The following is a 115,343-nucleotide window of genomic DNA, read 5'->3' as shown; positions in this document are numbered from 1 at the left end:
GAAGCGGGATTATTTCCATGGCTAACCGTTTTGGAAAATGTTACATACGGGCTCAAGTTGAAGAAAATGTCTGCAGCGAAAGCCAACGAAAAGGCGCTGGAAGTGCTCAAAATGGTCCATTTAAGCAAGTATGTTCATTCCTATCCCCATCAGCTCTCAGGCGGAATGAAGCAACGTGTAGCCATAGCTCGGGCACTTGTCATGGAACCCGATATTTTGCTGATGGATGAACCGTTCTCGGCGCTGGATGAACAGACGAGGATGGTTCTTCATAAGGAGTTGCTTGAGATTTGGCGGACGACCAAGGTCACGATTTTTTTCGTCACCCATAATATCCGAGAGGCCGTTCAGCTTGGGGAGAAGATCGTCGTTTTTGCCACACGCCCCGGCAAAATCAAGGAGATCATTGCGGTTCCTGCCATGCGCGATGGAGTCATGCCGGACAGTGTGACATTAAGCACCGAGCAGAAGGTGCTGTCGATACTGCAAGAAGAGATAGAAAAGGTGCTGAAGGAGGAAATGGGCAATGACTACAGCTTTAAGACGGGTCATCTTCATCGCTATGATAGCGGCGATCTGGGAAGTCACATCTAGATTATCTGGGCTCCCATCGTTCATGTTTCCCAGCTTGACCCAGGTTTTCGAAACACTCGTAAATGGCTTGATAAGCGGGCAAATTACCGCTGCGATTGGAAAAAGCATGGGACGAATCCTGTTGGGCTTTCTCATTGCCATTATCGTCGGACTGATATTGGGTTACTTCATTTGGAGGTACAAACTCGTAGAAGATACGCTTGGCTTTGTGGTGACAGCGCTTCAGTCTATCCCGAGCATTGTCTGGTTCCCGCTTGCGATTATCTGGTTTGGCTTAAATGACTTCTCCATTTTGTTCATCGTGACGATCGGGGCGACCTGGACGATGACGGTCAATGCTACCAGCGGTTTCAAAAATGTCCCGCCGCTATATCAACGAGTCGCCAAGACATACGGTTCGTCTGGCTTTCACTTTGTACGAACAGTCATTCTTCCTGCTTCCGTACCGCAGATCATCTCCGGGCTTCGAATCGCTTGGGCATTTTCCTGGCGGGCACTTATGGCAGGTGAATTGCTCGGGGGTGGCGGTGGTCTCGGTCAATTGCTCGAGATGGGACGTTCACTTGGACAAATGGATTTGGTGATATCAGTGATGATCATTATTGCGATCATCGGTACCATCGTCGATAATGTTGTCTTTTCACGCATCGAACGCAACGTTCAGATGAAGTGGGGAGTCCATTCATAAAAGAAAAATGGCCTAAGGAGTGTGTCGTCATATGCTTAAAAAAGTGCTCAGTACCGTTGTCGCATCCCTATTGTTGATGGGGGTTGCGAGCGGTTGCTCTACTGGCGGAGCAGAATCCTCTGAGAAGGAAGTAAGGATCGGATATTTCCCAAATCTGACCCATAGTGCAACGATTATCGCGCTGGAGAAAGGCTATTTCAAGGAAGCTTTTGGTGCGGATGTAAAGATTCAAACAAAAACGGTCACCAATGGCGGATTGTTTATGGAAGCGATGGCAACCAAAGCAATTGATGTAGGGACAGTCGGACCTGGACCGCTGTTGAACTTTTATGTGAAGCACCCCGGGTATCGTTTGATTTCAGGTGCGGTCAATGGCGGAGCTGTGCTCGTCATGAATGGTTCAGCCAACATTACGGAACTAAAAGATTTAAAAGGCAAAAAAATCGCGATTCCGGTTATCGGCAGCACACAGGATGTCATGCTTAGAAAAGCATTGAATGAGGTTGGTCTCAAACCGACGACGAATGGTGGAGATGTGGAACTGTATGCGGCGGCTCCAGCAGATACGGCAGCATTATTCGTGCAAAAATCCGTTGATGGTGCAGCAACTCAAGAGCCATGGGGATATGTACTGGAAAATCAGGCAGAAGGAAAATTGCTTTTGGACTGGGATCAATTCGCTTGGGGCAAAGAATCAACCAATACTGTCGTAGCAGCCAGCGATGAGTTTCTGAAACGAGAAGGATTGGCAACCGCCTATCTGCAAGCACATAAAAAGGCAGTCAAATTCATTCAGGAAAATCCCGAAGAAAGCCAAGACCTGATCATCAAGCATTTGAAAGGTCTGACTGGCAAAGAACTGAGCAAAAAAGAAGTGCAGGCAGCCTTTTCCCGTTTGGAAGTAACAACGGCGGTCAATGAAAAAGTCATTCAGGAAATGGCCGATATCAGCCAGGAAGCCGGCTATATTTCCAGTAATAAAATCGACGGCTTGATCGATTTGAAATATTTAGAAGCATCGAAATAATATCGGGTAAGAAGAAGGGAGATCCAGCAGGAGGAACGAGGGGTGGAAAGGAATTAGATGGGAAAGGAGGTCATGCCGCGATGAGACCACATGAACAAGGAAGTAATCAACCAAACGACACTTCAATGGAGACGCAGATTCATACTGATTTCCAAAAAGAGATGACGTACGGCGATTATTTACAGCTCGATCAAATCTTGTCGAGTCAACAATGCCAATCCAGCCATCATGATGAAATGCTGTTTATTATCATTCATCAGGTGAGTGAGCTATGGATGAAACAAATTTTGCATGAACTGTCAGCAGCAAATGAGTGCATCTGCAATCACGATCTGGAGCCTGCTTTCAAAATGTTCGCGCGAGTCTCGCGTATCCAGCAGCAATTGATTAAATCGTGGGATGTCCTTTCTACATTGACGCCAGCAGACTACCTCCAGTTCCGTGACAAGCTGGGTCATTCGTCCGGTTTTCAATCCTATCAAAACCGACTCATCGAATTTACGCTAGGTTATAAGAACCAGCATGTCCTAGCGGTGTATGTGCATCAACCGAAGCTTCACGCCCAAATGAGTGCGGCCTTGCAGCAGCCTAGCATTTACGATGCGGCGATCAGGGAGATGGCTGCCCGTGGCTTGCCGATTGATCCGGAATGCTTGAATCGCGATTGGTCACAGCCATACCAACCCAATCAGAGTGTAGAGCAAGCCTGGCTGACCGTGTATCGAAATGTGAACCAGTATTGGGATCTGTACGAGTTGGCAGAAAAGCTGGTGGATATCGCCAGTCAGCAACAGCAATGGCGTTTTAACCATATGACGACAGTTGAACGCATCATAGGCCAAAAGCCGGGAACAGGAGGGTCATCAGGCGTCATGTACTTGCGTAGAGCGCTCGATCACCGTTTTTTCCCTGAGCTGTGGAGCTTGCGGACACAGTTGTAGAAAAGTTCATCAAAAAAAGCAAGAAAAGCGTCTTGGGGACCCAGGGCGCTTTTTTTCGTGTAGTACTCATTTCACATCTTTTCACATATCCTTCCTAATATTGGGTACAAATACCCTTCTTTTCCTGACAAACATATGTTTTCATTTTTACTAGTATACATATTTTTCAAGAACAACCAGAAATGGAGTGGGCACTTGGATGGAAACAATGAAGCCACCTATGGAAGTGTTATATGCCAAACAGCTGAATGCACTGCGATCCCATGATACAGGGACAAAACCTCCCAATTGGCTGATGTCGCCCAGAGCTGTGCGCGATTTTATTTTAGGAACAGATGACCCCCTCTCTTATGAGGGCGAAAGTATAACGATTACGAAGAAGTTTTATGGAGACGATGTGCTTATTGAGCGTGCAATCGTCACGTTGGCAGGCAATCGCGGCTTGATGCTCGTCGGTGAACCTGGAACGGCAAAGACGATGCTGTCTGAGCTGCTGTCTGCGGCCATCTCCGGAACGAGCACGAATACGATCCAAGGCACGGCAGGAACGACTGAGGATATGATCAAATACTCCTGGAACTACGCGATGCTGCTGGACAAAGGTCCTTCGCTGCAAGCGCTGGTTCCTTCCCCGTTATACACCGGAATGAGCAAGGGAATCATTACCCGTTTTGAAGAAATTACCCGTTGCCCGTTTGAGGTCCAAGACGTGTTGATTAGTATTTTGAGCGACAAGGTGATGAACATCCCCGAGCTGTCAGACGGCATCCTGTTTGCGAAGCCCGGTTTTAATATCATCGCAACAGCGAATCTGCGGGACAAAGGCGTCAATGAAATGAGCAGCGCGCTCAAACGCCGTTTTAACTTCGAGACAATCGCGCCGATTAATCATGTGAAAATGGAAGCACAAATTATCGAATCCCAAGCAAAAGTGATTCTGGAGCAAAGTGGCGTAAACATCGAAATCGATCGGGATGTGGTTGAGATATTGGCGACGACCTTCATGGAACTGCGTATGGGCGAGACCAAGGAAGGTTTCAAAATCGATTCCCCTCAATCCGTGATGAGTACAGCCGAAGCCGTATCCGTCTATGTTCAAAGTGCGATGACGTCCCATTACTATGATGGCAGGCCAATTTCCATGGATCGACTGGTACAGAACATGCTGGGAGCGGTCGTCAAGGAAAATCAAAAGGACGCAAATATCCTGAAAACCTACTTTACCAAAGTGGTCAAAGAACGGGCAAAGGAAGAGGGTCTATGGGGAACGTATTACAACGAGAAGAAATGGATCAAATAAACAGTCAGGACCGCTTCATAAAGTCATTCGTCGAAGAAGAGGTCTACAACCTCAGCAAACAGGTTGTCTATTTCCCGGTTCGTCATCATAGTCCTGCCTGCGCGTTTCATTTGAAAAAAACAATCGAAGAGTATCAACCGGAAATCATTCTGATTGAAGGCCCGGACCATAGCAATCATATCATTCCGATCTTGACGGATGAACGGACGAAGCCTCCTGTGAGCATTTATTACGCGTACGCCTCAGGGGAGAAAAAATACGTCTGTTACTTTCCGTTTCTTCTGTATTCGCCGGAATATGTGGCCTTGGTCGAAGCAAAACGCCGGCAGATTCCTGCTGCTTTCATTGATCTAAGCTACGGAAGCCGCCTCGAAAGCTTGGAAGACGGCCATGATTTGAAAAAGAAGAATGAAAAGCTGTCCTATCACGATGAGCGCATGCTGGCAGGCTCGCAGTTTATTCAGCGATTGTGCCAGACGATGAAATGCCGGAACTTCGATGAGCTATGGGAAAAGGTTTTTGAGATTGATGGTATTCGCAAACAGACGCAGGATTTCGTGAAGGATGTCTTTGCCTACTGCTACCTGTCTCGAAAATGCTATGATGACGCTACGTTGGAAGCGGAAGGCGATTTGATTCGCGAGGCGCACATGCGTCAAAAAATTGCAGAGGCAAAGAAAAAACATGCGAGAATTCTCGTGATTACCGGGGGCTTTCATACATACGGACTCATTGAGGAGCGCAAGACTCCCTACAAGATACAAAAGGTGCAGGAAGAAAAAATATATCCGATGGTGTACACGTACCAGGAAGCAGATCAGTTGAATGGATACGCAAGCGGGATGCCGTACGTTCACTACTACGAGAGTGTGTGGAAGGCACTGGAGAAGAAGGAGCGTGCTCCCTTCTCGAAAAGCGCCTTGATGTACCTCCCTCAACTGCTCATAAGGCTTCGTGACAAAGGAGAAACGACGTCAACTGCGGATGCAATCGAAGCGTACAGCCTCATGAACGGCTTGGCTGTCATGCGGGAAAAGGCGGAGGGCGGTGCCTATGAGTTGATCGATTCCGTTCTCTCTGCTTTTACAAAAGGCGAACGCTCGATTGCAACTTCACAGCCGATCGAGACATTGCGAGAGCTGTTGACAGGAGATGGAATCGGGGAGGTAGCCCCCAATTCACTGGATGTGCCCATCGTTCGCGATTGCAAAGACAGATGTAAATCGCTAAAGCTCGCGATCACGACAACAGGGCGCAATCAGAAGGTGCTCGAATTGTATGCCAAGAAGTCGCATCGCGAAGCCAGCCAGTTTTTTCACTGCATGCAGTTCTTGGGTACAGAGTTTTGCGCCAAAGAAGCAGGACCAGACTGGATGAACAACCGAAATGTCAATCTTGTCCGAGAAACATGGCGCTACAGCTATTCCTCCTTCGTCGAAGCCCGACTGATTGAGAGCTCGGTGTACGGTGGGACGGTGAAGGAGGCAGCTTCGCAAAAGCTAGCCGATATGGTAAAAGAAATGCCGCAGCACCAGAGCCATGAGCTGGCAAAATGGCTCTTGATGGCGGTCGTCATGGGATTGGAAGAGCTATCGGAAAGGCTCTTTGAATTTGTAGAAGAGTCCGTTCGGCAGGATGGACATTTTCTCTCTCTTTGCAAAACGTTGAAGACACTCACGATTCTTTTGGAACAAAAACGGTTGTTCGGTCTTATCGAAACAGAACGGCTGGAGAGCTTGGTGGAAGAGGTATATTACCAGGCTGTGACCAAAATCGTCGAGCAGGGAAACCCGAACCCCAACGAACTGGATGAGTTGGCCGATCAGCTCAAATTCCTCTACATGCTGAGTGAGAAGAGACAGGCAGATGATTCCCGAGAGATTTTCAGTGATCAACTGCTGGAATTGATGCGTAACGACAAGCTCCCCGCAAAACTGGTGGGGGTAGTGGTCGCAATCTTGTGCAATCTCGAAGTGTTAGAGCGCGCAGAAATCTCCCGACGTGCACGTGCATATATGTTCGGCTCGCCTGAGCAAATGCTGCATACCGCCGCGTATTTACATGGCGTCTTTATCGTGGCTCGTGACTACCTCTTCCATCAGGAAGAAATCCTGCGCGATCTGCACCAGATGATTACATCCTTGGCCTACAACGACTTTTTGCAGGTGGTGCCCGAACTGCGATTGGCGTTTACATATTTTAGCCCAATGGAAATTAGTATGCTCTCGGAAAAAGTGGCAGCTCTCTTTCAAACGACGGTGGAACAAGTCACGAATCCAGTCATCGATGAGCGTACCTTGCGTGATGCCCGCATGCTCGATCAAGCGATCAAGGAGGAGTTTGCCAAATGGAACCTGATTTGAGCCGCGAAGCCTTGAACCGCTGGCGGTTGTTATTAGGCTCTCATGCCGAGGAATCATTGGAAGGCAGCGGGGTCTATCAATCATCCGAGTTTTCCTATCAGGAACTAGACTCGATTCTTGAATTTTTATACAACCGTGAATACGGAGAAGAGCAAGGCTATCGAAAAGAAGGCGGCCGGGGAGATTCGGCATTGACGGTTCCCTCCTGGCTGAATAAAATCCGCAAGCTGTTTCCCAAAAAAACGGTAGAAATCCTTGAGCGGCAAGCTCTGGACCGCTATAACATGACAGAGCTGTTGACAGACAAAAAAGTGTTGGAAAGCATGGAGCCCAACATGACCCTCTTGAAAAACATCCTCCAATTTAAAGGCAGGATGAAAGGAGAGGTCGTGAAAAGTGCAAAGGAAATTGTACGCAAGGTCGTAGACGATCTGCGGCGTCAGCTTGAGAATGAAGTGCAGACCAGCATCGTCGGCAAACGCAATCGCCACAAGCGCGGCTATACGAAGTCGATGAAAAATCTGGATGTCCATAAAACGATTCGCAAAAACTTGAAAAACTACGACCGCAAAAAAAGCCGTTTTATCATCGATGAACTGTATTTCCATAGCAATATCCAGCATCACAACAAATGGAACATCGTCATTGTCGTGGACGAGAGCGGCAGTATGATGGACTCTGTGATTTACAGCTCCGTTATGGCAAGCATTTTTTACAAGCTCGCTGCCTTAAAGACGCATTTGGTTATTTTTGATACGAAGGTCGTTGATTTGAGCGACAGACTGGATGATCCGGTCGATGTGCTGATGAGTGTGCAGCTTGGTGGGGGGACTCATATTGCCCAGGCGCTCAAATACGGTAGAACACTGCTCGAAAATCCATCGAAGACGATATTTATCCTCGTCAGCGATTTGGAGGAGGGCTATCCGATCAAGGAAATGTATCGCCAAAGCAAGGAAATTATAGACGCGGGCTGCAAGTTTTTAGTGCTGACGGCTTTGGATTTCAATGGCAACGCTACGTACAACCAGCATGCTGCACGGGTATTGAGCGATATGGGAGCAAATGTCGCCGCGATCACGCCTGATGAGCTCGCGCAATGGATTGGTAAAGTTATCAAATAGAGAGAAGGAGGAGTAAGGAATGGTTTTACGAAAGACAGATCTCAATCCGGTTACGAAGAAATTTGTGGAGGAGTTTATCAGTGCAAGTGATCGAAACAAGCATTTGTACGATCAAATCGCTGATTACGTTGCAGGTGACACAGACGAATGCCCGGAAATCGCAGAGGACCCGCGGTTTTACAGCTATACGATTCGATCCGAATTTGACAAGCTGAAAAAACGCGGCGAGGAGCTGGCTTTCTACCGAGCAGCTGTATTGATCTACAAGGCAAGTAACCGTTTTTACGATAAGAAAAACGTAATGGATGAGTGCTTCCTGGACCAGATCGAACTGCAAAGTATGAAGGAAATTAGTGATGCTGATATCCGTGCTAGAGATCAGAAAGCATTGGAGGCCATGAGAAAAACGGCCGAGCATTTTGGGCCTGCGTTGTTTGGCGAATTTTTGGTAAAAGCCGCGGAGGATTATCGCGTAAGCATCAGCCGTGACTACTCCTCGACATTTGATCGGGCCAAATTTTTGCTGTTCATTTCATATGCGTACACGATTTCTCCGAGCGTATTGGAGGAAGCAAAAGAAAAGCTGATGCCGATCTACTATTACCTGCTTACAGGTGATACGCGCGAATTTATAAAAGAGCTGCATACCATTGCAAAAGAAGTCGTGACCATGCAGTTTTCGAGCAACAATTTACTGACGAACGAGTCGTTGTACCCTTCGTTCGTCAAAGAAAAAAAGGCTGCGCTGCGAGAAAAGTATTATCAAGGAGAGCAGGTCAAGGAAGGCTCCCTTTTGAATCAGAAGCATTTGAAGCGTTATATGGAGCTGGTCATCAGCTTGCTGTATTTCCGCATTCACGTCAAAGGCGGGACCAGTGCATTTCTGAAGAAGGAAGAGGAGATCGATCGGGAGCTGCACGACACCTTGCAAATCTTTTTTGACATGTTCCCGCTTGATATCCTGTCCGAAGATAAGAGACTGGCTGGCCTTGTGCAGATGGAGGAGCCTTACGATCTACTGCTGGGACTTCGCGAGCATTTGCTATCTCCCCCGACGCTCTGGGAGCAGGTGAAACAGCTGGCGCTTGAAGATGTAACCAAATCGAGACGAGCGCTTGAGCTTGCTTCAATCCCGATGGTCAAAGGATTTTTATACAAAACGCTGGCGGTAGCAGGCGTGGATCTCTCCGATTTCCAGCCTTCTTTGGAAGGGATTATTCAAGACGCGCTGCGACGTGCGAAGGGCTCGACGAAGCTGGCGAGCTATTTGGATGGAAAAGCTGCCCTAGAGGATGTGCTCGAGCATGTGCATATGGAGGACGTACAACTCGTAAGACAGCAGATGATCCTGTTGAGCTTCTTGCCTGTAGACCATCCGTTTATTGCGCGTCTGATTCCGTTCATGTGCCACTACAAAGACAATTCCAATCGCAGAGTAGGCCATATGTGCTTTGCTCATGCGTTCCAGGATCGATTGACCGGCATCATCGATCATTACCGGAAGGACGAAGCTGTAGATGTCCAGACACTTTTCTATCAGATTTTGTCGATCAAGGAGATGCACTATTATTACACAGACGTCAATGAAGAAGTGTATCGTTCATTGGTCGTAGCGAATCCGGAGATGAGTCTGGCTCAATTTGACAAGCTGGATACGGAGCTTCGCGTGTTTGTGATGCAAACCCTATTGGCGGCAAAGGAGACGCTGTCTGAGAAATTGCGGAACCAAGCGATTCTGCTCGGGTTGGCTGACAGCTCGAAGAAAGTGAGCGGCCTTGCTGGTTCAGCGTTTCTTCAGGCCAAAGACAAGGAGCTTTATTTGCACGTTTATCAAACCGAGAAAAAAGCAAAGGTCAAGGAAATGGCGCTTGATGCGATTCGCTCCCTGGACAATAACAAGGAGATTTTCCAGGAGCTATTGACAACAGAAAAGAGCAGCAAATTTAAAACGCTGCTGCAAACATTTATCGACGCCGAGGAGCAAGGGCCAGATGCGAGTTTGACCCATTTGGGCAATCTGACCGACAAGCGCAAGCTCACACGGATTAAATGGATGCCACTGGAGCGCATGCCAGTCCTTCGCGACCAAGACGGCAACGAGCTGGGCCAAGAAGTAATGGAGTACATGCTAACCGCTTCGATCGAATTCCCGACAGCACCAAACCCGTTGGTGCTTGACTTGAAACCTTCTCTGCAAGCGGCATCTGTTGCTGACTTTACCGTAGAAGCATTGCGTACATGGCTCGATAATGGAGCAGTCGCCAAAGAAAAATGGATCATGCCGCTCTGCGTCGCTTTCGGAGATCGACGTATAGTCGATACGATTGGTCAGTTGATTAAGGAATGGACAGATCACTCTCGCGGTGCTTTGGCTGCGGATGGCGTGCGTGCCCTGTCGTTCTCAAATGATTTGACTGCACTGCGTCTCATCGACCAGATCAAGCGTACGATCAAAAACAGGCAAGTCAAAACAGCAGCAGAAGAGGCGCTTTCCATGGCGGCTGCGAATCAGAACATTTCCGCGATGGAACTGGAAGACCGATTGGTAACTACGCTTGGTTTCGATGCATCCGGCAAGCAAGTGTTTGACTACGGAGACCGCACCTTCACGGTCAAAGTAAGCAACGAGCTGGAGCTGGAAGTTACGAACGACAGTACAGGAAAAGCGGTAAAAAATCTGCCTGCGCCGTCCGCGAAAGACGATCAGGAGAAGGCAGAACAAGCGCGATTGACTTTTGCTCAATTGAAAAAAGACCTGAAAAATATGGTGAAGGTACAATCTCTTCGTTTGGAGGAGTCCCTGTCCAAATCGCGTTATTGGTCAACGGCAGCATGGAAACGTCTCTTTGTAGAGAACGTGTTGATGCAAAAATTCGCAATTGGACTGATCTGGGGTGTATACGAGGACGGAAAGCTCGTAGATACGTTCCGCTATATGGACGATGGGACATTTAACACCGTGGACGAGGATGAGTATGAGCTGGCAGATGAGCAGCTCATTGGCTTGATTCACCCACTGGAGCTGGACGAAGAGACGTTGAACGGCTGGCGTACTCAGCTGGAAGATTACGAAATTACACAACCATTCGAGCAGTTGAATCGGGAAGCGTTCCTGCCTACGGAAGAAGAAGTAAAAGCCAATGAATTGCTCCGCCTGCCTGTTGAATCGTACTCACCTACTGCTTTTGCAAAAATGATGGAGAAATTCGGCTGGGTCAAAGGAACGCCGCTCGATGCCGGTTATTATTACGAGTTTTACAAACTGTATGACGGTATGGTGGCTGAGTTGAAAATCAGCGGGGCGAGCATTTCGTATTGGGAAGGAATGGAGGATGTGAAGCTGGAAGCGTTGGCTTTCTTTCCAAATAAAGATGCCGAGTACAAGCATTTTTACTTCAAACCAGTGGATCGGCTGAAGCTCACTGATATTCCAACACGCATTTTCAGCGAGACCGTCTATGATGTCATGCGAGCAGCAGGAAAATAACGATGGCGGATTTCACATCAGAATTTCATCGGTTTATCGCACTGTGCAACGAAGAGTATCTGATCAAATACGCGAACAAAGGAATATACAATCGTTCCATCAAGGAAATGGAAAAAGGAATGACTGTTTCCTACGAGTTCGGGGACGATTACGTCGAGTGTGCGCTGTCAGATGACAGCGTATGCCGACTTCATGCAGATATTGATCGCTTTTCCTGCTCATGTCCATCAGACAAGATATGCAAGCATGTCATCATCGCCATCGTCTACTATGCCGAAAACCATTTGCAAGCAGGAGCAGGAAACGAGGTAGAGCTGGAGACCTACAAGCCTGACTTTAGCTGGCTGTTGCAATTGCAGCCGTCTCACATTAGCAAGGCTTTTACCCCAGCGCAGCTGGAAGAAGTGCTGTTTCGCCTCGACTATTTCGAGGAGATGGATGTCGCTGAAACATCCTTTTTAACCATGACATTGCGCACCCAGGATATATCCGTTTCTTTTGACAGTGATTCGGAGATCGGGAAGAGTATGTGCACCTGCAAGGCAAAAGGCAATTGCTTGCATAAGCTGGAGGTCATTTTGCGCTATCGGGCTATGCATCAGTTACAGGATCGTGAGCAGTTACAAGCATCCGTAACCGATGTCAGCTATGAAACCGATGTCGTAGCAGAAGCCAAAGCCCTGATCGCAGAGATTCTTGGCATCGGCTTGGCGAAGCTATCCCAGACGATTTGTACTCGGCTGGAGCTGCTTGCTATCGCTGCGCATAACGGCAATCTTCCCCGCGTAGAAAAGGACATTCGCGGCATTCATGGGGAGCTGAACTTATTTTTTCAGCGTCATGTCAAGTTTTCAACGGAAGCGTTACTCGACCGACTTTCCCGGGTGTACCTTAGTTTGCTTGCCCTAGAGAAGGCCGATCAAACCGAAGCGAAAAAGCAGCTGCTCGGCAGCTTCAAGAGTAAGTACCATATGGTTCCGCAGTTAAGTCTGTATGCATTGGGAGCGAATCCATGGGAGACGCGGTCAGGGTACAAGGGGATTACGTATTACTTTTATTCGCTTTCTGATCAGCGCATCTACACGTATACAGAAGCGCGCCCCGTATATTATGAAGGCATATCCTTTTCCTTTAAGGACAGCTATAAAGGCAAGGTACCCTGGGGAGAGTTGATCTCCATGGAGGAGCTCTCTCATTCACAGGTCATCCTGACACAGGCGAAGACGAATCGGGAGCAGCGCTTGTCTTCCAGTGAAGAGACGCGGCTAACCATCGTCCCCAGGGACAATATCGAAGAACTGGATCTGGGCAAGGTGTTCATTCGCGATTGGTCAAATGGTTGGAAGGACGCGGCAGGCGATATGTTTGAGACTGCGTTGGACTCGGTTTTTCTATTGAAAGCGAAGCAGTTCAACCAAGTCGAATTCGATCAGAAGACGCAGCAGTTGATTCTGACGATCGAAGACGAGCAATGTCATTCTCTCCAATTAAGCATCTCCTATCAGGGGGAATTCGCCCGCAATATACGTCATCTCGAGCAAAACAAACGGCTGCTAGAGTTGCGCGATGTGTATTTGCTTGTGCAAAAAATAGGAGATGGGCTTTATCCGATCAGCATCATGCAGGGCAAATCGCTGACGAGCTTTAAGTTAGACCTATAGACGGTGAGGGAGTGGACGTAAATCATGGAGGAGCTATATTCCTTAACCGAAAAGCTGACGGAATGGCAGGAACGCTTGTTACTCAAAGGAATCCATAAACTTGACAAGCAAGATTTGCAGGAGCTGAAAAAGCTGCAAGAGCTCGCGACCGAATACGATATGAGCTTCCTCGGCTCATTGATAGAAGATCTGCAAGTGGAGGGCAATCGCTATTTGCAGGAAGTAAAAGCGGATGCGGAGTTGTTAACACAGCAGTATTTGTATGTGGTGCAGTACGTCAATATGATGAAAAAGCCTTTGACTCGGTCATCGTAATTCGGGTGTAGGAAAGGAAGAGAGATTCGTAAAGAGTCTCTCTTTTTCTATAGCTCGTGGTATTACCCTGTGCTATCCTTTTTCTGGAAAGGGGTTGATGCTTGTGAATCTGTGGGAAGGATAGATTACGCGCCGTCGTTCCCGAGGATTGGCAGAAGTTTCACAAAAAATGATCAAGATTCGGAGATAGCAAGAGCATCTGATGCCATTTATTTTCCTAGATCGGAAGCTGGAGCAAGATTGTGGACAGAGCAGCAAGCAGCCAGAGTCCCTGACGGAGACAATATGCGGCTTGCGATTGAAACCTTGGATGGAGAATTGGTAGGCACGATCAACTCGCATCACTGTGATTCCCGGAATGGAAATTTTCAATATGGAGTGGCCATTTTCCGCGACTATCATCGCAGAGGATATGCTTCGGAAGCCGTAAAGATTTTTCTCACCTATTTTTTTCAGGAGCTGCGTTATGAGAAAGTAACGGCACATGTTTTTGCTTTTAACGAAACATCGAAACGATTGCAGGAACACCTCGGCTTTCAACTGGAAGGCACGCTTCGGAATATGATCTATACGAACGGCCAACATTATGATGAATACATATATGGGCTGTTAAAAAGTGAATTTGTCAGATAGTCTTGAACAACTCTCTCGCTGCTATAGGGGAGAGTTTTTTGTTTATATATAAAGTTGTAAAGAAACTGAAAATAAAGGTAAACAAAATGAACATGTAATGACAGAATATTATCTAAAATAAAACATGTTTGAATGCTAAAACATTTGTAACAAGAATTGGGGGAACACAGATGAAAAAGAAGAGCTTTTATCACACGCTGATTGCCATGACGATCGCGATATCTACGGCTTTGGCAGGGTGTTCGTCGGGGCAGGATGCGTCCACTAACCCTGGACAAGCAGGGGGTACTGCGGAAGCTGGCAAAACAGGAGGAACCCTCGTCATCGCTCGTCTGTCCGATGCGAACAACCTCGACCCGCATTTCCTGTCCCAAATCCCTTCAGCAGCAATCGTTCATCACAAAGTATACGAAGGGCTTGTGCGCATGGATAAAGAAAGCAAATACGTCCCATCCCTGGCAAGCGAGTGGAAGCAGCTCGATGACCTGACGTGGGAGTTCAAGCTTCGTCAAGGCGTGACGTTCCATGATGGCGCACCTTTCAATGCGGAAGCAGTAAAGGCTACAATCGCGCGCGTTCAGGACCCTGCCGTTGGCTCTAGCCGGATGAATATGTTTGAAGCCATCAAAGAAGTGAAAGTGGTAGATGAGTACACGGTACAATTTCTTTTGAATTATCCGTACGCACCGCTCTTGTCTGTTTTGGCGAGTGCAGAGGGTAGCATCATCAGCCCGAAAGCCATTGAACAATATGGAAAAGATTTGAGCAAGAATCCAACTGGTACGGGCCCGTACAAATTCGAGAAATGGACGCCGGGCCAAGAAGTGATTCTCGTAAGAAATGATAACTACTATGGCGGTACACCAAATTTGGAGAAAGTCGTTTTCAAAACCGTACCGGAAGACACGACGCGCCTTGCCATGGTTGAGACAGGAGAAGTTCACGTGGCAGAAAACCTGCCTGTAACAGACATTGATCGCGTGCAAAATTCTGCATCGATGCAATTGGGTCGATACCCTGGTTTCTCTGTCGATCATATCGGATTGAATACAAAGAAAAAGCCGTTTGATGATGTGCGTGTCCGCCAAGCCATTGCCCACGCAATCGACAAGAAAACCATTATTGAAGGCGTTTACAACAGCGTAGGAACGCCAGCGCACTCCTCGATTACACCAGCGATGGTTGGGTACAGCCCGAATGTAAAAGACATTCCGTATGACGTCGAGAAAGCGAAGCAATTGCTCGCAGAGGCTGGATATCCAAACGGCTTCAAAGCAAAAATCGCGTTGAATGACAACAAGGCACGGATTAGCGTAGCCGAGGTTTTGCAGCAACAGCTGAAGCCAATTGGTATTGACCTGCAACTGGATGTGATGGAATTCGGGGCTTATATCGAAGCAGCGTCCAAAGGTGAGACTGACCTGTTCATGAGTGGATGGGGAAATGCTACGGGCGATGCCGACTACAACCAAGCGAACCTGTATCACTCGAAAGCACATGGCGCCCCGGGTAATCATTCCTTCTACAACAATCCGGAAGTAGACAAGCTGATTGACGAAGGACGCAAAGAAACAGACGCAGAAAAACGGAAGCAACTCTATGAAAAAGCACAACAAATCGAAATGAACGAAGCTCCGCTCATTCCGTTCCGATTCTCCGAGAACTTGGCGGCGATTCAAAAGAATGTGCAGGGTGTATGGATTAGCCCTGCTGGTCATATTGAGATTGACGAAGTAACGATTCAATAATACGAGGCGCCGCTGACATGATTATGTCAGTGGCGTTTTCATATACGCTGGAATAAAGAGGGAAATTTAGATTTAGTTGTAGAAGTTTCTAATTTATCCTGTGTGAAGTAGATGATAAGAGAGACTTGATAAAAACGAAAAGTAATAGAAATAAAGTAAGGGCGTTGGAATCAAAAAAGTTGGGTTTAACAGTTAACTCGGGGTGATGGGGGCTTTTTTGGGTATTATCTTATGTGCAACACATTGCATATTTATATTGGTCATCCTCATGGATCCAAACAGAACCATCATTTTTGATAATAAAACGAAAATTGTGCTCTGAAAGCTCTTTAACTATCTCAGCATTATTAGATTCAAAGATCTTAACATATTCTGCTTCCAGTGAAGAATTGCTGAGTAGAAAAAAAACGAAAATAACAACACATAATAAAAGAGCAATTGAAATTATAGTTCGACGATTACTCAGCTTTGGCAACATGCGTTTTCCTCCGAGAACAAGAGATTTTCGAGTAGAATAGATTGGCGTCAGTCGTCATATAATTATGACACAACTGACGCCAAATTGTGGAAAATTATTTAAAATCAGACTCATCACCAGTAAAATAAGTAACCTTTAGTTGGTCCCACGGTTCTTTACCAGTTATTTTTTCACTATTGTTCGATTTTTTTACTAATCTTTTAAGGTCACCACTAAAATATACTTCATCAATATAATCATCAATGATATATACGACATCTGCGGGATCAGTATAACCGCTTAATCCTTCTTTAGTAGCTTTATATCTTCCTTCTCCATTGTTATGTAAATCCATTTTTGCATGAGGGTTATTTTTTGAATAATCTGCTGCTCCATATTCGTGAGCGTCAGTCCACGCTCTTGTCCACGCATCGTCCGTCATGCTAACTAAGATTAGGCTCCATGCGGCATGTCTAAATGCATCTGATCTGTCACCAAGTCCATTACGACCGAATTTAGCAATAGTATAATCCCAAGCGGTTTTTCCTGCACCCAATGCGTAAATACCATAAATTGGGTTAGAGTCATACATCTCTTGTTCTTGATCGTTCAGTGTGGTGCCAGGTACAGGCCAGTCATAATCATCGCCAGAAGCCTTAGCGGAGAATTGGTCATTGCTGTTATTGCTATACTTTTCTGTGATTTCAAGAAGCTTATCATTAAGCTCATCTTGGCTAGCATCTGGATTGTTTGTTCTAAAATTAACGATCTCACTAAAAATTTTGTCAAAATCCCCATTTTTCAACTTTTCGTAAGCGCCTTCATACTTTTATACTTCATTTTTAAGTACACTAGCGCGTAAATCACTATTTTTTGCTGAAATGGGGACTGAAGTAGAGCATATTAATAATCCGGTAACTAATGTAAATAACACAATTTTTTTCATTGTATAAAACTCCTTTAAATGTAATTTTTTTACAAATAAAATCATATCAAAAATTTATGTAACTCTCAATGAAAAAGCACAACAAATCGAAATGAACGAAGCTCCGCTCATTCCGTTCCGATTCTCCGAGAACTTGGCGGCGATTCATTGAGATTGACGATGTAACGATTCAATAATACGAGGCGCCGCTGACATGCTTGTGTCAGTGGCGCTTTTTGGTTGAAAAGTAGAACGTCATCCCCTAAGATAGATTATATTTTGTTGATCAGCGTGTAGTGGAGGTGGAATGGCGTGAAACAGGGAAAAACGAATGCGATGCGGATATTGGACAAAGAAAAAATCGCATACACCATGCTGACGTATGCAACGGATGATGGAAAAATCGACGGAATTGCTGTCGCCCAAAAGATCGGTCGCGAAGAAAACGTTGTCTATAAAACACTGATTTCGCAAGGGACGAGCAAATCGTATTATGTGTTTGTCATTCCGGTTGAAGCCGAGCTTGATCTCAAAAAAGCGGCGAAAGCAGTCGGCGAGAAGAAGATCGAGATGATTCCCGTGAAAGAGATTACTAAAGTATCTGGCTATATTCGTGGTGGATGTTCGCCAGTTGGGATGAAGAAATTGTTTCCGACAGTGATCGATCAACGAGCACAATTGCTAGAGACGATTATTGTCAGTGGCGGAAATATTGGCGTCCAGATCGAGATGGCGGTAGAGGGCTTGTTACAAGCAACGAAAGGATCCTTGGCAGATATATCTGCAATCTAAAGAAAAAAGGCCACGGCATAAGCTGAGGCCTTTTTTCTGTTTATGGAAAAAGTCCCGGCCAAACTTGGAAAGGGGTGTCGCATGAACAGCAGTTCAATTCACCAGCAAGATAAGGAAGGTGGGCAAGCAGCTTTTTATCCCCAATTTCAATTGCAAGTTGGTATAATCTCTGAAGTCCGTTGTCATTTGTCATGTCTGGTCTTTTGGCGGTGATTGAAAATCGTTTCGCTGTACCGTGAGAAACGGGATCGTCTTCGTAAGCGAACAAAATCTCCTCCTCATCTGGCCATAAATAGATAGACTGCTCGCACGTCGGACACACCGTTACATATTCGTCTCCTTCCGAAAAGGTGAGAAGCATGTTGGCAATGTCCTTGTCCCCACGAAACGCAGCGTCCGCAGCTAATATGTAGCGCTTGTCTGCTTCATGCTCTCCCATCCGTACTAGGTGAAGGATTGATTCTGTCTGCTCTGTCATTGATAGAATGGCACGCCGGTATTCACGATAGATATTTCTGATGGTCTCTTGATCTATTAATAGTGTCTGATCTCGTAAAAACTCCGATGGCACATCCATATGAGGCGCATTTTCGCTATTGGCTTCGAAAATGCCGCAGGTTATGAAGATATCCAACAGAATATCGGGGCTCTCTGTTTTTAGCGCGATCTCTACTAAATAGGGAACGGCGGCATATGTGCATGGATAAATCGTATTTTGATGATACAGAAGTTCCCAATACAACTCTTCTTTTTCCTCAGAAAAATAGTCGTGCTGAATATGCTGGATGAGCGTAGGGACGCTATCAGAATAACCATAAGGACCTTGCAGCTTACCCCATACAGGACTTGCTAAATCTAGCATAAGAACATCACCTCTTTTGCTAAAATGAACCCACTATTTCCATTATCATAGTAAAACTTTCCTCAATCCGCTATAATTTGAGAATGATTATCATGTGCATTTTACACATCAGATTGGGTGGACAGAGTTGAGTTCTACAGATATTCAAGAAAACTTTCATCACTTTTTCGACAGAATGAATCTGGAAACACAGAATGTGGATCAGAAAACAAATCTGACCCTTCATCCAGAGATGGGTGAGGGGTATGCTCGTCGGTTTCTTCCTCGGTATGATATGGAAGTTGTTGTATCTGACTATACATTTTACCGATCACGGAGAATCTCTCTTTCTACGAAAAGCCCTATGGTAGAGCTGAATTTTTGTTTAAAAGGGGAAAGAGGGATTCGGGTGCAAGGCAAAGAGCATCAATTGCTGCCTGGTCTTTGCTCGCTACAATTCATGTCAGAAGTGGAAGCGAGGTTTGAATACGGTGGAAATGAGCCGTTCCACATGCTTGGCATCGGTATTCCGGTGTCGACCTTCCATCATTTCATGGAGGAGTCGAATGGTGAGCGTTCCATTGAATTCAGGCAAGTTCTTGGAAAACAATCGTTTCGTATCTTTCAGGAAAAGCTGTCTCCTGCTGCTTCTGTTGCACTCCAACGTGTGATGCAGCACGCCGCCAAACCGGGAACGAAAAAGATTGAGATGGAAACTGGCGTATTGGGACTGCTTTCGATGGCGTTTCAATCCTTTCTGCTTGATAAGGAAACTGCGTCTGTTCCCTTATCGAAAAGCGACAAAGAAAAGATCGTACAAGCAAGGGAGATCATGTTGGAATGCATGGCGGACCCGCCTTCATTACCTGCACTGTCCCGGATGATTGGTTTAAACGACTACAAGCTGAAGGCAGGATTTAAAGCAATGTTTGGCACAACCGTTTTTGGCTACTTGCGAGAAAAGAGGCTGGAAAAAGCCTTATTTTTACTTCAACAAGGGGAAATGAATGTGACGGAAACCTCGAGTGCCATCGGATACACGAATACAAGCTACTTTGCGGAAGCTTTCCGGGAGAAATATGGTGTCAACCCAAGCGCATTCGTGAGACGTTCCTCTAACAGGTAGGCTCAGTATCCCGATAACCAGCAAACTATTCCGTCTACAGGTAGTATGGATGACCGGCCAGTAGTATCATTTGGGGCGTTGATAACGAATCTCATTTACATGTCGTTTTAATGTAGGAGAGCCTCAAAAAGGAGAGAAGACGGAGTATGCAACGACTAGGTAGTATTTTTATGGTCCTTGCTATCATTTTAGTCCTGATGATCACAGGATGCGGCGGAGGATCGGGCCAACAAACAACTGCACTAACTACGAACAAACAAGCGGGACACCAAGGCTCAACGCCTGCAAAGAGCGAGAGTGCTTTTCCACGGACGATCGCCCATCTATCAGGTGAAACGGTCATTCAGGAAAAACCAATAAAAATCGCGACGCCGTACATTGCTTTTGTTGACTACTTGGCCGTTTTGGATGAGTATCCGATTGCTGCCCAAGGTGTATCGACCATTACGGCGAATTTTCCCAGTCTCAATAAACGAGTAGCGGATAAAAATATCATCGATCTGGGGATGGAGGTCGATCTGGAGAAGTTGCTGGCTGTTCAGTCTGATATCATTATTGCCGCTGATGACATGCGCGACCAATACGGAAAATTATCGCAAATTGCACCAACTGTCATCTTGCCTCAGGCTGGGGATTGGCGTGAAACCCTCCAACAAATGGCTTCGATTATAGGAAAAGAGGAGAAGGCTACGAATGTGCTAGCCGAGTTTGATCGAAAATCGGCGGCATACAAAGAACAGCTCGCCTTTCGCAGTCAGGAGTCGGTCATGTTCGTCATGTACAGAGGGAAAGAGCAGTTCATTACTTGGACCGATGGAAGATTCGATCCATTTTACAACGGACTTGGATTGAAGCGAACGGAAGGGGCTCATGAAAATGGGCAGCTCTCACTCGAGGGCCTCGCTCAACTAAATCCAGACCATCTGTTCGTCATCAATAATTGGCAAGCGCCGATCCAAGGTGGAGTGAAAGAGGCCCTGAAAGGAAGCAACGTCTGGAATAGCTTGAACGCCGTCAAAAATAACCGAGTCTATGAATTGGCAGACCCTTCGTTACCTGGACCGATGGCTCTGGCGAAAATAGACGGGATTGAAGAAATCATGAAAGCAATGGGGAAGTAAGTAGTTTAATTCACACTTGACACATTGGAATAATTACCATAATCTAATCTACAACGATTCTTGGCTGATTGGTCAACCAAAGGCTCCTGTACTTGACAGGGGCCTTTTTGTTATTTAACAAAGGAGGAACGAACCATGGGGAGCAAGAGAACATTGAAGCTAGGGACGATGATTCACGGAATCGGAGGGAATATGGGAGCGTGGCGGCACCCGAAAGCATTGGCTGACGCCAGCGTCAATCTTGGATTCTATGTGCAGCAGGCGCTGAAAGCTGAATCAGGATTGTTCGATTTTGTCTTTATTGCAGATGGTTTGTACATCAATGAAAAATCGCTCCCCCATTTTTTGAACCGTTTCGAGCCACTTACGATTTTATCTGCACTTGGAGCCGTCACCTCACGAATCGGCTTGGTTGGCACCGTATCTACCTCGTACAGCGAGCCGTTTACTATAGCCAGGCAATTTGCGTCCCTGGATCATATCAGTAGCGGCAGGGCTGGGTGGAATGTCGTGACCTCGCCTTTGGAAGGCTCAGCGCTGAACTATGGGAAAAAGGAGCATCCATCCCATGAGCTGCGATACCGAATTGCGGAGGAGTATTTGGAAGTAGTCAAAGGGCTGTGGGATTCGTGGGAAGATGATGCGTTCATTCGCGATAAGGAAGCGGGTATCTTTTTCCATCCGCAAAAAATGCATCGATTGAATCATCAAGGGGAGCACTTTTCCGTGCAGGGTCCATTAAATATCGCTCGTTCTCAACAAGGACACCCTGTTATTTTTCAGGCAGGTTCTTCTCAAAGCGGCAAGACATTGGCGGCAAAATCGGCAGACGCCGTGTTTACAGGGGCAGAAACCCTTGAGGAGGCAGCCAGCTTCTATCAGGATGTAAAAGCGCGAGCGGCGAAGTATGGACGCTCACCGGAGTCCATCTTACTATTTCCGGGGATACGCCCAATTGTCGGCAGAACAAAGGAAGAGGCGCTGCAAAAGCATCAGGAAATCGTCAATCTAGTCAGTATCGAGCATGCATTGAATTATTTGGGCCGCTTTTTTGACCACCACGATTTTACCCAATATGAATTGGATAAACGATTCCCTGATTTGGGCGAGATCGGAAGTAACGGCTTTCGAAGTACCACTGACAAAATCAAACAAAATGCCAAAGAGAACAACTGGACGTTGCGACAGGTTGCTTTGCAAACGGCCACACCTTCCAGCGATTTTATCGGAACGCCCACGATGGTAGCGGACCAAATTCAGTTGTGGTTTGAAAAACAAGCCGCCGACGGATTTATTGTCCACTCCGTTGTGCCGCATGGGTTGGACGATTTTGTTGAGTTGGTAGTGCCCCTTTTGCAAGAGCGGGGGATTTATCGCGACGAATATGAAGCGGACACATTACGTGGGAACCTGGGGCTTTCCATCCCGGTGAACCGTTACGTGAAAGAACAGCATACGATCGTGTAAGTGGGCAGTTTAGGTCAGAGTTTGCATTCATTTGCAGACTCTTTTTTTGCAATCATCCAGAATTGTTAATATAATCATACATATAATATATTAATATTGAAAAAGTAAAGGAGGATGTCAAGTATGATTAAAGGACTGTACGAAGCACATTTACCTGTCAAGAATCTTGCAAGATCGATTGCGTTTTACAAAGATCTGGATTTGGAACTTGCTCATCAGACCGATACAGTGGCTTTCTTTTGGATTGAAAAAGGGCGCAGCTGGTTAGGACTATGGGAGACCGATCGGGTAGATACTCCGTATCACGTATCGTTGAGACATGTGGCCTTTCATATTGATGGAAAAGATATGAAGGAAGCGAAGGAGTGGCTGGAACAGAAGGGAATAACGGTGACCACTATCTTTGGTTTCCCGCCAGAAAAGCAGCCGCTTGTTTTGCCGAATAACCCCCAAGCTCACGCTGCGATTTATTTCGAAGATCCCGACAGCAACCTGTTGGAATTCATCGCACCTTTGCGAATTGATTTTGAGGAAGCCTTTAAAATGATGACGCTAGAGGAGTGGGATCAAAGGGAAAAAAGCCGACTCGCCTCATTCACTCAAGCGGATCGGCCTTAATAAATTCATCTTGTGATCTGTCTGGCACAAATCAGGAAACGGTCAGTTCCGAAAATGCTTCCCTCAATCGCTCATATGACAGCACGCGTTTTTGAAAGTCTTTGATAGGCGCTGTAATGATGACTTCCTCGATATCGTATTGATCCTGGATGGCAATAAGCTTTTCCCGTACCGTGTCTTTCGTTCCGTGAATGACATTCGCTTCCTTTACCTCAATGGTATACGGTTCGACGGATTGGAGCCCGAATTCTTCCGCCTTTTTCAGACTGGTGACGGTTACGGTTTTTCCGCTTTGCAAATGGATTTTGGCGACCTTGCTTTCCTTTGCTAATTGAGCGGCTTCTTCTTCGGTATCGGCTACGATGACAGAAAGAGCAAGGAGTGCTTGCGGATTGGCGATTCTGCCTGGACGAAACTGCTTTCGGTAGGCATTAATAGCGGCTTGACTCACCGTCCCATCCTGGTTGATAAACAGGGCAAACACGTATGGAATGCCCCGGGAAGCAGCTAATTCTGCGCTTTCGAGACTCGTACCCAATAGGAATAAATCAGCAGGCTCGGGGGGAGTCGGGATGACTTTTAATCCATAAAGGGAGTGCGCAGGCGTTAGCTCGTCATGGAGAAAGTGCTCGAGTTCTACGAGTTTTTCTGCAAGAGTTCGGTTGATTCCTGTGTTCTCCTGTTGCAGTGCTTTTGTTGATAACGGAAGCCCGCCGGGAGCTCTGCCAATACCGAGATCGACACGACCAGGTGCCAGGGAAGCCAATACATGGAAATTTTCTGCTACCTTATACGGGCTGTAGTGTTGCAGCATCACTCCACCGGAACCGATGCGGATATGTTCCGTTTTCGCCAGCAAATGGGCGATGAGCACCTCTGGTGATGAGCCGACCACATGATCTAAGTCGTGATGCTCAGACACCCAGAACCGGTGATAGCCGAGCTCTTCGGCCTTCTTGACCAAGGCAATGGTATGCAAAAAAGCCTCTGTTGCCGTTTCCCCTTCTTGGATGGGACTCTGATCCAAAATGCTTAGTTTTAGCGGCATGTTCTTCGCTCCTATTCGTAATGGAAAAGAAATAGAGGCCCCCTGATCGTACGCTTGCATGTACAAAGGGGGCCTCTGGATGACCAGTCGGCTGATTTCATAGTTATTTGCTAGGATTTTATCGGTAACCCATTTCATTGTCAATGACTATTTCAAGCTGCAATGTTTGTAATGCGATGGAAAATAGCTGTTGACGTGGCAAAGGTGAGAATGATAATATCCCAAGTAATCCGATGTGAATTAAAAATGTCGACCAGACAACTGGAGACTTCCTGCCAATGGGTAGGGGGTCTTTTTGTTTTTGGATCGCACCGGAAGCCAGTGTTGGGAGAAGGAGGAGTTGTACGTGTCAGCCAAACAAAAAGTGATTGTATGGGGGAGAAGCGGGTACTCGTTTTGTACAGACGTCAAGGCTGTATTACAAGCGAATCAACATCCTTTTGAATGGATTGATGTAGAAGGAAAAGACGTGCTCCGCGATGTGCTGGAACTCAAATACGGCACACGCTTGGTCCCGGTGGTGGAATTCGGCGGGGACGGCAAATACGAAGCATTGCTTCATACAGAACTGGATCGGTTAGAATCGCGATTGTCAGTTAGCTAGGGGGGAAACAACATGGGGAGCATACAAGCGATTAGGGAGGAGACACGTACATCTCTTCCGTCCAACGGGAAAAAGGTTGAACCGATAGAGAGCATGATTGAGTTTCACGAAGTCCATAAATCATACGAAAACGGCGGCGCAACTATTGAGGCATTAAAAGGTGTTACGCTGAATGTGCACAAAGGCGACATTTTCGGAGTAATCGGTTTAAGCGGTGCTGGCAAAAGCACGTTGCTTCGCACGGTCAATCGATTGGAGCAGCCCACATCTGGCAGAGTGATTGTCGACGGGAATGATTTGTCTGTTTTGTCGGTCAAACATTTGCGGAGCTTGAAGAAAAACATTGGCATGATCTTTCAGCAGTTCAATCTGCTCTCCACGAAGACCGTTTTTGACAATGTAGCGATGCCGCTGCGGCTTGGAACCACTTCACAAAAGGAAGTTCAGGAACGCGTAGGCGAGCTCCTGTCGTTTGTAGGATTAACTGAAAAAGCGCAGAGCTATCCCAACCAGCTATCCGGCGGACAAAAGCAGCGTGTCGGGATCGCACGTGCACTGGCGACCAACCCGTCGATTTTGCTGAGCGACGAAGCAACCTCGGCGTTGGACCCGCAAACGACCGCGTCCATTCTAGAATTGCTCACAAGAGTGAACGAGGAATACAACGTCACGATTCTCATGATTACCCATGAAATGAATGTCATCAAAGAGGTTTGCAACCGTGTTGCGGTCATGGAGCAAGGCGCTGTCGTGGAACAAGGAAATGTCTTGGATGTATTTGCAAATCCTCAGACAGAGACGGCTCGCCATTTTGTCAAATCAGTGGTACGTGACGACATTCCAGTGAGCGTTTACAAGCTTCTTGAAGCGAATCAAGGGAAATCCAAGATCCTTCATATTCGTTTCATCGGGGAAAGCTCTGGTCAGCCGATGCTTTCGCAAGTAGCGAAGCGATTTGCCAGTGACGTCAATGTCCTTTTCGGAAACATCACCGAGCTGCAAGGAGTGCCATTTGGCAACCTGATTGTTGAATTGCAGGGCAACGAGCGGGAAATTGCCCGCGCATACCAATACATCCTACAGCAAAACGTCTCGGTAAAGGAGATTTCATAACGATGGAAGTCACATCCGACCAAGTCATCCAAGCCGTTTACGAAACGATTTACATGGTGAGCGTATCGCTCGTGTTTGCGACATTGATTGGCCTTCCGCTCGGCATCTTGCTCGTGGTCACGCGCAAGGGCCACATTTTAGAGAACCCGTTGATTTTTTCGATCTTGAATCCGATCATCAATGTCCTTCGTTCGGTACCATTTATCATTTTACTGGTGGCCATTATCCCGTTGACGAGGCTGATTGTCGGGACCTCTATCGGCACGACCGCGGCGATTGTGCCCCTCGTCATCTACAGCGGACCTTACATTGCTCGCTTGGTGGAAAACTCCTTGCTGGAAGTAAACGAAGGGATCATCGAAGCTGCAGAAGCAATGGGAGCGACGCCGTTGCAGATCATATTTCGCTTTCTCATCCCGGAAACACTCGGGTCGATTATTCTCAGTATCACGACAGCTACCATCGGCTTAATCGGAGCCACAGCCATGGCTGGAGCAATCGGTGGCGGAGGAATTGGAGACTTGGCGATTACATACGGATATCAGCGGTTCAGCACTGTGACAATTGTTGCGACCGTCGTCATCCTCGTCGTTCTCGTCCAAGGGATTCAATCATTCGGCAACGTGCTGGCCGGTAAAATTCGCCGGAACTAAGGCAACAGAAGAGACAGGAGAGAACCATCGATGAAAAAAGTAGCGCTTACCCTACTGTGCGCCTTGATAGCCATGCTCGCAGTTGGTTGCGGAAAAACAGAGGAACAGGCGGGGCTGAAAATCGGCATTCGCGGGTCGGAAAGCCGTACGTGGGACTTCGTGAAGGAACAGGCGGCAAAAGAAGGATTGCAAATTGAATTGGTTTCATTCAACGCGAATGTGAATCCAAATACCGTCCTGCTTGAGGGGGAAATCGACGCCAATGCCTTTCAGCACGTCGCTTTTTTAGACCAATTCAACAGGAAAAACAACGCGCAAATCGTGCCCGTTGGCTCCACGATCATTGCACCCCTCGGGATCTACTCGGATACGTTTAAAAAAATCGAAGAAATACCGGACGGGGCAAAGATCGCCGTACCGAACGATGACTCCAACTGGGGGCGTGCCTTGCTGCTGCTCCAAGAGGCTGGACTGATTCAAGTCGTGGATAATTTCGATGGATTTGGCGGGGCGGATAAGATCAAGGCGAATCCCAAACATTTAGAAATTGTCCCCGTCGATGGTGCAACGACTCCTCGTGTCATGAAGGATGTGGCGGCCTCCATTATAAACAACGGTGTGGCAGTCGAGGCTGGTTTTCTATTAAAAGACGCTGTGTTTCATGAAAGCAAAACGGCGAAGCCATACATCAACGTGATTGCGACGACAAAAGAAAAGGCAAATAGGGAGGATGTAAAAAAGCTGGTGGCGATCTACCAGTCCAAAATCGTTTCTGATTTTATCACGGAGACGTATAAAGGAAACTACATTCCTACACAAGTACCTGTCGAAGAACTAATCAATTTTAAACAAGCGTTTAAGAGTAAACCATAACGCGAACGAATGGGAGAAGAGCTGATGGGAAAGCGACAAATTCACTTATCCGCTTACTTAGTTGGTACGGGCATACATGTAGCGTCATGGCGGTTACCGACAGCGAAAAGAAATGCGAGTATCGACATCGAATATTATAAGCAGCTGGCTCAGACGGCAGAGCGCGGGAAGTTTGACATCGCCTTTATTGCAGACAGCTTGGCAGTCAATGAAGATTCGCATCCGAATATTCTCAATCGTTTTGAACCGATTACATTATTGGCAGCCCTCGCTGGTGCTACGTCCAAAATCGGTCTCGTCGCAACTGCATCCACTACTTACCACGAGCCCTACAATCTGGCTCGGCTGTTTGCTTCTGTCGATCATATCAGCAATGGCCGCGCAGGCTGGAATATGGTCACTACGGGCGATGCAACAGGAGAAACGGGGCGCAACTTCAGCCGTTCAACCCATGTACCACACGATCAGCGCTACGAGCAGGCAGAAGAATTCATCGATGTCGTTTCCGGCTTGTGGGATTCGTGGGAAGACGACGCATTTGTACAAGACAAAACGACGGGTGTGTTTTTTGATCCGGAAAAAATGCACCGACTCCATTACAAAGGTCAACATTACACGGTACAAGGACCGCTGAATATCGGCAGGTCCAAGCAAGGACAGCCTGTCATCGTGCAAGCAGGAGCGTCAGAACCGGGACAACGGCTGGCAGCGCGAACAGCAGAAGTCGTCTTTTCACACGTCAAGGATTTTGAGCGTGCCAAGAAGTTTTATCACAGCCTGAAAAGCAGGCTTCCTGATTACGGTCGAACTCCAGATGAACTGCACATTTTGCAAGGCATATCCCCGATTATTGCGGATACAAAGGCAGAGGCAGAGGCGATTTATGAGCAGTTGCATGACTTATTGCTGCCTGAGCAAGGCTTGCGATTTTTGTCGGGTTATTTGGGCAAAGTCGATTTCAGCAAGTATTCGCTGGATACGCCAGCAGCAGAAGTCATTTTTCCAGAAGAGAATGGCATCCAGAGTCATTTCGAATGGATGACAGAGCTGATTCGCCAAAAGAATCCGAACTTGCGCCAGTTGTACGCGTTGCTCGAAGGAGGAAGCAATCGGGAATGGATCGGAACCCCTGAACAAATCGCAGACGCGATGGAAAAATGGTTTACCCAAGGGGCGGCAGATGGATTCATGTTCATCGCTCCGATTCTCCCGCATGGTTTGGAAGTGTTCGTCGATAAGGTCATCCCGATTTTGCAAGAAAGAGGGCTTTATCGCTTGGATTACGAGGGAGATACGCTACGTGATCATCTGCATTTGAAAAAACCGCCCAATCGGTTCCGGGTCCCCAACAAGCAATTGACAGAAAGGAGATAGCGCAGTGGGAACAGGTATAGAGGCATTACGATCAACCGAACTGGAGGCCAAGCTAATTGCGATTCGCAGACAACTGCATCAATATCCCGAGGTTGCCTACGAAGAGTTCGAAACCACTCGCGCTATTCGTAAATGGCTGGAGGAAGCGGATATTCGCATCGTCGATTTCCCGCTGCAAACAGGCGTAGTGGCAGAAATAGGCGCGAACAACAATAGTGGACCGATCATTGCACTGCGCGCAGATATTGATGCATTGCCGATTCAAGAGGAAACAGGCTTGCCGTACGCATCGAAAATCCCAGGGAAAATGCATGCTTGCGGTCATGACTTCCACACGGCGGTCATCCTCGGAGCTGCTTATCTATTGAAGCAACAGGAAAAGACACTGGCAGGAACAGTGCGGTTTCTTTTCCAACCCGCAGAAGAGAAAGGAACAGGTGCAAGGCAGTTGGTGGAGAGGGGCGTTTTGGAAGGGGTTCACGCGATCTTTGGCTTGCACAACAAACCTGATCTGGAAGTCGGGGCAATCGGGATTAAACCGGGACCGCTGATGGCAAGCGTAGATGGCTTTGAGATCGATGTGGAAGGGATCGGTACACATGCAGCCATCCCACATGCCGGGGTAGATCCAATCGTAGCAGCTTCGCAAATCGTCACGGCTTTGCAATCGATTGTCAGTAGAAATGTAAGTCCGTTGGATAACGCTGTTGTAAGCGTGACGACCATTCACGGCGGAACGACTTGGAATGTGATTCCCGACAAAGTCGTTCTTGGCGGTACAATCCGCACCTTTCAAGAGGAGGTACGTGCGCGTATTCCCGAGCGCTTGCGTGCGATTATCGAGGGCGTAGCGTCAGCCTATGGTGCCAACGTTCATCTGCGCTGGTTTGCAGGACCACCACCTGTTCACAATGACGAGAAGCTAACACAGCTGTCCATCGATGTAGCCAAGAAGGTTGGCTTGCAAGTCGTAACGCCCGAACCGTCTGCGGCGGGAGAAGATTTTGCTTACTATCAATTGAAAATACCCGGCTCCTTCATTTTTTTCGGAACATCCGGTACCGAGGAATGGCATCATCCGGGATTTACGCTGGATGAACGGGCACTTTTGCCTGGCGCTCATTATTTTGCCGAGCTGGCTGCTAGCGCATTAAAGGACAGGTGAACGAATGGTAAACATCGAGAACCTCCATAAATCTTACAAAACGGCAAATGGAATCATCCCTGTTTTGCAGGACGTCCATTTACAAATCGAAAAAGGAGATATATTCGGGATCATCGGGTTTTCGGGAGCAGGTAAATCAACCCTGATTCGTTGTCTCAATCGGCTGGAGGAGCCCGATTCCGGGACCATCGAGATCGGAGGCAGGGTTATTACAGAACTATCCGAGAAAGAACTGCGACAGGCAAGGCAAAAAATCGGCATGATATTTCAGCAGTTTCATCTGCTGGATGCAAAAACAGTCTATCAAAACGTTGCCTTTCCCTTGGAGGTAGCTGGCCATCCGAAGCCATATATTCACCAGCGTGTAAGAGAAATATTAGAACTCGTACAGCTCGGAGACAAGGAAAACACATATCCGTCCCAGCTCAGCGGCGGTCAAAAGCAGCGTGTCGGGATTGCCAGGGCGCTGGTCAATTCGCCTGATTTGCTGCTGAGTGACGAAGCGACATCCGCGCTCGACCCGCAGACGACGTATTCGATTCTGGAGCTGTTGAAGGAGATCAATCGCCAGTTAAAGCTGACAATTGTGCTCATTACTCACGAGCTGGATGTGCTTCAGCACGTATGCAACAACATGGCGGTCATCGAAAACGGCAGAATCGTCGAGACGGGGAGTGTGGAGAAGTTTTTCCTTCATCCAGAAAGTGATACCGCTAAGCGATTTGTCCATATTATCGACTATTACCGTGACAAGCGCCATGTGATGGAAGGAGTCGGAGCGGGCATATGAACGCAGATTTGTTTGAATTGCTATGGGAAGGACTAATTGAGACGCTCTACATGGTGTTTTGGTCATCCTTGTTCGCCCTTTTGATCGGCATGTTTTTGGGGATTACCCTCGTTGTGACGGAAAAGGGTGGCCTTCTTGAATCACCAAAACTGAGTAAATGGATCGGGACAATGATAAATGGCGTGCGGTCTCTTCCTTTCATTATTCTGATCGTATTGCTATTGCCGTTGTCGAGACTCATTGTGGGTACCTCGCTCGGGCCGACAGCTGCTATTGTCTCTTTATCCATTGGTGCAGCACCATTTTTGGCGAGAATCATTGAAAACTCGCTCAAGGAAGTAAGTGCAGGGAAGATGGAAGCAGCCAAATCCGTTGGAGCTTCGCCCATCACAATCATTTTCCGCGTGCTAATTCCGGAAGCGATGCCAGCCTTAGTGCGGGGTGTCACGATTGGGATTATCGGCATCACGGAATTTACCGCAGTAGCTGGGGCAATCGGTGCTGGGGGATTAGGCAGCTTGGCCATTCGTTTTGGATACCAGCGTTTTCGGGAAGACGTTCTCATCGCAACCGTCATTATTATCATTTTGCTCGTCCAAGTCATTCAATGGTCGGGGGATTCCATCGTCAAAGCGATCCATAAGAAACGCTACAAGTTTGAATAAAGCAAGAATCCAAGCCGTATGTAACGAGGGGAGTGAAATGTATGGGGAAAAAGAGTCTCGGAATGATCGTTGGATTATTTACCGTAGTTAGCATGGCAGTTGCAGGGTGCTCAACATCAGCTTTCTCTAGTAACAGCACGGGACAAGCGACTGAACCGAAGACAGAAGTCACCTTGAGAGTCGGTGCTGCCCCTGTTCCGCATGCTGAAATATTGGAGTTCATCAAGCCGAAGCTCAAAGAGCAAGGGGTGAACTTGGAAGTGGTCGTGCTAGACGACGAGGGTCAACTGAATCCTGCCTTAAAAGAGAAGCAAATCGACGCGAATTTTTTCCAGCACGTGCCGTATTTGGATTCGGTCAAAAACGAACAAGGCTATGATTTTGTCGCCACGACCAAAGTTCACGTAGAGCCAATCGGATTTTATTCGGACAAATTAGGATCGAAGGACGAAATCAAGGAAGGCGCGAAAATCGGCATCCCAAACAATCCGTCCAACGAATACCGGGCGTTGATTCTGTTACAAGAACAAGGCTGGATCAAGCTAAAAGAAGGTCTAACCAATTACGCCGCAACTCCGAAAGACATCACAGATAATCCGAAAAAACTGGAATTCGTAGAAGTAGAAGCAGCTACGTTACCCCGCGTGCTGCCCGATCTCGCGGGAGCCGTCATCAATACGAATATCGTTCTCGAAGCAAATCTTGATCCGAAAAGTGCCTTGTTTCGTGAAGGTGCGAATTCACCCTATGCGAACGTAATTGCGGTGCGAAAAGGAGACGAGAATCGGGAAGAAATCAAAAAGCTGGACGCTGCTTTGACTTCATCCGAGGTCAAAAAGTTCATCGAGGACAAATACGGAGTGGCCGTCGTGCCCGCCTTTTAACTCATCGAATGGGAGTGCGCGTGAAACATGAAAGGAATCCACATAGGCGATCTATGCATTCGTAACGCAAGAGTCGAGGACTGCGATCAGATTGAGGAGCATCTGCTCGAAGCCTACCGGCAATATGAGCAGCATTTATCCGCTGTGAAATGGGAGCGATATAAAGAAGAAATCAGGCAATCCGTGGCAAACAGTAGGACTCTCGCTTTCATCGTGGCAGAATTGGACAGCGAAATAGTAGGGAGCGTTCAGCTTTTTGGTTCCTCGGAAGACGCTTATGCCAAACCAGAACTCGGGATACATTCGCCGATTATACGATTCTTGGCAGTTTCACCGAAAGCGAGGGGCCATGGTATTGCGGCACAGCTGATTGCGGAAAGTATCCATCGCACGCGGAGACTAGGAGCAACGACGCTTCATCTCCATACAACAGACATGATGGCATCCGCAATCAAATTATATGAGCGCCTGGGATTTACGCGAGCCATAGACAAAGACTTTTCAAACGGGGAGACACTTGTGAAAAGCTATTGGCTGCGACTGAATGAAGATACACAAAAGTCCTGATGCATCTGTTCATCAGGACTTTTTCTTTCGCTTACTCTGTTTGGAACGAAGCGAGAATCTCCAGGTAGTGTGCATTGTACATGATGCCGAGGACATTCCCAAATGGATCAAGGACAGAAGCCGTTATGAATCCGTCACCACGCTGGATCAGGGGTTCGTACTCTCTTGCTCCCATAGATAACAGCTTATCCAGTACGGATTCGATATCGTCGACGTGCCAGTACATCACAACGCCACCCGGACCAGGTACCGCAGCAGTTGGTGCGAAACGGCGATCAATGAGGCCTAGTTCGTGCTTGTAGTCTCCAATGCGAAACTCGACGTAGGCGAGCTGTCCATCCGGTCCAGAGCGTTCGAAGTACGGCGCAATGCCCAGTAGTTCCGTGTACCACTTTTTTGCCGCCTGCATATCATCCGCCCAATAACTAATCGTAGCAAAGCCCCGCAAGGTTTGGTTGTGACTCATCATCGAAGTTCCTCCTTCAAATGGTTGGTACTTCCGATTATAAGGTCTGACTACTGACAACTGTCTGTCAGTAGTTTAACTGTACTTACTCAGTACATCAAAAAACTCTTTCAGAAAATGATAAAAGAGCTTTTCAGAAGGGGGAAGCTCACGGTTGTTGGGGATGATAATGCCCACTGTTCGCGTCACCAATGGCTCGCTTATCGGGATTTTCACTGTCTCACGGGGAACGTTATCCGTTAACGTAAGCTCTGGCAATAATGTGACGCCCAAGCCTGCCGCCACCAATCCTTTAATGGCATCGATGTCTTCCCCTTCAAAAGCAACTTGAGGAGAAAAGCCCATTTGCGAGCAAGCATTGACGGCGATATTGCGGAGGATGAAACCGGGTGGAAACAACACAAAAGTATCTTCCTGCAACTGACTGAGACGCAAGCTAGGCTGTTTGGACAGCGGGTGCTTCGCGGGCAGCAGTGCTACGATATTTTCAGCGAAGAAGATATAGCTGCGCACATTTTTTTCCTGAGTGGGAACAGGTCCAAGAAAAGCCAAGTCAATTTCTCCGTTGATGACCGAGTCGATCAGCCCCTGATAAGAACCTTGCTTCAATTGAAAGCCGATGTCCGGATACCGGGCTCGAAAACCGGAAATGACTGTCGGCAGGGGATTGGCGGCGAGGCTGCTTGTAAAGCCAACTCGAATCGTACCGCGTGACGGGTCAAGAAACTCTTCGATCTTTTCTTTTGCCTTCTCGATTTCATTCATCGCCATTTCGACGTGCTGCAAAAAGATTTTTCCAACAGCCGTCAGCTTGATATTGCGACCTTCGCGGAGGAACAACGACACACCGAGCTCCTCCTCCAGATTGGCGATTTGCCGACTGAGGGCAGACTGGGCGACGTGCAAATGATGTGAGGCCTCGGTGAAGTGCTCTCGTTTGGCAACCTCGATGAAGTATTGAATCTGTCGTAGCTCCATGAATACCCCCACCTTACCTATTTATCTCGATTTGAGATAGATTTTGCATAAATTATATATTGTTTGTATCGTTTCACTCAATCTAAAATGTACATACCAGAGAGAGCAAGGAGAGTGGAGATACATGACGACACAAGGAATGCCTGCTAAGCAAGGTCTGTACGATCCGATTTTCGAACATGACGCTTGCGGAATTGGTTTTATTGCCAACTTGAAATCGAAATCGACGCATGATATGGTCCGAAAGGGTCTGAAAATTCTGTGCCAACTGGAACACCGCGGCGGCCAAGGCAGTGATCCGGAAACGGGAGACGGTGCAGGGATCTTAACGCAAATTCCACACGCGTTTTTCAAAAAGACCTGTAAAGAGCTGAATATCACGCTGCCGGCGCAAGGCAAATACGGCGTAGGTATGCTGTTTCTTCCGATGGATGAGGCGAAACGGCAAAAGTATGAAGATCAGCTGGAGGCGATTGTTGCAGCAGAGGGACAAAAGCTGCTCGGCTGGAGAACCGTTCCTGTCGATGCGACGAAAATCGGCAAAACGGCTGTAGCGAGTCAGCCTTATGTCCGCCAAGTATTCATCGGAGCCAGCCCGAATATACAGGACCAACTGGCATTTGAGCGGAAGCTGTATGTCATTCGCAAGCAGATGGAACGGGCAGCAGGTACTGATTTTTACGCCGCCTCCATGTCTTCGCGTACGATTGTCTATAAAGGTTTGCTCACACCAGGACAACTGGATGCTTTTTATCTTGATTTGCAAGATAATTCTTACACTTCTGCCTTCTCAGTCGTTCACTCGCGTTTCAGCACGAACACATTCCCGACATGGGAGAGGGCACACCCGAATCGTTATTTGATTCACAACGGGGAAATCAACACCTTGCAAGGAAACATCAACTGGATGATGGCTCGTGAAAAAATGTTCCAGTCCGAGGCGTTTGGTGCTGATTTGGCAAAAGTAGTACCAGTCATTGATATGGCGGGCAGTGATTCGGCGATTTTGGATAACTGCGTGGAGTTTTTCTCGCTGGCAGGCCGTTCCTTGCCGCATGTCGCGATGATGATGATTCCTGAACCGTGGGATCAGGATGAGCGAATCGACGAGAATAAGAAAGCTTTTTACGAGTATCACAGCTGCCTCATGGAGCCGTGGGATGGTCCAACAGCTATTTCTTTTACGGATGGCAGACACATCGGCGCGATTCTCGACCGAAACGGATTGCGACCAGCGAGATACTATGTGACATCAGATGATACGATTATTTTCTCATCAGAGGTTGGTGTTCTCGAAGTACCAGATGAAACGATTGTCCAGAAAGGACGGCTTAGCCCTGGAAGGATGCTGCTTGTCGACCTCGAGGAAGGCAGAATCGTATCTGACGAGGAAATCAAGCAAAAAATCGCAAGCGAACAGCCATATCGGGAGTGGGTGAAAGAAAACCTGCATGCTATCGAGGATTTGCCGGCAGCAGGTCGCACAGAGGAGCTGCAAGGAGATAGCCTGCTTGCGCACCAAAAAGCATTTGGCTATACACAGGAGGAAGTCGACAAGGTACTTGCCCCGATGGTGGCTGAACAAAAAGATCCCATTGGTTCGATGGGCGTAGACACACCACTCGCGGTATTGTCTGATCGCGCACAGCTTTTGTACCACTATTTCAAACAGTCATTCGCCCAAGTCACGAATCCACCGATTGATGCGCTGCGGGAGGCTTGCGTAACATCGACCCATACTGTGCTTGGCGCGGAAGGAAACCTGCTGGTTCCGGATGCGAGCAATTGCCGCAGAATTCGTCTGACCAATCCTTTGATCTCCAATCAAGAGCTGGCGAAGCTTCGCGCGAACCCATACCAAGAGTTCAAGGCGAAAACATTGTCGATACTCTTCCCGGCGCAAGGGGGCGAACAGGGGCTAGAGCTGGCACTTGATCAATTGTTTGCTTCGGCGGATGAAGCGATTGCTGCTGGCTACACCTTGCTGATTTTATCAGATCGCGGGATGAATCAAGATTTGGCTGCGATCCCTGCCTTGCTGGCTGGAAGTGGACTTCACCATCATCTCGTCCGCACAGGGACACGTACGAAAGCGAGCATCATTATAGAATCCGGTGAACCGCGCGATGTACACCAGTTTGCCATGCTGATTGGTTACGGGGCCGACGCGATCAACCCATACGTAGCCATCTCAACGGTACACAATCTGGTTGTATCGGCTAAGCTGAAGGATCTCACAAGCGACGAAGCAGTCGAAGTGTACCTGCAAACAGCCGTAGAAGGTGTCGTAAAAGTCATGTCCAAAATGGGTATTTCGACTATTCAGAGCTACCGTGGCGCACAAATTTTTGAAGCGGTGGGCATCCATTCTGCCGTCATCGATCGCTATTTTAGCCGTACTCCTTCGCAGATTTCGGGGATCGGACTGGATGTGATTGCGCAAGAGACTTTGATTCGCCATGCGAAAGCATTTTTGCCAGAGCATTCCGAGGAAGCATTGGAGGCAGGCAGTGATTTTCAGTTCCGCCGTGACGGTGAATTCCACCTGTTCAATCCGAAGACGGTTCATGCCCTGCAAAAAGCTTGTCGGGAAGGCAGCTATGAGCAGTACAAAATCTATGTGGAGCAAGCGACTGCCCAGCAATTCGTAGCCCTGCGGCATTTGCTCGATTTCAAGTCCAATCGACAACCGATTCCGTTGAACGAGGTAGAATCTGTTGACTCCATCGTTCATCGTTTTAAAACGGGGGCGATGTCATACGGCTCACTTAGCAAGGAAGCACATGAGACCTTGGCGATCGCGATGAACCGTTTGGGTGCGAAAAGCAACAGCGGGGAAGGCGGCGAAGATTCGGCACGTTACATTATAGATGAAAACGGAGATTTGCGACGCAGTGCCATCAAGCAGGTCGCATCAGGACGCTTTGGCGTATCCAGTCATTACTTGGTCAATGCCTCTGAGATCCAGATCAAGATGGCACAGGGAGCAAAGCCGGGCGAGGGAGGTCAATTGCCAGGGAGCAAAGTCTACCCGTGGATTGCCGAAGTACGCGGATCAACTCCAGGTGTAGGACTCATTTCACCGCCGCCTCATCACGATATTTATTCAATCGAGGATTTGGCACAGCTGATTTTTGACTTGAAAAATGCGAATCCGCGTGCACGAATCAGCGTGAAGCTCGTTTCCAAGGCAGGAGTCGGAACGATTGCGGCTGGTGTGGCGAAAGGTCTTGCAGATGTCATTGTCGTCAGTGGTCACGATGGCGGCACAGGCGCTTCCCCAAAATCAAGCATCAAACACGCAGGACTGCCATGGGAGCTCGGTCTTGCTGAGACACATCAGACGCTCTTGCTGAACCAGTTGCGCGACCGTGTGGTTCTGGAAACGGATGGCAAACTGATGACGGGACGCGATGTTGTCATTGCAGCTTTACTCGGTGCGGAGGAATTCGGCTTCGCTACGGCACCACTTGTTTCCATAGGGTGTGTCATGGCTCGCGTATGCCACCTCGATACATGCCCAGTGGGTGTGGCGACACAAAATCCCGAGCTGCGCAAACGGTTTAAAGGCGATCCGCAGCACGCCGTGAATTTCATGCGTCTCGTTGCCCGCGAAGTTCGTGAGATCATGGCAGAGCTCGGCTATCACTCCATCGAGTCAATGGTCGGTCAGAGCCATGTGCTGAAGATGAGCGACAAGGCAAAAGAACACTGGAAAGCCAAGCACGTTGATTTGTCTGCGCTCTTGTTCCAACCGGATGTATCCGAGGAAGTGGGCCGCTATCATCAACGCAACCAGGATCACAAGCTGGAAGAAACGCTGGATCGTCAAGAACTGCTCAAGCTGTGCAAGCCAGCATTGAATAAACAGCAGCAGGTAGAGGCAAAGCTCGCCATCACCAATACAAATCGCGTGGTGGGTACGATCTTGGGCAGCGAGGTAACCAAACGCTTTGGCGAGCACGGTCTGCCGGAGGATACAATCCGTCTGCATTTTACTGGCTCGGCAGGACAAAGCTTCGGGGCATTTGTTCCACGAGGGATCACGCTTCATCTCGAGGGAGATGCGAACGACTACGTAGGAAAAGGATTGTCGGGCGGCAAAATTACGGTCGCACCATCGAAAAAAAGCAAATTCGCTCCCGAGCACAACATGATTATCGGAAACGTTGCGTTCTACGGAGCGACGTCTGGTGAGGCGTATATCAACGGGATGGCTGGTGAGCGATTCTGCGTTCGCAACAGCGGCGTGACTGCAGTTGTTGAAGGAGTAGGCGACCATGGCTGCGAGTATATGACAGGAGGACGCGTCGTCGTTCTCGGCCCCGTCGGCAAAAACTTTGCAGCAGGCATGTCAGGCGGTACTGCCTACGTCCTGGCTGAGGATAAAGAGAGGTTTGCTGCGATGTGCAATCAGGAGATGGTACTCCTGGAGACACTGGAAGATCAACGGGAGATCGCTCGAGTCAAACGCTTGCTGGAAAACCACGTCAGCCACACAGGCAGCCGTCATGCACAAGCTTTGCTCGATGAGTGGGAACATACCGTCAAACAGTTTGTCAAAGTCATTCCAAAAGACTACAAGCAAATCGTCTCCACGATGGAGGAGTTGGAGAAATCCGGCATGAAGCGCCAAGAGGCGATTTTGGCAGCTTTTGAAATGAGCCAAAAGAAAGGCGATGCAAAAGCACCGAAAAAGAAAGCACCCGACCAATCCTTTGTTTCTGTGGGGAAATAAGGAAGATGGCCGATGACTTATTTTGTGAGTCGTCGGCTTTTTGCTTTTGTTGCGACGCGGTAGGGGATTGGGAAGTGGAAGAAACTTTGCTATGATGATGAGTAACTCGAAAAAAGAACATTTTCAAAGGTGGAGGAGGGATCGCAGTGGGCATGTGCGGCAATTACATGATAGCAAATGACGAGATGATCGATTCATGGATTGCAGGGACGATCGATTTATATGAGGTAGAGCTAAAAGAAGAGGATATGCTGGATATAGATAAAACCTGGCAAGCCATTCCCTTTACATTGTGCGGAGAACTGATGGATGGAGAGCCGCCTTTTTGCTACGTGGTACCATTACTAACGGACCAAGCAGCTGAATTCGGGGAGTTTGGCGCATTCTATTTACATAGTGAACAGGTAAAAACAGCGTATGAGGCTATTGCCAATATGACGGAGTCAGATCTAAAAGAAAAATATCATTTTCCTACCTTGTTGGAAAATGATGTATACCCACTTCATGAGGAAGATGAAGCGGAAGGATTTTTCGCGTACATGTATCTTCATTTTCAGTTCATTCAAGCATTTTTCAAGAGAGCAGTAGCGCAAGGGAAAGGACTCATTTTCTACATCAGTTAATGGAAAGAGGTGCAGGTTTGCCCCTGCACCCTGTTTTTCAAACCTAGAAGAAGCTTGTTTTATTCTGTTCGGTCTCTATCGGCATCATTATTCACAACATTATTCACAACATTATTCGCAACATCCCACGTGTCATTGCCATCAGCCGCCACATTCTCTCCCATTTCGTTGCCAAGTGCACCCCCGGCAACAGCGCCTGCAATGGTGCCGAGCGGGCCTAAAATAGAACCTACAGCAGCACCTACTGCCGCACCGCCAACTGTTCCTACAGCTTCAGCAGCTCCATTGCCTGTCAGGTTTGCTTCTACGTTGTCAACAGCATTGTTGTCATTGCGTTCGTTGTCAGTAGCCAAGATTGTCACTCCCTCGATTAGTGTTGGGAAGCTCTGCTATATCAAACGTGCAGCCCCAAGGCATAGGTTGCCCCAAACCATTCATTTCATTCCAAAAATAACCTTGAAGTCTGGAGGTATTGAGATCATGATTCAATCCATCGTTCATATCGCTTTAGTCATCAAAGATTATGATGAAGCTATTGAGTTTTACACCAAGAAGCTCAACTTTACCTTAGTGGAAGATACGTATCAGCCAGAACAGGATAAGCGATGGGTTGTCGTATCTCCACCTGGTTCGGTCGGAACTACGATCTTGCTTGCAAAAGCATCCAAACCTGAGCAAGAGCGATTTATCGGGAATCAGGCTGGCGGGAGAGTTTTTCTCTTTTTAAACACAGACGACTTTTGGCGAGATTATCATGAGATGGTCGCAAGAGGAATCCACTTTGTGAGAGAGCCAAAAGAACAGCCGTATGGAATGGTGGCGGTCTTTCAGGATTTATATGGCAACCTGTGGGATTTGCTAGAGCTGAATGAAGATCATCCGATTGCCAAGCGAATGAAGTAGCGAGTTACCCAGCTAGTCAAACAAACAGGTCTTCCCTCCAGCGATGTGGATGGAAAGACCTGTTTTTCATTTCGTGTTACACGATATAGGACAGTCCCATGATCAAGATGATTGCCACAACAGAAAGAATGGTTTCCATCATTGTCCATGTTTTCAGTGTATCTTGCACAGACATATTGAAGTATTCCTTGATCAACCAGAATCCGGAATCATTTACGTGAGACAGAATCAGCGAGCCTGAACCTGTTGCCAGTACCAAAAGCTCTGGGCTGGTTCCAGGGATTTGCATCGCGATCGGACCTACGATACCGGCTGCCGTCATCATAGAGACGGTCGCAGAGCCAGTCGCCACACGGATCAAGGCCGCGATCAGCCAGCCCAGGAAAATAGGGGAGATCGCAGATGCAGTAGCAAGCTCGGCAATATAGTCACCCACACCACTGTTCAGCAGTACTTTGTTAAATGCGCCACCTGCGCCGATGACGAGCAAGATTGTCGCGGTTGGGGCCAAGCAATCATTTGTGAATTTGAGAATATCGTCTTTGGTAAAACCACGGTTGAACCCGAGCGTCCAGAAGGAAACAATCACGGCAATCAATAGGGACGTAATTGGGCTTCCGATAAAATCAGCCCATTGGCGAATCGTATGTTCTTTTGGCAGAGTCACATCCGCAACCGTTGCAGACAACATCAACAGCACAGGGAGCAGGACGGTGAAGACAGTGATTCCAAAGCCAGGCAAATCACGCTCGGATTTAGGCTCCGCCAACTGGGAAGCCAGCTCTGGAGAGATGCTGGTCTTGACACGTTTGCTAATCCAACTGCCGTAGATCGGTCCGGCAATGATCGCGGAAGGCAGCGCGACAATGATCGAAAGCAAAATTGTTTTACCCACGTCCGCTTGGAACAGATCGACAGCAGCCATAGCAGCAGGGTGTGGCGGAACGATCCCGTGAACGATGGAAAGACCGGCTACGAGCGGAATTCCAATTTTGACAAGGGAGACACCTGTTTGTCTGGCAATCGTAAACACGAGTGGAATCAAGAGAACAAAACCAACCTGGAAAAATACCGGAATTCCTACGATAAACGCTACAAACATCATGGCCCAGTGTACGTTTTTCTCACCGAAGCGGTTGATGAGAGTACGGGCAATGCGTTCGGCACCGCCAGATTCTGCCATCATTTTGCCAAGCATAGTTCCCAAGGCAAGCACGATCGCGATAAAGCCGAGAGTGCCACCCATCCCATCCTTGATTGAATCCACAACTTTGACAAGCGGCATGCCGGATGCGATTCCCACAAATCCAGCGGCCAATAACAGTGCGATAAATGGGTTCAATTTGAAGCGAGTAATGAGAACGAGCAGGAAGATGATGGACAGCAGTGTAATGACGAGTGGCATGATGAACCCTCCCTAGTTGTTGTCTCTAGTTGTTCAACCTCTTTTGGAATTCGGCTATCAGCTTGTACTCTTCCAGCAGGTTGTAATAAACACGCTCGTATATATAGAAAAGCTCCAAATAGACACTGGATCGTTCCAAATCAGGCTCATGGCGATGGGAAATATGAATCATCTTTTTCACATCTTGCAAATGATCCATTGCCCCCAATGCATGCATCGCCAAGAGAGCGGCACCAAAGCTCGAGCTTTCATGACTCTCAGGAATCAGAACCTCATAGCCGAACATGTCGGACATTATCTGGCGCCATTCCCGCGAGCGGGCAAAACCACCCGATGCACGAATTTCCTTGGCTCCACCTGCCAGATCGCGCAGGGCGATACCGATGCTGTATACGCTAAACAAGATTCCTTCGAGAACAGCTCGGATAAAATGCTCGCGTTTGTGATGGAGGCCGATACCGAAGAAGGAGCCTCTTGCTTGCGCGTTCCAGTACGGAGCTCGTTCGCCGGACAAGAAGGGGAGAAAGAGCAACCCGTCTGCACCAGCTCGAACATGCTCAGCAGCTTGGATCATGACTTCATAGGGATCAACGCCGAGCTGTTTGGCTTTTTCCACTTCGGGCCAGCTGAATTCGTCACGGAACCAGCGAAGCATGATCCCACCGTTGTTCGATGGTCCGCCAATGACCCAATGGTTTTCCGTCAGCACGTAGCAGAAAGTTCGTCCTTTTGGATCGGTGATCGGCTCTGGCACGACTGTTCGAACAGCGCCACTCGTGCCAATGGTGATGGCAACTTGTCCGTGATCAATGGCTCCGATGCCGAGGTTTGCCAAAACGCCATCGCTGGCACCGACAACAAAGGGCGTATCTGGATCGATCCCGATCTCTTCCGCATAACGAATCTTCATTCCTCGCAGGATATGAGTAGTCGGTACAGGTTCACTGAGATGTTGTTTGGAAATGCCTGCGACTCGCAGCGCCTCCTCATCCCAGTCAAGCTTTCTCAGATTGAACAGCCCTGTAGCAGAAGCGATAGAGTAATCGACGATATACTCACCAAAAAGCCGATAAATGACATACTCCTTGATCGAAATAAACTTGGCTGCCCGGCGAAACGTATCTGGCAAGTTCTCCCGGAGCCACATGATTTTGGGCAGTGGAGACATGGGATGGATGGGAGTGCCCGTCGCTAAGTAAATCTGATGACCGACACCGTCTGCTTTCAGTCGATCTGCTTGTGCCACGCTTCGATTGTCAGCCCAAATGATGCTGTTCGTCAGGGGATTGCCACTCGGATCGACAGCGATCAGACTGTGCATGGCAGTAGAGAAGCCAATACCACCGATTTCGCTTTTGGCAATGCCTGCATGTTCCAGTGCTTGTTTCAAAGCCTGGATGACAGCAGCAAAAATCGTCTCCGGCTCTTGTTCAGCCCAAGACGGCTGGGGAACGAGTAGCTGATAATCGATATTACCCGTACCGCGGATGGCGCCGGAAGGAGTAAAAACAATGGCTTTGGTACTGGTTGTTCCGATATCAAGTCCAATAAAGTAGGTTTGCGTCATAGATGTCACCCCTAATTGAATACGCTTTCAACGTGTTGTCATGGAGATAACGCGATTATATCGAAATTTTTTTCATTTGTTAAGCATTAAGAAAAAAATTATTTCATTATTGAACACTTCTCGCGATGCTTGTATGATTTGCATTTTTCTCCTGCAAGTTGCAAGAGGAGGCGAGCAAAAGAAAAAACGCCTGATTTACAGGCGTTTGAGTGAGATGGCTTCGCGAATGTGCTGGATATTGGCAATCGTATCATCCTGCCGACGTAAGGATACGGCTACATAGAGCAGATCAATTAAGCTGAGCTGAGCAAGCCTGGACGACAGAGCTTCTGTGCGAAATACCGTTTCGCGTGAAGTCGTGTACAAGCACATGTCTGCGAGACGCACGATTGGAGATTTCCCATAGCTCGTGATGCCGATTGTTTTTGCTCCGGCTTCCTTGGCAACCTGCAGGGCTGCCAAAATATCTTTATTGGAGCCAGAGTGGGAGATGCCTACGACGACAGCACCTTCGGCAAGCAGAGAGGCGGACATTACTTGATAGTGAGCATCAGAATGATAGAGACAAGGGATGCCTGTCCGCATAAATTTGTGGTACGCATCCTGTGCGATGACGGCTGAGCCTCCCGAGCCATAAAACTCGATCCGGCTTGCGTTTTCCAAACAGGAGACGATTTTCATTAACTCATCTTTATTGATAATCTGCTGCGTATCCCGAATCGTCTCGATATTCGCTGTGAAAATTTTTTCAGCAATCGCACTGACGTCATCGTCGTCGAGATTGATTTCTTGGTGAATCGTTTGCTTAGGATTCGTGACTTCACTCGCCAACGCGATCTTGAATGCTTGGTAGCCGCGAAATCCAAGCCTGCGACACAGACGAAAAACAGTAGCATCCGCACACTGGCATTGGTCGGCTAGCTCCGTGATAGAGAAGTGAATAATTTCACTGGCATGCTCCAAAATATAGTCGGCGATCTGTTGTTCTTTCCCGCTTAGTTGCGTGTAGATGGCGCGTAATTGTGTGAGCACCCGAGGAGCATGCGGGGTGGAAGCGTTCATCAATAAGTACCTCCTAACGTTCCATTGTGAATCTGTACTGATAGTATAAGGAAAATCAAACTCCTTTTCATAGGTTCGAAAAAATTTTCTTCATTTTTGATGAAAGATGAAAATTTTTGTCTTATAATACGTGGTAACGGATATGATCCAAAAAGGAGTGACGTTCACGATATGAAACTTGCGATCCTCGGATTAGGAAAAATGGGGTACAATCTGACGCTTAATTTGCTCTCGCATCAGCATGAAGTCGTAGCCTATGATGTAGATTCTACGCGTGCAGAAGAGTTGAGTCATGAAGGCGCGATTCCAGCATTTTCAGTGGAGGACGCTGTGGCGAAGCTGCCGACCCCTCGCGTAGTATGGCTGATGGTACCGGCAGGAGAGATTGTGGATCAATTGGTTGATCAACTCTCTGCCTTGCTTGCTGCAGGAGATATCGTCATTGACGGTGGCAACTCTCATTACAAGCAATCGTTAGATCGCTATGCTCGCTTAAAGGAGAAGGGCATTCACTTCATGGATGCAGGAACGAGCGGAGGCATGGAGGGAGCGCGCCACGGAGCATGTATGATGATTGGTGGCGATCGGGAAGCATTCACTCATATCGAGCCGATGATTCGCGACATTAACGTTGAAAACGGGTATTTGTACGCTGGGGAAGCGGGCAGCGGCCACTTCTTGAAAATGATTCATAACGGGATCGAGTACGGCATGATGCAGGCGATCGGGGAAGGCTTTGAGGTACTTGCGAAAAGCCAGTATAACTACGATTTTGCTGAAGTCGCACGCGTGTGGGCAAATGGTTCCGTCATTCGAGGCTGGCTGATGGACTTGACAGAGCGAGCTTTTCGAAAAGACGCCAAGCTCGATGAAATCCGTGGGGTCATGCATTCTTCCGGAGAAGGAAAATGGACGCTGGAAACAGCGCTGGATCTACAGGCAGCCACACCCGTGATTGCGATGTCCTTGCTGATGCGTTACCGTTCGTTGGACGAGGATACGTTCCACGGAAAAGTGGTGGCAGCCTTGCGCAATGAGTTTGGCGGACATGCCGTAGAAAAGAAATAAATGATGCAACAGAGGATGAGCGATCTTAGCTCGTCCTTTTTTTATGGCTAGTTGCTCGCTGTCAAACGAGCTTCAGTACCTCACACAATTCAACCAACCGCCTAACTCCGTACATTTGATGACGATTCCGATCGTGAATGCTTCTGATGGCATCTGCCGTCACTTTTTTGGCCTGCACAATACTTTGATTTTCTACTGCTTGTACAATTTCTTTCATGTTCGCTAAAAAATACACCGTATTGCGTAAGGTGCGGATAAGCAAAATTTTTCGTATATCCACTGGATTGAACTGGCGGTAGCCATTCTCAGGATCTCGTGGCAGTACCAGCAAGCCTTCTTTTTCCCAGTGGCGAATGGCAGACGTTGTGACGCCTGTGTAAGCAGCGACCTCACCAATCGTCATGCGGCTTCTCCATTTTTTGTTTGGAGGCAAAGGGAGATCGAGATTTTCCAATAGTTCGAGTGTTTGGTCTGCTGCTACCTTCTCCTGTTGGAGGTTGGCCTGTTCTTTATTCACCAACCAAAAGGCAGTATTCATATCCGCTTTTTGAATCGATCGAAGGACTTCACAGGTGACAGCGACCCCAAAGCCGGGAAACATGGCGCGCAGGCAACGAAAATAGGCAAGATGGATTTCTGTATAAAGTCGATAACCATTGGCTGCACGATCAGGAGCAGGAACGACTCCCCATGATTCATAATGGCGCAAAGCACTCGTGCTAATATGTAGCTCGCGAGCGATCTCAATCGGCTTGTAATAAGGCATCTGACGCACCTCCCGCTGGTTTGTTATCGCGGATTTCACTATACCAAGAACAGCATGTTGAATCAAATACTTCTGTTAATGGAAAGGTCGTAATACTTTTACCCTGTTCAGCATGAGATGGAAAGGCGAATATTGTCAGTAGGTATTCATTCTTCTTTTCCAGAGGTGAGAAAACGCATGGCCATTGTTCAGCTGCGATCAGAGAACCCGGATTTTTCGTACATGATCAAGAAAAATCCGAATTCCGGACTGAGTTTACGATCCATTCGAAAAGGCATCGCTTACGGGTGGTTTTCCAATACAGATACATATAACGTTTACTTTAAAGATGCAGATAATGAGGTTTCCTACAAACAGTCCGAACAGGAGCATTTTGAATATTTGAATGTTTCCCGGTACAATACACCCTTGTTTCCGTTAAATGCGATCAGTGAATTTTTTTCCGCTCCGATGAAGCAACACGATGAGCGGGATGCAGAAGGGTATGAGCATGTTTTTTTCATCAACATGATTCACATCGAACGGCTGCTTTATCTGACATTTTTTGAGAAGCACCTCAAGGACTTCACCTTTGAACTCAAACACCACGCCGATAAAAGCTACGCTTTGACCATCACAACCAGAACGAGTCTGCATCAGCTTCTCCACGTCGTGAGCGTACTCTGCCTTTTCTTGAGTATGTTTGGAAAAGAGTACATGGATATTTCCGATAACATTCTGGATAAATACATCAAAAGCATCCATGTCATCGACGCGCCTTTTTACATACGAAGCCTGTTTGCACGCAACTTCCTGACAACCAGAGAGCGCTATCGCAAGTACAAGACCGAGATCGAAAAGACGAATCGCTACCCCATTCATTTGGAATATGGCAGCACCGGTTTGCAGAGAAGGAATTACATCGCGAGTAAGCTTCCTTTTACCAAATCGATTGTAGATATCGGATGTGGGGAAGGTTTTTATGCAATCCCGTTCGCTACCAGGCTGCCGCAGTATTACTATGCCATTGATATCGATGAACAATCATTGGGATTAGTCAGACGCAGGGCCGAGGAAAAAGAAATCTCGAATCTGATTTTGTTCCGCTCGCTTGATCAGTTTTTACAGGATTACAACGGCGAGCAGGTCGATGTCATTTTGACTGAGGTCATTGAGCATATGAGCAAAGAGGAAGCGAGAGCCCTCATCAAGCAAATCTGCAGCCGATTGGATTTTGATCATTTGATCATTACGACACCGAACTCGGATTTTAATCAGTTCTATGAGCTGGAAGGCTATCGCCACGACGATCATAAATGGGAAATGGGACAAGAAGAGTTCCAGGCATGGATGACCGAGATCATGGAAGAAGCCGGGGTACAGGGGCAGTTTGTGTCCATTGGTGACGGCGTGAACGACATCCACACCACACAAGGCGTCATTCTTCAGAGAAAGGGGGCGTAACGATGCTGATACAGACACAGGTTCACACGATTTTTATGCTCGTCGGTCCCACCGAATGTGGGAAAACGACTTTTGCCCAGGAAGTACTCATGCCGAGGCTTTCTTTTGAAGATGAACAAAAAAATGTAAAAGCAAATGTCCAATACATTTCCTCGGACAGCATTCGCCAGGAGCTGCTGGGCCATGATTACGACAAGTACGATCAGGTGATGCTGGAAGCCAGCGAACAGGCATTTCAGCTCCTGTTTGAAAAGCTGCGCTTGGTGACTTCGTTTCCGATCAACGCCGAATTCGTGGTCGTCGATACTACAGGGCTAGCAGAAGACTTCCGCTCGAAGGTCCGCGAAATTGCAGCAGAGAACAATTACCGCCTGGAAGTGATCCTCTTTGATTATCGCAATCGGGAAGATTACTACGCATCCGAGCGGTCAAAAAAACTGATTACGAACCATATTCTCCGGTTGAAGCAAGAAGTGCTCCGGGCGTTATCCAAAGAAGGATACCACAACATTCACCGGATACGGCACAAAGATTTTTACTCACTAGCAGATGGGGCGGCAAATCCTCGTTATGAGGTCGTGATCGAAAATAAGGAAGCCTATCTGGCTACGATCCTTCCCAAAGATCAAACATACATCATCATCGGAGACATTCACGAATGCGTCCGCGAATTAAAAGGTCTCCTGCAAAACTACGGATTCAAGCTTGAGGAAAATCGTCTCATCTCGACTGACAAGGTGCAGCATACCAAAATCATCGTAGCAGGGGACTGGATCGACAAAGGAGCGCAAACCAGGGAGATCATCGAGTTTCTATACGAGAATCAACAGCATTTCTTGTTTGTTCGAGGGAATCACGAAAATTTTGTCTACAAGTACTTGCGCAAGGAACTAAAAGGAGTAGACCCGCAGCTACTGGATACTTATTTTGATTCCACACACGTCCTGGAAAAAGACGCTGAATTAACAGAGATGTTCAATCACCTGTATGCGCTGGCTCAGCCGTTTTATCGATCTAACGCACTGACTGGCCCGTCCTATTATGTAACACACGCTCCCTGCAAAAAGAAGTATATTGGGAAGCTTGATGCGAATTCGATGCGGCGCCAACGCAATTTTCGGATAGACCGAACAGCTTCATTGGAAGAGCAACTCGCATTTTTAACGGTTGAAGCGGTCAGTAACCATCCATACCATATTTTTGGACATATCGCGGCACAAAAAACGTTTCGCTTAAAGAACAAGCTCCATCTCGATACCGGCTGTGTGCACGGAAATGCTTTGACCTCTGTCGTGATCTCACACAAGCCGTTTTTCAAGTCGTTTCAGTCTGAGCATCGGGTAATGACAGAGGAGCTGCCGATCTTGTTCCATGAAGAAAAACAAGTATCCATGGGAGATTTGGAAGAGGAAGAACTCCGTCGACTCCGTTACTGCTCGCAAAATAAGGTCAATTTTATTTCTGGAACGATGCCTCCGGCGGATAAGGATGAGGCGACTCAGGAACTGGAGTCGTTGAATGCGGGGCTGGACTATTTCGCGAATCGAGGCATTCATCAAGTCGTGTTGCAGCCGAAGTACATGGGTTCGAGATGCAATCTCTATCTCCATCATGATCGCGACAAATGCTTTGCGATCAGCAGAAACGGTTATGCCATCAATCAGGTTGATTTGACACCGATTTATGACAAGCTATATGCAAGATTTCGCGAATACATGGAGCAGAATGAAATCGCGATGCTCATCTTGGATGGCGAATTGTTGCCGTGGAGTGCAATAGGGAAGGGCTTGATCGAAAAGCAGTTCAAACCAATTGAATCCGCGTTGCGGAGTGAATTTGCATTTTTGCAGGAAAATGGTTTTGAAGAGGCGCTTCACCAGCTCATTCGCAACTATGACGAGAGCGGCTTCGAAAAAGACCAGTTCCACCTACCAAAGAGTGCCCTCACGGAAAAATTCGGCTCGAGCTTGTATCAAAACTATAAGTACTTGCGAGAAATCAAAGAGAGTTACGTTTCTGTCGACAAGCATGTGGAGGCCTATCACATTTACCAAAAACAGCTTGAGCTCTATGCAGGAGAAGGGGAGCTTGCCTACAAGCCTTTTACTATTCTAAAAGCCGTCTATTTGAATGGGGACGAGCAATTGCCCGATTGGAAAACATCCGAGATGTATCACTTCGTAAATGACGATCATTTTCTTGCCATCGATTTGTCTGAGCCGAATGCGTATGAACAAGCGGCTCGTTACTTTTCCACGATCACACTGGAAAACAAGATGGAAGGCATCGTGATCAAGCCAGAGTTCATCCATCAGAAGGTCGTGCCTGCCATGAAGGTACGCAATCCGGAGTACTTGTCGATTATTTATGGCTACGACTATCGTTTCCCACACAAGTACCGCAAGCTTTTCAAGCAGAAAAATATTGCGCAAAAGCTCAAGACTTCGATGCAGGAGCACAGGCTGGGTGAGCGGATGCTTGGTTTCAAATTCGATGACATTTCTCCAGAAAATACGGAGTATCAAAAAGTAGTCGCAACGATGCTCTTTGAAGTGGCGAAGGAAAAAGAAATCGATCCGCGCTTGTAAATAAAAAACGAGAAGCCGCTACCACACAGGCTTCTCGTTTTTATTCGTTGAGCTATTTGTTGGAGGAAGGAGTAGCATCCCAGGCTTCAATATTATCGAGACCTTCAATACTGTCCTTGTAGAACACAGGATCTTTTCCTGCTTTTTTCTGTACCAAATAATCATGTAGCGCAGCATACGCGATTTTCGATAACATGGCAATCGCAATCAGGTTGACAATGACCATGAAGCCCATGAACAAATCGGCCAAATCCCATACGAGCTGTACCTTTGCCACTGATCCGAACAACACCATAGCGAGTACACTTAAACGATACAGCAATAGCCATGCTTTGCTTGTCTTTAAAAACTCGATGTTGGTCTCGCCGTAATAGTAGTTCCCGATTAATGTACTGAAGGCGAACAGGAACACCATAATGGCAAGGAAGCCAGAAGCCCAAGAACCGATATGAATGCTCAGTGCTGCTTGGGACAGCTCAATGCCACTCAATCCTTGTTGCGTGTAGGCGCCGGACAGCAAAATGATGAAAGCTGTGCTTGTACAAATCACGAGGGTATCGAATAGAACACCGAATGCTTGAATCAGACCTTGCTTCACTGGATGGCTTGTCGTTGCTGTAGCCGCAGCATTTGGCGCACTACCCATACCAGCTTCGTTCGAGAACAATCCACGCTTGATGCCGTGCATCAGGGCTGCACCCAGGGTACCACCAGCGAATTGCTCGAACCCAAACGCGTTTTTCACGATCAACGCGATCAATGCAGGCATCTCGGAAATGTTCATCATCACAATAAACAGGGCCATTCCGATGTACAATACAGCTAATACAATTACGATGTACTCAGACATTTTCGCAATGCGTTTCACACCACCAAAGATGATAGCTGCAAATGCGATCGTCATGATGATACCAAGTATCAAACGATCTGTCCCAAACGAATTTTCAAAAGCAATCGTAATCGTGTTGGATTGCACGGCATTAAATACGAGACCAAACGATAGGGTGATAAGGATAGCAAACAAGGCGCCCATCCAACGTTTGTTCAGCCCTTTTTCCATGTAATAAGCCGGACCGCCACGAAAACCGTTCTTATCCTTGATTTTATAAATCTGAGCGAGCGTACTCTCAACAAAACTGGATGCCGAACCGATAATCGCAATGACCCACATCCAGAAAACGGCGCCAGGACCACCTAATGCGATCGCAATGGCAATCCCCGTAATGTTCCCTGTGCCGACACGAGCGGCCATACTAATAGCGAAAGCTTGGAAAGGGGAGATGCCTCCATCGTCTTTCGCTCTTCCTTCTTTAATGGAACGGATCATGTCCGGCAACATACGTACTTGCAAAAATTTACCACGGAAGGTAAAGAACAAGCCTAACGCGATTAGCATGACAATGATAATATAGGACCACAAAAAATCGTTTATGGAAGCTGTTACATCCAGTAGGAATTGTTGCATCGTGTCACCTCGAATTTAGTTATAAATTTTTCCTTAGTATTCTCTAAAAAATCGTTACATCCCATTCCTGAGCCATATGTTTTAACAAAGAAACGCCCGCTACACTGTTTCCACAACCATCAATGGAAGGACCAAAAATACCGATTCCACAGCCATCTTGAAACGGTGAATGTGGTTTGCGGTTAGGAGGAACCAGTGTCATGATTCCGCCAGAGACGCCACTTTTTGCTGGCAAGCCAACATTCGCGGCGAATTTGCCCGATGCATCGTACATGCCGCAGGTGAGCATCAGTGCTTTGGCTAAACGGACGACATCTTTCGGGAGAACCTGTTCGTTGCGCATCGGATGGTAGCCATCGAGTGCCAAAAGGAGACCGATCAAGGCGATTTGTTCGGTGGTTACCTCAATCGAGCATTGGGTGAGATAAACCTCCAATGCCTCTTCCACTTCACAGGCCAGATAGCCCGTATCCTTTAAATAATGGGCGAGTGCCCGGTTTCTGTGAGAGTTTTCCCATTCGGAAAGAAACACTTCCTCGTTCACCATTGGCGTAACACCAGTAATTTTACTGAAAAATGCATACAAGTAGCGCAGTTTATGATCCGGTGTTTGACCAGGGAGAAGTGAAGAGGTCGTAATCGCTCCCGCATTGATCATCGGATTAAAAGGCTTACCTGGCTTGTTCATTTCCAGACGGATAATGGAATTGAATGCATCTCCAGTCGGTTCTACATCTACCCGATCCAACACGTAAGGGATACCATGGTAGCAGCAAGCAGCAATAAAACTGATTACTTTGGAAATACTTTGCATTGTGAAAGGGACATCCCAGTCACCCGCCGTGTGCATTTTTCCTGTAGGCTCGATGATACAAATGCCTAACTGATTCGGATCTGTTCTGTACAAAGCAGGGATATAACTGGCACATTTTCCTTCAGATGCCTTGGAACGATATTGTTCCACCCATTGCTGTAATTCATCCACGAGTAAAACCTGTTGAATCAACGCCTGTCCCCCCAAAAATCGAATACATTGCTCTTACGCGAAGAGGAGAGAAAGCGCTTCCATGCTTCGCGAAAATACATATAATGAACACTTTACAACCACCCTACAAAATAAAACAAAAACTCACAGATTGTTTCATGTGAGTTTCCCATTTTTTTTTTGAGACTTGTCCTACAAGCATATCCTCGGTAAAAATAGATAGGGGCATCTAGAAACAACATGGGAAGTGAAAGGTGTGCGTGCACAGACACAAGTAAAACGAGATTGGTATATATTGGCGCTCATGCTTATTACGGTCCCTTTGGCAGGGGAGTTGAAATTTTATCCCGTCAATGAGACGTTTCGAATTAGCTTTGGAGCTCCTACCTTTTTCTTCTTTTTATTACTGTTCCAAAGAATTCCATCTGTTTTCGCTGGCTTTTTAACGGGGATTACAGTCGTATGCTTTCGGATTGTGATTGACCTCATCGCCGGGAATCATACAGCATGGGAGGCTTCTCTCCAAGCGCATTATTCTAGCTTTTTCTTTTATTTCACTTATTCTGTTCTGTTTTATTTAACCGGAATGCGTCGTTTTCACAACAGGACGATTTTGGTTGGATTGATGGGAATGGTCATCGAGGTATTGGCTGATCTCATTGAGGTTCTCTCGCAACATGTCCTGCTGGATACCGTCCTCACATGGGGAGCAGTGCAAGAGATGCTCGTCATCGCTCTTTCCCACAGCTTTATCGTGATTAGTTTTCTCAACATGATGAAGCTGTACGAAGCACAGTCGCGAGAGCAACAGACAAGAAAACAGAACGAACACATCCTTATGCTGATTTCCACCTTGTATGAGGAGTCGATTCATCTGAAAAAAACACTGCAAAATGCCGAGAGTATTAGTATGAAGTCATTCGAGCTATACCAGGGCTTACAGGAGCTTCATAAGAAACAGGTGGCTACAAAGGTAGAGAGCTTTGCCAAGAAAGCATTGATTGTCGCAGGCGAGGTTCACGAGATTAAAAAGGATAACCAACGCATTTTTGCAGGACTTCACAAGCTGATATCCGATGAAAGCATCACGGATTACATGGATATCCATCAGCTCGTGGACATTATCAAACGAAGCAATATGAAGTATGCAACTTTGTTGGAGAAGGATATACAAATCACAGCTTCCATTACGGGGACACATCCGCTCTACCATGTATTCATGATGCTTTCCCTGATCAATAATCTGGTGGCAAATGCTGTAGAAGCCATCCAGCAAACAGGAGCCATTTCCATCGAAATTGATCGGATAGGCGATCTTGTGGAAATCAGAATCAACGATGACGGACCGGGAGTACCTCCACGGCGAAAGGCTTTGCTGTTCAAGCCTGGCTTTACTACGAAATACGATCAAACCGGCAACCCCTCTACAGGGATCGGACTGTCTTATGTACAACAATTGGTGGAACAATGGCAAGGGGAAATTTCCTTACAGGATGGAGTAGATGGCAAGGGGACAACATTTCTCATGCGACTACCAATTGATCCGATAACGAAGAAAGAGTGAGAAGATGCTGTTTTATTTAGTAGATGACGATGATGCTGTTCGCCTCATGTTGACGGAAATCATAGAAGACGAGAATCTGGGCGAAGTCGTTGGGGAAGCATCTGACGGCTCGTTGGTAGACGGTCATACGTTAACCGCACGCAACGTAGATATTTTGCTGATCGATTTGTTCATGCCCAACCGGGATGGGATTGAGACGATTCGCCAAGTGAAGCCGACATTCACAGGAAAGATCGTCATGATTTCTCAGGCAGAAACGAAAGATTTAATCGCCCAAGCTTACGCCCTTGGAAGCGAATACTACATTATCAAGCCTGTAAATAAGATTGAAGTCGTTACGATCCTCCAAAAAGTGATCGAGAAAATTCGCCTCGAGCGTTCGATACGGGACATTCACAAATCGCTGAATGCCGTCATGCAAGTGGACCAGCAGCCTTCCGGACAACTTCGTCCGTCACAGGGCAAACCACTTCGCGAGGCGGGGCAGTTCCTGTTAACGGAATTGGGTATCGCGGGAGACAATGGAAGCAACGATTTGCTTGATATTTTGGACTTCTTGCATGGATACGAGCAAACGCATACGTTTAAAAATGGATTTCCTGCCCTGAAAGAGATCTTTGTGGCAGTAGCACAGGACAGGCTCGGAGTAGCTGTGGACGATCCACAAATCGCCAAGGTTGTCAAAGCTTCTGAGCAGAGAGTCCGCCGAGCGATCTATCAGTCGCTGAATCATTTGGCGTCTCTTGGGCTTGCGGACCTTTCGAATTGGAAGTTCGAGAATTACGCTTCGCAGTTTTTTGATTTTACGTATGTGTGGAAGAAGATGGCGGAGTTAAAGAGCAATGCCGCATCGCCGAGTTCGGATATTCGGATCAATATGAAAAAGTTCATTCAAGTGCTGTATGGAGAGGCGAAGCGCATTCAGTCAGAAGCATGATTGTTCTGTGTCTGACGTGTAGAGGTAAGTCCTGATCATGGTGATTAGGGCTTTTTGTTTTGTATGGGAATGCATTCTTTGCCAGAGCACAGGGTGATCGTGATTACAGGTGCCGATCATAAACCAACGTTGACGCTCTTCATAAAAAAAGGCTACCACGCGACCTCAATCGACGATGTAGCCAAACAGGCCGAGATATCGAAGGGACTGCTTTATGATTATTACAAAGGCAAAATTACGGAAAGCGAAATCATTGGTTTTGCAAAATCACGCATGCGGAAGAAGACTAGACAACTTTGTGAAGTGATAGAGAGAGCATTCGGATTATAGATTTTTTGGCTGACCATTATTTGGTTAGCAGCATCTTCTTCATCGTGTATGTCTCATTAAAGCCAGCTTGTTTCCGAAAAAGTCGTTGCTTCTTCGACTTCACAATCGTAAATCCGTGCTTTTGATAGAGGCGTATCGCGTTGGTATTCGTATCTACCACTTCAAGGTGGAAGTCGCGATATGGTAAATGCTCAAAAAAATAGTTCAGTAGTGCAGTAGCTACTCCTTTTCCACGTGATTCGGGTGACGTAGCTACGGATTCAATAAAACATTCATCAAGGTGCACAGCAAGTGGAGAATGGAAGTGCCAGGAAAAAAAGCAATAATACACCCACCCCTTGAAGGTACCAAATGCTTTCTGCATGCGCTTTTTATCAAAGCAGAGAGGACGTTGAGCCATCGTTGAGTATGCCATAATGCCTATGACTTTCCCGTTCCATAGAGCAGCGTAATAGAGCTCGGTGGCGAATGAAGGTTTCATAAAATCAACGAGAACAGCTCGATCCCGCGATAAAAGAGTCATCATCTCGGGATAGCTATCGATGAAAACGTTGGCAGCTTCCTCTAGCCGCACATTATCAAGCTCGGTAAAGCTTTTGATCAACAGCGTCTCCACGTTTTTCCCTCCTACATTCAGTCCTGAGCCAAGCGGAAAATGAGATAGTTAAGTGTATTCACTCAAGCCTAAAGCAAATTCCAACCAAACCGTTATCTACTGTTATCTAAATATTTGAAATTGACAGAAATAAATAAAACCAATATATTGGTTTTATGGATACAAACCTAATCAAACAAATCGAACGGCCCTCATTACGCGAACAGGTATACCAAGGCTTGAAGAAAGCGATCGTCATGCTAGAGCTAAAGCCAGGACAACGAGTCAACGACAACGAGCTGGCGGCTTTATTTGGCGTGAGTCGAACACCTGTGAGAGAAGCGCTCAAACGGTTGGAGGACGAAGGTCTTATTGAATCCGTTCCGGGCTCTCTAACACGGGTAACACCCTTACATGAAAAGGAGGCGAAGCACGCTTTTCCGGTTGTTGCGGCCTTGCACGCGTTGGCAGCACGATTGGCGATGCCATTTGAATCGGAGGGCATCCGTAGTCTGGAGCAGTGGAATGAAAAGCTGCAGGAAGCACTCGAACAGCAAGATGTGATCAAAGCGATTGAAGCAGATGACGGCTTTCACGAGGTGATCCTCGAGGCTGCGGGCAATCGTGAAATCTACCTGGCACTTGAGCGGGTTGTACCAAAAATTCGGCGTTTGGAATTTGCTCGGTTCGGTTCCTTAGAAGGGGTGGAATCAGTAGAACAGCACCGCAGAATCATCGAAGCGATTCGAGACAACAACAGTCAGCTTGCCTCTTCTTTGATGGAAGAAAACTGGATCAACCTTGGCAGATTGCTTACGGACCATTCCAAAGATGAATAGGGGGTAATGGCATGAGTACGGTTGAAATGAAGGGGGAAGTACATGATTCACGTGTTCTGCAATGGGCGCGATCCATTATTGAAGAGAGTCCGTCCCACCGTCTGATTCAGCAAGAGATCGTGAATGCTGTCAACCGCAATGCGATTTGGAGAGGCGAGGAATGCTTGAATTTGCTCGCACCCGAAGCACCCACCACGCCCATCGTACGGCAACTGCTCGCTTCTGAGGTAGGTACTCGCGCTGCGGAAGGACATATCGGCAGCACGCAGAGATGGTTCGCAGGCACGAAATATATCGATGAAATCGAAGCGTTATGTGTCGAGTTGTTGAAAAAAGTATTCCAAGCCAATTTTGCTGACCATCGCTTGGTAGCGAGCATGATCGGGAACATGACGGTCTACGCGGCGTTAACGCAACCGGGCGATACGATTATGACGATTGCGCAACCGTTTGGGGGGCATTCCAGCAATCGGGTGGACGGGCCTGCTGGCATTCGCGGTTTGCAAATTGTCGATGTGCCAATGGACCCCGTTGAGCTTACCGTTGATCTGGACGAGTTCGCCAAAGTCGCACGGCAAGTTAGGCCAAAGCTCGTTACCCTAGGTGCGTCCATGACTTTATTTCCATTCCCGCTGAAGGAAATGGCTGAGATCGTGAAAGAATGGGGCGGGCGCATTTATTTTGATGGCGCACACCAGTTGGGGTTGATTGGCGGCGGTCAATTTCAGGACCCGTTACGTGAAGGGGCATGTGTGATGACCGGCTCTGCTGGAAAAACGTTTAGTGGCCCACAAAGCGGCATCATCGTCTGGAATGACCCGGAACTGTCGGTACCGATTACAGATGCCATTTTCCCAGCTCTTGCCGCGACACATCAAGTCAACCGGGTAGCGGCACTAGCAGCGGCGGCGGCAGAGTTTTTGGCGTTTGGCAAGGAATACATGGCACAAATTGTGACGAATGCACAAGCACTGGGAAAAGCATTCGATGAACGGGGAATTCGGGTGCTTTGCGCGCACAAAGGCTATACCCGTACACACCAAGTGATATTGGACGTAAAAGAGTTTGGCGGTGGTTACGAGGTAGGGAAGCGATTGGCAGAAGCGAACATCATCACGAACAAAAATTTGATTCCAGGCGACGGGCCAGAGGATTGGGACTTCCCAAGCGGTCTGCGTATCGGGACGACAGAAGTCACTCGCTTTGGCATGAAGGAGCAAGAGATGGACATGATTGCAGAGCTGATTGTAAGCGTGTTGTCAGGCAGGGAAAAGCCCGAGGTTGTCCAGCCAAAGGTGATCGAATTGCGCAGATCGTTTAGCAAGATGCAGTTCTGCTTCCCAGAACAGAGTAGGTAGGATTAACACCGTATGCCGGAGTTCAGACCTTGGCATACGGTGCTTTTTCGAGTGGTAAGTGGACTCTCATTCTTGACAATCTCATTTCCTTTCGTAAATAATCGATTGATACCATCAAAGAATGGGAGTCTAAACGGATGAGTACAGACCATACAAACTCGGATGCTACGATAGATCATACGACGAAAGAGCTGGCTCTCGTATTTGGTCAGTTAAAGCGGATCGGACATGTTTTCAGTCCTTCAAAAGATCTCCGTCAGAGCGAATTGAATTTGCTTGTTCACTTGACCTACGTAAGTCCACCAGGAACGAACGGCATCAGAGTTTCCGAGCTAGGCAAGCAGTTGAAAATAACATCAGCAGCTGTGACGCATGTCATTCAATCACTCGAACAGCTTGGGTTTATCACCCGTACAGTGGGACCCAAGGATCGACGCTCCATTCTCGTAGCCCCTACGAAAGAGGGCTTTGATTTTGTGGCAGCGCGGGAGGAAGAGCTGTTTAATCGTTTTCAGCAGCTGCATGAGCATCTTGGTACGGATGATGCGCAGGCACTCATACGCCTCTTAACAAAATCAATCAGATTCCTGCATACCTATCAGGATAGCGATGAATCACAACCATAGTGCGAAGATGGACTATGGTTTTTTATTGTTTTGATAAGAACCTTCCTCCAGCTCTTTGAGGATCGAGTTCGCAGAGGGGCTCCAATGCAGCTGTTGTTCCGCGCGCAATCCAGATATTCTCTGGTTGATGCTCGCCCCCCAAGCGGCTGGGCCTAATGCTTTGGCCGCATCCTCGTAGCTCCATGATTCCACTTTTTCTATCCCAGCTATTTTTGCAATTGAAGTCATGAGCTCTTTCGTCGTAATCATTTCCTTGGAAGTTGCATTGAATAATGAGCCTGGCTGTGCCCGTAAATAAGCGCATTCGTAAAGTCTCGCCAAGTCATCAACATCGATAGTAGACCATGCCGTTTGCCCGTCATCGATATAGTTGGCTGATTGAGAAAGCTTCGTCCTTCGAATCGTTGCTTGTACGAGTCCACCTCCGCGACCGTATACAAGAGTTGGACGTATGACGATTGTACAAATATTGCGCTCGGCAGCTCCTAACACCTCCTGCTCCTGGTTCACTTTCCACTGGAGAAAAGGCAAGGGATGGGGAGGGGAGTCCTCATCCACGACATTGTCGTACGTATCGTTATAGATCAGCGTTCCGCTCGTATAAATAAATGGCTTCCCTGTGCCTTCCATACCTTTCAGTATTGCCTGAACCGCTGCAACGTCCAGTTTTTCCATATCAGGTGTGTGCGAGATCGCCATATGAATGACACCATCGAAATTTTTAACACTTTCTGTTAACAGGGTGGTATCCGCAAGATCGCCAAAAATAGGGGTAAATCCTTTCGAGAGCAACAGCTCCGCTTTCTCTTCCGATCGAACAAGTCCAGCAACCTGATACCCCTGGGACTGAAAATGCTCGGCCACTACGGACCCGACATAACCGGTTATGCCTGTAAGGAAAACATTCATGACAAAACCTCCTTCATGTATAATTAATTTAGTAACTAAATTATTTAGTAACTTTCCTGCGAAGTCAACAGTGTTTATAATTAACTGAATATTGACAAAACGAAAAATGGGTGTTATTTTCACATTAGGAAAACGTTTACCCGTTACATAGAAAGTGAGTGAAGAACCATTCCTGTAACCATTAAAGACATCGCACAACTCGCCAACGTTTCCATCGCGACTGTTTCGCGCGTGCTGAATAATTCCAAGCCAGTCCGTCCAGAGCTGCGAGAAAGAGTCTTGAAAATTGTGCAAGAGACGGGCTTTCAGCCAAATGCGATTGCCAGGAGCTTGGTTAGCAAAGAAACCCGCATCATCGGGGTGATGATTCCCGATATCTCCAACAACTTTTACTCCAATCTCATTTATGGGATCGACAGCGTCATTAGCGAGTACGACTACAGCATGTTCTTGGCGATATCCGACGAAGTGGTTGACAAAGAGCTGAAGTACTTGCGATTGTTCAAAGAAAAACAAATCGATGGTGTCATTATCGCGAGTATTCATTTCCTGGAGGGCAATATCCAGACGCTGCAAGAGATTCAGGTCCCCCTTGTCGTTACCGGCCACGATTTGCCCGGCTATCAGATTCCGACTGTCAACGTCAACAATGTGCAAGCCTCCTATGATGCTACCGCCTACCTCATCTCGCAAGGCCATACAAAAATCGCGTGTATATCTGGGCCACTGTGGGACCCGCCGTGCGGTCTGGATCGCATGGGCGGTTACCGAAAAGCCATGCGGGCACATGATTTGCCCATCCATGAAGGATTCGTTGTGGAAGGAGAATTCACAGCCAAGAGCGGTTACGAAGCCATGCGCCGTATTTGTGAGGAGAAAATTCGTCCGACAGCGGTTTTTGTCGCAACAGACCTGATGGCGGTTGGCGTCCTCAATTACTTGTACGACCATGGCATTCGTGTACCAGAAGACATCTCCGTCATGGGCTTCGACAATTTGGAGCTCGCTTCACTTTCCCGCCCCATGCTCACCACCGTGCACAATGACCCGTTCATGTACGGAAAAGCCGCAGCAGAGCAGTTACTCAGACAAATCCGCAATGAACCCGTAGAGAGAATGAGCACCGTCCCACACCAACTCGTGATTCGCCAAACTGTAAGCGCTTTACTGGAGTGAGGCAACAAGTCTTACCATATAGAAGAAGCAAGCGAGTTTACGCATTCAAAAGGGGTGAAGAGATATGAAGCTTGGCGTATTTACCGTTCTTTTTAGCGAGAAGACGTTCGAAGAAATGCTGGATCATGTGAAGGCAGCAGGTTTAGAGGCGGTGGAAATCGGAACAGGCTGCTATCCGGGCAATGCGCACTGCAATTTGGATGAGCTGTTGGAAAGTCCAGAAAAAAGACGAGCGTACAAAAAAGCAGTAGAGGATCGGGGATTGATAATCAGCGCACTCAGTTGTCACGGCAACCCGTTGACACCAGACAAAAGCTTTGCGCAGCAGTCCCACGATACGTTTGTGAAAACGGTACAGCTAGCCGAGATGCTGGAGGTGCCTGTGGTCAATTGCTTTTCTGGCACGGCAGGCGACCACGAAGGAGCGAAGTACCCGAGCTGGCCTGTTGCTCCTTGGCCTAATGAGTATCGTGACGTGCTCCATTGGCAATGGAATGAGAAGCTCATCCCGTACTGGCGCGAATGGACTGCGTATGCGACTGAGCATCATGTCAAGGTTGCGTTGGAGCTGCATGGCGGCTTTCTCGTTCACACGCCAGGGACACTGCTAAAGCTGCGGGAACAGGTAGGCGAGGGAATCGGGGCAAACTTCGATCCAAGTCACATGTGGTGGCAAGGGATTGATCCGGTAGCTGCGATCAAAATCTTGGGCAAGGAAAAAGCCATCTATCATTTCCATGCCAAAGACACGTATATCGACCAGGAAAAGGTAAACATGTACGGGCTGACGGATATGAATTCCTACGCCAATTTACATGAACGTGCTTGGTATTTCCGAACCGTAGGCTATGGGCATTCACAGCAGACGTGGGCAGATATGATGAGTGCACTGCGTATGAATGGATACGATTATGTCGTGAGCATCGAGCACGAGGATGCCATCATGTCGATTGAGGAAGGCTTTCAGCGCGCTGTTCAAAACTTGCAGCAAGTCATCTTGCGAGAACCAGTCCAGAATCTATGGTGGGTCTAGGAGGGGGAAAAAATGACGAATCGACGCAAATGGAAAATCGGAATCATCGGTGCAGGGGGGATTACAGAAGCACACTTGGAGGCGATCAAGGAAGAGCCGCGAGCAGAGGTAGTTGCCATTGCAGATATTTCCGCAGAAATGGCTTCCTATCGGGCGAAGCGGCATGACATTCCGCAGGTTTTCACCGAATACGAGACGATGCTGCAAGAGTCTGATACGGACGCGATCATTGTTTGTGTCCCGAACTACTTGCATGCAGAAGCAACCAAAAGTGCGCTTGCAGCAGGCAAGCACTTGCTGTGCGAAAAGCCGATGGCGATGAATGCCCAGGAAGCAGAAGATATGATCGAAGCTGCGAAGAAAGCAGACAAAATCCTCATGGTAGCACAAAACAACCGATTCCGAAGCGATTCCCTTCAAGTCAAAACATGGCTGAAGGAAGGAAAGCTAGGGAACATTTATCACGCCAAGACCGGATGGGTCAGACGAAATGGGATTCCAGGATGGGGAAGCTGGTTTACGCAAAAAGAATGGGCAGGCGGCGGTCCGTTGATTGATATCGGCGTACATATGCTCGATTTGACCTTATGGCTCTTGGACCATCCAAAGCCTGTATCCGTCCTCGGGCAAACGTACGCGCAATTCGGGCCTCACAAACGCGGCTTGTCAGAGTGGGGAAGGATCGATGATAACGGGAAGTTTGACGTGGAAGATATGGCAGTGGCGATGATCACCTTTGAGAACGGATTGTCGCTTACGCTCGATGCGAGCTGGGCTTCTCACATCGAAGAGGAAAACGTTTTCCTTCAACTATATGGACAAGAGGGTGGCGCATCCCTTCGTTTATTGGATAACCAATTCAGGCTTTACCACGAGTGGAACGGCGTAACTGCCTCGACAGAAATAACGACAAAGCCTCAAAAAGAACGCGTACTCTTATTCCGTAATTTTATCGACGCCATCGAAGGGAAGGCAGAGGTTCTCTGCACACCGGAACAAGCCTTGTACATCAACAGATTGATCGAAGCCATCTACGCATCTGCACAAAAGGGTGAAGCAGTCCGTTTTTAGGTTTTCTTAACATGAGCATAGGGGGTTACTTAGATGAAAGTTGCGAAAAGACTTACATCCGTTGGACTTACCTTATTAATGGCCTTCTCATTGGCAGCATGTTCCTCTACACCTCAGCAAGCCTCTACGGATTCGACCCCACAGCCAGCGACACCTACCACGACAGAGCCAGCACAACCCGCAGCCGAAAAAATCAAACTCGTCTACGCACGTGGGAAAGACGCGACGGATTCCACCAAAAAGCTCGTCGAAGCCTTCCAAAAAGCCAATCCGAATATCGAAGTAGAAATCCGTGAGATGCCTGCCGATTCCGGGCAGAGTCATGATCAATACGTGACAATGTTTAGTGCGCAATCCTCCGAGATCGATGTATTTGACCTGGACGTTATCTGGCCGGCTGAGTTCGCACAAGCGGGTTATCTCCTGCCGCTCGATCGCCTGATGGAACAGGACGGGATCGAAACCGGAAAATATATCAAAGGGGCTATGGATGCCGGGAACTTTGGCGGTCAGCAATGGACCATGCCAAAGTTTATCGACGCGGGTCTCTTGTTTTATCGCAAAGATCTCGTAGCCGAAGCACCAAAGACGTGGGATGATCTGATTGCCCAAGCAAAAGCAACGAAGGGCAAGGGAGGCACGAAGTTCGGCTACTTGATGCAAGCCAAGCAATATGAAGGATTGGTTTGCAACTTTGTCGAGTTCAGTGCATCGTACGGTGGAAAAATTTTGGATGAACAAGGCAAAGTAGCGGTCAACAATCCGGCTACGATCAAAGGGTTGAAAAAAATGATCGAAGTCGTCAAATCCGATTTCGTCCCAACCAATATCACCACATTCATGGAGCCGGAATCACACACCGCATTCCTCGAGGGGCAGGCACCTTTTATCCGCAACTGGCCATACCAGTTCGCGTTGGCGCAGGATCAGACCCAGTCCAAAATCGTTGATCAAGTCGGGATCGCTCCACTGCCAGCAGGCGATGCAGGCTCCGCAGCAGCACTCGGCGGTTGGATGGGCGGAATCAACAAGTTCTCGAAGCACCCGAAAGAAGCATGGGAATTCCTCAAATTCATGACAGGTCCAGAGGGTCAGAAAATATCCGCTGTAGAAGGTGGGCTCGCACCAACCTACCTGCCAGCCTACGAAGATGCCGATGTTCAAAAAGCCAGTCCGTTGTTTGCCAACAAAGATTTCGTCGATGGCGTAAGCGCTGCAGTATCTCGTCCAACGACTCCGATCTATCCAAAAATTTCGGAAGTGATCCAGATCGAGGTGTCCAAAGCACTCGCAGGGCAGCAAACAGCCGAGCAAGCGGTGCAAAACATGGAAACACAGATGAACGATTTGATGAAAAAATAAGCGGCAACATGTGGGGCTTCCAAGGGGGTCTAACCGGCTTCCTTGGAAGCTGCACAACGATCAGGCAAGCACAAGCAAGCTTCTAGCGGGAAGGAAGGTGGTGAACGGATGAATCGGACAACCAAAATGTCTCTCTCAGAAAAACAGATGGGGTATTTGCTGATTTTTCCTGCACTGCTCATCATACTTGTTATCGCGATTTGGCCTGTCATGCGATCCTTTTGGATCAGTCTGCACGACATCCGGTTGAACGACCCGACGAAATCAGAGATTCACTCTTCATACGGACTAGATATGGAGCGCTACGTCAGCACGTTACCCAATCTGCTCCGGTATGTAAAGCGGGAGGCGGACTCTGCAGAAGGGTCATCAAAGGAAAAATTGAACGCGCTCCAAGCGCAAATCGAGCAAATGAACACTTCCCTCAACCAAACAGGCGAGGTCGCGAGCCGATACCAAATGATCGATCAGCTATTGCTGGACTTTAAACCAGTCCCCACAGAACTCAAATATGTGAGCCTCTCCAACGAACAAACAGAGTCAATCAAAACCAGCTTGGCGGAAGTCAGAGCGGTCCTTTTGCAAATGAGTGAACAAAAGCTGCTTTCGAAGCCAGAGGGTGCTCTTGGCGTGATCCAAGGCATTGAAGCTTCGATTATCGAGCCCAACTTTGTTGGCTTTGCCTACTACAACAAGTTTTTAACGGACGCTCGGATGTGGGGGGCTCTGTACAATACGGCGTTTTTTACCGTTATTTCCGTTGCCATTGAATTGGTGCTCGGCATATTGATTGCACTGTTGATCAATCGACCTTTTCGTGGAAGGAGTCTTGTTCGAGCAACCGTGTTAATACCGTGGGCGATTCCGACTGTTATCTCCGCGATGATGTGGAAGTTTTTGTATGACGGGCAAAATGGCATCGTTGCCTATCTTTTTGAGCAGGCAGGGCTGATCTCAGATATGGGGATGCTTCTGACGACAAAGGCTGGGGCCATGTTTTCCGTAATTTTGGCAGATGTGTGGAAAACGACGCCATTCATGGCTTTGCTCTTATTCGCAGGCTTGCAAACGATCCCGCAAAGCTTGTATGAAGCAGCTTCTGTCGACGGTGCCACCCGCACCCAGCAATTTTTCCGTATAACGCTGCCGATGCTGAAATCAACGATTCTGGTGGCGTTATTGTTCCGTACACTTGATGCATTCCGTGTATTTGATTTGATTTACACGCTGACAGGTGGGGCACCTGGGAACTCGACCGAGACCATTTCCATTTACGCGTACAAAACGATGTTTGCTCAAATGAGTTTCGGAGAAGGATCCGCGCTCGCAGTTATTGTATTTTTATGTGTGGCGTTGATCTCCATCGGCTATGTCAAAATATTGGGAGCTGATCTGCTGAGTGATGGCAGTGGCAAATAAGGAGGTGATTGGATGCGCAAACATACGGGTCCCTTGTTTTACGTCGGTCTACTGCTATTCATTTTTCTTGTGATGTTCCCGTTTTTATGGATTCTCCTCGCAGCATTGAAGCCACCAGCGGAGCTGTTTGGAGAGCGAGCCTTTCATTTTATCATCCAAAACCCTTCGTTTGACAACTTTGTCCGTGTCTTCACGGAAAGACCGTTTGCCCGTTACTTGTGGAATTCGACTGTCGTGGCGACGTTAACCACTCTCTACTCCATTACGATCGCTTCTTTTGCTGCATATGCGATTGCCTGGCTGTCCTTTCGGGGAAAGACCATTATATTGGGTGTCGTACTGGCTGTGTCCATGTTTCCGCAGATCGCAACTATTTCACCTATTTTTATGTTCATGCAATCGATGGGCTTAACGAACAGCTACATAGGCCTGATCATTCCTTATACAACTTTCGCACTGCCGCTTGCGATCTGGAATTTAACCATCTTTTTTCGCAAAATACCGAGTGATTTGGGCGAAGCGGCCAAAGTAGACGGGGCGAGCATTTGGCAGACGATGACCAAAGTGTTTTTCCCACTCGCCATGCCAGGGGTTTTTACGACCGCCATCCTCGTTTTTATAGCAGCGTGGAATGAATTTTTATTCGCCTTGACGTTGAATACGCAGGAAGCAATGAAGACTGTGCCTGTGGGAATCGTCATGTTTCAGGGAATGTTTACAATCCCGTGGGGGGAAATATCTGCGGCCTCCATCATTGTGACGATCCCGCTCGTGGTGATGGTGTTGATTTTCCAGAAGCGGATTATCTCAGGACTGACTTCTGGGGCAGTAAAAGAATAAAAGGGAGTTACTCTATTATTTGTCTCGCAAGTGTGATTATGATACGGTGGAAGCAGCAATCAGAAAGAGAGTTGACGAGCGCATGAACAATCTTACAAAATTTCAGATTAACAGGCCTGCCCATGAAGTGTTCGAAGCTTTCGTGGACCCGGCGAAAATCGGCAACTTCTGGTTCTCTTCCAGCTCGGCAAGGTGGGAGGAAGGAAAGAACATTACGTTATTCTACGACATTTACAACGCAGAAGTAGGCATTACCGTTCGCGAAATCGAAGTGGATAAACGAATCTTTTTCCAGTGGGCCGGAGAAGAAAATACCGTAACGATTACGTTAAAAGCGGTGGATGAAGCCACGACGATCATCGAAGTGAACGAAGAGGGTTTTCAAGAAAATGATCCTGCGCTCCTTCAAAAAATGGTCGACAATAAAGAAGGCTGGGTTTATGTCTTAAGCTGTTTGAAGGGGTATCTGGAGCATGGGATCAACACGTTAAGAGAAGGGCTTGTGAAATAGGTCTGGATGTATTGCGAGAATAATGAGAAAGCCCGAACCTACGTGTATCGGGCTTTCCCTTTTGCACTATTTAATGCCGAGGCTGCGTTTTTTTCTAACAAGCGTAGATATGTTCACTTGCAGCTTATCCGCACACTGCTGCATGGTGTCTGTCTCTTTCAAGAGGCGTTGGATATACGCTCGTTCAAACCGTTCAACTGCTTCTTTTAGCGGCAACGGTTCATCCATTTTGGCGAGATGGAGCGGAAGGGCTGTCTGTTGCGTATTCCGAATGGACGCCGGCAGCTGATCAAACGTAATTCGCCCATTTTCACACATGTGGAAAGAACGTTCCACCACATTTTTCAGCTCGCGTGTATTCCCTGGCCAATCATAATCCATCAGTGCCTCCATCGCATCTGTTTCGATGCGCATTTCTTGCTGGTACTTCCATTCAAGCTTTTTCAAATAGTAGAAAATGAGAGCCGGAATATCCTCGCGACGCTCACGCAAGGGTGGAATGGTGAGGGCAAGCACGTTTAACCGATAGAACAAATCTTGCCGAAAACGCTTTTGTTCCACCATCGCTTCCAAATCACTATTGGTGGCAGCGATGATACGCATGTTAACCTGACGCGATGTTTTTCCCCCGAGTCTGCGAATCCGTCCATCCTGCAAGACATTCAAGAGCTTCACCTGTAAAGGAAAAGGGAGGTCTCCAATCTCATCGAGAAAAATGGTTCCTCGATCCGCCAGCTCAAACAATCCCTCCTTCGATTGACTTGCCCCCGTAAATGCGCCTTTCTCATAGCCAAACAATTCTGACTCAAGCAAATGCTCGGGAATAGCCCCACAGTTAATCTTGACGAATTCACCAGTTCGTCCGCTTTGGGCGTGAATGTAGCTCGCCATGACATCTTTTCCGACACCAGACTCGCCTAGCAAAAGGATGGGGGAGTCGTTGGTCGCAAAGCGTTTGGCGAGTGAAGCGATTCGGTGCATGAGCCCACTGCGATAAATGATCTGCTCGTCAAAGTCACCGTCGGTTTGGATATGCTCTAACGCCCTTTGATACGCGGAATTGATTTGACGTGTTTCCTCCAGCTCCTTCTGAAGCTGATTCAGCTCTGTGACGTCACGCACATTTCCCACCACAAACAATAATTCCTTGTTTGAATCGAGCAGCGGGGTAGCTGTGTTGATCGCTTGCCGGCCGTTCGCATAATCGATCACGACACTATGCGTTTGTTTTGTCAAAATCGTACGTACAGCAGAAGAGTCCGGAACAAGGTGCATTTCCTTTTGCTCCATAAAGCTAAAATTATTCAAGATGTCGGCGGGAACTCCCGTGATGTTCAAGTACGCCTCATTGTAGAGCAGGACGTAGCCGTTACGGTCACAGATTGCCAATCCATCGTGGGACGTACTGAAGATAGTCGTCAGCAATTTTGCCAGCTCATGATTGTCACTGGCCTGGAAATACTTGGTTTGATACATCGAAGTCCTCCTAGATAGGCTTGTAAACGGAATAATCAGAACTAATCATTGGTGTGCAATCATGCATATGCAAAAATGATCATTTCCGAATCGCTTTGCTGTGAAATCGCTTTCAAATGTTTGGCATGCTATTTGCTCTTCTATAGGAACGAAAGCAGAAGCAAGACGATCAGAATCACATTATCGAAAGACACCGCGGTGTTTTTCATTGAAAAAGAGAGGGATGATTTCATGTCTTCATTATATCAGGTATTGAGTCCAGCGGGTGAGCTGGTAGGCGATCTCAAGGGGCAATTAGACGAGGCGACGATGATCAAGATGTATGAAAATATGGTGCTAGTTCGCCAGTTTGACCGCAAGTCGATTAACCTGCAACGACAAGGAAGAATGGGTACGTATGCTCCCTTTGAAGGGCAGGAAGCTTCGCAAGTTGGAAGCGCGATGGCATTGACACCTGGAGATTGGCTTTTCCCAACCTACCGCGACCATGCGGCAGCGATCGTCCATGGTCAATCCATGGCACGCGTGTTCCTCTACTGGATGGGACACATGGAAGGGAGTATCAGCCCGAAGCATTTGCACATCATGCCGCCATGTGTACCGATCGCGACTCAAATGGTCCATGCTGTAGGGACTGCTTGGGCGAGCAAGCTGCAAAACGAAAAGCATGTCAGCATCGCCTACTTTGGTGACGGAGCAAGCTCAGAAGGCGATTTTCATGAGGCATTGAATTTTGCAGGCGTGTTTCAAACGCCAACCATCTTCTTCTGTCAAAACAACGGTTTCGCGATCAGCGTTCCGTTTTCACAGCAGTCTGCATCGAAAACGATTTCACAGCGTTCGGCCGCTTATGACATCCCTGGAATTCGGATAGACGGCAATGATATTTTCGCTGTTTGGCTGACCATGAAAGAAGCCATGCAACGGGCGCTGGACGGCAAGGGACCGACGTTGATCGAAGCCGTGACCTTCCGCTATGGCGCACACACAACCGCAGATGATCCGAAGAAATACCGGGATCAAGAGACTTTGTCCGAGGAATGGCGTCAAGAACGCGACCCACTCCAACGACTGCGTGTGTATCTGGAGAGTCAGGGCTTGTGGAATGAAACAAAAGAAGCAGAGCTGATTGCACGGGTGAATGAACAGATCGACGCTGCTCTTGTCGAAGCAGAGAGCTATCCGAAGTCCAAACCGGAAGACATGTTCAAGCACGTCTACGCTGAACCATCGTGGATGGCAACGGAACAGGAGAGCGAGCTCGTCAAGCCATCGAAGCAGGAGGGAATCCCAGCATGAAACGCAAACTGACGATGATTCAAGCAATTACGGAAGCCATGGATCAAAAATTGGCAGATGATTCTCGCATTATGCTGCTCGGCGAGGATATTGGCGTGAATGGTGGCGTGTTCCGGGCGACGGAAGATTTGATTCACAAGTACGGTCCGGACCGTGTAGTGGACACTCCGCTTGCTGAAGCGGGAATAATCGGGGCGGCAATCGGTCTTGCCATGAACGGGAAAATTCCTGTGGTCGAGATTCAATTCCTTGCCTTTATTTATCCGGGCTTTGAGCAAATTGTTTCTCATGCTGCACGCATGCGCTATCGGACTCGCGGACAGTACCATGTACCGATGGTCATCCGCACGCCGTACGGGGCTGGGATTCGCGGTCCTGAGCTGCATTCGGAGAGTGTCGAAACGTTTTTTGCCCATGTCCCGGGCTTAAAGGTTGTGGCACCAAGCACACCTTATGATGCAAAAGGCCTGTTGATTGCAGCAATGGAAGATCCTGACCCGGTCATTTTTTTGGAGCCGACCAAGCTCTATCGCGCATTTAAACAAGAGGTTCCGGAAGAAATGTATCGTGTGCCCATCGGAAAAGCGAAGGTCGTCCAGGAAGGCTCGGATGTATCGATTTTTGCCTGGGGAGCGATGCTTCGTGTCGCGGAGGATGCTGCGAAACAGATCGAGCGCGAAAACGGCTTGAGTTGTGAAGTCATTGATCTGCGCACGCTCTATCCATTAGATCGGGATACGATCATCGCCTCGGTCAAAAAGACTGGACGTGCAGTTGTCGTACACGAAGCGCATAAGACTGCTGGGTTGGGTGCAGAGATCATTTCCATCATCAATGATGAAGCATTGATCTACATGAAGGCTCCCGTGAAACGGATTACCGGATTTGACGTACCCGTCCCGCAATTTAGCATCGAGGATGACTATTTGCCAACGGCTGAACGCGTGAAGGACGGCATTATGGAAACGGCTACGTTTTAAGAGAAGGAGCGAGTCATATGGTTGAGTTCAAGCTTCCTGATGTGGGAGAAGGTATGCATGAAGGAGAAATCGTAAAAGTACTGGTTCGCACGGGTGAATCCGTTCAACAGGATCAGCCATTGCTGGAGGTGCAGACAGACAAGGTGAATGCCGAGCTGTCTGCGCCAGTGACAGGTATCATTCGTGAGATTTTCATCTCGGAAGGGGAAACAGTAGAGGTCGGAACTACCCTTCTCGTGATTGATGGAGGTACAGAAGCAAAGAAAGAAGAGATCAAGCTTCCAGAAAAGGTCGTAAACCCGGATAAGACAGTCAATTTTGCACCAGCTCGTGCTGATCACCGGCGCTCATTGGCCACGCCATACGTTCGGCAGCTGGCGCGGGAAATGAAGCTGGATATCGAGCTGGTCACGGGTACAGGAGCAGCGGGGCGTGTGACGGAAGAAGATTTGCGACAATTCGCCAATCGACTGCAAAAATCAGCACCAGCTAAGTTCCCGACCACGGCTACTGGCAATGAGCGTCTGTTGGAGGCAAGTACAGTGGCGGTTGAGACTGAGCAGGTTGTTCAGCCGAAAACAGGAACCGTTACTCGTGCAGCTACCTCGCCGCAGGGAGATATCGAACGCCTACCGTTAAAAGGCATTCGGAAAAAGATTGCCGAGCATATGGTGAAATCAGTCACAATTATCCCGCATGTTACTTCTGTCGATGAGCTGGAGATGGATCAGCTGCGTGCTTTGCGCGAAAAGTTAAAGCCACATGCGGATAAGCGAAAGATCAAGTTGACCTTCCTGCCGTTCTTTATCAAGGCGCTGGTCATTGCACTGAAGCAATTCCCGACGCTGAACGCATCGATTGACGAACGTACGAATGAAATCCTGCTCAAGCGCTTTTACCATATTGGCATTGCTACCGATACCCCTGAGGGCTTGATTGTACCAGTCATCAAGGATGCAGACCACAAATCGATCTTTCAACTCGCAGAAGAAATCGATCAACTGGCACGATTGGCACGCGAAGGCAAATTGACGATGGAGCACATAACAGGCGGCACCTTCACGATCAGCAATGTAGGACCAATCGGGGGACTGCAAGCAACTCCCATCATTAATCACCCCGAAGTGGCGATTATCAGCTTGCACAAAATGGAGAAGCGCTGGGTTGTACGTGAGGATGAAGGGGTTATTCGCTGGATGATGAACCTGTCACTCTCGTTTGATCATCGCCTGATCGATGGTGTGACGGCGGTGCGTTTTACCAACCGGATCAAGGAGCTGCTGGAAGATCCGAATCTATTGTTTGCGGAGATGGTATAGATGGTAGTCGGTGAAGTAGCAGTCGAAACAGATGTGGTTGTCATCGGTGGTGGTCCAGGAGGTTATGCAGCCGCTATTCGTCTTGGACAGCTGGGGAAATCGGTCGTTCTGATTGAAAAGGAAGTACTGGGTGGGGTCTGCTTGAATCGCGGATGCATCCCGTCAAAAGCTTTGATTCATACAGCAGGTGAATACTACAAGCTAAGTAGTCTAAATAAGCTGGGAATCCAACTGCCAATAGGGAAAGCGACCTTCCATATGCCGAGTTGGCAGACATGGAAGTCTTCTGTCGTTGCTCAACTGAACAAAGGGGTCGATTATCTCTGTCAGGCCAATGGGGTTACAGTCGTGAAGGGGACAGCGACATTTCTCTCGAGTGATCGGATTGGCGTAGAGACGGGTGGCGATTTTGAAACGTACAAATTCAAACAAGCGATTATCGCGACAGGATCACGTCCATTCCTTCCATCGTTTTTGAAAACAGATGGAGAATATATTCTGGATTCTACAGATATGCTGGCACTGGATGAAGTGCCGGAAACACTGGCCATTATCGGCGGCGGCTATATTGGCATGGAGCTCGGGATGGCGTTCGCCAAGCTTGGATCGCAGGTGACCGTCATTGAGGCAGCCGAGCGCATTTTGCCGCAAACAGCCGCCCATCTCTCCCAGGAAGTGCTCAAGCAAGCGAAACAGCTCGGGATGACGGTAAAGATCGCGACAAAAGTAGAGAAGGCTGAGGTAACGAACGGAAGAGTCACGCTCGCATGCACTTCGGAAAAGAACGGTTCCGAAAGTATCACCGCACATAAAACGCTTGTCACCATAGGGCGAGTGCCTAACACAAGTGAACTTGGCCTTGCGCAGGCGGGAGTAGAAATGGACGAGCGCGGCTATATTCCCGTGACATCGACTGGCAGTACGAACAAGGCGCATATTTATGCCATCGGCGATGTAACACCTGGCCCTGCGTTAGCCCATCGTGCGACGAAGCAAGGGATGGTGGCAGCTGAGGTGATTGCAGGGCTGCCTAGCAGCGTAGATTCCCCTTATGTACCTTATGTGATTTTTACCGAGCCGCAAATAGCGGGTGTGGGGATGACACGTGAAGAGGCAGAGCTTCAAGGATACAAAGTCAAGGTAGCGGCGTTCCCTTATCGGGCGAATGGAAGAGCACTCGCCATAGATGAAGGAAAAGGTTTTGCAGAAGTGATAGTGGATCAGGAAAGCCATTTATTGTTGGGAATGCACGTTGTAGGTGCTGATGCATCGAACCTGATCGGAGAGGGTGTGCTGGCGCTTGAGCTTGCTGCACGTGTAGAAGATGTGGCGTTAACTATGCATCCGCATCCCACTTTAAGCGAGGTATGGCTGGAGGCTGCCGAAGCGGTATTAGGTCATGCCATTCATATCGTAAACAAATCAAAAGTAGCTGTAAGCAAATAGAATTATCGTGAAACCTTAAAGATACGTGACGGATATTCATGACAATGATCAGCCTCGGAGCCTATCAAGATTAGCATTTGCATGAATGTGCTACGCTTGAATTAATCTCATGCAAAGGATGTGTGGTCATTATGAAATTGAATCACGTCAATCTTACCGTTACGGATGTTCCAGCTGCTTCTGATTTTTTGGAGAAATATTTTGGCCTGAAAAAGTTAGATACTTCGGATGATGCCCGTGGCGAAAATTTTGGGGTCCTATTTGATGATAACGGCCTGGTGTTTACCTTGATGAAGGGTGTCGAAGTCCAATATCCCAAGACATTTCATATCGGCTTCATCCAGGAGAGCGAAGAGAAAGTCAACGAAATCAATCAACGCTTAAAAGAAGATGGTTACCAAGTTGCACCGCCAGTAAGATCGCATGGATGGACGTTTTATGTGAAAGCTCCTGGTGGATTTACGGTTGAGGTTCTTGCGTAACGCGTATACACATAGTCGAAAGCCCTCTTTTTCTCACAAGAAAAGGGGAGCTTTCTCTTTTCGTGCTCATAGATGTGATTGGCTTGCTCGCACCGGACTTGCTTTGGTATCGTAGGAGAGAAATGAGAGATAAAACGCGAAAGGATGACTATTGATGATCGCCGAAATATTCGGGAAAATTTCGCGTGCGGGAAGTAATTTATCGGATCGATTGGAAGATAAATTAACGGGGGATGTTTTCGGGAGCTTGCGCTATTTACCATTTGAAGCAGGATTACAGATGCTGTTGTCTGGCGTTCACTTTGAAGAGAGACGCGCCCAAACAGAGTGGAATCACCTTCTGGAGCGAACATCTGGCTATTCGTATGAAATGGAATTCTGGCCCAAATGTTTACTGAAAATAATGTATTAGACTCGAAAAATAAAGTGCTAGACTGTGAAAATATAGTTATAGACTAAGCAAATAAAGATTTAGACTTAATGCCGATCATTAGGCTAACTGGCAGTTTAGTTTTAATCGTTCTCTACAGGTCATTGCTTTTTTCATTTTGTTATTATTATAAGCAGAACATTGCAAAAAGGAGAGTCTCTCTGAATGGCCAGAACACTAAATGATAGTTTAATAGAGGTAGACATCGTTTCGTTGCAGTTGGCGATGGAATCAGGCGAGTTATCGTCAGCAGCTTGCGTTAGCTGGTATTTGGAACGAATCGAACGGCTCAACCCGAAGCTGAAAGCGGTGCTGGAAGTCAACCCGGACGCGATAGCGGTCGCAAAGAGACTTGACTCGGAGCGACGGGAACACGGGGCTCGCGGACCGCTTCACGGCATCCCGATCTTGCTCAAGGATAATATTGATACAGGTGACCGCATGCATACTAGTGCGGGTTCGGTTGCTCTTGCTGAACATTTCGCTCCAAAGGATTCGGCCGTGGCTGCGCAATTAAGGGCTGCGGGATGTGTATTCCTTGGTAAGGCAAACATGACGGAATGGGCTAACTTCATGTCGGGCACGATGTGGGCGGGTTATAGCTCCAGGGGCGGTCTGACGCTTAATCCTTATGGGCCCGGCGAGTTGTTTGTAGGCGGCTCGAGTTCGGGCTCTGGCGCGGCGGTTGCCGCGAATCTGTGTGCCGCTGCCATTGGCACAGAAACTTCGGGTTCGATAATCAGCCCGTCCTCACAAAACGGCATCGTCGGTATAAAACCGACTATCGGGCTCGTCAGTCGTACAGGAATCATTCCGATTACACATAGCCAAGATTCGGCCGGTCCGATGACGCGTACGGTCAGGGACGCCGCGATCTTACTCGGGGCCATGACGGCGGCAGATCCGGAAGATGCGGCTATGCTAGAGAATAGGCGAATAGCGTATACGGATTATACGCCTTTCTTGGACGCGAACGGTTTGCAAGGCGCGAGAATTGGCGTTCCGCGATATTATTATCGAGGATTGGACAAAGCCCGGGCGGTGATTATCGAGCGGGCGATCACCTTGTGCAAGGAACGCGGGGCGATCGTCGTAGACCCAGTATCGTTGCCATGCGAGAGTGCGAAGTGGGACTGGGACGTGATGCGGTTCGAATTCAAAAAAGGACTGAACGACTATCTCGCCAAAGCTGGCCCCGGCGCATTCGTTCGGTCGTTAGATGAACTCATAGCCTATAACGAAGCGAATCGCGACGTCGCGCTTAAATATGGGCAAGACACGCTGATCTGGTCGAATGGAACAAGCGGCACATTGTCTGAACAGGTGTACGCCGAGAGTTTGCGCCTTAACCATGAGTTATCCCGTGACCAAGGCATCGACCACGTGATACGCGAACATCGGCTGGACGCGCTGCTGTTCCTAGGCAACGAGGAAGGGATTGATTTGTCCGCGCGTGCGGGGTATCCTGCCATTACCGTACCGGGCGGGTTCGCAGAGACAGGCATCATCGCCGAAGGCGGCTATACGACCAAAGGGCCGCAGGGAATCACTTTCGTCGGAACCGCCTACAGCGAGCCTTCGCTTTTCCGTCTCGCTTACGCCTACGAACAAGCAAGCCAATACCGTTTTGCGCCGACAGATCCGGTTTAGTCTCCAATTCAAGTCCGTTAAGGAACAGTAGGCTTACTTCACAATAACCTAAAGGGTACGTTTGTTGAATGACACCAACGGCAAAATCTAAGACTTTATTTTTCAAGTCTTGGTCCACCGCTGTTTCTTTTAATGGATCAGTCTACAACTCATTTTTCAAAAGCTAACGATTTTTCAATTCAAAAACCGCGTCTATCAACGACCACCAGTCTAACTCTTTATTTTCACCGAACACCAAACATGAATTAGGAGAAATTGACCTTCGATTCACGCTTGAGAACAGCCTTATCGGGATCGAGGTCAAATATTTTAGCGGATTGTCATCAGAGGATGAAGATCCGTACATAAGCACAGAAGACAGCAAGAACCAGCTCAGCAGGTATTCCCGTATGTTGAGCACTTTTGCTAAAATCGAATACAAATATCTCGTTTTCTTGGCTCCACAGTCTATGGTCACCCAGGTGAGAACAGATCTTGCGCATCGATCCATTATCGCCAAAGATGTTTGTATCGGTTTTTTGTCATGGGAAGAGGTCTTGGAGCGGATGTTACAAGTTCACTTAGAGGACGCGCCTCCTTATCAAAAACTCATCATGCAAGATATACAAGCGTTGCTGGATCGAAAAGGTTTTGCACGGTTTACAGGATTTGATAAGGGGATAGCTGAACTTGATGTTACCAAGGAAGTGTATGAGTATCGGACTCAAGAAGATGATCGATCTGCTGGCCTACCGTGGCGATTTCAGAGACGGATCGAGCTGCCGAAGAGGAAGGCTCTGTTCCCCTTACAACAAAATTTTTGCGCTGGAAGTCTGACGCCCAAACAGATGGTTGGTTGAGCAGCAATTTTATCAAGTTGTATCAAAAAGCATCCGACCCATTATACAGCAGTCAAGATGGTCGTTCCATTTTTCAGGATACAGAGCTGCGAGCGGGTTCAGTGTATGGAGTGGAAATTGACTTGGCAGACGAAGAAGAGCGGAATTATCCTACGATTACTGTTTTTCGAAATCAATATCAACTTTCTGAATGGCCGCGGCTGCCGCAAATCTCCGATCATTGGATCTTTTATTACCCGCTGCATGACAGTGATTGCTTCACCTATACAAAAATGGAACAAGGTTACGATTTATGGATACACAAAGCAACGGCAAAGGGAAAAAAGAAATATTGGGGAATGGAGGAGGGCACGCTTGAGATCATTCCTTTAACGAGTGTTTTCGATTATCAGTCAGTCAAAAAAGAGATCTTTGAGAGAATGAATAGTTTCGGTGCACGAACATCCGACACCCGGTAAGCCACAAGGGTGGGAGTTTCCTTTCGTAACGCCCACCTATCGCTCAGATAAAATTAAATGGACAGGCTCTCTTTTTTCCCATAATGCAATCCCAGATGATAAGCACGGTCCAACAGCTGTTCGAAATGCGCAGGATTTTGCGCCAAGGTGTCATAAAGGAACGCAACCCTCGAGTTGTCGATTCCGACGTAACTGGAGATTCCGACATTGAGGTGATGCGCTATCATTTGGTCATAATTTCTTTTTTGAAAATGATCTTCAGGAGCAGCTGCGAGACCGATCCACAATGCATGCTTATGATGCAGTTTACGTGAGCCATAGGCAAACCCGTTGTTCCAGACGCGATCGATATATCCTTTCAGCATGGCGGGCATGCTGAACCACCAGATTGGAAAAATAAAGGCTAACGCGTCGTGTTTTCTCATCCTTTCCATTTCAATCTCGACCTCTTCGGAATATTTCTTATCTCCATTGTTCCAATCTGGCTCATCTTCCTCCCATAAAACAGGGTGAAAACCACTGCGATGCAAATACAAAACTTCAACCTCATGTCCTGCATCTTTTAGTCCCTGTACGAAACGTTCTGCAACGGCAAAGGTCAAGGAATTGGTCCGTGGATGGGTAACAACTGTGAGTACCTTCATTATCATACACCCTCTATTTCTGTAGGAATTTGTACACCAAAATCTTTGATGCGGTCGATAGCAAAACTGACAAGTAAGGTGCTGGTATATCCGAATCATGCACCATATAATGAATGGTGAAAAGTACGCACTTTTTTGTGCTTTTAATACCAAAAAGTAACATAGGAACAAAAAGGTTCCTTGTAAAAATCGTAAATAATGAGGGAGGAGAGCCAATCGATGAGGCCAAAGCTCAAACATACATACCAGATTCCTTCTGAAGCAACACTAGATGTTTTAGGGGGGAAATGGAAAACTTTGATTTTATGTCAGTTATACTACGGCCCCAAAAGAACGAGCGAATTGAAAAAACAAATGCCGGACATTAGCCAAAAAATCCTGACACAGCAGCTTCGCGAGCTAGAAGAGGACGGAATCGTCATCAGAACCGTGTACAGCCAAGTACCGCCAAAGGTCGAGTATGAATTGAGTGAATTAGGAGAATCGCTCAAACCAATCATGGATCTCATGTGTGAATGGGGCGAACGTTACCTTCGGGGGGAAATACCGGGGAAAAAGTCTTAAATACCGAACGGTCGAAGGAGGAACAGTCACGTGCATTCATCCTTGTTTCCACTTGCAGACCCTGCAAAAACGCGGTTAGATACAGAGCTACTCAAGGAATTTGACAGAAAGGTCAGAAAAGAGAAGGTCGTCAGCTGCCTCATCATGCAAGACGGTCATCTGGCTTACGAATATCATAAAAACAAGAAGCAAGCGGAAAAACTTCAAAAGATCAACTCTTGCACAAAAAGCTTTATTTCGGTACTCATTGGGATTGCATTGGATCAAGGACTGATCGCTGTCTGCCATCCTGCAAAAGGCAACAGGCATGAGCACATATGATTTTGCCAAAAAGCATCTCTTTCAGCCACTGAACATCGAAGATTCGTATTGGTATTCTGACGGACAGGGGATTCATAACGGGGGAGACGGATTACGCCTTACTTCGCGTGATATGGCAAAGCTAGGATTACTCTATCTGCAAGGCGGTCAATGGCAAGAAAAGCAGATTGTTTCAGCAGCATGGGTTCAAAAATCGATTCAGCCAATATTTCGGACATACGAGAGGATTGGGTCTTACGGCTTGCATTGGTGGAGTGATAGAATCGATCCAAGCGATGACTGGACAGAGGACAACTTCTACTATTTTGCCCTTGGATTTGGAGGGCAGTACATACTGATTGTTCCTTCGAGAAAGAGAATTGTTGTGTTTAGCAGTGAGCTGTACGATCATTCTTTGCGGCCGCTTGCTTTATTCAGAAAGTACATACTTGCAGCGGAATAGAACGAAAACCAGTTCAGGACACGAGCAGGTCCTTAGAACTGGTTTCTTTTTACATGAAACATTTTACTCGGACGGTTCGTCTTTATGGACAAGAGTTGTACTGGTACTGGCATGGAATTGCAGGCGATACAGGATCCAAACTCCTATGATGAGAATGGCTAGCAGGAGGAAGATGTTGCTGTACACAGATGCTGCCGGATTGGTTACCAACGGATTGATCTTCATCGTTGCCGCTTGATTGTCCAATGCTTTTCCAATTAGGCTCATAGCAACGGCACCTGAGATGAAGTTGAGCATCGAGAATAGTCCCATACCGACGCCTGTCTGTTCCTTCACGAGAGTTCTCGAAAGTGTATTGGACAAGGCGATTTGCATGAAGGTTTGACCTACATTGCCCAAAATGAGAATGACAGCAATGGCGATTGGCGAAATGCCGACGAAGGTCGAGAGCAGACTGAAGCATACAAGCATAAAGAAAGCAGCAAGCGAGACAACAAAGAAGTTCCCGCGTTCATCTGCGAGCAGACCGCCTTTTCGTCCCATGAGTGCAGAGGCAATTGCGGCAGGAAAAAGGACAAAGCCGATACTTCCGGCAGGCAACTGATTAAGTGCGCTCAAAAATTGCGGGGTCATGAACATGACACTAAAGCTCAAGGCTGTCGATAGAAAAGCGATGATCAAGCCTACTGAAAAGTATCGGTTGCGGAACAAACCAGGTTGAATAAAGGGATGTTCGGCAGTCCGAATCCGCACGATGAACATAGCCAGCAGCACAATTCCCCCTGCGAATAACAGTCCGCTGCTCTCGGTAATCGACAGGAGAAACACGGCAACTGCTGCAGCCAATAGTCCTCCTCCGAGGAAGTCAATTGATCCAGGGGCTCCCTTTTCATCGTCCAAATATTTTCGGAAGAAGGGGAGAGTAAAGAGCGGCAGCAAAGAAATAAGAAACAGCATGCGCCAGCTTCCAAAGCTAGCCATCAGTCCCGCCACCACCGGACCAAACGCATTTCCCAAGGCAAGTCCGACAGCAGAAGTACCAAGAGCTCGTCCTCGTTGCTCAGGAGCGAAATAGCGAATCGGAATAATCATGGCGGTCGCTGGCAGAACCGATGCACCAGAGGCTTGCAAGATGCGTCCAAGAATAATCATCCAGTATTCCGTGGCGATCATTCCTACAATGGAACCAACTGCGAAAATAAGGAGACCGTATGTCAGAAGGTCCTTGAGCCTATATTGGTCAGCGAGCTTGCCAAAAACAACCGAGCCGATGGCATAGACGACCATGTATCCCGTCATTATCCAACTGACTTGCGAAGGCATCAGATGGAATTCCTGTGCAATTTCCGGCAAAGCAACATTAAACATCGTTCCATTCATGACCGAAAAAATCAAGGTGACGACAAGGACTCGAAGGAGCTTGTTGCTATTCTCCATGGCAAAATCGGAGTGATTCATGTGTATTCCTCCATTTCCAGGGTAATTCTCAAAGGCATTCAGGCCGCTCGATGTTGCATATAGCGTAAGATTCGCTACAATAATGAGAATACCGACGAAATTAGTGCGTGTTCCTCATAGTGAGCTTCCTCACTAAACAACTATAGAATAGTGAGTAACCTCTGTAAATGAGGGTATTCGTTTTCCGCACAATTGTCAAGGAGGTCTACCATGTTTCCCAATCCTATCAGTCCACCAGCGATTGATATCATTCACATTCTGATTCGTGCCACCTATTCTATTCAGCGAGAATTCGAGACCAAATTGGCTGCCCTTGATATTCCATACCATATCTCTGGGCCAAGACTACGTTTGCTATCTATCGTTTCAGAAGCCGGAAAAATTCGCATGAATGAGCTCGCTTCAAAATTGGGTGTAAAGCCGCGCACCGTTACGGATTTTATTGATGCCTTGGAGCGTGACAAGCTGCTGGTGCGGATCCCTGATCCGACTGATCGCCGTGCCACCTTGATCCAGCTCACGGAATTAGCCCAATCCAGCATAGATCAAGTTTTGGCACTGCAAACGGATATTGCCGAAAGTATACTCGAGGATCTGCCAAGTGAACAGCGGAAGCAGTTCTACGCGCTGCTTTTACAGTTGATTGAAAACAAGGATTTGTCAATTCCTTCCAAGGATGCGTTCAAGTAAAGCAACGGATAAGGAAGGTTTCGTGTACCCATAATACCTTACATCAAGAGGAAATCGACTACGGACAGACAACAAAGAATTCGAGGTGTTTGGAATGAAAAAATGGAAACTGATATCACTTATGCTGATTACCGCGATGGGATTAAGTGCATGTGGCGGTCCTGCTGCACCGGATGTGCTGGAGCAAGTAGAGGCTGTACCGAAACCTACGTATACAGTAGGGAGTGAAGTCATTTTAAAAGCAAGCCACCAACCAGGGATGCAAGGGGCGAAAGCAAAAATCGTGGGGGCTTACGACACGACGGCCTATTCAGTTACCTATACGCCTACAACGGGTGAGCCCCCTGTGAAAGGATATAAATGGATTATTCAAGAAGAAATCAAGAACTATATCAAGCAACCGTATAATCCGGGAACGGAAGTCGTCTTGAAGGCGGATCATGTGAAAGGGATGCTCGATGCATCAGCCAAGCTTGATACGGCAAATACAATGACTGTCTATATGATCGATTACACTCCCACGACAGGGGAAGGAGAAGTTAAGAACTACAAATGGGTAACGGAAGATGAGATTTCACCAGTCAAATGATCGATGCCATCCTCTTATGAAAAAAGGCAGCCGTGGCTTCTTCAGCGCCAAAGCTGCCTTTCTGCTTTTTCCATTGATACGTGCTGTTTGATGTTACATGCGACGAGCCTTCCACTCAGTGAGCATTTGATTGAGAGATTCCCTGTATAGGTCAATTGCTTCCAGCGTCTCATGGAATCGCTGCATAACTAGCTCACTTTGCTTCAAATTTTCAATTCGCATTCCTTTTTCTATGACATTCTTTAATGATAGGATTCGCTCTAAACCCTGAATAAGCTCTTCCTCAATTGTGTTTGGTGCCATGATGTAATAGCTCACACGGTCGCCTGTCACACTCTTTTTTTCCGCGAATCCAATTTTCAAAAGCATGCGCATATTGGTAGATACGCTTCCTAGACTGACTTGTAATGTAGTGGCAATCTGCTCAGATGAAAGGGGTTCCTGAGAGACCATCAACAGTCCAATAATCCGGCCAGCAATTCTGGATAATCCTTGATTTTCGTGATGGAGAGCCATTTCTTCAATCAATTGCATCGTTTCCGCCGTTAATTTGTTCAACTTCATGACTCCTTTTCCTCGTTTTGCCCGATTTCCATGCTTTTGTCTATTATACTACCAATAGTCATCGCTTTCTTCAGAAAATACCAAAAGAAAATGCGCCTGCTCTGCTGACAGGCGCTCACGTCATTCCTTATTTTAGTGGCGTTGTAGTACTTTCATGGGTTTGACGAAGATATTCCATTATCATCAAGGCAGAACCTAGCTGGACACCGCACAATTCGCGCAGCGGACGCATCGACCAATTAAAAAAGGAGAGTAGCTCTTCTAAGCCTTGATTTAGCCATTTTTCTGAATCTGCTCGAATCTCTGAAAGGGTGATGTTGTCGGGCTGGGCATCCAGCATGCGGATCAGCATGCTACAGCAGCATAGAGAACTCCATAAAGTGCGTAATTTCAGGTCAAACATTTCAGCTACTGTTGCGAAGCGTGCTAAAGCTGCATCACTTTCAGCTGATTGTAAATGATGGGATCGAACTTCCTCCATACCGATCAAAAAATCCTCTACAGATCGCTGGAATCTGGTTGGTCTCGTTATGAATGGCTGTGCGCTTTGGTACTGTTTGGATAAAAAAGCAATCTGTTCACCTTCCAGTTTGGCTATGTCCAGCGTAGCATCCTTGTAGCTATGAGTGGTTTCAGATTTATCTCCCATCCTTGGATCCGTAAACAACGATATTTCCGAAACAAGGCAAAAGGTACGGTAACGTGTCCCAGCATAATCGCGGGATGAGCCCCCCATGAGGATTGCTTTCGCAGGGTCTTCTCCAGTAGGCAGGATACTTTGGTAGTAATCGTACATAGAAGACAGCTCAGGCAGCTGATAAAAACCGGGTTGGATAGAAGGCATGAATGGTGCCTCCGGTTCGCCGATCATCAGCGGTAATTGATGATCATGGGTCAGTTTTATGATCTGTTCACACAATGCATCGGGAAGAGGGGTCGATACATAATAAAACGTTCCAGTTTGATCGGAGCTGTGCAAGCTGTTGAGGAAATGCGGCTTGGCTTCATCAATCGCCCGCATAAATGCGACGGTTTCAGGAATGGGCTCGCTGAAGCTCAACGTTTTATAGGCATACGGGAATGTCCATTCCACTTGTTCGAGCATACTGGGACGATAGTAGCTGCGAATGTAACGGTCTGGAGAAAAGGGGCCGCCGTACCATCCTTCATTCAATCGGCAACCATCTACATCGATTTCTTTGATGATATAAAAGGTATAATCCATTTGCTCTAATAGGGCAGTATCCTCACATAGCTTTTTGCTGAGGTACTCTAGGGATAGAGCTCCAATCGGCTCATTCGGATGCGGACAACCGACGAACAGCGCGCGATGCTGACCATTTCCAATTCGCAGCATGAGGATTGGGTGTCCTTCTGTTGAGTGACCAATGGTACTGAGGGTAACTAGATCTGGATAGGCGGCTGCTAATTCACGGGAAGAGGTGTCCAATTCCTCAATGGTTAGAAAATGTGAGAAATCAGGCATTTCTTGCAGCATTTTTTGAATGAAATCAGTCAAGCTCCTCACTCCTTTTGAGATGGATAAGAAAGGATGAAACTAAAGCGATTCCTGCACCTACTAGCAATAGGGAAAAACCGGCTTGAAAGGAGAACGCAAGAATGAATGCGCCCATCGCGATTGGTGTAAAAATACTTGCCAGTTTTCCTCCGGTTAACAGAATTCCACTAGCAGTACCCAAAGCATCAGAGGGAATGATACGCATGGTAAATCCAAGAATGGGTTGAGTGGTAAGGGAGAGAAAAAACAAAGAGATCGACTCAAACAACAGAAACCAGTTGACATTGTCAGATAGGATCATAAGCGTAAGGAAAATCGTTGAGAGCAGAAGGGACGGAATGACCAACGTTCGAAACTTTTGATGAAAATAACGGTCAAATAACCAACCGCCTGCCAAATTGCCAAGCATGGAAATGAGAAGAGGAAGCGATGCGTAGAAGCCTGATTGGGTAATAGCGAGATGCTTTTCCGTTGTTAAGTAGGTAGGTACCCATGTCAAGCAGCCAACCATCACGATTTGAATTCCACAGAGCATACTTGTTAGTTTCAACAAATGCTCATTAAGCAAAAGAGATAGGAAAGGGAGAGGTTTCGGTTTTGATGCTGAGCTTGAAGGTGGTTCCTTTACGAAAGGACGGGGAAGGAATATCCAGAGAATGGGGGCCATGAGCAGGCCGATTGATGCTGTAACAAAAGTAGCTTCTTGCCATCCCAGTATCGCAATCAATGGTGCTACGAGAAAAGGGGCAAGTCCAGTCCCAATTGGTTCGGCTGATGAAACGATGGATAATGTGGTCGTACGGATGTTTGCAGGTGTACGTTCGGCAATTGCTTTTAACATAGCGGGCATTAGCGGGGCATCGATAAACCCCAACAAAAAACGGACAACGAGTAAGGCTGCAAAACCTGTGACCGCCCCTGTAAGTGCTGTCAATATTGCCCACAGTACCAAACTGATTACAATAATCTGCTTCGATCCTCGTTTATCAGCAATGATCCCTCCTGGAATGGTAAAAATCGCGAAGCCTAAAAAATAAACACTCACGATCGCGCCTTGCTCCACTGGATTCAGATGAAATTCCTCTCCAATAAGTGGTAGTGCCATAATGATGCTGTACGAGCCAAGAACCCCTACGAGCGTATTGACAAACAAGAGCATAGCACTGATCGAAGCAGCCTTTTTCATATGCATCACCTCCTAAGATAGATGTGTTATGTGTATTATCTTAATTATTTTCAGTTATTTTAGTCAATACTGAAATTACTGAAATTGATTTCGTCTGAAAAAACTCCTAGCCAGGAGGAGAGCGGCCATTTTGTCACGGAGGATCCTTCTGGCAATCTGATTCAACTGCACATGTAATTGGAAGCAGCTGAGAGCTACATTTCGAATAACGAAAACGACCTGTGGGTTGCATGAATGGTTTTCCATCATGCTACCTACAGGTCGTTTATTTATCTCATTTCGTAACTAATTGTATCCGTTATGATTAGTACTTTCTCGTGAGGATTCGAGAATTCGCCCCGTCTACAGTGATTTCCCAGCCTCTTGGTATTTCATAAGCAAAGGATGGCGAAGGATGCTTGATCGCTTCAATGCTGGATTCAGTAGGGATACTGGTGATATTTACGATATGTTTTTCAAAGAGATTTAGATTTACCACGACCCAGCCATATGGTACAGGTTGGCCGGTAGAGACCCATTTATTCTCCAGCTCATGAGGCTGGTACCGTTTTTTATTCTCATTTCTGATATCAATATAAGCCTGTCTCTTGCTGTTATAACCTCGACCGATTTCTACCCAGCCAGAAGGGATGTTAAAGCTTAAGCTTCTTTCCACTTGCCCATAATTAGCGCCATTAATATATTTCGCTACTTCATATCCACGCTGTGTTCCGCGATGTGGCTCTTTTTCAATCGAAATCCATCCATTCGGAAAGAATGTATCGTATGCCACTACTAACGTATCGCCGTACCGCCAGTTTCCTTCAAAGATATTTTTTTGTGGACGGACGATAGAGTCTTTTCCTTTTGCTACCGCATCTGCTGCTTGTGTCGGGACGATCAGGAATGATGATGCCAAAACGAGAATACCCAGACTTCTTACCACGTTTTTCATAGCTTTACTCCTCCATATGAATGCAATAAGTAAAATGAATTTCAATAAGCATGAGAATTCTAAACATATTTGAAATTTCTTTCTTTTTATGGAAAAAAATATCATTGGAGATTTGCATCAAGGCTTCGGTAAAGCCGTGCATGGAGTGGATATCGTCAGGATTGTTATGGCTTCGAATTATATTGATGCGGTGCAATTTGGACTGACCAATGAAATGAAGCTGGAGAAAGTATGGAGATGGGCCAGAACATTGCGTATTCCGGATGGAACAACTGAAATACAAAAACGGACGATTGCAAGACGATTGCTGCAAGGGGACACAAGCTTTCAGTAGAGGCACAGTAAAAAAACGGAAATAGTACTGGTTGAAACGTACAAATGAATATGATATGATGCTGTTAACTTAATGACTGGAGCTGAAGAGTATAATGGATAATTTTCTTGCTTAAAAAATAAAACAAACAGCGATATCCTTCGCTTGTTTTATTCTTTATGTGCAAGAAAGTTACTTATATCTCTTCACTCAAACAATATATCCTTATCCTAACTCCATTTTTTGAGTTGGATTTGCTGTATTTATTTGAGCTACAAGAGAGTAACTTTCTTGTAGCTTTTCTATTTTTTTGCATACAGGGGGATAATTGTATGTCGCTAATTAGTGTAAATAACCTGACGTTTGCCTATGAAGGCAGCTTCGATAACATTTTTGAAAACGTGAGCTTCCAAATCGATACGGATTGGAAATTGGGCTTTACGGGAAGAAACGGGAGAGGGAAGACGACCTTTCTCAACCTGTTGCTTGGTAAGTATGAATACAGCGGAAAGATAAGCGCTCATGTCAGCTTTGAATACTTCCCATTCCAAGTCGAGAACAAAGAATATCTTACCCTTGATATCGTTCAAGACATTGTCCCGGACTATCAGTTATGGGAATTAATGCGCGAGTTCTCCCTCTTAAAGGTTTCAGAGGATGTTCTATATCGTCCCTTTGAATCTTTGTCTAACGGAGAGCAAACGAAAGTGATGTTAGCCGCCTTATTTCTAAAGGAAAACAGTTTTTTGTTAATTGATGAGCCAACGAATCATCTCGACATGCATGCAAGGGAGCTCGTCAGTGATTATCTCCATTCCAAAAGCGGTTATATTCTGGTGTCCCACGACCGAGCATTTCTAGACAACTGTGTCGACCACATCCTGTCCATCAACAAGACGAACATCGAGGTGCAAAAAGGGAGTTTCTCCGATTGGTGGGAAAATAAACAGAGACAGGATAACTATGAACTTGCTGAGAACGAGAAGCTCAAAAAAGACATTAAACGCTTGTCGGACGCAGCCAAACGTACAAGCAACTGGTCGGACGCTGTGGAAAAGACGAAAAATGGAACATTGAATTCCGGTTCCAAAGTAGACAAAGGGTATGTCGGCCATAAGGCTGCGAAAATGATGAAGCGCTCCAAATCGATTGAGCAAAGACAGCAATCCGCTATTGATGAAAAATCGAAGCTGCTGAAAAACATTGAAAACAAGGATAGTTTAAAGATTGCACAGCTTGCTTATCATAAAAGTCAACTGGCCGAACTGGAGAAGGTTTCGATTTATTACGGAGAGAAGCTAGTTTGCTCCGATGTCAACTTTACGATTGAACAGGGGGAGCGTATTGCGCTCGCAGGCAAGAACGGTTCAGGAAAATCCAGCATTCTCAAGCTCATTTGTGAGGAGAACATCGATTATACGGGCACCTTCCGAAAGGGGAGTCAACTGAAAATCTCGTATGTTTCTCAAGACACTTCCCATCTAAAGGGCAATCTCACTGACTTCGCGCGAGACAACGGGATCGATGAAAGCCTGTTTAAATCGATTTTGCGCAAGCTGGATTTTTCCCGCGTGCAATTTGAGAAGGATATCTCCGCTTTTAGTGGCGGGCAGAAGAAAAAAGTACTCATTGCGAAAAGTCTTTGCGAGAAAGCACATCTTCATATTTGGGATGAGCCGTTAAACTTTATTGACGTGATTTCTCGCATGCAAATTGAAGAGCTGCTCCTTGAACACTCGCCAACGATTCTTTTTGTGGAGCATGACAGGGAGTTTTGCAATAACATCGCTACAAAGATCGTTGAACTGTAATAAGACGTAAAGTCTCTAAAAGGAAGAAGGTGGGGAAAACCGTTTCGTTTTCCTCACCTTTTTTTCGTATGAGGAAAAGGGACTATTCGGAAGGGAAATGTGAGCAATCGAGAAGAAATACTAAGTAGTGAAATGTGGTAATTTTAAGATAATAATAAAAGAATGGCGGAGATCCGATGGGGAAAATAATTGCAAATGTAAGCAGCACATTAAATGGTATCTACACTGGGCCAACAGGAGAAGAAGACAATATGGTTAGCTGGGCGTTGCCTGGTATCATCGACGCCACAGATGATGGTCTTGCGTTCTTCCAGAGGGTTGACGCAATTTTGATGGGGCGGGTCACCTATGAAGGCTTTGCAAGCTATTGGCCGTTCCAAGAGGGAGATTGGGCTGATGCTATGAATAAGACACAAAAGTATGTAGCAACCAATAATAGTGAGCTTACGGAAGCTCATTGGGGGGACTATGCCGATACGATTACACTCCTTCATTCTGATGTCATGACGAAAATAAAGGAACTAAAAACACAAATCAAGGGTGATATCATTGTTCCTGCAAGCGCGGGTCTTGTTCAAAGTTTAATCAATGCGGATCTGCTTGATGAACTCCGAATGATTATTCATCCGGTCTTAATGGGCAGCGGCAAATTTTACTTTGACAACATCCAAACACGACATGATATGAAGTTGATAGAAACGAAGCTTTACGGAAAAAGCGGATCCATACAACTGCGTTATGAGATCGGAGAGGCACAAGAAAAATAAAAAGGTTGTTTAACAATCAGGCGTTTTCTGGAGTAACAAAAAGTCCAATTTCTCAATTTCATGGATGGAGAAATTGGACTTTATATTTTTTTCTCTAATCCGTTCGTAAAGCAGGGTACACGTAAGCCTTTAACGTAACACCCGTAAAGGAACATCCAGACGCCTTTGGATGACCGCCGCCTCCGTAATGCTGGGCGATCACAGACAGATCCACATCTTCTCGAATGGTTCGAAAGCTGATTCTGCCTTTTCCAGGATCGAGCATTGCGACGAAATCAATCATTTCTGCATGTTTACATAAGAAATTGCCTGTTGTGGAGTGATACTGTTCAAGGAAAACGACGCCCACTTGATACGTTTTTGGCTCTTCTAAATCGATTTCTACGGGAATCAGCTTCATTTGCTTCAGCTTTTTTTGCTCAAACTCATCGATTCGCTTTTCTTCTGTGTAGATGAGAATCGATTCTACCTCGTCAAATACGAATTGATCCGTATCGGCACCCTCACCACGCAAGCGTCCCAGCACATTTTGAACAAACGTTTCTCGCTCGACCATATAGAATAAAATGTTCAGTTGATTCGCCTGTATTGTACCGGTTGCATCCCAGTCCCACGTATCAAAGGAACGAACCAGCTCCACATAGTGAGAGAGAACGCCAGTAGGAGACAGATATCCGTGGTTAACCAGGTAATCATAATAAAGGCTCGTTGCCGAGGTCTTTTTCCCTGATTCTTCGATGATAACCTTTGCCCAATCGTATTTGGATGCCAATGGCAAGGCGGTTGGGTGATGGTCGATCAAGACCAATACATGTCCTTGATCGATCTTTTTCTGAATGAGCAAAGCGACCTCGTCATTGACACTCACATCGGTTATCACGACATACATATCGAGCGTAAGCTCTTCTTCGATGAACTTTTGTACTTCTTGATTGACAGTGTAAGGCGTCACTCCGCGGGAATCGACTTCTTGATTGGAAAAAGCAATCCGACTCAGGATCGCACATGATTCGCCATCCAAATCCTTATCACTGAAATGCACGATTTTTTGATGATTCATGAAGCATCTCCTTATGAAAGAGGTTCGTCATTCAAACTACCATTCATTGTTTTTCCCATTCTGTCTTGTTGAATTCAACTACGCTGAAGTAACGACAAACACTTTGCCAGCGACTGTTGGTACAGACAACAAAGCGGAAGTAAAGGCGAAGACACTGTTCTTCGTATTGAGCGGAGATAACAAAGACCATATGTTGGATTCAGAAGATGGCAAAGCTTATGGAACTGCATCGCTGCACTTGACCGAATCCACTGAACTGACCGAGCTGTTGAACAAGTAATCGAACTACCCAGGCTGTCGAGAAATCGGCAGTCTTTTGCTATTCGAAATACCTGATCAAAGAAAACCCTCTTGATCTTGGGTCAATCGCTCAAGAGGGAAGGCATGACAAACTATTTCCTTGGTTGATGCGGTTCCGTTTGCACGACAGTCAGCTCCGTATCTCCATCGGTCTCCACCAAATGCTTCAGCATAGACAGCTTGTTGTTCCAGAACTGCTCGTAAAAGGAAAGCCACTGTTTTACCTCGGTCAGGGGACCGGGATGTAACCGATAAATTCTCTCGCGACCTACCTTATGTCCCGTAACCAAATCTGCATCCGCAAGTATATGAAGATGCTTGACCACAGCAGTTCGGCTTATGGGGAAATGAGAGGTAATCGCTGAGATCGGCAATTCTTTTTCAGCTAGCAAGCGAAGTACTTCTCGACGAGTAGGATCAGCGATCGCTTGAAATACATCAACCTTTTCTGCTGAAGCAGACATTTAGCCTTCCACAACCTTTTTCAGACGCTCGTGAACAATGCCAACCCAGCCTTGATTCATTCTGTCGCGAATCACTGCGCTCTTCTCGTTTGCTTTTCCGATGATAGCATCTGCTGCCCCCCAACCACCATGAATCAGGGTAAACTCCGTTTTATCCCCCATGTCTTTTAAAAGAAAAGAAACTACCCAGCCATCCGTATCCCAGGCAAAAGAAAGGCGATGAGGAGCTTCTACTTCCAACACTTTGCAAGGGGACGGCCCAAATGGCGATTGGATATGAAATTCATGACCAACGACAGGCTGAAAATCATTAGGCATGAACCAAGCAGAAATGGCTTCCGCAGTGGATACTTTCTCCCATACCTTTTGGATAGGAGCATCGAAAACGATGGTTTGTTTAATGTCTTCTACGGCTTGCTGATTGTTCTGTTCCACAAAAATCTCTCCGTTTCGTAGTGTAAATATAACACCTTTTGGTTTTATTTTATGATGATATAACACCTTTTAGTTTTATGTAAATGGTATTTTTCCTCCAATTAATGAAATATATTCGGCGAGGAGTGCGCTAAAAATGTGCGAATGTGCTCCTATTTTGCATGAAAAGGGTATAATAAATTGGCAAAATGTATCATGCGTACCGTTACGTCCATTCAAATAACGCCAATCGATAAAGGAGATACAATGACAGACAAAAAAACACCAATCGAACCTGGATGGAACTTCGATAACAGCTATACAACGCTGCCAAAATCATTTTTTTCTAGGCTAAATCCACCTCCTGTACGATCACCGAAGCTAGCCATTCTCAATGAACGCTTGGCAAAATCGCTAGGGTTGAATGTCGAAGCTCTGCAAAGCGAAGAAGTGATAGCCATGCTCGCGGGAAACAAAACCCCAGAAGGTGCAATGCCTCTCGCTCAGGCATATGCGGGACACCAATTTGGCCATTTTACCATGCTGGGCGACGGCAGGGCTCTCCTGCTTGGCGAGCAGATTACGCCCTCCGGCGAGCGCTTTGACATCCAATTGAAAGGCTCAGGCAGAACGCCTTATTCACGCGGCGGCGATGGCAGGGCAGCCCTTGGACCGATGCTGCGTGAATACATCATTAGCGAGGCGATGCATGGACTCGGTATTCCTACTACTCGGAGCCTTGCCGTAGTGACAACCGGCGAGTCTATCTATCGTGAAACCGAGCTGCCTGGTGCCATTTTGACGCGTGTCGCTGCCAGTCATATCAGGGTAGGAACGTTCCAATTCGCGGCAAGATGGTGCTCCATAGAAGATCTCCGCGCGTTAGCTGATTACACGTTGCAACGACATTTCCCAGAGATCGCAGCAGAGGAAAATCGCTATCTCCTCCTACTGAAAGGAGTCATCCAGCGCCAGGCTGCGTTGATTGCCAAGTGGCAACTCGTGGGCTTTATTCACGGGGTCATGAATACCGACAACATGGCGATCAGCGGCGAGACCATTGATTACGGTCCTTGCGCTTTCATGGACACGTATGATCCCGCAACTGTATTCAGCTCCATTGACGTTCAGGGCCGTTACGCTTACGGAAATCAGCCGTACATTGCCGTGTGGAATTTATCTCGGTTTGCGGAATCCTTATTGCCGTTGCTTCATGAAAATGAAGCGAAGGCAGTGAAAATAGCCGAAGACGCCCTTGCCGAATTTAGCAAGCTGTATCACAGCAATTGGCTCACAGGAATGCGGGCAAAGCTCGGATTGTTTAACGAAGAGGAACAAGACGAAGCGTTGATCGAAGGTCTGCTCAACATGATGAAGGACCATCGTGCAGACTATACAAATACATTCCGTGCTTTCACGCTTAATCAACTAGAAGATACCGCTCTGTTTGGCACGAGCGAATTCAAGGAGTGGCATGAGCAATGGAAAGCGCGACTAGCTAGACAACCAGAAGACTCTGCAGCAATGCAACAGTTGATGAAAAAGAGTAATCCGGCAGTCATCCCTCGGAACCATCGTGTAGAAGAAGCGTTGGAAGCAGCATGGAAAGAGGGCGACTACACAGTGATGGAACGGCTCCTAGCAGTCCTTTCTGATCCATATGCTTACACTCCTGAACAGGTTGAATACACGACGTTACCAGCGGAATCGGCATGTCGTTACCAAACGTTTTGCGGTACGTGAAAGCACGCAATCAGAGTCCAATGATCTTTCATGCGTTGGACTCTTTTTTCATACGTCAGATTCGCGCTAAAATATGGAAAGACAAGAAAAAAGGAGCAATCATTTTATGGATAAAAAAGCAAAGCAAATCTTAATGAAAACATTTTGGAGCAGCAAAGGCTGGAACAGTACTCCGTACGATTTTTCGGGAGAAGATTTTGAATACGCAAAAGGCAAAGGTCTCATGTTTGACCCGCTGACGATCAGTCACGAGGAATGCATAGACAAAATCATTGCCCTGCATGAAAAAGTGACAAAAGAGCAAGTCGCCGCTGCATTTTTGCACAGTCTCTCGACGCGAAAAGTGTACCTGCGCAGTGTCTTGTCTAGTTGGGCTTTGACGGAGCCATTGAAAGCCCATGCGTTCGAAAGCAACGTCGGCAAGTATATAAATCCAGAAAACGGCACCTATTTCGCTATGTACGGAGACTGCCATCTTTGCGACTGCTACCATATTGCAAGCAGAGAGCAGTATACGGATGAAGATTTGAATGTATTGAATTTCGAAAGAATCAAGTGGGGAGGTATACGCCTGAACTATTTATCGTACCTCATGCTTGATTTGGAGCTAGTAAGCAAGGAAGAAAATCTTTCGGTACAGGAAGAAGATATTGCAATCTTCCGACAGGTGCTAGACATCATCGCAAGCAGTGAACCAACTGATGCCGCTCGTCAACTGGAGAAGCGCCTTAATGGAGTCTTTCCATCTAGCAAGAACGAACGGGATGTCTTCATGGAAATTCTTGCATCCGCTGGGATCTTGGCTCCAAGCAAGGACAGACCAGGTCGTGGCGGGAAGAACGACTTTTTCGCTGTCGTGAATTGGCGCGGTGAGGATAGCTATTCGGAGCAAGCTGTCCAGAACTTCTTTGGTCCGTGGCTGTAAAGAACGGAAAATCTAGGAATAAAGAAGGGTGCCATCTATACGCGATGTGTGTATAATATTGGAAAAGCGTGTCGAAATTTAGTTCTTATTGAAAGGAGGTGAGATATAAGTGAAAAAGAAATTAATCGTCCTGTCAGGCATTGCGGGCAGTGGCAAAAGCAAGTGGGCACAAGAAATTGCCAAAAAGGAACGGGCAACCATCGTGTCTACGGATGAAATTCGCCAAAACTTATTCGGTGATGAGCGAAAACAAAAAAAGTCAGCGCAAGTATTTTTTGAGGTTTATTCAAAAATTGCAACAGAGCTGGCAAATGGAAAGAATGTCATCTTAGACGCGACCAATATCGACAGAGAGAAAAGAATGAAGGTCCTTGCCAAATTTCCCGATGTTCAAAAGGAATGCTATTACTTGGATGTTCCTTATTCTGTTTGCCTGGAGCGCAATCGTTCCCGAAAGAGAACCGTAGACGAATACATCTTGGCGAAGATGCGGAAGAACTTTCATTTTCCCATTAAGAAGGAAGGTTGGGATCACATTCATCTCTTGCACGAATCAATTCCTTATGCCATTGAAAAAGAAGAGTTTATTCAATTGCTTCAAAATGAACCCTCCTATGAAGAGCTGTTCGACGGGCTGAATGCCATACCGATCTTCCGTGAGATGTATCAGTTTAATCAGGAAAACCCTTATCATCAGTATCCTTTGTGCAAGCATACGTATCATGTTTTCGATTATGTAAACGCCTTTTATACAGAAGAAGACAAATTTCTCATGCAAGTGGTCGCCTTGTTTCACGATACAGGAAAACCATTTTGCAAAACCTACAAACCGATGAAAGGCCATTACTCCTACTACGGACATGAGCATGTTTCTGCGCAAATTGCTTGCCATTTCTTAAAAGAATTAGGATTCGAAGATGATTTTATCTTCGAAGTCGTCAATCTGATTCAAATGCACATGAAGATTAACTACGGGACACAGCAAGATATTTCCGAGATTTATCATTTATTGGGCGAGGAGTACCTGTGGAAGCTGTACTTTTTCAAGGAAGGAGATGCCTATGCCAAATAAGGAGGTGAAAAATGATGTTGAAAAAATACCCGAGAACCTTTCATTTACCCTGGTCAAGAAGTAGAACCGACGATGATAAGATTTTACGATCGGTTACTCACTTCGAGGGAAAAGAAGTAGTCGTGACAGAAAAACTGGATGGAGAGAATACGACTCTATACAGAAACCACATCCATGCAAGGTCACTCGATAGCAAAGACCACGCATCTAGACATTGGGTAAAGATGCTGCACGGGACGATTTCGTTTCATATCCCGGAAGGCTGGAGAATATGCGGGGAAAATGTATATGCTCTGCACTCCATCTACTACGAACACCTAACGAGCTATTTCTACGTTTTCTCGATCTGGAATGAAAACAATGAATGCTTGTCGTGGGATGAAACGGTCGAATGGGCCGAATTGCTTGGCTTAGAAACAGCGCCTGTCTTATACAGGGGGATTTGGAAGGAAGAGACCGTAAAAAGTTGCTACACCAAACAATCTGTCTTCGGCGGTGAACAAGAAGGGTACGTGGTACGCGTAACGGAGAGGTTTCCGTACGAAGATTTTAAACAATCGGTCGCCAAGTTTGTGCGCAAAAATCATGTGCAAACCGACCAGCATTGGTTATCGAAGCCAGTCGTTCCGAATGGGATAGCACCAACCGATTAAAGACTTTTGAATAGAAGGGAATGAGAACGATGTAATTTGTTAAGTGGTATTGACGGTCTAATAGAGTATCCAAAATTCATTTTGGCTATTGTTAAGACAGTCATTACATGGGAGGCAAGAACGATGAGTGAAGAAATGATGTCAGCGGGCTGGGATGCCATTGATCAGGAGATGAGAAATATTTATGGAGAGCAGGAGCCGAAGCATTACGGGACACTCATCTCGTATGCGCTGGGTGGTAACGATCCATTGGATGGAATAAGCGCCTATAAATCAGACGAGCCTTACCCGCATTGGCATTTTGTGACCTATGGATTTACCGAGCTGTATGAAAAGGAATCCGAGAATGAAGAGGAAAGCGGTTTTGGCTTTGAATTGACGTTTCGATTGGCGCGAAAGGACGACGAGGAAGAACCTCCTGCTTGGGCGCTGAATCTGCTTCAAAATATGGGGCGTTACGTATTCAACACGGGCAATGTGTTTCAAGCAGGTGATCATTTGGATGCAAACGGACCGATATGCTTGGGTGCCGATACCGAACTGACTGCACTCGCTTTTGTCAAGGACCCGCAGCTTGCCGAAATCGATACGCCGAATGGTCGAGTCCAATTCTTGCAAATGGTTGGGATCACAGGTGATGAACTCGATGCGATGATGGCTTGGAATACACATGGCGTACTCCAATCTGGCTTGCCGTACATGCCTTCCTATATAACCGATCTCGAGCGGGATTCTCTCCTGCGCAACTCTACAGTTTCTGATGCTGTTCAAAAAGGAATGGAACAAGAAGGCTCCAACACTGCCTATTTGTTTGTGAGTCAGCTTGGCTGGGAGCCAGGTAAAAAGGGCTTCTTGAAGAAAACGCCTTCGACCCTGAGGCTGGGAGCTAAGCAAGCGGAAGTTATCGGAAAAATTCTCCGTGGACGTCTGCGAAAAGGGGAAAGCCTGAGCCTGGTGGGACCTGATGTCCGCGTTGTATTTGAGGCAGGAGACAAGCCTGAATGTATTCCTGGAGAGGACGTCATTCGCTTTGTTCTCGATGATGCGACGACGAATGCACTTACCAAGCAGTTGCTTCCAAAGGAAAGCAGCTTTGAGATCCCTTCCCTGAAAGGAATTGCTATAAACATTGTGAAAACCAATATTACTGATAGCGAGGGCAATGTCGTCAAGGTCATCGGTTAGGACGGTAGCGTTGTTTTGGCGAGGAGGAGAGTCATTCAATGAATTAGGCAGCAGAAGCATTTCTAAATGAAGTATGGACTTCCATCCAAGAAATTTACAATAAAGAGAACCAGCGGATCAACGAGATCAAAGACTGGAGTCAACTGCAGGCGGGGATCAAAGACTACTTGAGGGTCGCATGGAGAAAAGGAAAACTTAATTGGGCCAATGGCAAAATCCACGTGGATGTCCATGAACCGTTCAGTTGGAGCGACGACTCATACAAATATGACGCGGGTTCTTACATGGAGGAGCTTACAGAGGAAATGCTTATGCAAGAGTTTTTTCCGGCACTGTGTGAACGTATGGAATCCCTTTTCCTTTCCAACGACTATGGTCCTCGCTTTTTTAATTACCGCTTCGAGCTCGTTTTCGAATTCGAGTGGAAACAATCGGTGCAATGCCATTCTCACCATTTCATAAACGAGCGAAAACGCGAGAGTCTAAAACAAGCACTGGATCAATTTATAGAGACAAAAATTAAAGCAGAGCTTCCTGTACGTCCGAAAGAAAGAGATGATTTCTTCTTCGCTCATTGTCTCGTCAATCCCGATCTGATGGAACAAAAACAGGAGGTAATCGAACCGCTCATCCAGCGCCTTAGCGAAAAGCTGCGCTCCAATAAAGAACGCAGTGATTCGTGGACATATCACTATACTTTGGCTTTAAGAGGCTGGGCCGATGAGCGTTTTTTAGTCAAATTTTTCGATCGTACCGGGCACTATGGAATGGATTGGGTTTTGAAACCTGAGCAGGAGCGTCAGGAACCAAAGACAGAGGAGCTGGACTTTTTCCTGTACGTCGCTCTCGCAATAGGTAACAAGGAACCGGACACCCGCAAGAAGTTCTTGGACCTCGCTGTTCAGCTGGGCTCCAAGCGAGCTGTGGACTATGTAAAACGGGGCAGCGGCCGCTTTGAAAACGAGTATAAAAGCAGTCTGATTCAAGCAAGCGCCAATGACGTTTTGCAAGCAATCGACATCCGGATCGTATCTGAGGAAGAAGCTGCCTATGGTGAAGCCATCGATTTTATCAACGGCCTTTTGCGTGAAGGCTTTCCCAAAGGGTACAAGCTCAAGCTGAAGAGCAGCGAAAAGCACTACCTGCCAGTAAAAAAGCTGGCGAAGTCTGGTCTCCATCAGTTTTTTGCGAATGCGTCGCGTTATCCTGTCTTATACCCGAAAATCGCAGAATATGCCGAGCTTGCGATGGAAGAGTTCGCGTGGTACGGGGATGTAGAGCCTAGTGAGAAATCCGTCATGCCTGGCACCTATGCGGTATTTGCACTTGGGTTAACTAGCAGTGATTATTTTCCGCTCGTTCGTCGCTATATGCAGCTGGTCGACACCGAGCATCAGTCTGCCCAGGACGATTATGCCATCCCTTTTATGGAGGCGCACGGTGTAACCGTAGAGATTATGCCGGTACTCGTCTCTCTTTTGCTTGGCAGTGGCGAAGGGGCGAAGCCTTTGAAAAATATGACTATCGATCGTCCAGAACTGGTGGATGCTCTCATAGCGGAGCTGGCAGCGATGGATGATTACCATCGGGAAACCGTTATTTATCGCCTGTTCGGCGGGAATAAGAAGCTCGCACAGGCGGTAAAAAAGGAATCTTCCCCCATCAAAGACAAGCTTGCACAATTGCTAGCCTTGGTGGAATAGCTTCATTGACAATATTTAGAAGGCCATGCTATATGGAAGGCAACTACATGAAACGGAGGGTGAATGATTTGCGCCATTGTTTATTTATTGGAAAAGCCAATCCTATAATAAATAAACAAGAAGCCAAATTCACCCGCAAATTTATATCTTGAATTCCTGTATGGGCTATTTTCCATATAGCGTTTTCTAGTATGAGAGCAAGATGCTTCTGTTTATTGGACAGAAGCATCTTTTTTTGTTGTCAAAAAAAGGGGGTGATACAGATGAACAAAGAGTAAATGACGAGAAACAGAAAAACGAAATGGGGAATCCAAATGGTTGAACTGCACAATATCACGATTACCACCAAAAAAGACGACAGGACTCTCATTGAAAATTTGCATCTGACCCTGCAACTCGGCGACAAGATTGCCATCATCGGGGAAGAGGGAAATGGAAAAAGCAGCTTATTAAAATTCATTTACGCGGAACAAATGATTGCCGAGTATTGTACATTTGAAGGGAAAGTATTGAGAAACGAATGTTCCATGGGTTTTCTTTCCCAGGAGCTATCGGACGAAGAAAGACAAATGACCATCGCCGACTTTTTTGCTGAAAATCAATGGAGCAAAGAACTGGTGAGAGCGATGGATGATTTCGACATTCATGTATTGGATTCAGATAAAAAAATGGGTGTTCTGTCTGGTGGTGAGCGTTTCAAATACCGTTTTTTAAGTCTACTGGCGCAGAAGCCTGATGTTCTATTACTGGACGAACCCACGAATGATTTGGATATTCAATCAATGGAGCGGCTGGAAGAATTTATTCAACAGACGGATATTCCTGTCCTCTATGTATCGCATGACGAAACTTTTATTGCAAATACAGCAAACAGTATCCTTCATATGGAACTGACGAAGCGCAAACAAGTACCCAAACATACGTTTTCAAGAGAACCATATGAGATTTACCTCGCCAATCGGGAGAACGGCTTGAGCAAACAAGAACAGATAGCCAAAAAGCAAGCTTCTGATCATAGAAAGCAAATGGAGAAATGGCATGACATTTGGAATAAGGCGGAGCATCAGCATCGAAACGTACGGTCAGATCCGCGACTGCAAAAGAAAATCAAGTCTTTGAAAAATCAAAGAGAGCGAATGGAGAAAGCGTCGGAATCGTTTCTAGAGGTCCCGAGTGTGGAAGAAGCGAGCGAATTCCGATTTGATTCAGCGGTACATGTCCCCGGTAGTAAACAAATCCTCGACTATTCATTGGAAGTACTGCAAATAGCGAACAAACAGCTATCGAAACAGATTCATTTATCGATCAAGGGGCCAGAAAAAATCGCGATTATTGGGGAAAATGGGATCGGAAAAACGACCTTGCTGAAAAAGATCATGGATGAGCTAGTTCAGCACTCTTCATTAAAGATCGGATACATGCCACAAAACTATGAGGACCAACTGGATTCAACCCAAACACCGATTGAATTCTCGGAAACAACGGGGAATAAAGATGCGATTACAAAAGCGTATACCCATTTAGGCAGTATGAAATTTACAAAAGAGGAGATGCATCAACCGATTCAAAAATTATCTGGAGGACAGAAAGCGAAATTACTCCTGTTAAAAATGATTTTGGAGCAGTGCGAAATATTGATACTGGATGAACCGACCCGAAACTTCAGTCCTTTGACGACTCCTGTTCTGTGCCGCGCCTTAACGGCTTTTGACGGTGTGATTATCAGTATTTCGCATGATCGACGGTATTTACATGAAGTCGCAACAGCTGTTTATGAACTAACTTCCGACGGTCTCACGAAAATAAAATAAGGGATCGTGGCGGAATCATTGCTACATGGTTGACATTGCTATTTGAATTCAATATACTGACTTTAATTTCATATGAAACATACGTTGAAAGAGCCCAGTAGCAGCTTATTCCCTGTTCTAGAAAGCCGGGGGTTGATGGAACCCGGTACACAATAAGCGAGCGAATTACACTCTGGAGTATCTCGGGTAATGCCGAGCGGAATCGCGAACGATAACTCGCTACGAGTGGCATGAATGGCCTGCGCTAACGCTTGGGTCCATTGGTGCAAGATGGGTGGTAACACGGTTATTCAATCGTCCCTATGTCTACAATAGACAAGGGGCGATTTTTTGTTTTTTACCATAGGAGATTGAAGGAGTGTATGGCAGTGAATATTATCGACGAACTCGAATGGCGCGAAGCCGTCAATCAGCAAACAGATGCAGAAGGGCTGCGAGAATTAACGAATGAAAAAGCAGTCTCGTTATATTGTGGTGTAGATCCAACAGGTGACAGCATGCATATCGGTCACTTGATTCCTTTCATGGTACTGAAACGCTTCCAGCTCGCTGGTCATCGTCCGGTCATTTTGATCGGTGGTGCAACAGGTACAATTGGCGATCCGAGCGGCCGTCAATCTGAGCGCTCTTTGCAAACACTGGAACAAATACAGGAGAATGTCGAAAAACTCACTGCACAGATGAAAAAGCTGTTCATTACAGAAGGAGACAACCAAATCCGTTTGGTGAACAACTACGACTGGACGCACAAAATCAATGTCATTGAATTTTTGCGGGATTACGGGAAAAACTTCAGCATCAATACGATGCTTGCCAAGGATGTCGTGTCGAGCAGACTGGAAAGCGGCATTTCGTTTACGGAGTTTTCCTATCAAATTCTGCAATCGCTGGATTACCTGCATCTGTACAAACATGAAGATGTTCAGCTGCAAATCGGCGGTTCCGACCAATGGGGCAACATTACGAGCGGTCTCGATCTGATTCGCAAAAAAGAAGGGCCAGAAGCAAAAGCATTCGGTCTCACGATTCCTCTGATGCTGAAGGCAGATGGAACGAAATTCGGGAAGACAGCAGGAGGAGCCATCTGGCTCGATCCAAACAAGACAACACCATTCGAATTCTACCAATTCTGGGCGAATACCGACGACCGCGATGTTGTGAAATACTTGAAATACTTTACGTTCCTCTCCAAAGAGCAAATCGAAGAACTGGCTGAAAAAGTACAGACTGAGCCACATAAACGCGAGGCGCAAAAAGCGCTGGCTGAGGAAATGACGAGATTTGTGCACGGCGAGGAATTGCTGGAGCAGGCGAAACGCATTACAGCTGCTTTGTTTACTGGTGATATTAAATCGCTGTCGGCAGATGAGATCGAGCAAGGGTTCAAAGAAATGCCGACGTTCGAATCTACCCTCGAAACGAAGAACATTGTCGACTGGCTCGTTGAGATTGGCATTGAGCCATCCAAGCGTCAAGCACGTGAGGATATTACAAAAGGGGCTATCTCCATGAATGGCGAGCGCGTTACCGATCTGGAACTGGAAGTAACGCCAAGTCTCGCTATCGGCGGTCGCTTCATCATTATCCGCAAAGGCAAGAAAAACTACAGCTTGGTAAAATTGTCTCAATAGATGAAGAAATAAGAAGCTTCCCTAGAACCGCTAGGGAAGCTTTTAATTTTATTTCGGGAGTGCCATACTATCCACTTTGTTCGCAGCAATAACAGCAACTGCATTCGGCTCCAGATCGAACCAAAAGATAAGATCGCCGTCTGATTTCTTTTGCGACGGCTTCACCCCATTCACATAGACTTCCGTAGCTTTTGTCGCCATGGAAAGACCAGAAATCTTGCGCTTGCCATCATTGTGCAGAACAATAGAGCCGTTTGGTGCATATTCCATTCTGACTTGAGAGAGGGCGAGCCAATAATCCATGATTTCACGTACGGTTGTCAAATGCAATTTGCCTTGATCGCGCAGCGTGTCCATTCGCTTCAACAAGCGGTCAAATTCAGGATGAATGATCCAGTTTCCTTTGGCATCCCGAATGACAAATTTCCCGCCTTTCTTATTGGACGGAATTCTTGCCAAGTAGGTATGGTTGATAAAAACCCCACGATTTTGAATGAGCTGCTGGAGATTTTGTTCTCGATACAGATACAGTGTATCTTCCGGAATGGTGGCAGCCGACCATGAATAAAACGGGCCGGTGACTGTCGGATGCGACCAATAGAGAGGGGTGCGCAGAGCGTCGCCTCTTTGGGTTTGGTACAAATCAAGGCCATTGTTTGGATTGGCGATATCTTCTGAACTGTAGTGCCAAAAATACGATGTGCCGTATTTTTTCCATTGATGCGCCAAGTAATTCGCAGTGTGGATGTCGAGCGCGTTAAACGCAAAGCTGGACTTCAGATACCCATGGTCAATCCATGTACTGCTCTGGAAGTGATCTTTCATTACCTGCAAGGCATCTTCCGTCGTTTTTTGGTAGTGCCTTATTTCGTATGGATAGAGGGTATGTAGACCGATATCATTACCGTTCCGATTCAGATCATCCAGAAACTGCAAAAATTCAGGGCTTTGCTGAATGGCGACATTGACAGGCGATTTCGCTTGAAAATACGGATTCGAGTAAAACACGCTTTTCGTAACCGGAATCCGGTGTTTGACAAAACCGCCTGTCGCTTGTGCCGACGATGTAATTTTCTCGGACCCGAAATAAACAGCCCGATTCGATTGTATCGTCTGCTCGTCAGCATGCTCTGTCCATACGTGCGTCGCCAAAAAACCAGAAGGCTGACTCATAAATCGCGGCATGAGCTTCGGTTGATACCCAACTACCAGCGAGAAGGAATTCGTCCGTTCATCGTTTGCACGATATTCGGAAGCGTGTCGGACTTTTCCGACTTGATTCGTAGAGCCTTGCTGCACGTATCTGTGATCGTTCATGTGATCCAGATTCACGATGAGCTGTTTTTGCGTCGTATTCAATTCAAGTGACGATACGTTGGGGGTATGGTATAAAAAAGCTGCTTGCTTCCCATGACCAAATTTCGCACCTTGGTGATCGAGCCAGTAAGAAGCTTGGAATTTTTGTGTGTCCACTTTCCGGTTCTTCCGGTATACCTCTGTTACTTTTGGCTTGAATTGCAAGGTGAACGCCTCTCGAAAAACCTTTGCCTCCCGCTTGTAGCGGGTTTTTACGGTGACATCGATGGCAGGGCTATTTTTTTGCAATTCATATTGTGCTGTAACTATTGAAATCGGAGTTTGACCGGTGACGATAACTGTGCTGCCAGTAGCCGTCTCCTGTTGTTCCACCTTTACGTCATCCCATTTGCGAACCCATTGGCTGGCCCTTTTGATAAATATGTTCCGGTCAATGACTTTCGTCGTAGCAGGAGAGAAATAAACGACATTTCCACGGACGGCAGTCACTTTAGCCTGATGGACAAGCGGAGCATTCATTCTGCCGCCAAACGATTCGGAGCGAATCTCGATGGCCGCCCCTGGTTGAAATGGTGGACTTTGATCCAACGATATTTGATTGGTTCCTTTCGGAAGGGAAGGAGTTAGTGCATTGTAGATCGTGCCATATTCCGCTTGGTACTGAATGGAAGAGAGAATTTCGTTTTTTCCCAAATCGGTAATGCGGACATTGCCTGCCTCATCCCAGCTAAACACATAATACGGATTTTGAATGGAGGATTCCTTTGCAAGCGTAGGTATTGGAAAATAAAGTACGAAGAAAAGCAATAATAAGAAGTGAATAGCGAAAAACCTTTTTACCAGCATGTTTTTCTCCTTTTGTATTGATGATATAGGTTAGACGAATGGGCGCGGAAAAAGCCACAAGGTAACCCATAAGATTTTAGACCTTCTCAAGCAGCAAGAAAAACACGCAATGGGCGTTAATTCGGTATCTCAAAAATAACGGTCCTGCTACTTTTAGCGACGTCGCCGATTATTGGCAAGTAGAGAAGCCGGCTATTACCCCGATTGCGCAAAAATTAGCTGCGCGTGATATGATTTCGATTTCATCAGGTGCAGACAAACGGCAAAAAATTATGTATTTGTCAGAGAAAGGTGAAGCGCTGCATAAGACGATTATGGAAACGACCGATCCGTTCTTGGAAGAATTAATGGAGGGCATCTCACAAGAAGAAAGAGACGCAGCAGCCACAGTACTAGAAAAACTAATCATGAACCTAAAGAGAAGAGGGTAAGCAGTGAAAAAGGATAGGCTTTGGACAAAAGAGTTCGTCATTGTTTCTTTCATCAATTTTCTTTTGACACTCATGTTTTTCTTGCTAATGGTAACGATTGCATCGTATGCTAAAACTGAATTTCACGCTTCAACCAGTTCAGCCGGATTGGTTTCCAGTATCTTTATCATTGGAGCTTTGATTGGCCGACTGCTCACTGGTAGAGCCATTAGTCATATTGGTACGAAAAAAACGCTTTGGATTGGGTTAGGATTTTTTGCTGTCCATATTACTTTGCTACTGGTAAATCGATTACTGCAAGGGATTGCCGTTGGTATTGCCAGTACAGCAACAGGTACCATTATTGCCCAAATCCTGCCAGCGTCTCGCAAGGGTGAGGGGATTGGCTATTATAGTTTAAGTGCGATTTTAGCCACTGCGATTGGACCTTTTCTCGGCATGATTTTATTGCGGCTTGAAGATGGTTTCACCTGGATCTTTACGATGAATGTCGTGTTTTCCCTGATTTGTTTGATGTTTTATGCCATGGCAAAAATCAATATTCCACTTCCTTCCGTGAGTGTGAAAGAGGAAGCAAAAGGTTCTGTGCTTTCGAAATTCATCGAACCGAAAGCATTGCCGATTTCATTCATTGCTTTATTAATCGGCTTCAGCTATTCAGGTGTCTTGTCATTTCTATCGTTTTATGCGGAAGAAATGAATCTCTCCTCAGCATCCAGTTATTTCTTCTTGGTGTATGCCATTGTCATTATCCTCTCGCGACCATTCTCAGGAAAACTAATGGACGCAAGAGGGGCGAACATCGTGACATACCCCAGCCTGGTGCTATTTGCTCTCGGGATGCTTTTATTCAGTCAAGCCTCAACTTCTTGGATGTTGCTGCTATCTGCCGCATTGATTGGAGTGGGCTTCGGTAACTTTAACTCCATTGCCCAAACGGTAGCTGTGAAGGTGACAGCTCCGCATCGCTTTGGATTAGCAACCTCAACTTACTACATTTTGTATGATCTAGGTTTAGGAATCGGGCCTTATCTGCTCGGATTTATCGTACCGTATACAGGATACCGGACAATTTTCATCGGGATGGTTGCCTTCATCCTTTTCAGTATCCCACTTTATCACTGGCTACACGGCAAACGAGATCGGGAATTGATACGTGCAGCTTAAATTCATGTGAAAAACGTTTCGTCATCACAGGAAAGCATCTGTATAGTCAAGGAGGGGACAAAGGTGGAAGCATTGATGGAAGAGTACGCACGTGGATACAACATGCTTCGAGAAGCAATCGAAGGCTTAAGCGAGGAAGAGCTTCGCTTCAAGCCGGCACCAGACAAATGGAGTATTCATCAAATCCTTATCCATGTAACGGATTCGGAAATTTTGTCTACACATCGGTTGAAAAAAGTTTTGGCAGAAGAAGAGCCACTCTTGATCTCGTTTGATCAGCTTGCTTGGGTGAATAACTTGGCATACGATCTGTTGGACCGCGAGCAGTACCTACTCTTATTCCAAATGCTCCGCTGTAGCATGCAACCGATTCTGGAGACATTAACCCGCGATCAATATGAGCGTGTAGGGGTTTATGCAGATGCAGGGCGGTTCACCTTTAAAGAGTTGCTCGAATATCGGGTTGAGCACGTTCGCGCCCATCTTGCCCAGATCGAACGGGTACGTGCTGCGTACAAGTTGCGTACAAGCAAAACATGACATAACAAAACACCCGCGCATGGGTGTTTTTTCGTTTCCATGCAGTCTTAATGATGTTTTATTTTTCGATTTTGGTTTTTGAAGGGTATTCAAGATATAATAGAAAAAAGTTATGGATAAGCCTGTCACCTTAGAAAACACAATCGTTAGGAGTCTGTAAGAGAATGATGGATAGGTTAAACTGGCCAGATATGAAGAAATACATCATGATCGCGACTTACACCGTACTTTTGTTTGTTCTGTTCTGGAATTTTACGGCTGTCAAGTTGTTCGTCTTTAACATGTTTGATTTATTAGATCCTGTCATTTATGGGATCGCCATCGCCTACATTCTAAACATTTTATTGAGATTTTATGAAGAGAGAGTATTTGCTCCCATCAACCGGAGAAACAATCGAATCTGGTTGAGAGTGAGACGTCCATTTTCTATTTTGTTAACTTTAGCAACTGTTTTGGTATTTTTGACATTTTTGATGTGGTTTATTGTTCCTCAGTTGATCTCGAGTATTTCCGTGCTTGCCTTCAGTCTGCCGAATGATATGGAATCATGGAAGGCTTTCGTGGATGGTATCGCAGCGAAGTTTCATTTGTCTGGCGATCTGTGGAATACACTCGTGGAGAAGTGGAACGATAGTCTGACCAAGTTTGGACAGTTTTTCCTGACTTCCATTCCGGTGATTTTGGAATTCACGAAAATGTTTACGATCAGCTTTATCGATATTATCATGGGCCTGATGCTGTCCGTCTACTTGTTACTCAGTAAGGAAAAGTTAACGATGATCGCCAAAAAACTGATATATGCCTACTCCTCAAAAGAGAGGGCGGACAGAGCTGTAGAAATTGGTGAAATTACAAACAAAGCATTCAGTGGTTTCATAGCGGGTCAGCTCACCGAGGCACTGATACTTGGTTCTCTCTGTTTTGTCGGCATGTGGATGTTCCATATGCCATATGCACTTCTGGTGAGTGTGATCATTGGGGTAACGAGCATTATTCCGATCTTTGGTGCTTACATCGGGACTATTCCCAGTGCGTTTATCATCTTGATGGTTGATCCGGTAAAAGCAATTTGGTTCGTTGTATTTATTCTTGTTCTGCAACAAATCGAGGGTAACTTTATTTATCCAAAGGTCGTAGGGAATTCCATCGGATTAGCAGGCTTATGGGTCATGCTGGCCTTGTTAGTGGGCGGAAGTCTATTTGGGATCATGGGCATGTTGCTTGGTATTCCTGCTTTTGCCGTCGTGTATACGCTGGTCAGAAGTGCTACGAACAAGCGATTGCAGGAGAAGAACATTGTGATAAAAGAGTAAGCAAGGGCATAAACCTCCTAAGGAGCTCAGCCTTATTGTCAATAAAAGGGTTCACACTTTTGGATGGAAACACAAGGTGTGGGCCTTTTTTGTTCTCGAAAACGTGAGTTCACGAGATCGTATTTGCAGTTTGATGGGTCTAAGGTCCTTTCAGATTGAAAGACACAGATTTTTTAAAAATAAACATTTTTAGCAAAAAATTCCTATTTTTATCTGTACACAAAATTTCTCTCTGCTATAATGAATAACAGTTTAAGCTACGCGAGAATATGTATGCAGAACATAACGAGGACTTCGCTGGACAATTTTTTATGAAGGGGTGATACGCAAACTAACCGTATGAAAATTGTGATGTGATGGTTTTATTTTCAGAAATCATTTTCTGTATCCATTCGGTTAGAGTACCAGTGTTCACCATTTGCCTAAAAAATGGAAAGAGACTTTTTTCCTGAATACATTTTAATACAAACAGGGAATTATCCCCATTGTGAAACTTTGGAAAATCTTAGAGAATTTGAAGGTGAAAATCGGTTCATGACCATAGATATACAGTTATGGGTGAAAATTACAATAAAGATACAAAACCCCATATAATTTGTTACATTCGGCCATTATACTTAATGTTGCTGATGCTGAAGTTTATCCTAACTGTCACTTGTTTGGCCATCATATGATATTGTCACACTTCATGATAGACAAAAGTTTGCCAATTAATTGGAGGGGACATATGTTAGCAAATCAGGCCAATCTCATCGACTTGGAGTGGGAAAAAGAACAGGTAGCCTTGTTTAATGATACTAAGGCGGAATATCCACAGGATAAGTCGATTCATCAGTTGTTCGAGGAACGAGCAGAAGCTGTGCCACACCGAGTTGCCATCGTTTATGAAAATGAGCGCTTAACTTACCAGGAGCTCAACAAGAAGGCCAACCAATTAGCAAGAGCTCTGATCGAAAAAGGAATTACAACAGACAGCATTGTCGGTGTGATGATGGAGAAATCCATTGAAAATGTTACGGCTATTCTGGCCATCCTCAAGGCTGGCGGAGCGTATGTTCCCATCGATATCGAATATCCCCGTGATCGGATTCAATATATTCTGCAAGACAGTCAGACTAAAATCGTCATCACCCAGAAAAACGTCAGCCAACTTGTTTATGACGTCGGATACCGTGGTCCTGTAGTCGTACTCGAGGAAGAACAGCTGGATTCTCGCCCAAATTCCAATCTTCACTTGCCAAGCAAGCCTACTGACATGGCGTATGTCATCTATACTTCAGGCACAACCGGCAAGCCGAAAGGAACCATGCTGGAGCATAAAGGGATCGCGAATTTGCAATCATTCTTCCAAAATACGTTTGACGTTACACCTGCAGACAGGATTGGACAGTTTGCCAGCATGTCTTTTGACGCATCGGTATGGGAAATGTTCATGGCTTTATTAACCGGTGCTAGCCTCTATATCCTTTCCAAACAGACAATTCATGATTTCATCAGTCTTGAAAACTATTTGAATGAAAATGAATTAACCATCATCACGTTGCCACCTACTTATTTAACTCACCTCAACCCAGATCATATTACTACTCTCCGCATCATGATTACGGCAGGTTCAGCTGCCAACTTCCCTTTAGTGAATAGATGGAAAAACAAAGTCAGGTACGTGAATGCATACGGACCTACGGAAACAAGCATTTGCGCGACAATATGGGAGGCACCTCCCAATGAGCTTCTCAACCAAACGATCCCAATCGGTAAACCGATTCAAAATACGTACGCTTATATTGTCAATGAAGAGCTACAATTGCAGCCAATTGGCAGTGAAGGCGAATTGTGCATAGGTGGAGTAGGCTTAGCCAGAGGATATTGGAATCGTCCAGATTTGACCGCCGAAAAATTTGTAGATAATCCGTTTGTACCAGGAGAGAAGATGTACAGGACAGGAGACCTGGCCAAATGGCTTCCGTCTGGAGAAATCGAATTTCTCGGTAGAATCGACCATCAGGTGAAAATCAGAGGTCATCGGATTGAGTTGGGTGAAATCGAGTCCGTTTTGCTGAAACATGAACAAATAAAAGAGGCAGTGGTAATCGCTAGAGAAGACCAACATGCTCAACCCTATTTGTGCGCTTATTTTATTTCGCAAAAGGAAGTAACACCTGCACAGATCAGAGAATATGCCGCTCAAAAGCTTCCTGCGTACATGCTTCCTTCCTATTTCGTGAAGTTGGATAAAATGCCGCTCACGCCAAATGACAAAATTGATCGCAAAGCATTGCCAGAACCGGATGTTACTTCTGAGACAAATCCTGCATACGAACCTCCCAGAAATCAAACAGAAAAGATTCTCGCAACCGTGTGGCAAGAGGTATTGGGAATCGAAAAAATTGGGATTCTCGATAATTTTTACTCACTTGGTGGGGATTCCATTCAAGCGATCCAGGTCGCTGCTCGTTTGCATGCCTATCAACGAAAACTAGACACGAAAGATTTACTGAATTACCCGACAATTTCACAGGTTGCTCTCTATGTAAAAAGTACGACGAGGAGTAGCGAGCAGGGAATCATCGAAGGTCCTGTCGCGTTAACGCCGATTCAACACTGGTTCTTTGAAAAGAACTTTACGAATATGTCCCATTGGAATCAATCGTATGTGTTGTATCGCGAACAGGGATTTGATCCTGAAGCCATCCGAAAGGCCCTGGATAAAATCCTTTCACATCACGATGCGCTCCGTATGATCTATCAACGCGAAAATGGGAGTATCGTTCAACAGAATCGTGGATTGGGTAGTGAATTATATCAATTCCTTCAATATGATCTAACCTCACATTGGGATGTCCAGAAAGCGATCGAAGAAGAAACGAAACGTTTGCATAGCAGCATGAATTTACAAGAGGGACAGTTGGTAAAGGCAGCCTTGTTTCATACGCTCCAAGGCGACCATTTATTCCTGGCCATCCATCATTTAGTCATGGATGGAATCTCTTGGCGCATTCTGTTTGAGGATTTAGCAACTGCATACAGTCAGGTAGTCGCAGGAAAAGAAATCGTTCTCCCAGAAAAAACGGATTCTTTTAAAGATTGGACAGTGTGGCTGAACGACTACGCGAATAGTGATGCGTTGATGAGGGAAATCCCGTATTGGGAGAATCTTGAATCCGGAGCTAGGAATGCGTCCCTTCCAAAAGACTATGAAACGGTAGGCTGCAAACAGAAGAGTACCCGAAACATACAGGTCGGATTGTTAGCAGCGGAAACCGAACAATTGTTGAAACAGGCAAATTCTGCTTATCAAACAGAAATCAATGATTTGTTACTGGCAGCGTTGGGGCTAGCTGTTGCAGAGTGGGGCAGGCTTGACCAAATCGTGATTAATCTGGAAGGGCACGGGCGCGAGGATGTGATCGAACACGCTAACGTGACAAGAACAATAGGATGGTTTACGTCCCAATATCCAGTTTTATTAGATGTGAGTCAAATGAATCACTTACCTAACCATATAAAATGCACGAAAGAAAACCTGAGGAAGATCCCAAATAAAGGCATTGGTTATGAAATTTTGAAATATATGACAGAACCAGAAAGACGAGGTTCCTTGTCCTTTTCCTTGCAACCCGAAGTGACGTTTAACTACTTGGGTCAATTTGACTCTGGTCTTAACAGCGAACTGTTTACCCGTTCTCCTTATAGTTCAGGCAACACGCTCGGTGCGGATGGGAAGAACAATCTGAGTCCCGATTCGGAGATTTATACCGCCTTGAATATTACAGGAAGAATTGAAGGTGGGGAGCTTCTCATCACGTTTACTTACAGCGAGGAGCAGTTTAGAGAAGAATCCATCCATCAATTGAGTGAGAACTATCAAAAACATCTCCGGTCAATCATTACACATTGCGTACAGAAAAAAGAAGTCGAACGGACTCCCAGTGACTTTAGTCTAAAAGGACTTCAAATGGAAGAAATGGACGACATCTTCGAAGTGCTTGCCAATACGCTTAACTAAATATGCACTTGCTAATATTTCATGGGGTAAGACACGTTCTTAATTTACATTTTTATACAAATTTGACAAATATTGTCGATATCGAGGTGCCGGAATGAGTATTTTTAGCAAAGAACAAGTACAAGATATGTATTTATTGACGCCCATGCAAGAGGGAATGTTATTTCACGCCTTGCTAGATGAAGAACATAACTCTCATCTTGTGCAGATGTCCATTTCGATTCAGGGCGATCTTGATGTTGGTTTGTTTACCAATAGCTTGCATGTGCTGGTAGAGAGATATGATGTGTTCCGTACGCTGTTTCTCTATGAAAAATTAAAGCAGCCTTTGCAGGTTGTCTTGAAAGAACGGCCCGTTCCCATCCTATTTTGCGATTTAACGGCATACGACGAGCAAGAAAAGCGGCAGCGCTACACACAATACAAAAGGAATGACCAAGAGAAAACCTTTCATCTGGCGAAAGATTCGTTGATGAGAGTGGCTATTTTCCAAATGACGGAGAGCGAATACCAAATCATCTGGAGTTTTCATCACATACTCATGGATGGTTGGTGCTTTAGCATTATTTTTGATGACTTGCTTTCCGTCTATTTATCCTTAAAAAACGGGGCACCGATTTCACTTGATCCGGTGCAGCCTTACAGCCAATTTATTCTCTGGCTGGAAAAGCAAGATAAAGAGGCTGCTCTCGCATATTGGAGAGACTATTTGGGACAGTTTGAACAGCAAACTTCCTTGCCGAAATTTGGGAAGTCTTCTAGCAATGCCTTTCTACCAGCGCAATATCGCTTTGTGCTGGACCGTATGCTGAAGCAGCAGCTTTCTGCGATCGCAAGTCAAAATCAAGTGACCTTGCCGACTGTGATTCAAACCTTATGGGGGATTCTGCTCCAATCCTATAACGCTACGAATGATGTGCTCTTCGGCTCTGTCGTATCCGGGCGTCCAACTGAAATCGTCGGAATCGACAAAATGGTAGGGTTGTTTATCAATACCATTCCATTCCGCATCCAAGCGAAAAACGATCAAACCTTTGCCGACTTGATACAGGGTGTGCACCAAAGAACACTGCAATCCCAGCCATATGAGCATGTTCCTTTGTACGATATACAAAACGATTCTGTATTGAAGAAAGATTTGATCGATCACCTGATGGTCATCGAAAACTATCCGTTAGTGGAGGCCTTGCAGAAAAAGGCAGCGACACAGCAAGTAGGCTTTACCATTTCTGATGTCGAGATGTTTGAGCCTACCAATTATGACATGACCGTCATGGTAATGCCCAAAGAAGAGATTGCGATGCGGTTTGATTATAATGCTGCTGTTTTCGACGAAGCCTTTATCCAGAAAATGGCTGGACACTTCAAGCAGATCGCGGCTTGCGTGGCAAAAAATCCGAAGATCACCCTTCAACAGGTTACCATGCTGACAGATACTGAAAAACAACAATTAATGGCCAAAAACCTTGCTACTTCAGCTGCCTATCCAACGAAAACTATACGCGAGCTCTTTATGGAACAGGTGGAAAGGACACCTAATCAGGTTGCTGTCGTATTCGGAGAACAGCAATTGACATATCGTGAGCTAGATGAGAAGTCCAATCAGCTCGCCAGATTTTTGAGAAGAAAAGGGATTGTAGCAGACAGTCTGGTTGGTACGATGATGGATCGTTCGATCGAGATGATTGTCGGAATTCTTGGGGTTTTGAAAGCCGGTGGTGCGTTTGTACCGATTGATCCGGAGCTGCCAGAAGAACGAATTGCCTACATGCTCGAACATAGCGGGACTCAATTGGTAGTGACGCAGCATCATCTACTCGAGAAAGTCTCTGCTTCCACTGAAAAAATAGATATCTGCGCTCCAGCCATCTGGGAAGAGAGCAGTGCGTCTGTCGAAACGATCAATCAACCGGATGACTTGTTTTATATCATCTACACTTCAGGAACGACAGGGAAACCAAAAGGCGTCATGCTTGAGCATAAAAACATGGCAAATCTGATGCACTTTACGTTTGCCAAAACCAACATCGAGTTTCATGAAAAAGTATTGCAGTATACCACATGCAGCTTTGATGTTTGCTACCAGGAGATTTTCTCGACGCTGCTTTCCGGGGGACAGCTCTATCTCATCACGAATGAGATGAGACGTCACGTAGAAAAACTGTTTGCCTTTATCCAGGAAAAACAGATCAGCATTTTGTCCCTCCCTGTAACCTTCTTGAAATTTATCTTTAACGAAAAAGATTATACGCAAAGCTTCCCGCGTTGCGTCAAGCACATTATCACAGCCGGAGAACAGCTCGTCGTCACTCATGAGCTACAGAAATATCTGCGGAACCATCACGTATTTTTACACAATCATTACGGGCCGTCGGAGACACATGTGGTGACCACCTACACGATGGACCCGAGTATGGATATACCAGAGCTGCCGCCAATCGGAAAACCGATCAGCAACACAGGCATTTATATCCTGGATGAAAAGCTTCAGATGAAACCAGAGGGCATTGTCGGGGAGCTGTATATCTCTGGTGCGAACGTAGGGAGAGGATATTTGCACAATCCGGAGCTGACTGCGGAGAAGTTTCTCGAGAACCCATATCAATCAGGTGAAAGAATGTATCGAACGGGTGACCTCGCTCGTTGGTTGCCAGATGGCAATATCGAGTTCTTAGGGCGAATCGACCATCAGGTGAAAATCAGGGGTCATCGTATCGAGCTGGGAGAGATCGAATCGCACTTGCTCAACCACGCTTTGATTAAGGAAGCCGTGGTCATCGATAGAACGGATGAGACTGGCGGAAAGTATTTGTGCGCCTATGTCGTTTTGACAGAAGAAGTCAGCAACGAGGAGCTGCGTGCGTACTTATCGCGAACGCTGCCGGAGTATATGATCCCTTCCTTCTTTATGAAGCTGGAGCGGATTCCGGTCACACCTAACGGAAAAACAGACAGAAGAGCTTTGCCCATACCAGAGGGGAATGCATTTA

Annotated in this window: 101 protein-coding genes, 3 pseudogenes and 1 other annotated feature (2 of these 105 only partly in view); of the genes and pseudogenes, 78 read left to right on the top strand and 26 right to left on the bottom strand. The window is 46.7% G+C overall.

Going from position 1 to position 115,343, the window contains the following annotated elements; genetic code table 11:
* The 12 genes from EL268_RS15895 to EL268_RS15840 all read left to right on the top strand — a co-directional run.
* Nucleotides 1-594 carry the 3' portion of an ABC transporter ATP-binding protein gene (locus EL268_RS15895; RefSeq protein ID WP_106655138.1) on the top strand. The gene continues 249 nt to the left of window position 1, outside the view, so only the last 594 of its 843 coding nucleotides appear in the window; its start codon lies beyond the left edge, outside the window; its stop codon occupies nucleotides 592-594.
* Nucleotides 527-1,282, top strand: coding sequence for an ABC transporter permease (locus EL268_RS15890; RefSeq protein ID WP_020477521.1), 756 nt, complete (start codon nucleotides 527-529; stop codon nucleotides 1,280-1,282). The genes EL268_RS15895 and EL268_RS15890 overlap by 68 nt, the downstream gene beginning before the upstream one ends.
* A gap of 31 nt (nucleotides 1,283-1,313) precedes the next feature.
* On the top strand, nucleotides 1,314-2,309 hold the full coding sequence (locus tag EL268_RS15885; RefSeq protein ID WP_106655139.1) for an aliphatic sulfonate ABC transporter substrate-binding protein: 996 nt from the start codon (nucleotides 1,314-1,316) through the stop codon (nucleotides 2,307-2,309).
* An 80-nt stretch (nucleotides 2,310-2,389) separates the two neighbouring features.
* On the top strand, nucleotides 2,390-3,250 hold the full coding sequence (kynA, locus tag EL268_RS15880) for a tryptophan 2,3-dioxygenase (protein WP_106655140.1): 861 nt from the start codon (nucleotides 2,390-2,392) through the stop codon (nucleotides 3,248-3,250).
* Between the two features lie 199 nt (nucleotides 3,251-3,449).
* Complete coding sequence (locus EL268_RS15875) at nucleotides 3,450-4,550, top strand: ATP-binding protein (RefSeq protein WP_174769403.1); 1,101 nt, start codon at nucleotides 3,450-3,452, stop codon at nucleotides 4,548-4,550.
* Nucleotides 4,511-6,913: a DUF5682 family protein gene (locus EL268_RS15870; protein WP_106655142.1), complete on the top strand. Its 2,403-nt coding sequence runs from the start codon at nucleotides 4,511-4,513 to the stop codon at nucleotides 6,911-6,913. The genes EL268_RS15875 and EL268_RS15870 overlap by 40 nt, the downstream gene beginning before the upstream one ends.
* Complete coding sequence (locus EL268_RS15865; RefSeq protein ID WP_106655143.1) at nucleotides 6,898-8,037, top strand: VWA domain-containing protein; 1,140 nt, start codon at nucleotides 6,898-6,900, stop codon at nucleotides 8,035-8,037. The genes EL268_RS15870 and EL268_RS15865 overlap by 16 nt, the downstream gene beginning before the upstream one ends.
* 19 nt (nucleotides 8,038-8,056) lie before the next feature.
* A complete protein-coding gene (locus tag EL268_RS15860; protein WP_106655144.1) occupies nucleotides 8,057-11,524 on the top strand; it encodes a DUF4132 domain-containing protein in 3,468 nt (1,155 codons plus the stop codon).
* Between the two features lie 2 nt (nucleotides 11,525-11,526).
* Nucleotides 11,527-13,185: a hypothetical protein gene (locus tag EL268_RS15855; protein ID WP_106655145.1), complete on the top strand. Its 1,659-nt coding sequence runs from the start codon at nucleotides 11,527-11,529 to the stop codon at nucleotides 13,183-13,185.
* 24 nt (nucleotides 13,186-13,209) lie between these two features.
* Nucleotides 13,210-13,500 (top strand): hypothetical protein, encoded by a 291-nt coding sequence (locus tag EL268_RS15850; RefSeq protein ID WP_106655146.1) that lies wholly within the window; start codon nucleotides 13,210-13,212, stop codon nucleotides 13,498-13,500.
* Between the two features lie 69 nt (nucleotides 13,501-13,569).
* A complete protein-coding gene (locus EL268_RS15845; RefSeq protein WP_307724109.1) occupies nucleotides 13,570-14,133 on the top strand; it encodes a GNAT family N-acetyltransferase in 564 nt (187 codons plus the stop codon).
* A gap of 170 nt (nucleotides 14,134-14,303) precedes the next feature.
* Entirely contained in the window at nucleotides 14,304-15,881 is a 1,578-nt protein-coding gene (locus EL268_RS15840) for a glutathione ABC transporter substrate-binding protein (protein WP_106655147.1), read from the top strand.
* 229 nt (nucleotides 15,882-16,110) lie between these two features.
* On the opposite strand, the gene EL268_RS15835 is transcribed toward EL268_RS15840, so the two are convergent.
* Both EL268_RS15835 and EL268_RS15830 read right to left on the bottom strand, forming a co-directional pair.
* Entirely contained in the window at nucleotides 16,111-16,359 is a 249-nt protein-coding gene (locus tag EL268_RS15835; protein WP_106655148.1) for a hypothetical protein, read from the bottom strand.
* Nucleotides 16,360-16,453: 94 nt separating this feature from the next.
* Complete coding sequence (locus tag EL268_RS15830; protein WP_106655149.1) at nucleotides 16,454-17,143, bottom strand: DUF6973 domain-containing protein; 690 nt, start codon at nucleotides 17,141-17,143, stop codon at nucleotides 16,454-16,456.
* A 432-nt stretch (nucleotides 17,144-17,575) separates the two neighbouring features.
* Here EL268_RS15830 and ybaK point away from each other — a divergent pair, with 432 nt between their 5' ends.
* Entirely contained in the window at nucleotides 17,576-18,055 is a 480-nt protein-coding gene (gene ybaK, locus EL268_RS15825) for a Cys-tRNA(Pro) deacylase (protein WP_106655150.1), read from the top strand.
* Between the two features lie 40 nt (nucleotides 18,056-18,095).
* Here the strand turns inward: ybaK and EL268_RS15820 are convergent, their stop codons facing one another.
* Nucleotides 18,096-18,917 (bottom strand): hypothetical protein, encoded by an 822-nt coding sequence (locus EL268_RS15820; RefSeq protein ID WP_106655151.1) that lies wholly within the window; start codon nucleotides 18,915-18,917, stop codon nucleotides 18,096-18,098.
* Nucleotides 18,918-19,044: 127 nt separating this feature from the next.
* Here EL268_RS15820 and EL268_RS15815 point away from each other — a divergent pair, with 127 nt between their 5' ends.
* The 4 genes from EL268_RS15815 to EL268_RS15800 all read left to right on the top strand — a co-directional run bounded on the left by EL268_RS15815 (nucleotide 19,045) and on the right by EL268_RS15800 (nucleotide 23,228).
* The gene (locus tag EL268_RS15815; RefSeq protein WP_232030488.1) at nucleotides 19,045-20,022 is read left to right on the top strand and encodes a helix-turn-helix transcriptional regulator; all 978 of its coding nucleotides are present in this window, start codon (nucleotides 19,045-19,047) and stop codon (nucleotides 20,020-20,022) included.
* 146 nt (nucleotides 20,023-20,168) lie between these two features.
* A complete protein-coding gene (locus EL268_RS15810) occupies nucleotides 20,169-21,143 on the top strand; it encodes an ABC transporter substrate-binding protein (protein WP_106655152.1) in 975 nt (324 codons plus the stop codon).
* A 135-nt stretch (nucleotides 21,144-21,278) separates the two neighbouring features.
* Nucleotides 21,279-22,610 carry an LLM class flavin-dependent oxidoreductase gene (locus EL268_RS15805; protein WP_106655153.1) on the top strand — a complete coding sequence of 444 codons (1,332 nt, stop codon included), beginning with the start codon at nucleotides 21,279-21,281 and terminating at the stop codon, nucleotides 22,608-22,610.
* Between the two features lie 123 nt (nucleotides 22,611-22,733).
* Complete coding sequence (locus EL268_RS15800) at nucleotides 22,734-23,228, top strand: VOC family protein (protein WP_106655154.1); 495 nt, start codon at nucleotides 22,734-22,736, stop codon at nucleotides 23,226-23,228.
* 31 nt (nucleotides 23,229-23,259) lie between these two features.
* Here the strand turns inward: EL268_RS15800 and EL268_RS15795 are convergent, their stop codons facing one another.
* A complete protein-coding gene (locus EL268_RS15795; RefSeq protein WP_106655155.1) occupies nucleotides 23,260-24,276 on the bottom strand; it encodes an LLM class flavin-dependent oxidoreductase in 1,017 nt (338 codons plus the stop codon).
* Nucleotides 24,277-24,622: 346 nt separating this feature from the next.
* Here EL268_RS15795 and EL268_RS15790 point away from each other — a divergent pair, with 346 nt between their 5' ends.
* From EL268_RS15790 to EL268_RS15745, 10 genes are all read left to right on the top strand, one after another.
* The gene (locus EL268_RS15790) at nucleotides 24,623-24,880 is read left to right on the top strand and encodes a glutaredoxin family protein (protein ID WP_106655156.1); all 258 of its coding nucleotides are present in this window, start codon (nucleotides 24,623-24,625) and stop codon (nucleotides 24,878-24,880) included.
* A 93-nt stretch (nucleotides 24,881-24,973) separates the two neighbouring features.
* Nucleotides 24,974-25,993 carry a methionine ABC transporter ATP-binding protein gene (locus tag EL268_RS15785; RefSeq protein ID WP_106655472.1) on the top strand — a complete coding sequence of 340 codons (1,020 nt, stop codon included), beginning with the start codon at nucleotides 24,974-24,976 and terminating at the stop codon, nucleotides 25,991-25,993.
* Nucleotides 25,994-25,995: 2 nt separating this feature from the next.
* Nucleotides 25,996-26,646 carry a methionine ABC transporter permease gene (locus EL268_RS15780; protein WP_106655157.1) on the top strand — a complete coding sequence of 217 codons (651 nt, stop codon included), beginning with the start codon at nucleotides 25,996-25,998 and terminating at the stop codon, nucleotides 26,644-26,646.
* Nucleotides 26,647-26,676: 30 nt separating this feature from the next.
* The gene (locus tag EL268_RS15775; protein WP_106655158.1) at nucleotides 26,677-27,519 is read left to right on the top strand and encodes a MetQ/NlpA family ABC transporter substrate-binding protein; all 843 of its coding nucleotides are present in this window, start codon (nucleotides 26,677-26,679) and stop codon (nucleotides 27,517-27,519) included.
* Nucleotides 27,520-27,543: 24 nt separating this feature from the next.
* Nucleotides 27,544-28,893: an LLM class flavin-dependent oxidoreductase gene (locus EL268_RS15770; RefSeq protein WP_373863402.1), complete on the top strand. Its 1,350-nt coding sequence runs from the start codon at nucleotides 27,544-27,546 to the stop codon at nucleotides 28,891-28,893.
* Between the two features lie 4 nt (nucleotides 28,894-28,897).
* Entirely contained in the window at nucleotides 28,898-30,058 is a 1,161-nt protein-coding gene (locus tag EL268_RS15765) for a M20 peptidase aminoacylase family protein (protein WP_106655159.1), read from the top strand.
* Nucleotides 30,059-30,062: 4 nt separating this feature from the next.
* A complete protein-coding gene (locus EL268_RS15760; protein ID WP_106655160.1) occupies nucleotides 30,063-30,848 on the top strand; it encodes a methionine ABC transporter ATP-binding protein in 786 nt (261 codons plus the stop codon).
* Nucleotides 30,845-31,513, top strand: a complete 669-nt coding sequence (locus tag EL268_RS15755) for a methionine ABC transporter permease (protein ID WP_106655161.1) — start codon at nucleotides 30,845-30,847, stop codon at nucleotides 31,511-31,513. Before EL268_RS15760 ends, EL268_RS15755 begins: the two co-directional genes overlap by 4 nt.
* 41 nt (nucleotides 31,514-31,554) lie before the next feature.
* Nucleotides 31,555-32,397 carry a MetQ/NlpA family ABC transporter substrate-binding protein gene (locus EL268_RS15750; protein ID WP_106655162.1) on the top strand — a complete coding sequence of 281 codons (843 nt, stop codon included), beginning with the start codon at nucleotides 31,555-31,557 and terminating at the stop codon, nucleotides 32,395-32,397.
* Nucleotides 32,398-32,424: 27 nt separating this feature from the next.
* Nucleotides 32,425-32,964, top strand: coding sequence for a GNAT family N-acetyltransferase (locus tag EL268_RS15745; RefSeq protein WP_106655163.1), 540 nt, complete (start codon nucleotides 32,425-32,427; stop codon nucleotides 32,962-32,964).
* Nucleotides 32,965-32,995: 31 nt separating this feature from the next.
* Here EL268_RS15745 and EL268_RS15740 read toward each other — a convergent pair whose 3' ends face one another.
* The gene (locus EL268_RS15740; protein ID WP_106655474.1) at nucleotides 32,996-33,430 is read right to left on the bottom strand and encodes a VOC family protein; all 435 of its coding nucleotides are present in this window, start codon (nucleotides 33,428-33,430) and stop codon (nucleotides 32,996-32,998) included.
* Nucleotides 33,431-33,505: 75 nt separating this feature from the next.
* Nucleotides 33,506-34,408, bottom strand: coding sequence for a glutamate biosynthesis transcriptional regulator GltC (locus tag EL268_RS15735; RefSeq protein ID WP_106655164.1), 903 nt, complete (start codon nucleotides 34,406-34,408; stop codon nucleotides 33,506-33,508).
* Between the two features lie 124 nt (nucleotides 34,409-34,532).
* Here EL268_RS15735 and gltB point away from each other — a divergent pair, with 124 nt between their 5' ends.
* Nucleotides 34,533-39,146 carry a glutamate synthase large subunit gene (gene gltB / locus EL268_RS15730; protein WP_106655165.1) on the top strand — a complete coding sequence of 1,538 codons (4,614 nt, stop codon included), beginning with the start codon at nucleotides 34,533-34,535 and terminating at the stop codon, nucleotides 39,144-39,146.
* A gap of 152 nt (nucleotides 39,147-39,298) precedes the next feature.
* Entirely contained in the window at nucleotides 39,299-39,769 is a 471-nt protein-coding gene (locus tag EL268_RS15725) for a YfbM family protein (protein WP_232030486.1), read from the top strand.
* Nucleotides 39,770-39,828: 59 nt separating this feature from the next.
* Here EL268_RS15725 and EL268_RS15720 read toward each other — a convergent pair whose 3' ends face one another.
* Entirely contained in the window at nucleotides 39,829-40,131 is a 303-nt protein-coding gene (locus tag EL268_RS15720) for a glycine zipper domain-containing protein (protein WP_371863596.1), read from the bottom strand.
* A gap of 118 nt (nucleotides 40,132-40,249) precedes the next feature.
* Between EL268_RS15720 and EL268_RS15715 the strand changes: the two genes are divergently transcribed.
* Nucleotides 40,250-40,672: a VOC family protein gene (locus tag EL268_RS15715; RefSeq protein WP_106655167.1), complete on the top strand. Its 423-nt coding sequence runs from the start codon at nucleotides 40,250-40,252 to the stop codon at nucleotides 40,670-40,672.
* A 76-nt stretch (nucleotides 40,673-40,748) separates the two neighbouring features.
* Here EL268_RS15715 and EL268_RS15710 read toward each other — a convergent pair whose 3' ends face one another.
* The 3 genes from EL268_RS15710 to EL268_RS15700 all read right to left on the bottom strand — a co-directional run bounded on the left by EL268_RS15710 (nucleotide 40,749) and on the right by EL268_RS15700 (nucleotide 44,706).
* Nucleotides 40,749-42,077 (bottom strand): GntP family permease, encoded by a 1,329-nt coding sequence (locus EL268_RS15710; protein ID WP_106655168.1) that lies wholly within the window; start codon nucleotides 42,075-42,077, stop codon nucleotides 40,749-40,751.
* Nucleotides 42,078-42,102: 25 nt separating this feature from the next.
* Complete coding sequence (gntK, locus tag EL268_RS15705; RefSeq protein ID WP_106655169.1) at nucleotides 42,103-43,644, bottom strand: gluconokinase; 1,542 nt, start codon at nucleotides 43,642-43,644, stop codon at nucleotides 42,103-42,105.
* A gap of 195 nt (nucleotides 43,645-43,839) precedes the next feature.
* Nucleotides 43,840-44,706: a MurR/RpiR family transcriptional regulator gene (locus EL268_RS15700; RefSeq protein ID WP_106655170.1), complete on the bottom strand. Its 867-nt coding sequence runs from the start codon at nucleotides 44,704-44,706 to the stop codon at nucleotides 43,840-43,842.
* A gap of 171 nt (nucleotides 44,707-44,877) precedes the next feature.
* Between EL268_RS15700 and gnd the strand changes: the two genes are divergently transcribed.
* A complete protein-coding gene (gene gnd / locus EL268_RS15695) occupies nucleotides 44,878-45,774 on the top strand; it encodes a phosphogluconate dehydrogenase (NAD(+)-dependent, decarboxylating) (RefSeq protein WP_106655171.1) in 897 nt (298 codons plus the stop codon).
* A 61-nt stretch (nucleotides 45,775-45,835) separates the two neighbouring features.
* On the opposite strand, the gene EL268_RS15690 is transcribed toward gnd, so the two are convergent.
* Nucleotides 45,836-46,540 carry a MerR family transcriptional regulator gene (locus tag EL268_RS15690; RefSeq protein WP_106655172.1) on the bottom strand — a complete coding sequence of 235 codons (705 nt, stop codon included), beginning with the start codon at nucleotides 46,538-46,540 and terminating at the stop codon, nucleotides 45,836-45,838.
* A gap of 177 nt (nucleotides 46,541-46,717) precedes the next feature.
* On the opposite strand from EL268_RS15690, the gene EL268_RS15685 reads away from it, so the two are divergent.
* A complete protein-coding gene (locus tag EL268_RS15685) occupies nucleotides 46,718-47,983 on the top strand; it encodes a class I SAM-dependent methyltransferase (protein ID WP_106655173.1) in 1,266 nt (421 codons plus the stop codon).
* 2 nt (nucleotides 47,984-47,985) lie between these two features.
* On the top strand, nucleotides 47,986-50,571 hold the full coding sequence (locus EL268_RS15680; protein WP_106655174.1) for a metallophosphoesterase: 2,586 nt from the start codon (nucleotides 47,986-47,988) through the stop codon (nucleotides 50,569-50,571).
* Nucleotides 50,572-50,623: 52 nt separating this feature from the next.
* Here EL268_RS15680 and EL268_RS15675 read toward each other — a convergent pair whose 3' ends face one another.
* Both EL268_RS15675 and EL268_RS15670 read right to left on the bottom strand, forming a co-directional pair.
* Nucleotides 50,624-52,036, bottom strand: a complete 1,413-nt coding sequence (locus tag EL268_RS15675; protein WP_106655175.1) for an alanine/glycine:cation symporter family protein — start codon at nucleotides 52,034-52,036, stop codon at nucleotides 50,624-50,626.
* 43 nt (nucleotides 52,037-52,079) lie between these two features.
* Complete coding sequence (locus tag EL268_RS15670) at nucleotides 52,080-53,057, bottom strand: glutaminase (RefSeq protein ID WP_106655176.1); 978 nt, start codon at nucleotides 53,055-53,057, stop codon at nucleotides 52,080-52,082.
* Nucleotides 53,058-53,325: 268 nt separating this feature from the next.
* On the opposite strand from EL268_RS15670, the gene EL268_RS15665 reads away from it, so the two are divergent.
* The 3 genes and pseudogenes from EL268_RS15665 to EL268_RS15655 form a co-directional block, all read left to right on the top strand.
* Nucleotides 53,326-54,585 (top strand): ATP-binding protein, encoded by a 1,260-nt coding sequence (locus EL268_RS15665; protein WP_115984380.1) that lies wholly within the window; start codon nucleotides 53,326-53,328, stop codon nucleotides 54,583-54,585.
* A 4-nt stretch (nucleotides 54,586-54,589) separates the two neighbouring features.
* A complete protein-coding gene (locus EL268_RS15660) occupies nucleotides 54,590-55,522 on the top strand; it encodes a response regulator (RefSeq protein WP_106655178.1) in 933 nt (310 codons plus the stop codon).
* A 69-nt stretch (nucleotides 55,523-55,591) separates the two neighbouring features.
* Nucleotides 55,592-55,756, top strand: a pseudogene (locus tag EL268_RS15655) (TetR/AcrR family transcriptional regulator); the annotation flags it as partial.
* 112 nt (nucleotides 55,757-55,868) lie between these two features.
* Here the strand turns inward: EL268_RS15655 and EL268_RS15650 are convergent.
* Nucleotides 55,869-56,468 (bottom strand): GNAT family N-acetyltransferase, encoded by a 600-nt coding sequence (locus EL268_RS15650; RefSeq protein WP_106655179.1) that lies wholly within the window; start codon nucleotides 56,466-56,468, stop codon nucleotides 55,869-55,871.
* Nucleotides 56,469-56,623: 155 nt separating this feature from the next.
* On the opposite strand from EL268_RS15650, the gene EL268_RS15645 reads away from it, so the two are divergent.
* The 3 genes from EL268_RS15645 (at nucleotide 56,624) to EL268_RS15635 (ending at nucleotide 59,270) form a co-directional block, all read left to right on the top strand.
* Entirely contained in the window at nucleotides 56,624-57,286 is a 663-nt protein-coding gene (locus EL268_RS15645; protein ID WP_106655180.1) for a GntR family transcriptional regulator, read from the top strand.
* 11 nt (nucleotides 57,287-57,297) lie between these two features.
* Nucleotides 57,298-58,644 carry a serine hydroxymethyltransferase gene (locus EL268_RS15640; RefSeq protein WP_106655181.1) on the top strand — a complete coding sequence of 449 codons (1,347 nt, stop codon included), beginning with the start codon at nucleotides 57,298-57,300 and terminating at the stop codon, nucleotides 58,642-58,644.
* A gap of 137 nt (nucleotides 58,645-58,781) precedes the next feature.
* Nucleotides 58,782-59,270 (top strand): MarR family winged helix-turn-helix transcriptional regulator, encoded by a 489-nt coding sequence (locus EL268_RS15635; RefSeq protein WP_106655182.1) that lies wholly within the window; start codon nucleotides 58,782-58,784, stop codon nucleotides 59,268-59,270.
* Nucleotides 59,271-59,282: 12 nt separating this feature from the next.
* Here the strand turns inward: EL268_RS15635 and EL268_RS15630 are convergent, their stop codons facing one another.
* A complete protein-coding gene (locus EL268_RS15630) occupies nucleotides 59,283-60,179 on the bottom strand; it encodes an NAD-dependent epimerase/dehydratase family protein (RefSeq protein WP_106655183.1) in 897 nt (298 codons plus the stop codon).
* Nucleotides 60,180-60,347: 168 nt separating this feature from the next.
* Here EL268_RS15630 and EL268_RS15625 point away from each other — a divergent pair, with 168 nt between their 5' ends.
* The 7 genes from EL268_RS15625 to EL268_RS15595 all read left to right on the top strand — a co-directional run bounded on the left by EL268_RS15625 (nucleotide 60,348) and on the right by EL268_RS15595 (nucleotide 67,591).
* On the top strand, nucleotides 60,348-61,355 hold the full coding sequence (locus tag EL268_RS15625) for a LacI family DNA-binding transcriptional regulator (protein WP_307724113.1): 1,008 nt from the start codon (nucleotides 60,348-60,350) through the stop codon (nucleotides 61,353-61,355).
* A gap of 64 nt (nucleotides 61,356-61,419) precedes the next feature.
* Complete coding sequence (locus EL268_RS15620; RefSeq protein ID WP_106655185.1) at nucleotides 61,420-62,388, top strand: sugar phosphate isomerase/epimerase family protein; 969 nt, start codon at nucleotides 61,420-61,422, stop codon at nucleotides 62,386-62,388.
* 12 nt (nucleotides 62,389-62,400) lie between these two features.
* Nucleotides 62,401-63,459 (top strand): Gfo/Idh/MocA family protein, encoded by a 1,059-nt coding sequence (locus EL268_RS15615; protein ID WP_106655186.1) that lies wholly within the window; start codon nucleotides 62,401-62,403, stop codon nucleotides 63,457-63,459.
* Nucleotides 63,460-63,492: 33 nt separating this feature from the next.
* Entirely contained in the window at nucleotides 63,493-64,821 is a 1,329-nt protein-coding gene (locus EL268_RS15610; RefSeq protein WP_106655187.1) for an ABC transporter substrate-binding protein, read from the top strand.
* 108 nt (nucleotides 64,822-64,929) lie between these two features.
* Nucleotides 64,930-66,240 carry a carbohydrate ABC transporter permease gene (locus tag EL268_RS15605; RefSeq protein WP_106655475.1) on the top strand — a complete coding sequence of 437 codons (1,311 nt, stop codon included), beginning with the start codon at nucleotides 64,930-64,932 and terminating at the stop codon, nucleotides 66,238-66,240.
* A 12-nt stretch (nucleotides 66,241-66,252) separates the two neighbouring features.
* Nucleotides 66,253-67,080, top strand: a complete 828-nt coding sequence (locus EL268_RS15600) for a carbohydrate ABC transporter permease (RefSeq protein ID WP_106655188.1) — start codon at nucleotides 66,253-66,255, stop codon at nucleotides 67,078-67,080.
* 19 nt (nucleotides 67,081-67,099) lie between these two features.
* Nucleotides 67,100-67,591, top strand: a complete 492-nt coding sequence (locus EL268_RS15595; protein ID WP_106655189.1) for an SRPBCC family protein — start codon at nucleotides 67,100-67,102, stop codon at nucleotides 67,589-67,591.
* Between the two features lie 66 nt (nucleotides 67,592-67,657).
* Here EL268_RS15595 and EL268_RS15590 read toward each other — a convergent pair whose 3' ends face one another.
* Nucleotides 67,658-69,067, bottom strand: a complete 1,410-nt coding sequence (locus EL268_RS15590) for a sigma-54 interaction domain-containing protein (RefSeq protein ID WP_106655190.1) — start codon at nucleotides 69,065-69,067, stop codon at nucleotides 67,658-67,660.
* Between the two features lie 231 nt (nucleotides 69,068-69,298).
* On the opposite strand from EL268_RS15590, the gene pdhA reads away from it, so the two are divergent.
* The 9 genes from pdhA to EL268_RS15545 all read left to right on the top strand — a co-directional run bounded on the left by pdhA (nucleotide 69,299) and on the right by EL268_RS15545 (nucleotide 77,970).
* Nucleotides 69,299-70,366, top strand: a complete 1,068-nt coding sequence (gene pdhA, locus EL268_RS15585; protein ID WP_106655191.1) for a pyruvate dehydrogenase (acetyl-transferring) E1 component subunit alpha — start codon at nucleotides 69,299-69,301, stop codon at nucleotides 70,364-70,366.
* Nucleotides 70,363-71,346, top strand: coding sequence for an alpha-ketoacid dehydrogenase subunit beta (locus tag EL268_RS15580; RefSeq protein WP_007721659.1), 984 nt, complete (start codon nucleotides 70,363-70,365; stop codon nucleotides 71,344-71,346). The genes pdhA and EL268_RS15580 overlap by 4 nt, the downstream gene beginning before the upstream one ends.
* Before the next feature lie 17 nt (nucleotides 71,347-71,363).
* Nucleotides 71,364-72,665 (top strand): dihydrolipoamide acetyltransferase family protein, encoded by a 1,302-nt coding sequence (locus EL268_RS15575; RefSeq protein WP_106655192.1) that lies wholly within the window; start codon nucleotides 71,364-71,366, stop codon nucleotides 72,663-72,665.
* Nucleotides 72,666-74,111 carry a dihydrolipoyl dehydrogenase gene (lpdA, locus tag EL268_RS15570; RefSeq protein ID WP_106655193.1) on the top strand — a complete coding sequence of 482 codons (1,446 nt, stop codon included), beginning with the start codon at nucleotides 72,666-72,668 and terminating at the stop codon, nucleotides 74,109-74,111. It abuts the gene before it with no gap.
* 131 nt (nucleotides 74,112-74,242) lie between these two features.
* A complete protein-coding gene (locus tag EL268_RS15565) occupies nucleotides 74,243-74,593 on the top strand; it encodes a VOC family protein (protein ID WP_106655194.1) in 351 nt (116 codons plus the stop codon).
* A 154-nt stretch (nucleotides 74,594-74,747) separates the two neighbouring features.
* Nucleotides 74,748-75,005: a hypothetical protein gene (locus EL268_RS15560; RefSeq protein WP_106655195.1), complete on the top strand. Its 258-nt coding sequence runs from the start codon at nucleotides 74,748-74,750 to the stop codon at nucleotides 75,003-75,005.
* Nucleotides 75,006-75,188: 183 nt separating this feature from the next.
* Nucleotides 75,189-76,673 (top strand): amidase family protein, encoded by a 1,485-nt coding sequence (locus EL268_RS15555; protein ID WP_106655196.1) that lies wholly within the window; start codon nucleotides 75,189-75,191, stop codon nucleotides 76,671-76,673.
* 389 nt (nucleotides 76,674-77,062) lie between these two features.
* Nucleotides 77,063-77,512 carry a hypothetical protein gene (locus tag EL268_RS15550; RefSeq protein ID WP_106655197.1) on the top strand — a complete coding sequence of 150 codons (450 nt, stop codon included), beginning with the start codon at nucleotides 77,063-77,065 and terminating at the stop codon, nucleotides 77,510-77,512.
* Between the two features lie 122 nt (nucleotides 77,513-77,634).
* Nucleotides 77,635-77,970 (top strand): hypothetical protein, encoded by a 336-nt coding sequence (locus tag EL268_RS15545; protein ID WP_126435443.1) that lies wholly within the window; start codon nucleotides 77,635-77,637, stop codon nucleotides 77,968-77,970.
* Nucleotides 77,971-78,023: 53 nt separating this feature from the next.
* Here the strand turns inward: EL268_RS15545 and EL268_RS15540 are convergent, their stop codons facing one another.
* Nucleotides 78,024-78,614, bottom strand: a complete 591-nt coding sequence (locus EL268_RS15540) for an NAD(P)H oxidoreductase (protein WP_106655199.1) — start codon at nucleotides 78,612-78,614, stop codon at nucleotides 78,024-78,026.
* 219 nt (nucleotides 78,615-78,833) lie between these two features.
* Between EL268_RS15540 and EL268_RS15535 the strand changes: the two genes are divergently transcribed.
* From EL268_RS15535 to EL268_RS15525, 3 genes are read left to right on the top strand one after another with little or no spacing between them, the layout of a single operon-like run.
* A complete protein-coding gene (locus EL268_RS15535; protein ID WP_106655200.1) occupies nucleotides 78,834-79,178 on the top strand; it encodes a winged helix-turn-helix transcriptional regulator in 345 nt (114 codons plus the stop codon).
* Nucleotides 79,179-79,208: 30 nt separating this feature from the next.
* Nucleotides 79,209-79,499, top strand: coding sequence for a serine hydrolase domain-containing protein (locus EL268_RS15530; protein ID WP_106655201.1), 291 nt, complete (start codon nucleotides 79,209-79,211; stop codon nucleotides 79,497-79,499).
* Nucleotides 79,486-79,941, top strand: a complete 456-nt coding sequence (locus EL268_RS15525) for a serine hydrolase domain-containing protein (protein WP_106655202.1) — start codon at nucleotides 79,486-79,488, stop codon at nucleotides 79,939-79,941. The genes EL268_RS15530 and EL268_RS15525 overlap by 14 nt, the downstream gene beginning before the upstream one ends.
* Nucleotides 79,942-80,004: 63 nt before the next feature.
* Here EL268_RS15525 and EL268_RS15520 read toward each other — a convergent pair whose 3' ends face one another.
* Nucleotides 80,005-81,399, bottom strand: coding sequence for an MFS transporter (locus tag EL268_RS15520; RefSeq protein WP_106655203.1), 1,395 nt, complete (start codon nucleotides 81,397-81,399; stop codon nucleotides 80,005-80,007).
* Between the two features lie 210 nt (nucleotides 81,400-81,609).
* On the opposite strand from EL268_RS15520, the gene EL268_RS15515 reads away from it, so the two are divergent.
* Nucleotides 81,610-82,089, top strand: coding sequence for a MarR family winged helix-turn-helix transcriptional regulator (locus EL268_RS15515; RefSeq protein ID WP_106655204.1), 480 nt, complete (start codon nucleotides 81,610-81,612; stop codon nucleotides 82,087-82,089).
* A gap of 94 nt (nucleotides 82,090-82,183) precedes the next feature.
* Complete coding sequence (locus tag EL268_RS15510) at nucleotides 82,184-82,678, top strand: YdhK family protein (protein WP_106655205.1); 495 nt, start codon at nucleotides 82,184-82,186, stop codon at nucleotides 82,676-82,678.
* 93 nt (nucleotides 82,679-82,771) lie between these two features.
* On the opposite strand, the gene EL268_RS15505 is transcribed toward EL268_RS15510, so the two are convergent.
* The 4 genes from EL268_RS15505 to EL268_RS15490 all read right to left on the bottom strand — a co-directional run bounded on the left by EL268_RS15505 (nucleotide 82,772) and on the right by EL268_RS15490 (nucleotide 86,881).
* The gene (locus tag EL268_RS15505; RefSeq protein ID WP_106655206.1) at nucleotides 82,772-83,242 is read right to left on the bottom strand and encodes a GbsR/MarR family transcriptional regulator; all 471 of its coding nucleotides are present in this window, start codon (nucleotides 83,240-83,242) and stop codon (nucleotides 82,772-82,774) included.
* 127 nt (nucleotides 83,243-83,369) lie between these two features.
* The gene (locus EL268_RS15500) at nucleotides 83,370-84,770 is read right to left on the bottom strand and encodes a M14 family zinc carboxypeptidase (protein WP_232030481.1); all 1,401 of its coding nucleotides are present in this window, start codon (nucleotides 84,768-84,770) and stop codon (nucleotides 83,370-83,372) included.
* Complete coding sequence (locus tag EL268_RS15495; RefSeq protein ID WP_106655208.1) at nucleotides 84,754-85,947, bottom strand: MFS transporter; 1,194 nt, start codon at nucleotides 85,945-85,947, stop codon at nucleotides 84,754-84,756. The genes EL268_RS15500 and EL268_RS15495 overlap by 17 nt, the downstream gene beginning before the upstream one ends.
* A 304-nt stretch (nucleotides 85,948-86,251) precedes the next feature.
* Nucleotides 86,252-86,881 (bottom strand): hypothetical protein, encoded by a 630-nt coding sequence (locus EL268_RS15490; protein ID WP_106655209.1) that lies wholly within the window; start codon nucleotides 86,879-86,881, stop codon nucleotides 86,252-86,254.
* Nucleotides 86,882-86,969: 88 nt separating this feature from the next.
* Between EL268_RS15490 and EL268_RS33125 the strand changes: the two genes are divergently transcribed.
* The 3 genes from EL268_RS33125 (at nucleotide 86,970) to EL268_RS15475 (ending at nucleotide 89,772) form a co-directional block, all read left to right on the top strand.
* Nucleotides 86,970-87,215: an acyl-CoA dehydrogenase family protein gene (locus tag EL268_RS33125; RefSeq protein ID WP_232030479.1), complete on the top strand. Its 246-nt coding sequence runs from the start codon at nucleotides 86,970-86,972 to the stop codon at nucleotides 87,213-87,215.
* A 311-nt stretch (nucleotides 87,216-87,526) separates the two neighbouring features.
* On the top strand, nucleotides 87,527-89,005 hold the full coding sequence (locus EL268_RS15480; RefSeq protein ID WP_106655210.1) for an Lsa family ABC-F type ribosomal protection protein: 1,479 nt from the start codon (nucleotides 87,527-87,529) through the stop codon (nucleotides 89,003-89,005).
* Between the two features lie 176 nt (nucleotides 89,006-89,181).
* A complete protein-coding gene (locus tag EL268_RS15475) occupies nucleotides 89,182-89,772 on the top strand; it encodes a dihydrofolate reductase family protein (protein ID WP_106655211.1) in 591 nt (196 codons plus the stop codon).
* Between the two features lie 94 nt (nucleotides 89,773-89,866).
* Here EL268_RS15475 and EL268_RS15470 read toward each other — a convergent pair whose 3' ends face one another.
* Nucleotides 89,867-90,832, bottom strand: a complete 966-nt coding sequence (locus EL268_RS15470; protein ID WP_106655212.1) for a DHH family phosphoesterase — start codon at nucleotides 90,830-90,832, stop codon at nucleotides 89,867-89,869.
* A gap of 13 nt (nucleotides 90,833-90,845) precedes the next feature.
* On the opposite strand from EL268_RS15470, the gene EL268_RS15465 reads away from it, so the two are divergent.
* A complete protein-coding gene (locus EL268_RS15465; protein WP_232030477.1) occupies nucleotides 90,846-91,112 on the top strand; it encodes a hypothetical protein in 267 nt (88 codons plus the stop codon).
* A gap of 112 nt (nucleotides 91,113-91,224) precedes the next feature.
* On the opposite strand, the gene EL268_RS15460 is transcribed toward EL268_RS15465, so the two are convergent.
* Both EL268_RS15460 and EL268_RS15455 read right to left on the bottom strand, forming a co-directional pair.
* Nucleotides 91,225-91,596 (bottom strand): ArsR/SmtB family transcription factor, encoded by a 372-nt coding sequence (locus EL268_RS15460; protein ID WP_106655213.1) that lies wholly within the window; start codon nucleotides 91,594-91,596, stop codon nucleotides 91,225-91,227.
* Nucleotides 91,597-92,031: an SRPBCC family protein gene (locus EL268_RS15455; protein WP_106655214.1), complete on the bottom strand. Its 435-nt coding sequence runs from the start codon at nucleotides 92,029-92,031 to the stop codon at nucleotides 91,597-91,599.
* Nucleotides 92,032-92,277: 246 nt separating this feature from the next.
* Between EL268_RS15455 and EL268_RS15450 the strand changes: the two genes are divergently transcribed.
* The 8 genes and pseudogenes from EL268_RS15450 (at nucleotide 92,278) to tyrS (ending at nucleotide 102,733) form a co-directional block, all read left to right on the top strand.
* Entirely contained in the window at nucleotides 92,278-93,753 is a 1,476-nt protein-coding gene (locus EL268_RS15450; protein WP_106655215.1) for a protein adenylyltransferase SelO, read from the top strand.
* Nucleotides 93,754-93,859: 106 nt separating this feature from the next.
* Nucleotides 93,860-94,678, top strand: a complete 819-nt coding sequence (locus EL268_RS15445; RefSeq protein ID WP_106655216.1) for a VHS/ENTH/ANTH domain-containing protein — start codon at nucleotides 93,860-93,862, stop codon at nucleotides 94,676-94,678.
* 109 nt (nucleotides 94,679-94,787) lie between these two features.
* On the top strand, nucleotides 94,788-95,750 hold the full coding sequence (locus tag EL268_RS15440; RefSeq protein ID WP_106655217.1) for an AAA family ATPase: 963 nt from the start codon (nucleotides 94,788-94,790) through the stop codon (nucleotides 95,748-95,750).
* A gap of 14 nt (nucleotides 95,751-95,764) precedes the next feature.
* Nucleotides 95,765-96,403 carry an RNA ligase family protein gene (locus EL268_RS15435; protein WP_106655218.1) on the top strand — a complete coding sequence of 213 codons (639 nt, stop codon included), beginning with the start codon at nucleotides 95,765-95,767 and terminating at the stop codon, nucleotides 96,401-96,403.
* 123 nt (nucleotides 96,404-96,526) lie between these two features.
* Complete coding sequence (locus EL268_RS15430; RefSeq protein WP_106655219.1) at nucleotides 96,527-97,588, top strand: suppressor of fused domain protein; 1,062 nt, start codon at nucleotides 96,527-96,529, stop codon at nucleotides 97,586-97,588.
* Nucleotides 97,589-97,635: 47 nt separating this feature from the next.
* Nucleotides 97,636-99,291: pseudogene (locus EL268_RS15425) on the top strand (DUF6138 family protein); the annotation flags it as partial.
* Nucleotides 99,292-99,605: 314 nt separating this feature from the next.
* Entirely contained in the window at nucleotides 99,606-101,102 is a 1,497-nt protein-coding gene (locus EL268_RS15420) for an ATP-binding cassette domain-containing protein (protein WP_106655220.1), read from the top strand.
* A gap of 75 nt (nucleotides 101,103-101,177) precedes the next feature.
* Nucleotides 101,178-101,407 (top strand) — a binding site (T-box leader).
* Nucleotides 101,408-101,464: 57 nt separating this feature from the next.
* Nucleotides 101,465-102,733 carry a tyrosine--tRNA ligase gene (gene tyrS / locus EL268_RS15415; RefSeq protein ID WP_429789990.1) on the top strand — a complete coding sequence of 423 codons (1,269 nt, stop codon included), beginning with the start codon at nucleotides 101,465-101,467 and terminating at the stop codon, nucleotides 102,731-102,733.
* 48 nt (nucleotides 102,734-102,781) lie between these two features.
* On the opposite strand, the gene EL268_RS15410 is transcribed toward tyrS, so the two are convergent.
* Nucleotides 102,782-104,896, bottom strand: coding sequence for a hypothetical protein (locus EL268_RS15410; protein ID WP_106655221.1), 2,115 nt, complete (start codon nucleotides 104,894-104,896; stop codon nucleotides 102,782-102,784).
* 113 nt (nucleotides 104,897-105,009) lie between these two features.
* Here EL268_RS15410 and EL268_RS33735 point away from each other — a divergent pair.
* From EL268_RS33735 to tycB, 6 genes and pseudogenes are all read left to right on the top strand, one after another.
* Nucleotides 105,010-105,327 (top strand): annotated as a pseudogene (locus tag EL268_RS33735) (MarR family winged helix-turn-helix transcriptional regulator); the annotation flags it as partial.
* Between the two features lie 3 nt (nucleotides 105,328-105,330).
* Nucleotides 105,331-106,494: an MFS transporter gene (locus tag EL268_RS15400; protein ID WP_106655223.1), complete on the top strand. Its 1,164-nt coding sequence runs from the start codon at nucleotides 105,331-105,333 to the stop codon at nucleotides 106,492-106,494.
* 63 nt (nucleotides 106,495-106,557) lie between these two features.
* The gene (locus EL268_RS15395; protein WP_106655224.1) at nucleotides 106,558-107,034 is read left to right on the top strand and encodes a DinB family protein; all 477 of its coding nucleotides are present in this window, start codon (nucleotides 106,558-106,560) and stop codon (nucleotides 107,032-107,034) included.
* A gap of 164 nt (nucleotides 107,035-107,198) precedes the next feature.
* Nucleotides 107,199-108,347: an AI-2E family transporter gene (locus tag EL268_RS15390; RefSeq protein ID WP_106655225.1), complete on the top strand. Its 1,149-nt coding sequence runs from the start codon at nucleotides 107,199-107,201 to the stop codon at nucleotides 108,345-108,347.
* A gap of 727 nt (nucleotides 108,348-109,074) precedes the next feature.
* Entirely contained in the window at nucleotides 109,075-112,353 is a 3,279-nt protein-coding gene (gene tycA, locus EL268_RS15385; protein WP_106655226.1) for a tyrocidine non-ribosomal peptide synthetase TycA, read from the top strand.
* Between the two features lie 94 nt (nucleotides 112,354-112,447).
* Nucleotides 112,448-115,343, top strand: partial view of a tyrocidine non-ribosomal peptide synthetase TycB gene (gene tycB / locus EL268_RS15380; RefSeq protein ID WP_106655227.1) — the 5' end (the start) only. Its footprint extends 7,889 nt past the window's final position; 2,896 of the gene's 10,785 nt are visible here — the first part of the coding sequence; it begins with the start codon at nucleotides 112,448-112,450; its stop codon lies beyond the right edge, outside the window.

Source organism: Brevibacillus brevis (assembly GCF_900637055.1).
Classification (GTDB): domain Bacteria; phylum Bacillota; class Bacilli; order Brevibacillales; family Brevibacillaceae; genus Brevibacillus; species Brevibacillus brevis.
This window is presented reverse-complemented; position numbering and strand designations above follow the sequence as displayed.

Bases quoted from the DNA above. Each gene is read 5' to 3' on its own strand.
- EL268_RS15675 (WP_106655175.1), bottom strand. From the start codon at position 52,036: ATGCAACAATTCCTACTGGATGTAACAGCTTCCATAAACGATTTTTTG.
- EL268_RS15735 (WP_106655164.1), bottom strand. From the start codon at position 34,408: ATGGAGCTACGACAGATTCAATACTTCATCGAGGTTGCCAAACGAGAG.
- EL268_RS15780 (WP_106655157.1), top strand. From the start codon at position 25,996: ATGGAAGTCACATCCGACCAAGTCATCCAAGCCGTTTACGAAACGATT.
- tyrS (WP_429789990.1), top strand. From the start codon at position 101,465: ATGGCAGTGAATATTATCGACGAACTCGAATGGCGCGAAGCCGTCAAT.
- EL268_RS15870 (WP_106655142.1), top strand. From the start codon at position 4,511: ATGGGGAACGTATTACAACGAGAAGAAATGGATCAAATAAACAGTCAG.
- EL268_RS15590 (WP_106655190.1), bottom strand. From the start codon at position 69,067: ATGTATCAAACCAAGTATTTCCAGGCCAGTGACAATCATGAGCTGGCA.
- EL268_RS15495 (WP_106655208.1), bottom strand. From the start codon at position 85,947: ATGAAAAAGGCTGCTTCGATCAGTGCTATGCTCTTGTTTGTCAATACG.
- EL268_RS15550 (WP_106655197.1), top strand. From the start codon at position 77,063: ATGTTGAGCACTTTTGCTAAAATCGAATACAAATATCTCGTTTTCTTG.
- EL268_RS15435 (WP_106655218.1), top strand. From the start codon at position 95,765: ATGTTGAAAAAATACCCGAGAACCTTTCATTTACCCTGGTCAAGAAGT.
- EL268_RS15710 (WP_106655168.1), bottom strand. From the start codon at position 42,077: ATGCCACTCGTCATTACACTGCTGTCCATCATCTTCCTGCTCGTTCTC.
- EL268_RS15745 (WP_106655163.1), top strand. From the start codon at position 32,425: ATGAAAGGAATCCACATAGGCGATCTATGCATTCGTAACGCAAGAGTC.
- EL268_RS15680 (WP_106655174.1), top strand. From the start codon at position 47,986: ATGCTGATACAGACACAGGTTCACACGATTTTTATGCTCGTCGGTCCC.
- EL268_RS15620 (WP_106655185.1), top strand. From the start codon at position 61,420: ATGAAGCTTGGCGTATTTACCGTTCTTTTTAGCGAGAAGACGTTCGAA.
- EL268_RS15390 (WP_106655225.1), top strand. From the start codon at position 107,199: ATGATGGATAGGTTAAACTGGCCAGATATGAAGAAATACATCATGATC.
- EL268_RS15775 (WP_106655158.1), top strand. From the start codon at position 26,677: ATGAAAAAAGTAGCGCTTACCCTACTGTGCGCCTTGATAGCCATGCTC.
- EL268_RS15525 (WP_106655202.1), top strand. From the start codon at position 79,486: ATGAGCACATATGATTTTGCCAAAAAGCATCTCTTTCAGCCACTGAAC.
- EL268_RS15480 (WP_106655210.1), top strand. From the start codon at position 87,527: ATGTCGCTAATTAGTGTAAATAACCTGACGTTTGCCTATGAAGGCAGC.
- EL268_RS15890 (WP_020477521.1), top strand. From the start codon at position 527: ATGACTACAGCTTTAAGACGGGTCATCTTCATCGCTATGATAGCGGCG.
- pdhA (WP_106655191.1), top strand. From the start codon at position 69,299: ATGTCTTCATTATATCAGGTATTGAGTCCAGCGGGTGAGCTGGTAGGC.
- EL268_RS15820 (WP_106655151.1), bottom strand. From the start codon at position 18,917: ATGCTAGATTTAGCAAGTCCTGTATGGGGTAAGCTGCAAGGTCCTTAT.
- EL268_RS15450 (WP_106655215.1), top strand. From the start codon at position 92,278: ATGACAGACAAAAAAACACCAATCGAACCTGGATGGAACTTCGATAAC.
- EL268_RS15805 (WP_106655153.1), top strand. From the start codon at position 21,279: ATGGGGAGCAAGAGAACATTGAAGCTAGGGACGATGATTCACGGAATC.
- lpdA (WP_106655193.1), top strand. From the start codon at position 72,666: ATGGTAGTCGGTGAAGTAGCAGTCGAAACAGATGTGGTTGTCATCGGT.
- EL268_RS15795 (WP_106655155.1), bottom strand. From the start codon at position 24,276: ATGCCGCTAAAACTAAGCATTTTGGATCAGAGTCCCATCCAAGAAGGG.
- EL268_RS15760 (WP_106655160.1), top strand. From the start codon at position 30,063: ATGGTAAACATCGAGAACCTCCATAAATCTTACAAAACGGCAAATGGA.
- EL268_RS15615 (WP_106655186.1), top strand. From the start codon at position 62,401: ATGACGAATCGACGCAAATGGAAAATCGGAATCATCGGTGCAGGGGGG.
- EL268_RS15860 (WP_106655144.1), top strand. From the start codon at position 8,057: ATGGTTTTACGAAAGACAGATCTCAATCCGGTTACGAAGAAATTTGTG.
- EL268_RS15430 (WP_106655219.1), top strand. From the start codon at position 96,527: ATGAGTGAAGAAATGATGTCAGCGGGCTGGGATGCCATTGATCAGGAG.
- EL268_RS15755 (WP_106655161.1), top strand. From the start codon at position 30,845: ATGAACGCAGATTTGTTTGAATTGCTATGGGAAGGACTAATTGAGACG.
- gntK (WP_106655169.1), bottom strand. From the start codon at position 43,644: ATGACGCAAACCTACTTTATTGGACTTGATATCGGAACAACCAGTACC.
- EL268_RS15750 (WP_106655162.1), top strand. From the start codon at position 31,555: ATGGGGAAAAAGAGTCTCGGAATGATCGTTGGATTATTTACCGTAGTT.
- EL268_RS15785 (WP_106655472.1), top strand. From the start codon at position 24,974: ATGATTGAGTTTCACGAAGTCCATAAATCATACGAAAACGGCGGCGCA.
- EL268_RS15865 (WP_106655143.1), top strand. From the start codon at position 6,898: ATGGAACCTGATTTGAGCCGCGAAGCCTTGAACCGCTGGCGGTTGTTA.
- EL268_RS15850 (WP_106655146.1), top strand. From the start codon at position 13,210: ATGGAGGAGCTATATTCCTTAACCGAAAAGCTGACGGAATGGCAGGAA.
- EL268_RS15535 (WP_106655200.1), top strand. From the start codon at position 78,834: ATGAGGCCAAAGCTCAAACATACATACCAGATTCCTTCTGAAGCAACA.
- EL268_RS15555 (WP_106655196.1), top strand. From the start codon at position 75,189: ATGGCCAGAACACTAAATGATAGTTTAATAGAGGTAGACATCGTTTCG.
- EL268_RS15610 (WP_106655187.1), top strand. From the start codon at position 63,493: ATGAAAGTTGCGAAAAGACTTACATCCGTTGGACTTACCTTATTAATG.
- EL268_RS15685 (WP_106655173.1), top strand. From the start codon at position 46,718: ATGGCCATTGTTCAGCTGCGATCAGAGAACCCGGATTTTTCGTACATG.
- EL268_RS15580 (WP_007721659.1), top strand. From the start codon at position 70,363: ATGAAACGCAAACTGACGATGATTCAAGCAATTACGGAAGCCATGGAT.
- EL268_RS15725 (WP_232030486.1), top strand. From the start codon at position 39,299: ATGTGCGGCAATTACATGATAGCAAATGACGAGATGATCGATTCATGG.
- EL268_RS15645 (WP_106655180.1), top strand. From the start codon at position 56,624: ATGGATACAAACCTAATCAAACAAATCGAACGGCCCTCATTACGCGAA.
- EL268_RS15855 (WP_106655145.1), top strand. From the start codon at position 11,527: ATGGCGGATTTCACATCAGAATTTCATCGGTTTATCGCACTGTGCAAC.
- EL268_RS15640 (WP_106655181.1), top strand. From the start codon at position 57,298: ATGAGTACGGTTGAAATGAAGGGGGAAGTACATGATTCACGTGTTCTG.
- EL268_RS15575 (WP_106655192.1), top strand. From the start codon at position 71,364: ATGGTTGAGTTCAAGCTTCCTGATGTGGGAGAAGGTATGCATGAAGGA.
- EL268_RS15835 (WP_106655148.1), bottom strand. From the start codon at position 16,359: ATGTTGCCAAAGCTGAGTAATCGTCGAACTATAATTTCAATTGCTCTT.
- EL268_RS15410 (WP_106655221.1), bottom strand. From the start codon at position 104,896: ATGCTGGTAAAAAGGTTTTTCGCTATTCACTTCTTATTATTGCTTTTC.
- EL268_RS15740 (WP_106655474.1), bottom strand. From the start codon at position 33,430: ATGAGTCACAACCAAACCTTGCGGGGCTTTGCTACGATTAGTTATTGG.
- EL268_RS15420 (WP_106655220.1), top strand. From the start codon at position 99,606: ATGGTTGAACTGCACAATATCACGATTACCACCAAAAAAGACGACAGG.
- EL268_RS15465 (WP_232030477.1), top strand. From the start codon at position 90,846: ATGAAAGAGGTTCGTCATTCAAACTACCATTCATTGTTTTTCCCATTC.
- EL268_RS15460 (WP_106655213.1), bottom strand. From the start codon at position 91,596: ATGTCTGCTTCAGCAGAAAAGGTTGATGTATTTCAAGCGATCGCTGAT.
- EL268_RS15445 (WP_106655216.1), top strand. From the start codon at position 93,860: ATGGATAAAAAAGCAAAGCAAATCTTAATGAAAACATTTTGGAGCAGC.
- EL268_RS15715 (WP_106655167.1), top strand. From the start codon at position 40,250: ATGATTCAATCCATCGTTCATATCGCTTTAGTCATCAAAGATTATGAT.
- EL268_RS15515 (WP_106655204.1), top strand. From the start codon at position 81,610: ATGTTTCCCAATCCTATCAGTCCACCAGCGATTGATATCATTCACATT.
- EL268_RS15540 (WP_106655199.1), bottom strand. From the start codon at position 78,614: ATGAAGGTACTCACAGTTGTTACCCATCCACGGACCAATTCCTTGACC.
- EL268_RS15875 (WP_174769403.1), top strand. From the start codon at position 3,450: ATGGAAACAATGAAGCCACCTATGGAAGTGTTATATGCCAAACAGCTG.
- EL268_RS15800 (WP_106655154.1), top strand. From the start codon at position 22,734: ATGATTAAAGGACTGTACGAAGCACATTTACCTGTCAAGAATCTTGCA.
- EL268_RS15665 (WP_115984380.1), top strand. From the start codon at position 53,326: ATGCTTATTACGGTCCCTTTGGCAGGGGAGTTGAAATTTTATCCCGTC.
- EL268_RS15840 (WP_106655147.1), top strand. From the start codon at position 14,304: ATGAAAAAGAAGAGCTTTTATCACACGCTGATTGCCATGACGATCGCG.
- EL268_RS15690 (WP_106655172.1), bottom strand. From the start codon at position 46,540: ATGCCTTATTACAAGCCGATTGAGATCGCTCGCGAGCTACATATTAGC.
- EL268_RS15810 (WP_106655152.1), top strand. From the start codon at position 20,169: ATGCAACGACTAGGTAGTATTTTTATGGTCCTTGCTATCATTTTAGTC.
- EL268_RS15505 (WP_106655206.1), bottom strand. From the start codon at position 83,242: ATGAAGTTGAACAAATTAACGGCGGAAACGATGCAATTGATTGAAGAA.
- EL268_RS15560 (WP_106655195.1), top strand. From the start codon at position 74,748: ATGATCGCCGAAATATTCGGGAAAATTTCGCGTGCGGGAAGTAATTTA.
- EL268_RS15490 (WP_106655209.1), bottom strand. From the start codon at position 86,881: ATGAAAAACGTGGTAAGAAGTCTGGGTATTCTCGTTTTGGCATCATCA.
- EL268_RS15700 (WP_106655170.1), bottom strand. From the start codon at position 44,706: ATGAACGCTTCCACCCCGCATGCTCCTCGGGTGCTCACACAATTACGC.
- EL268_RS33125 (WP_232030479.1), top strand. From the start codon at position 86,970: ATGGAAAAAAATATCATTGGAGATTTGCATCAAGGCTTCGGTAAAGCC.
- EL268_RS15600 (WP_106655188.1), top strand. From the start codon at position 66,253: ATGCGCAAACATACGGGTCCCTTGTTTTACGTCGGTCTACTGCTATTC.
- EL268_RS15565 (WP_106655194.1), top strand. From the start codon at position 74,243: ATGAAATTGAATCACGTCAATCTTACCGTTACGGATGTTCCAGCTGCT.
- EL268_RS15630 (WP_106655183.1), bottom strand. From the start codon at position 60,179: ATGAATGTTTTCCTTACAGGCATAACCGGTTATGTCGGGTCCGTAGTG.
- EL268_RS15885 (WP_106655139.1), top strand. From the start codon at position 1,314: ATGCTTAAAAAAGTGCTCAGTACCGTTGTCGCATCCCTATTGTTGATG.
- EL268_RS15470 (WP_106655212.1), bottom strand. From the start codon at position 90,832: ATGAATCATCAAAAAATCGTGCATTTCAGTGATAAGGATTTGGATGGC.
- EL268_RS15605 (WP_106655475.1), top strand. From the start codon at position 64,930: ATGAATCGGACAACCAAAATGTCTCTCTCAGAAAAACAGATGGGGTAT.
- kynA (WP_106655140.1), top strand. From the start codon at position 2,390: ATGAGACCACATGAACAAGGAAGTAATCAACCAAACGACACTTCAATG.
- EL268_RS15635 (WP_106655182.1), top strand. From the start codon at position 58,782: ATGAGTACAGACCATACAAACTCGGATGCTACGATAGATCATACGACG.
- EL268_RS15770 (WP_373863402.1), top strand. From the start codon at position 27,544: ATGGGAAAGCGACAAATTCACTTATCCGCTTACTTAGTTGGTACGGGC.
- EL268_RS15520 (WP_106655203.1), bottom strand. From the start codon at position 81,399: ATGAATCACTCCGATTTTGCCATGGAGAATAGCAACAAGCTCCTTCGA.
- tycA (WP_106655226.1), top strand. From the start codon at position 109,075: ATGTTAGCAAATCAGGCCAATCTCATCGACTTGGAGTGGGAAAAAGAA.
- EL268_RS15660 (WP_106655178.1), top strand. From the start codon at position 54,590: ATGCTGTTTTATTTAGTAGATGACGATGATGCTGTTCGCCTCATGTTG.
- EL268_RS15510 (WP_106655205.1), top strand. From the start codon at position 82,184: ATGAAAAAATGGAAACTGATATCACTTATGCTGATTACCGCGATGGGA.
- gnd (WP_106655171.1), top strand. From the start codon at position 44,878: ATGAAACTTGCGATCCTCGGATTAGGAAAAATGGGGTACAATCTGACG.
- EL268_RS15475 (WP_106655211.1), top strand. From the start codon at position 89,182: ATGGGGAAAATAATTGCAAATGTAAGCAGCACATTAAATGGTATCTAC.
- gltB (WP_106655165.1), top strand. From the start codon at position 34,533: ATGACGACACAAGGAATGCCTGCTAAGCAAGGTCTGTACGATCCGATT.